This window comes from Hydrogenophaga sp. (assembly GCF_036675665.1).
Classification (GTDB): Bacteria; Pseudomonadota; Gammaproteobacteria; order Burkholderiales; family Burkholderiaceae_C; genus Hydrogenophaga.
The window spans coordinates 1-109,378 of the sequence record NZ_JAKFEO010000007.1 but is presented as its reverse complement, the minus strand read 5'-3'; the positions used below and the strand labels follow the sequence as shown (position 1 = coordinate 109,378).

Here is a 109,378-nt window from a genome sequence, read left to right as displayed (position 1 = left end):
GTTGGTGTTGGTCTTGATGGCGGCCAGCACGTCGGGTGCGATGTCGGCCGAGGCCGCAGTGCCACCGTTGCCGGCCAGCAGTGATGTTTCGTGCGCAGTCATGGCCTGCACCGGGTTGGTGGCGGTCATGATGGCCGCGCCCTGGGGAGCGCTCTTGGCGTTCATGATGGCCACCGGGAGCCAGACGAACTTCACGCTGCCGTGCAGCGGCATCGATGCCTCCCACAGGCGCGCGCAATGGGGGCATTGCGGGTCGAACAAAACATAGACAGCGTTGGCGCTGAGGATCTTGCCGGCCGCAAAACCCTTGCCCTGTGCTGCAAGCACGTCCAGGGCTTGCGCTGTTTCGATCGGGGTGGTGACCACTGCGGCGCTTGGGCTGCCCGGCTGGGCGCCGGCGTCTTCTTTCGAGCACGCGGCCAGCAGGGCCAGCGACGCGAGCAGGGGCATTGCAAAGAATCGGAGTTTCATGGTGGACGGTGCGGTGTGGGCAGAGGTCTGGATCATCGCAGACCGAAGACCTCAAGGAAAAGGCGCTGCGCTCCCCGGATGAAGGGGTGCGCAGCGCCTGATGGGGCGAGTGGACCGAAGAAGGTCAGTTGTTCAGGATCAGGTTGGCGATCAGGCCGGTGGCGATCGCGATCAGCACGTAGTCACTGCCCACCTGCACCCACTGGTGGCCGCGCGGAGGTGCGGACAGGCGGTGCTGATGGGGGTTCACCACCACGTACTGGCGGTTGCGGTATTCGACGGGGATGTAGCGACCGCGCTGGAACTGCGGGCCACGGGCCTGGTAGTAGTAGCGGGGATGCGCGCCATGGCGGTAGTAATCGCGGCGGTCGGCGCGGAAATCACGGCGGTCTTCGCGGCGCTCCTGCCGGAAGTCGCGTCGATCGTCCCGGCGGTCTTCGCGGAAATCGCGGCGGTCGTCGCGACGATCATCCACACGTTGCATGGTGGGCGCTCCATAACGCTCGGCCCGGCCATAGCCCTGTGCGAAAGACAAGGAGCTGACGCTCAGCGTGGCGGCAGCGATGGCGTACACAACAAGATTTCGGGGTTTCATGGAGTTGACTCCTGGGGGTTGGTGAGCCTTCATGTTGTGCCCCCCATGTATCCGCCCGGTGAACGCGCCCCGCAGCGCAGGCAAAGTTCGGTAGCCGGTTGTGCGGCCCGCGCGGGCGTCAGCCCTGGGCAGCGGCCTGGGCGTGCAGCTTGGCGGCGATGTACTCGCCGTGTGTCACATGCAGCAGGCCCGCCACCTTGCTGATCACGTGGTGCTCGTTGGCGTCGAGGTGTTTGTCGGCAAACGCCACGTCCCACATGGCTTCGACCACGCTGATCTTCTGCGCCTGGGTGAAGCGCTCGTTCATCATGCCGGTGAAGCGCTGGTAATCGTAGGCGGTGCGTGCCGTTTCGTGGGCCAGCTCCATCAGGCGTTCCAGCTCGTCGTCGGTCAGCGCGAACTTGCGCCGCAGCGCCGCAATGACCGCGTCGCGCTCGCTGTCCTTCAAGTCCGGCTCGGCGCGCATCACCTCCACCAGCAGCACGGCGGTGGAGAGTTGCAGCGTGTGTTCCTGCTCGGCAGGCAGTTGGGCGCCGGCCGGCGCGCTGAGGCTGGCCGCGAGGTTGTCAAACAGGTCTTTGAGGTTTCTGAGCATGGGCGGGCGATCGGGAGTGCATGAGGAGGGGGATGGAGCTCAGGCCTGGGTCGTTGGTTCCCGGCCCCACACCAGCAACAGGTTGTTGGCCGGCATGGCGTGGCGCTCGCGCAGGTGCAGGCCGACCTTGCGGGCCTGCTGTTCCACCTGGGCGAGGTGACGCAAGCCCCAGTCCGGGTGTGTGTTGCGCAGGCTCTCGTCAAACGCCCGGTTGCCCGGCGAGGTGGGCACGCCGTCTTCGAGGTAGGGGCCGTAGGTGATGAGCACACCGCCGGGCGCGAGCACCCTTGCCGCGCCCCGCATGAGCCCGGCACACGCGGCCCAGGGGGCGATGTGCAGCATGTTGGCGCAGTAGACGGCGTCAAAGGTCTCGCCAAACGCCTCACCGAACAGGTCACCTTCGTCGGGCCATTGTTCGGACATCACGTCCAGCCGCATCGGCGGCAGCACATTGCGCGCGCCCGACTGGTCTGTCCAGGCGGCGATGGTGACCATCGCGCTGGCTTGCAGGTCGGTGGGCTGCCACTGCCATCCAGGCAAACCGGCGGCAAACCAGATGGCGTGCTGGCCGGTGCCGGATGCGATCTCCAGTGCCACGCCACGCTCGGGGAGCACCCGCTGCAGGGTTTCCAGGATGGGCTGCTTGTTGCGGTCGGCGGCGGGGCTGGCAGGCAGGGCGGTCATGGGTGCATTGTGGGACAGTGCCGGCGCCTGCCTGCCTCAGACCGCGGGAGGCTTGCGCTTGAGGGTGAGTTTCACGCTGGCTTCGGCGCCGGCCTCGGCAATGAACAGCAACTCGCCCTTCGCGCTCAGGGTGAGCCCGATTTCGATGCCGTCCAGTGACCATTCGCTCTGAGCGCCGGTCATGGACGAGGTCAGCGCAAGCATGTCGTCGATGGTCTTCTTCCACTGCTTTTTCATGGCTTCGCCGTCCACCACCTTGACGGCACCGCCGCTGAAGAACCCCTTCAGCGAGTGGGTCTCCACCACGTCGTCGTCGATGTCCAGGTCCCCCGGATCGAATTCGGTGGGCACGAACAACTGCACTTCCCAACTGGGAGATTTTTTGCTGGCCATGTGGGCACTCCTGTTTAGATGAAGGGATCGACCTTGAGCACGTGCACCGCCTGTTCGAGGTTCTGCACCAACCCGACCACACCACCAGACACCTGGCTGGTGTTCATGCTGCCCAGGTAAAGACCCAGACCCTGCCGGTTCAGGTCACTCACCAGCGCGCCCGAATCGCCTGGCACGCAGGGCAGATCCAGAAACGACAGCACGGGGAACGCGCCGGTGCGCACCACGCCCAGGGTGTCCATGGTGCGGATCACACGGCGCTGCTGAGACGTCTTCTGGCTCTCCACCCAGACCCGAAAACCCGCGGCCGGGCACGGCAAGGGTGCCACCGGCAGAGGGCTGGTCGGCCCGCTGGGTGGCGTGGTCAGCACAAAGGCGGCATCGATCGGCGGGTAGCGGGCTCGCCCCAACTGGCCTTGTTGTCCGAGCGACATCGCGACCGCGCCCCCACGCCCCACATGCCGCACGGCGTGGCCCGCGGTGAGCACGCCCCAGAGTGCTGTCTTCCGGCTGCGCGCCCAACAGGCCGTTGTTGCACCCACCGGGTGCGCCAGTGCATGCAGCTCCGTGCGGGCCGAACCCAGGCCCACGGGGAATGTCTGTTCAAGCCGGGGGAAAAACGCGTCGCCCACCAGCTCGAAGGGCCGATCGATCGGCAACTGCGACGTCAGCACCAGACCAAAGCCGGGGGCCTCGTGCTCGGGGTCCATGAGGCCGATGGCGCAGCGCTCGAAAGGGTTGTTGAGCGCGGTGCTCAGGCCCCACGACGCCATGCCGCTGGTGCGCGGGCGGAACACCCATTGACCCAGACGCATCTCGCTGAACAGGGTGTGGGTCCAGCGCCGGGAGCGGCGAAGGAGGTCTTCATCGTCCAGCCCGGACGATTCATTCTCCTGGGCGATGGCAAGCTCAACCTCGGGTGGCACCAGCAAGGCGGGCGGGCCGTAGAGCGGCAGGGTTTCGCTCAGGTAGCCGTCCGAATAGTTCATGCAGCGCCTCCTGTTTTCACCGAGGTGCAGGAGCGTGCGCGAAAAGGGCCCTGTTGGCAAGTGGCCGTCATCCGGGCCGGCTTCGCGGCGCCCATCAGCTAGCATGGCCCGATGAGCACCCAATTCGAGAGTCTTCAGCAGGCCAGCCTGTACCCCGACGCCTTCAACGTGCCGGCCCCGGACACGCCGGTGGGGCGCGATGTGTGGCCGCGCAAGCCGGGCGTGTTCGTGCGGCTGGTGGCCACCGAGCCCTTGGCCGAGGGCGCCGAGCCCGACAAGCCCACATTCGAGCTCGCCACGGGCCAGTTCGGCCTGGTGCCCACCTGGGTCAAGTCGGCATCGGACGCCAAGCTGCGATCGACCAAACTGGTCAACGCGCGCTGCGAGATCGTGACCACCTCCAACAACTTTCGCGAGGCCTGGCTGGGCGCGCGGCGCTGCATCGTGCCCATGCTGTCGTTTCAGGAAGACGACCTGCGCAGTGGCAAGCCCGTGCCCACGCGCATCACCCGGGTGGATGGCAAGCCCATGGGGGTGGCGGGTTTGTGGGAAAGCTGGAAGGGGGCCGGAGATGAAGTCATCGTGAGCTTCTGCCTGCTCACGGTGAACGCCAACAGCCATGCGCTGATGCACCGCTATGGGCAACCCGGCAGCGAAAAGCGCATGCCGGTGATCTTGAACGAGGGCGCCTACAGCGCCTGGCTGACCGCGCCCCACCCGGAGAAAGCGCGCGAGTTCATGCGGGCCTATTCGGCCGCTTTGCTCACGGCGAACCCGGTGCAGAAGTAAAAAGCCGTCGAGCGCTCATTCAGCGCTCATGGCTCGCGGACGCTTCCGGCGCGCGGCAGGCAGCTTGGCGTTGGTTTTGGGCAGGTTGAGCACCGGTGGCATGGGTTCGAGAAACCGCGAATGCTGGCGCAGCAGCATGGCGGCCTCGAAGCGGGTGCGCCGCTTGATCACGAGGTGCAGCAACAAGAGGGCCACACCCACCGCCAGCGCCATCCAGGCCGGCGCCAGCAGGGCCCGCGACGCAACCTTGAACGTCGCCTGGTCGCCCATCGCCAACGACAGCATCCACAGGCCGCAGCCCGCCACCAGGGAGCTCACCCCGTTGACCAGCAACGGGTCGTGCTTGCGTCGCGCGGGTTTGCGCGGCGAGGCTGGCGCCCTGCGCGAGGAATCTTGTTCTTTTGACATGCCTCGACATGGTGCCTTGGCGCAGAGATGAACGGTGCCACTGACCGACGAAGCAGGCCTGTCACCGGCTGGCCGTGCGGCCCGCCGGGAGCGAGGAAACGCTTTGACTTAAGCCGCCCCCGGCACTGAGGACTTACGGGTGATGCCGCGGTGTGGCCATCACACCAACTCCCCCGGCGCGGTGTCGATCTCGTGCTGTGAAATCGGGCGTGAATCGCGCGCTTCGCCCACTTCGGCCAGCGCGCGGCGTTCGGCCTGGTTGATCACCTCCATCGGCGAGGAGCCTTCGGGTTCGAGTGTGATCACGCCCATGCCCATCTGGGGCGTGAAGGGCTGGTAGATGTGCTTCGCATCCATCACGGACAGGGGCAGCGCCACGGTGGAGCGCAGGCGGGTGAGGGCCTCAAAAGTTGCCTTGTTGAGCTTGTCGCTGGCGAGCACCACGACAAAGCAGCGCGGGTGGTAGAGCCCCACCACGCACCGAAAACCCGCGGCGCGGCGCACCCGGGCCGCCAGCGTCGTGAGGATCTGGTGCTCCGTGCCTTGTCCGGGTGCGTCGGTCAGTTCGTAGAGGTTGCTCACATGCAGGCACACCACGGTGCAGACGCCGCCGCGCCGCGCCGTGCGCCAGAAGACGTGTTCGACCTCGGTCAGCAGCGCGGCCCCCGTGGGCAGGCCCGTGGCGGGCTCGGCGGCTTTGTCCAGCCGCGAGAGGCGCGCCAGTTCGCGGTTGTACCGGTTTCGCAAAAGGCCCAGCGCCGAAGCAATCAGGAAGTAGGCCAGGGTGAAGACCGCGGTGGCCAGCCAGGTGCCCAGACCCAACCCCGGCACGCTCAGGCCCCGCGCATAGAGCCCCACCGTGGCGGCCGCCAGGCACACCATGCCCACGCCCATCCAGCGCGCCAGCGGGTCACCCAGCTTGGCCGCGCGAATGACCGCGAGCAGCCCCAGCAGCACCGGCACCAGGTTGACGGTGGCCGTCAGCATGAGCAGCGGGGGGAAATCCATGGGGTCCACCTGCGAGGACACCGCAGCCAGGGCCAGTGCCACCAGAAGGACGGCCGTGCCGCCCAGCGCGGTGAGGTTGTGCACCAGCGCGTCTTCGCGCACACCACCCAGCCAGTTGCCCAGAAAGTACAGCGCCATGGCGCCCGCCAGCGGCCCCAGGCTCGCCTTGAGCACCATCATCAAGCGCTCGGGAAGCTCCGGAAAAAAGACCTCGGGCAACCCCGTCATGACCACACAGCTGGCGCCCGTGATCAGCACGAAGAGCAGGTTGCGTACCGAGCCCGTGGAACGGCTGGCCAACGCGTCGCCCAGCGCCACGGCCGACAACGTCAACAAGCCTCCCAGCATGGCCGACCACACAGCAATTTCAAATACAGGCATGCGGCGCATTGTGGTGGGCCGGAGGCAAACGCCCTGAGACAAATGTCACGCTGTAAACATTACAGAGGCGTTTTCAGCCCTGCTTGTGTCCCAGAAGCGTCTTGAGCATTGCGCCTACAGTCCTTCCCATGACATTTTTAGTGGCCCCACCGCCAGAAACCCGCCCCAGCCACGCCGTTTTCAGCCTGCGAGCCCGGCGCCTGGCCGCGAGCGCCAAACCCTTTGTGGCCCGGGGCTCGGGTGGCGGGCGTTGTGCGGGTTGCCGCCTCGTTGCCAGCCATTGCCTGTGTGCCCTGCGCCCACGGGTCACCACGCGCGCCGGGGTGTGCCTGGTCATGGGCGACATCGAGGCGCTGAAACCCAGCAACACCGGCTGGCTGGTGGCTGACGTGGTGGCCGACACCTGGGCCTTTGGCTGGTCCCGCACCGCGGTGGAACCCGGCCTGCTCGCCCTGCTGGCCGATCCGCAGTGGCAGCCCTACCTGGTGTTTCCGGGCGAGTTCGTGCAGCCCGAGCGGGTGGTGACCGATCTGAGCGCTTCAATGGGAGCCGGGGAGAAGCAGGGTGGCCGCAAACCGCTGTTCGTGCTGCTCGACGGCACCTGGTCCGAAGCCCGCAAGATGTTCCGCAAGAGCCCTTATCTGGACCACCTGCCGGTGCTCAGTCTGCACCCCGATCAGGTGTCCAACTACCGGCTGCGCCGCTCAGCGCGCGAGAGCCACTTTTGCACCTCGGAAGTGGCGGCGCTGTGCCTGGCGCTGGCCGGCGAAACGCTCGCCGCCCAGAGCCTGGCCGCCTGGCTCGACGTGTTCACCACGCATTACCTCAGCGCCAAACGCAGCGTGGTGCTCGACCGCGAGAGCGAGGCCCACCAGCGGCTGCAGGCGCTGACCCTGGCTTGGCTCAAAAAAACAGCGGTGTAGGATGGGAAGCCTCCCAACCCACCCCAGGCGACGAGGCATGTACCGACCCACTCCCCGCACTTCCCGACGACCCGCGCTCATCACCTCCGCGGTCGTGTTTGTTGTGGTGCTCGTTGGCGGCTACTACGGCTGGCAGCACTTCAAACCTCGGCCGGCACCCGAGCCTGTCATCGAACCCGTGGCCCCGGCGCCGGCGGGAACGCCCGTGCCGCTGGAGCCCGCGACCCCGGCCATCCAGCACCCCATCGATCCTCCGGCCCCCGAGGCCGCTGGCGGGCCCACACCGTTGCCCACGCTGGCCGAGTCCGATCAACAAGTGGGTGAACTGCTGACCGATCTGCTCACGCGCCAGAACGTGCTGGCCTTCCTGCAGCTCGACGGCTTTGTGCGGCGGGCGGTGGCCACGGTGGACAACCTGGCGCGCGAGCAGGCACCCACCCTGGTCTGGCCCGTCAAGCCCACGCCCGAGCGCTTCACCGTGCTGCGCGGCAACGACGGCGTTGAAAGCATCCACCCCGACAACCAGCGCCGCTACGCGCCACTCGTGCTGATGATCGACTCGGTCGACACCGCTCAGGCCGTCGCGCTGTACCGCCGGCTTTACCCCCTGTTTCAGCAAGCCTATGAAGAGTTGGGTTTTCCGGGGCGCTACTTCAACGACCGCCTGGTCCAGGTGCTGGACCACCTGATCGCCACCCCGGTGCCGACCGCTCCGCTGGCCGTCACGCTGGTGGAGGTGAAGGGTGAGGTGACCTCCACGCGGCCCTGGGTGCGGTATGAGTTTTCCGACCCGGCGCTGGAGTCGCTCTCGGCCGGGCGAAAGATGCTGCTGCGCGTTGGGCCGGAGCACCAGCAACGCCTGCAGGCCAAGCTGCGCGACATCCGCCAGCGTGTCGCCAAGCCCTGAGCGGCGACGCTCCTCTGCCCATGGTTGTCGCGCCCGCTGCCCGCTTGATCTGCTTCAACAAGCCCTATGGCGTGTTGAGCCAGTTCACGCCCGAAGGCCGCTGGCGCGGGCTCAAGGATTTCATCGACATCCCGGGCGTGTACGTGGCCGGCCGACTCGACGCCGACAGCGAAGGCCTGCTGCTCCTGACCAACGACGGCCAACTGCAGGCCCGCATCAGCGACCCGCGCCACAAGATGGAAAAAACCTACTGGGTGCAGGTGGAAGGCGTGCCCGACGAGGCCGCTCTGGCGGCGCTGCGCCAGGGTGTGCAACTCAACGACGGCCCCACCCGTCCGGCGCGCGCGCGCCGCATGCCCGAGCCCGCACCGCTCTGGGAGCGCGACCCACCCGTGCGCGTTCGCCAGTCCATCCCCACCAGCTGGCTGGAGCTGGTGATCTCTGAAGGGCGCAACCGCCAGGTGCGCCGCATGACCGCTGCCGTAGGCCACCCCACGCTGCGCCTCATTCGCGCCGCCATCGGGCCACACGCCCTGCAAGACCTGGCGCCTGGCGCGCTGCGGGGCTGACCAGCTCCATGCCCAACAAGATACTGCTCACCGGTTTTGACGCCTTCGGCGGCGCAACGCTGAACCCGAGCTGGCTGGCCGTGAAAGCGCTGCACGGCCGGCAGGTGCTCGGGCACACGGTGGTGGCCGCGCAACTGCCCACCGTGTTCGACGCTTCGCTGAAAGAACTGAATGCGCTGCTGAAAAAACACCGGCCCGCGCTGGTGGTGTGCGTGGGCCAGGCCGGTGGGCGCAGCGCGCTGTCGCTGGAGCGTGTGGCCATCAACGTGAACGACGCGCCCATCGAAGACAACGCGGGTGCGCAGCCCGTGGACACGGCGGTGAAGCAGGGCGCACCCACGGCGTACTTCACGAGCCTGCCCATCAAGGCCATGCTGGCCGAGTTGCATGCCGAAGGCGTGGCGGCCGAGGTGTCGCAAACCGCCGGCACCTTCGTCTGCAACCACGTGTTCTATGGGTTGATGCACGCGCTGGCCACGCGACGCGAACTCAAGCACACGCGTGGTGGATTCGTTCACGTGCCGTGGCTGCCGGAGCAGGGCAACCCGAGCATGCCGCTGGAGGAGATCGTGCGCGGGCTGCGGCTGGCGGTGCGCCGCGCGATGTTGGTCGAGCAAGACACAGCGCTTGGCGCTGGCGCCACCAACTGATCAGGCTTGCCAGACCCCGAAGCCGGCCGAGCGCAGGTCGATGCCGACTTCAATCTCCTTGTCCACCGCGTCCGCGTATTTCATCGGGTTGAAACCCTCGTACAGATCGGGCAGCAGGCGCAGCCCGTACTTCATCACATACGCGTTCGACTGGATGCCCGCCTTGTGCTTGTCGAACCGCACGTCCGGGTCCAGCCCGGTCATGCCCACATACACGCACGGCTTGCCATCGATGTAGCCCGGGTTGTTCTTGCGAAACCTCGGCTCGAGCAGCACGTCTCTGGACAGCTCGATCACGTAGACGTGGTGGTGGGGGCGGGGCATGGTGGATGAGAGTTTGCCTCCGAATCACCAGCGCCCCGAAGCCACGGTTTGCGCACCGTCTGATGGCGGCGCAGCGGTCAGCGGTCCGACGACCTCAGCGGGTTGACAACTTCTTGCGAGTGAAGGCCAGGCCAGCCAGGCTCAACGCAAGCAATGCCAATGAACCCGGTTCAGGAACTGAATTTTCGTTCGGATCCCTGAGTGTGGTGACGCTGACTTTCAGGTTGTCCATGGCCCAGGATTCGTCGTTCAGATCCTGGTTGCCTTCCCCGAAAATGAAGAATTCAATGACTGCGGTCGAACCTGTGTGCGCGAAGTTGGCAAACAAGGGATCAGCCCCCAGGTTGTAGGCGCTGTCTGTGTAGAAGCTGCCTGGACCGGTAAAACCAAGATCAAGGTGCCGTGCGAGTTCTACGCCAACCGGCGGGATATAGCTCTGGATCTGCCCCGGTGTTGCATTGGCAAATGATTCACTGAAGAGCGTCACGCCATCAAAAACGATCTTGAAAAAATCACCTGCTGGAAATGCGCCTGTGCCGTCCAGCGAGTCAATCGCTGCAAACAAAAACTCCAGACTGATGGTGTCGTGTGTTGGCAGTCCGCTCAAGCTCAATGTCACTGTATTGGCGGTGGGGCTGCGCAGGAAATTTCCTCCAAACTGGTTGCCAACTGGCCCAAGTCCGGCGAATCCCTGCACCCCGGTCAAGGTGGCCAGCCCGGGCGAAATTTCCGAAGGCAGCGGCGCATTGAAATCGCTTTGAAATACAACGGTTGGTGCCGCCATTGCCACGGCTGAGCTGATCGTCAGCATCGTCGCCGCAGCGAATTTCGAAAACTTGAACATGGCGGTCCCCAGAAACAGCATTGGTTGAACCCGTCCTGAAAAAGGACAGTACGAAGGACGGGTTGCCAAAGGATTTCCTCAGACGGATCCGCACTTGGCAATATGGTCAGCAATATTCAAGCCAAAGAATTCCATCCGGGAAATATCAAGGTTTTTCATGGACTTAACAGCAATTGGAAAGTGGTGACTCATAGTTTTTGGCAAACCACTGTCCCGATTTGTAAAGGATCTCGACAGCAACAGTTTGCTTCGCATCACAGCGGGAGCACCACCGGCGCATGCACAGCCATCAACGCCACCACCCAGTCGATGAACGCCCGCAGCTTCGCGCTCACGTGTCGGTTCGGCGGGAACGCCACGTACATCGGCATCGAATCGCAATGCCAGCCGTCGAATAGCGGCACCAGTTCGCCGCGCGCTGCATGGTCCTGGGCCATGTAGTGCGGCAGCCATAGCACGCCCATGCCGGCGAGCCCCGCAGCCAGGTAGGCGTTGCCGTCGTCAACGGCCACCGCATAGCGCCCCTGCACCTCGATGCGTTCACCCTCGCGCTCCATGCCCAGAGGCGCCACCGTGCCACTGCGCGCGCGCAGATAACCCACGGTGCGGTGGTGCGTGTCTTCCAGCTCGCGGGGGTGCAGTGGTGTGCCCGCGAGCGCCAGGTAGCTGGGGGCCGCGTACACGCCGAGCTGCAGGTTGCCCACGCGGCGCGCGATCAACGACGGATCGGTGACCTCACCGCCGCGCAGCACGCAGTCCACGTTGTCGCCGATCAGGTCCACCATGCGGTCGCTCACGCCCATGTGGAGCTGGATCTCGGGGTAGCGCGCGTGAAAGGTCGGCAGGGCAGGCATCAGGATCATGCGGGCCAGCGGGCTGGGCACGTCCACACGCAAGCGCCCGCGGGGCGAGGCCGATGCGCTGGACAGGCTGGTGTCGGCGTCTTCCAGATCGGCCAGCAGGCGCACCACGCGCTCGTAGTAGGCGGCGCCATCGGCGGTCACCTTCACCTGCCGTGTGGTGCGGTTCAACAGCTTCACACGCAGCCGCGCCTCCAGCTGCTGCACCAGCTGCGTCACCGTGGTCTTGCTCATGTGCAGCGTTTGCGCCGCCTTGGTGAAGCTGCCGGCTTCCACCACGCGGGCAAAGGCCTGCATCGCATCGAAACGGTCCATGGCGGCTCCTCACACCTCGTTTGATTGTTTGGGAATCTCAAACAGTCATTGTGCGACTTGCCCGTTTATCCGCAGGCCGTGAATGCCTAGAGTCCATCCATCCCCACCAAACAAAGAGGTATTCCATGTCTGCACGTGATGTTGTCTTTCCCGCCGGACGCCAGGCGCTCTATGAAAAGAACCACTACTCGCCAGCGATCCGGTCCAACGGTTTTCTGTTCGTCTCGGGGCAGGTGGGCAGCCGCCCCGATGGCTCACCCGAGGCCGATCTGAAAGGCCAGGTCCGCCTTGCATTCGACAACCTCAACGCGATCCTCTCGGCCGCTGGCTGCACGTTCAAGGACGTGGTCGACGTGACCGTCTTCATCGTCGATCCGGAGTCGAACTTCGAAACCATCTGGGAGGTGTTTGGCGAACACTGGGGCGAAGCCCCGTACCCCACGCTCACCGGTGTTGGGGTGACGTGGCTTTACGGGTTTCAGTTCGAGATCAAGGTGATTGCGAAGCTGCCTGAGGCCAACGCCGCCGGGTGATCTGCCCAGGCGCAAGGCAAGCAGCTCAAACCGGCTTCAACAACCTGCGCAGCGCGCGAATCTTTTGCCAGAGGACCGCCTTGGGCAGCGTCATGGCCATGGCCTGCATGCATCGCTCCAGCCAGCCCTGGCGCTCTTGCAGGCGGTCAATGGCTTTGGCCAGATCGCGCGCCACGGCGGGGCCGTAGGCTTGCTCGGCCTTGGCCAGCGCCATGCGCAGCAGGGGCAAGCGCAAGCCCATCATCGCCAGATCGATCACGTCGCGGCTGAACACGCCGTCGTCCGCCTGCCGGTCTGAATTGGCCAACAGTTTGGACGTTGCGAGATCGAGCGGCGTGAGCGTGCCGATGCCACACACCACATCGTCCTTGGTCGGCGCTTCCAGCGTGATGCGTGCCTCGCGCACGATTTCAAACTTGATGGCCTGGCCGTCCATTTGCACCACCGTGCGCAGACCGTACTGATCGGCGCGCACCTCGCGCAGTATCTCCAGCGGCTGAGCGCCAGGCCTGACCAGGGCGTTGAGCCCACCGGGGCCTGTGAGCAACTGACGCAGTTCCCGGTAGCCCGCAGCGTCGGACACCAGAAAGTCGATGTCCACCGATTCGCGGTACTCGCCATGGCGCAGGGCGATGCAGGTACCGCCTCCAAACAAACAGCCGTGCTGCCGCAGCGCATCGCCGTCCAGCGCGGCCAGCACATGCGCGATGCGCTGGTGGTGAGGGCGTTCAAACATCGGGCGTGCCCACCACCGCCGCGCCACCACCCAGACCCGTGCGCAGCGCCTTCAACAGCGCCCGCTCGGCGGGCGACATGGCAGCGGTGTCCAGATGGCGCGCGTTGCGTTCGTAAATGCCCAAGGCCTCCAGGGGCGAAAGCGTGTCGATACCGTGCACCTGCCAGGCCAGGGCCTTCAGTTGCGGGTAGTCCGCCAGGCGCACGTGCACCGGAATCCACTCGGCCAGATCCGCCGGGCTCGCGCGAGCGCCATCGGTTTCGGCGTCTTCGGCATTGCGGGCCAGCAGCGCCATGCCCAGCGCCGCCATGGCATTGGCCCATGCGCCGCCTGCCACCGAAGGCTCGCCTTTCTCGATGCGGTGCAGCGTCACCCGCGACATGCCCGCCGCCTCCGCCGCCACCGTGCTGCTGACACGCAGTGCCTTGCGCCGCGCGCGAAGCTGCGCGCCCAGGGCTTGCAACTGGGCTGTGCTTTGATGAAGCGGAGCAGGTGGTTTGGACGGCATTTGTTGCTCATTCTGATCAAAATGGCCATTTTGTCAAGTTTGAGAAACAAAACATATGACGAAACATGCGTGCACCTTTGAGGGGGCACTCGCTTCATCGATTCGATTTGAAAAGATCGCCCTGAAGGTCTATGGTGAAAGCGCTTGGCGACCTAGCGCCGTCCAGGCACCCAGCCTGCGGGTTGTCGTCAGGCTCTCTTATTTGTCTTCTGAAAGGAGAACAACATGAGACTGCTGGACAAGTTTTTCGGCCACAAAGTTGAGTATCCGCCGCTGCCGATGGACAGCGACGCGATCAGCAAGCTCGATGACATCAAAACACCGCTGGAGGAGCTGGCGCACCAGGTGTCTGACCACCTGCAGGTGGTGCCGGCAGAGCACGAAGCCTTCGTCTTCCTCGGCAAGCCACCCCAGAACTTTGGCATTGCCTGGATTCATGACGGCAAGGTCTCCAGCCTCAATGACATGGCCAAGGAGCACCACCTATCGGACGTCCAGGTCGGGGAGTTGATCTTCCGGCTCGGCGAGGCCTATCAGCATGCCAGCGAATCGCCGCGCTACTCGGCAAAGTTCGGCGGCAAGGAAATGGTGGTCATACCGTCAGAGGGGCTGGAGCAGGAAGTGCACCAGATCATGGCGAACACGCTGCACTGAGAGCGGCGGCATCAACAGCCTCCGCCAACACATACGGCATCAGTTGCCGCGGTCCTGCCAGTAGCCAGGCTTGCGGTGCTGATGCGCTATGGCCAGGATCGAGGCCGTCAGAGGTCCGTGGCAGCCAGCGCTGCAGCGACCTCGCTCTCGATGGCGGCCTGCATCACCCTCATCACCTCGCGGTGAGTCGCTTCATCCAGGTTGTCTTCCAGCTTGTAAGCCCAGGGCTTGCCCTCTGGGCGGGAAACCCCCCTGCCCATACCCACCGACGGGTACCTACCCAGAAAGATTTCCTTGCGTGCCGTGATGCCCGCCACCTGCAGCCCCGCCATGGCCCCGGCGGATCGCACGTCACCCAGGCCGGCTCGCAGGCCCATCACCAGACCAAAGATGCCTCTTTCCGCGTCGAAGTTTTCGCCTACCACGATCACCGCGTCCACCCCATTCGACTTGGCCAGCTCGACGATCTCGGTGTCAATGCGCTCAATGTTTTGTGACATCACCATGCTGCGGCCATTCAGCCTCTTGGCCATGGGCGCAACGTCGACCTCGATCTGCTTCACCTCGTACTTGCCCGACTGGCGCAGGAAACGTTCTGCGCTGGAGCGAGCGGCCGCGTTGAACACATCGCCTGCCGGCACAGACTTGTACTCGTTGTTGAAAACCGTGATGCCGATCTTGCGGTACTTCACCTCTTGGGGCAGCAGGGAAACAATGCCGATCTTCTTGATGCTGCTGGCCTGTTCCGCTGTCAGTTTGGGTGCGGCGCATGCGCTCAGCAGCAGTGCCGCCAGCAGAACCGTGAAAACGCGAATGAATGGCATGTGTGAACTCGTCTTGGTTGATAAAGGGCTCAAAGCCACACCCGCCCCGGCGCCGGGTTGGTCTCAATGGTGTACTCGGGCGTGCCGCCCAGCACGAAGGCGCCGAGCACCAGGCTCAGCAGCGAGATGAACAGGCTGGCCCAGAACGCCGTCCAGAACCCGTCGACCTTGAATCCTTCGACCAGCTTGGCCACCAGCAACAGCATCAGCGCGTTGATCACCAGCAGGAACAGGCCAAAGCTCAGCAGCGTCAAGGGCAGCGTGAGCACCACCAGCAGCGGCCTCACGATCGCATTGGCCAGGCCCAGCAGCAGGGCCGAGATCACCAGCGCCGAGGTGCTGCCGAACCGGATGCCCTTGAACAGATGGCTCGCCACCCACAGGGCGAAGGCGGTGATGGCCCAGTGGAGGAGGAAGGGGGTCAGGTTGGCGAGCATGTTGGGGCTTGATGTGATGGGTTCAGTTAGCTGTCTTCATGGGGAGTGTGCACTTGCAGCGGGGATAGTTCATGCAACCCCAGAACCGGGAACCGTTGTTCCTGGCTTCGCGCTCCACCATCTTCACGCCGCAGTTGACGCACGTGGGCTTCCAGTACTCACCTTCGTACGCCACTTCCAGCAGACGGGCCTGCTGCTCTGGTGAGCGCTGGGCAATCAACCTGAGCAGATCGTTGCCGTTCTGCGCGGTGATGCCGTTGGCCTTGGCGAAGGCCATCGCATCGGCCGTGTAGCGCGACGAGGTGGCGAAGTTGCCGCGCTTGATGCCATGCGACGCCATCACACCCAGGAATTCGCGCAGTTCCTTCACCGTGACCGGATTGCCTTGCCAGTGCTTGCACTGCACCACCGACACCGAGTCATTTGGATTCTTCGAATACAGCCAGATGTCCACCCCGCCGTCCGCTCCATGCAACTGCGACTGCGTTTCATAGCCTTCTTGCGCAAACAGGGCTTCCACGACCGCCTCGAAGCGCCGCCACTCGATGGCAGCGAAGACATTGGAACTCCAGCGAACCTCCTTGAACGGCCCCGTCTGCGCGTTTGCTTCGGTGTACTGCGGATCACGCCGATCGTCGAAGGTGCTGCGTGCCGAGTCAGCGTTGGAGGACAAGGCAGCCAGCGCCCGAAAGACGAAGTGCAGGCCCAGCAAGCCCACACCGATAGTCAACGGAAGCCAGAGAACGGAGCGCAGACCGGTCCCCGCAACTGCCAGGTCAGGGCGTCCTCGCATGAACTCGCTGACCACCCAAAGTACGCCTGTCAAAACCAGGACACGAAAGATCCTTTCCGGGAACGTGTCGCTGGACTTCTGTCGAAGTCCTTGGCGTCGATTGCCACGGTAGGCCATCGCTATTTCCCGCTGTACCCGCCGTAGTCAGCTACCGAAAGCGCGCGGCGTGCGCTCAGACCGGATGAAAGTCCTGCGGCCAGAGAAAGTAAGGCCCGAACCGGGACTTGGCCACAAACTCCACACCTGCCTTTTCGCCCTTGACGGTCAGCAGATGTTTGTCGCCGTCCACCGTCAGAAAGCCTTGCTCGGCGGCGCGGTCCATGAACTGAGCCGTCTTCATGCCCAGCTTGGCCGCGATCTTGGACGAGGCCAGCTTGTCGCCGACCGATTCTGAATCGGCGCCCTGGCCGGTCTCGGCGGCAGAAGCCTCGGGCTCGTTTGACACGCGCTCCAGCGATATGCGCACTTCCTCGCTGATGCGGATGATGCGTTGGGCTTCTTCGTAGGCGTCTTTGTAGAGCTGGCTGTCTTCTCCGCGCTGGATCAGGATGCCCATCTCGTTGTTGTTCACCTGGCTGAACTCGTAGAGGTTCAGGCTGGTGATGATGCACATCTCTTCGTTCATGTAGCACTTGGCGTGCAGGTTCTTGCAGAAGCTGGTGCGGATATAGGTCAGGCCGCGCAGCCATTCGATTTCCTGTGGCTGCAATTCACTCTTGCCGTAGACGATGCGCACGTCGATCTTCAAGCGATTCTTGTCCGCCAAAAGCTCCTTCATGCGGTCGTTGAGCTTGAGGAAGGGGCTGATCAGGATCAGGCGGTCGGACGCGCCTTTGATCAACTCTTCCAAGTGGTAATTAGTGCCGGTAGTTGTTAAAAATTTGGCCATTCTTTATGCTCCCGTGAAAAGCGATTCTTTGATTGCACTAATTCAAGCTTTGCCTCAAATGTCGGCTCGCTAACAGATCTGCGCCGCTTTGATGATGCTGTGGCTCTTACGCGATCGTAACGAAGTACCGTTCAGCTAGTTTGGCCGAGCTCCAACAGCCCGCCAAAAAGTAGGATGCAATTTAATGATGGATGACGGTTTCATTGAGCCCTCTCCTGGATTGTGATCGGAGTAATAAGACCAATATTCGGGACTGCTTGGATCAGGCTTTATGCCCACAGCTCCGACTGAATACAAGCTGTCGAAAAGAATTAGTAGAAACTTGAAATGACTTGGTTTTCCGTCATTTAGGTGGGCGCGAGCGGCGATGATGACGGGGTCTGTTAAATCATCATTCCGCAATAGCCGATCAAATAGCCACTCACGTATGCTTTCTTCACTGAATTCGCTAATACGCTGTTGAATAGGACGTCTCGAGAAAATATGAATATAATCCGCTACGTGTGGATAAATACCAGACCATTCTTCTTGTAAGGAATCGATTCTTTTCTGAGAGTAAGACCCCTCGGCATCGTGAACAATTTGAACTGAAATCTGCCCGCGATCGACTGCGCGTGCGATACATTCATTGATAAAGAGGATCGCATCTCGAGGTCTCAAAAAGGTTCTTTGCATCAAATAATCGGCGAAAGTACTATGCCCGATTTTTTTGGGAAACAGCTCATCTAGGGGAACGGGCCGAGATGTGTATCTTTGTTTGACGAGAAACTCAACTCGCTTGTTGAGTAGCTCAATAAGCTTTGGTGGCCTCCAAGTAAGCTTTAAATAAAGAGACTCGTACTTCTCGGATTGAAAACCAGAATCCCTTGTGGCTGAAATAACGCGCTGAAGCAAGTCGAGCCGCAAGGAGACGATTATCTTAACGTTTCGAATTTGCCTAAATGTCTTTACAGTCTCAATCAATGCACGAATTAACTTCAGCTTAAGTGGGTCTTCTACCCATTTTGTATCAAGGTCGTCAATTATTATGTAATGCGCCTCTTGGTCATCACTAAAAACTTCATCGGCCAACAATTTGATTACGTCGGCTAGTGCCTTTACTTGGACTTGGCTCACCACTCTCGATCCTCGGCTAATTACTTCTTGTCGTTCTTCGGAAGTTAGCTTTTGGGATGCTCCGGCCTCGAGCTTTGCCCCCAGACCGTTCGCGCCTAGCGAGGCACGCAAGTCATTTTCAATTTTTCCTGTGATTTCTTTGACTCTGTACTCAGTTTCATTCCAAAAGTTTTCACCCCATTGGCGCAAGTAATTGACGGCCTGTTCTTTGGTCTTATCTCGTTGGAAAATATTCGCCAATGAGCCAAGGAATGTCTTTTGCGATACCTCGTTTGTAATTTTATATTTGTACTTTACAAGCTCAACAGCAAGCACATGGCGCCACAAAAGTTGATAGAAAAGATCAAGATTCGCTCCGGCACTTTCAAAAAATCTCACAACCTCTGAGTTTGAGAGATAGCTTAGTGCAAGTTGCTCCGGCACTAGTGAAATTACGTTATCTTCGCGTGACTCAAGCATTCGAAGCAATGCGCTTTTGCCTGCTCCTGTTCTTCCGACAATGATTCTTTGAGGCGCTGCGCAGTCTGCTAGCAAATCAAGGTCTCCGTTATCGACGAAGCAGTCGAACAAGAATCTGTCATCAGCTTCAGCGGCAGCCTCCCCCACTCGATCATTGTTTTTGAAACGAAAGATTGATCCGACTTCCTTTTTGTCCATCTGCAATCCCTGGTATAAAAATTGAGCCTTATTTCCCCCAGCTATCCTTCAATCCCGTTACCCGATTGAAAACCGGCTTCCCCGCCGCATGATCCACCCGATCCGCCACAAAGTACCCAAACCTCTCAAACTGGAATTTCTCATCCGGTTTCGCCGCAGCCAGTGAAGGCTCCACATAAGCCGTCACCACCTTCAAGCTGTCCGGGTTCAACGCTTCGATGAAGTCCTTGCCGCCAGCGTCTGGCTGGGGGTCGCTGAACAGGCGGTCGTACAGGCGCACTTCGGCAGGCACGCCGTCGGCCACGCTCACCCAGGTGATGGCGGCTTTGGCTTTCACGCTGTCGGCGCCGGGGGTGCCGCTCTTGGTGCCGGGGATCACCTTGGCGTGCACGGCGGTCACGGTGCCGCTCGCGTCTTTTTCGCAGCCGGTGCACTCGATCACGTAGCCGCCTTTGAGGCGCACCACGTTGCCTGGGAACAGGCGCTTGTAGCCCTTGGGCGGCACTTCTTCAAAGTCTTCGCGTTCGATCCACACCTGGTTGCCGATCTTGAACACGCGCTCGGGCGGCGGGGTCTGGCCCTCGGGCACGGCGTGGTGGGGCAGGGCGGGCTGGGTGCAGTCTTCGGTGTAGTCGTCGCTGCCAAAGGCCTCGGCCCAGTTGGTGAGCACCAACTTGACGGGGTCGAGCACGGCCATGCCGCGGTGGGCCTTGTTTTCCAGGTCTTCGCGCAGGCAGCCCTCCAACGTGCTGTAGTCGATCCAGCTGTCGCTCTTGGTCACGCCGATGCGGTCGGCAAACATCTGGATGCTCTCGGGCGTGTAGCCGCGCCGGCGCAGGCCGACGATGGTTGGCATGCGCGGGTCGTCCCAGCCGCTCACCTTGTGGTCGTACACCAGCTGCGCGAGCTTGCGTTTGCTGGTGATCACATAGGTGAGGTTGAGCCGCGCAAATTCGTACTGCCTTGGCGGCGGGCTTTGCAGCAGGCCGCCTTCGGTCAGGCGCTCCAGCAGCCAGTCGTAGAACGGGCGCTGGTCTTCAAATTCCAGCGTGCACAGGCTGTGGGTGATCTGCTCCAGCGCGTCCTCAATGGGGTGCGCGAACGTGTACATGGGGTAGATGCACCACTGGTCGCCGGTGTGGTGGTGCGTGGCGCGGCGGATGCGGTAGATGGCGGGGTCGCGCAGGTTGATGTTGGGCGAGGCCATGTCGATCTTGGCGCGCAGCACCATGCTGCCGTCTTCGTGCTGGCCGTCGCGCATTTCTCTGAACCGCGCCAGGTTCTCGGCGGGGGTGCGGCTTCTGAACGGGCTGTCGATGCCGGGTTTGCCGAAGTCGCCGCGCGCGGCGCGCATCTGTTCCCCGGTCTGCTCGTCCACATACGCGTGGCCGGCTTCCACCAGGTATTCGGCGGCGCGGTACATGAAATCAAAGTAGTCGCTGGCCTGGAAGAGGTGGCTTTGGCCGTTGGCTTCCCAGTTGTAGCCGAGCCACTGCACGGCATCGAGGATGCTGTTGACGTACTCGGTGTCTTCTTTCTCGGGGTTGGTGTCGTCAAAGCGCATGTGGCACACGCCGCCGTAGTCGCGCGCCAGGCCGAAGTTGAGGCAGATGCTCTTGGCGTGGCCAATGTGCAGGTAGCCGTTGGGCTCGGGCGGGAAGCGGGTGCGGATCTTGGCGGGGTCGGGCTGGCCGGCGGCGTGGTGCGCGGCGTCGCCCGGGGTGCCGGCCCAGCGGCGGCTTTGGTAGGTGCCTTTGTCCAGATCGTTTTCGATGATCTGTCGCAGGAAGTTGCTGACCTTGTGTTCGCCCTCTGCGGGGGCGTTTGCGGCGGGGCTGGATGGCTTGCTGGGGGGGGTGTTGGAGCTCATCAAGGCATTCTAGGGGCGCGGTGCGTTTCTCCTCGGTGCAAGCGGTCTGTGGCACGGGCTGAATGGTCGCAGCGCACAGCTTGCGCACGCGGCTTTCCGTTATCGTTGCTGCGGAGTCGAGGAAACCCCCATGGGTACACAACGCATGCACAACGAAAACCCTGAAACCATCCCCACAGACGAGCCCAGCACCTGGGAGATCACCCAAGCCGAAGACGTGTTTTTGCCCTCGGTGCGCGTGCGCCTGGGCTGGGCCGACATTGAAGCGGCCGTGGAGCGCGGCGCCATCGTGCCGAGCGAGGCGCATGCCCTCTGGGCTTCGTGGGCGTCACCGGGGAGCGACCAGCGCGTGACCGCGGCCGAGCTGGCGCCGCCGGCCGCACAGCCCTTGCCCTCGGGCGTGCCCATGGCGCCCATGCCGCGCGTGGCGCCGGGGCCGAGCTTCTCGTTCACCAACACGCTGTATTACTTCGGCGGCATGTTGGCCATCGGCGCCATGACGCTGTTCATGACGCTGGGCTGGGAGCTGTTTGGCGCCTGGGGTGTGTTTGCATTGGCCATGGGCTACATGGCGGGCGCGCTGCTGGTGGCGCGCAACCTCATGGTGCAGCGCCTGCGCACGCCAGCCGGTGTGCTGGCCACGCTGGCGGTGTGCCTGGTGCCGTTGGCGGTGTGGGCGCTGCAGAGCGGCCTGGGTTTCTGGCCCGAGGGCAGCCATGACAGCTACCGCGATTACCACCGCTACATCGACTGGCGCTGGCTCACGCTGGAGCTGGCCACGCTGGCAGCGGCCGTGGTCATGCTGCGGCGCTTCCGCTTGCCGTTCATGGTGATGCCGGTGGCGGTGACCATCTGGTACCTCAGCATGGACGTGGCGCACATGCTCATGCAAAAGGAAGGCTTCGACTGGGCGTTCACGCGCGACGTGTCGCTTGTGTTCGGCCTGGCCACCTGCGCCATCGCGGTGTGGGTCGATCTGCGCACGCGCGCTTCCACGCACCCGCTGAACCGGCAAGACTTCGCGTTCTGGCTCTACCTCTTCGGCGCCATCATGTTCTGGTGTGGCCTGAGCCTGCGAGACAGCGAGTCGGAGGTCAACAAGTTCATCTACGCGCTCATCAACGTGGGCCTGGTGTTCCTGGGCGCGGCCATCGGGCGGCGCGTGTTCACGGTGCTCGGTGCCATTGGCGTGGCGAGCTACCTGGGCTATCTGTCGTACCGCGTGTTTGAAGACAGCCTGCTGTTCCCGTTTGCACTCACGCTGCTGGGCTTGGGCGTGGTGGCGCTGGGCATCTGGTGGCAGCGGCGCGAGGCACAGATCCACGCGCGGCTGGCCGGCTGGCTGCCCGCGGCGTTGAAGCCACTGACAGCGGGCTGACCGTTCCGCGCTGGGCCAATACAACTCCCGGCCACTACTGGCCGAAGCGCGGACCGTCTTTCAGGAACTCGTCTTCCTCCGGCGTGCCGGTGCGCCCGAGCACGGCGTTGCGGTAGGGGAAACGCCCATATTTCGCCACGATGTCGCGGTGCACCACGGCAAAGCGCAGGTTGTTGGCGAGCGTCTCGCGCAGCGGCTCCGGGCTGGTGTCCACCAGCCGCTGGAAGCGCGCCACACACTCCTCTTGCAGTTCCAGGTTTTCAGCGTGCATGAGCGGCATGTAGAGAAACACGCAACCCGCTGGCGTGAGCGTGGTGTCCATGCCCTCGGCGAGCGAGCGGCGGCTCAGGCGCTGGGCTCGGGCATCCCCATCGAAGGCGCGGCGCTGGCCGCGGTGCACGTTGCGCGAGAGCTGGTCGAGCAGCACGATGAGCGCCAGGCGCGCGTGGGGCTCGGCCTCCCACTCGGTGAGGCCGCCGTCCAGCGCGGTGTCCACCAGTGCACCAAAGCGCTGGCGGATGGCGTCGTCCTGCGCCGGGCCGCCGCCAAACCAGCGTTCGTTGCGGTCTTGCGAGGGCCAGTCGAGTTGCAGGCCGTCGCCGAACCAGAAATCGAGCACATCGAGGGCGGCGGTGGGGATGGTTGGGGTGTTCATGGGGGTTACGTCTGGCTACGACTTTGACGGGGCATGCGGTACAGCGAAGTGGATGATTGTCTGTAATGCAGCCACAGGGTGAGCAAGACCCTGAGATCAGCCCCACGCGAATTCAGGAGCCAGCCATGAAAACCTCGTCTCTCAAAGCCCACTGGGCCCGCACCTCGGCGTTGGCCCGAGGCCTCTCGCTGGTCGCCCTGGCCGCCAGCGCCTGGGCGATGTCCACCGTCGCCACGCCAGCGCAGGCGCGCGACAACAACATTTCCTGGTCGATCGGCGTGCATTCGCCGGGCGTGGCCGTGGGTGTGTCCAACTACCCGCCGGTGTACGTCAACCGCTACCCGGTCTATGAAGAGCGTTACCCGATCTACGAGGAACGCCGCCCGATCTACCGCCGCCCGATCGTGGTGCACCCGCACCCGGTGGTGGTGTATCCGCAGCCCATCTACGTGGCGCCGCGCCCCTACTACCGCGCCGGCTGGGGCCACGGCCCGCGTTGGGATGACCGCCGCCATGGCCACGGCCACCGCGGTCATGGCCATCGCGGCCACGACCGTCGCGGTCACCGCTGAGCGGCTCACATCGCTCGAAACCGGTCCGCGTAAAGCCGGCTCACGCCGAAAGCCTCCGGCCGGGCGCGCAGCCGCAGGCCCAGGCGCCCGGCTTCGTTGCGGGTGACGCTCTCGATGGCGTCGGCCCGCACCACGGTGCCCCGGTGGATCTGCCAGAAGAGGGCAGGGTCCAGCTGGGGCATCAGTTCTTTCAGCGGCGTGCGGATGAGCACCTCGCCCTGCGCCAGCAGCACGCGCACGTATTTGTCGGCCGCCTCGAACGCCAGCACCTCGGTGAGCTGCACCATGCGGATGCTCTGCCCCACGCTGGCCGGGATCACCTGCAGGCGCGCCACCGGTGCCTGTGCGCCCGGCAGGCCCATGAGGCTGCGCAGTTGCTCCAGCGTGGCGTCCAGCGGGCCGGTGGCGGGCCGCCGCTGCGCCAGCAAGGCCTGCACCCGCTGCACGGTGAGGCGAAGCCGCTCGGGCTGCACGGGTTTGAGGAGGTAGTCGACCGCCTGCGCTTCGAAGGCCTGCACCGCATAGGCGTCGTAGGCGGTGACGAAGACCAGGGCGGGAAACGCCTGGTTGTCGGGCCATTCCTCGGCCAGCTCGGCGGCGGCGTCCAGCCCGCTTTGCCCGGGCATGCGGATGTCGAGAAACATCACGTCGGGCCGCAGGGCCAGCGCCTGCACCACGGCGGTCTCCCCGTCGCCCACCACCTTCACCACCGCCAGCCCGGGCCAGGCGCGCGCCAGTTCGGCTTGCAGCGCTTGGGCCAGCAGCGGTTCGTCTTCGGCGATGAGGGCGGTGGCGTTCATGCGGTTTGCAAAGGCAGGGTGAGCACGGCGCGCGTGCCGCCATCAGGCTGGCTGTGCCAGTCCATGCGGGCCTGGCCGGCATAGGCGGTGCCGATGCGTTCGCGCACCTGGGACAGGCCAAAGCCCGCCTCGGGCTCGGGCCCGCAGCCCACGCCGGTGTCGCTCACCTCCAGCTCCAGCCCGGTGGCGTTCTGGCGCGCGACCACGCGGATTTCGCCGCCCTGCAGGCTGGGCTCGAGCCCATGGCGGATGCAGTTCTCCACCAGCGGTTGCAGCAACAGCGGCGGCACCGGCTGCGCGCTCAGCGCTTCGGGCAACTCCAGCGTGTAGCGCAGGCGCGGGCCCATGCGCACGGCCATCAGTTCCAGGTAGTCGCGCAGGCGGGCGAATTCGTCGGCCAGCGTGTGGCGGCCCGACAGTGCGTCGGTGCGCGAAGCGGTGAGGGTGGCGCGCAGGTAGTCGTTGAGGCGGTCGAGCATGGCGGTGGCGCGCGCGGGGTCGGTGGCTATCAGCGCGCGCAGGTTGGCCAGGGTGTTGAACAGCATGTGCGGTTCGAGCTGCGATTCGAGCAGCTTCAGGCGCGCTTCGCTGGCCTGTCGGCGCGCCTCGGCCATCTTGCGCTGGAGGTAGGCGCCCTTGTTGACGGCGTAGAAGTAGAACGAGCCCACGATCCCGGCCAGCGCGGTGATCAGGATGGAGCTGCGCAGCTCGCCCGTGGTCTGGCCGGTGCCGGGTGGGTACCACTGGAAGTACCGGCACACCGCGTCGGCGATCGTGGTGCCCCCGAGGTAGCCGAAAACGATGCCCCCCAGCACCAGCGCCAGGCCCGCATGACCCTTGGGCCAGCCGGTTTCGGCGGCCGAGGGAAACAGATCGCGTCCGAGGTCGATGACGGCCCAGGTGAGGGTGGCGATGAGCAGCGAGTACACCAGGGGCGGCCCGTAGGGGCGCTCGGGCATGAAGGCGTACTGCAGCGTGGCGACCATCAAGGCGAAGGCCATCACTTGCAGGAAGTGCCGCAGCTTGGCGAGCCAGTTGATGGTCGGTGCGGTTCTCAAGGCCGGCCTTGTTGGCGCTGGAGGCGCTCGCGTTCCTGCTGCACCAGGTGCTCGCGCAGGCCGCCGCCCGCGCCGAGGAGAAAGACGGCCAGCCCGTGCAGCGTCAGACCCAGGCCCCAGCCCAGCAGCGGATACATGGACCAGGGGCGCGTGCCGAAGCCCCTGGCCGACAGGCCCAGCAGCACCAGGTTGACCAGCACGAAGACCGCGGCGTGCATGTACCAGCCGAGTTTGGCGCCCGCGCGCCGACGCGCGAGTTTGTCGATTTCTTGCGAAGACAGGGGGGTGTTCATGGTGGTCGATTTCATTCTAGGTGAGCGGGTGTTCATGGGGCGGGGGTGAGGTGGGTGCGGAAGAAGGCGGCGATCTTGCGGTCGATCTCGGGCAGCACGGCGCGGTCGAAGCCCGGCGGATCGGCCAGCAGATCGGCCTCCAGGGCGCCCATCACCTCGGGTGGGACCGGCGGCGACAGCAGCGCGCCGTGGCCGGCGTCCGGCAGGTGGGCGATGCGCTCGCACGGTGTGCAGGCCTGCGCGATGCGGTCGCTGTGAAAGCGCGGGGTCAGCCACTGGTCACGCCCTGCCGTGACCAGGCCGAGCGGGACGCGTGGCGTGGCGAGCGAGGCCGCGTCGAAGTCGGCCGATGCGGGCACGCCGGCCACCACCGCCGCCACGCGGGGATCGTGGTGGGTGTACCAGGTCGCGTCATCAAAACGCTGGCCGATCACGCTCACCGCCGCCGCTTTCTTCACGCCGTCGAGCACGCCGCCGGTGAGTCGCGTGAACAGGCCCACGCAGGCCGGGAAGTCCTCGGCGATGTGGGCCTCGCAGTGGGCCTTGAAGCGGGCCGGCGACCAGCGACCGCCCGCCAGGCTGAGCGCCGTGTGGCCGCCGGCCGACATGCCGTACATGCCGACCTTGTCCAGCGCCAGCAGGGGGGCGAAGCGCGGGTCGCGCGCGACGGCATCGATGGCGCGCGAGACCTCGGCCGGCCGCAGCTTCCAGCTGTCCGGGCCGGGGTTGCGGTTGTTCTTGTAGTTGTCGCCGTGGTGCTCGGGCATGGCCACCACGAAGCCGGCCTGCACCAGAGCACGAGCCAGGTCGGCATGGACCCAGGGCGCACCACCCGAACCGTGCGAGATGACGACCAGCCGGCCGTTGCCGCGCGCGGGTGCGCTGCCGGGCGCGAGCCGCAGGCGAAACGGACCGCGCGAGACGGGCACGTCCTCGGCATCGGTCGGGTAGTACACGGTCACGGGGCCATCGCTGCCCTGGCCCGGCAGTTCGGTCAGGCCGGTGCCGGCGTGGGCGGTGGCACCCATCAGGGTTGCCAGCAGGCCGGCGAGCAGGGTGATCGTGAAGCGTTGTTTCATGTGGGTCTCCGGGCTCATCGGGTCTGGCCTTGTTGGGCGAGGCGTTCGGACACCGGTGGCGCGGTGCGCTGCACGGCGTGGTGCGTGGTGGTCATGCCGAGCCCATCGCCCCACACGAGCTGGCCCAGGATGCGGTCAGGTGCCAGGGTGAAGACGCCGGCCCCGATGCAGCCACCGAGGTAGAGCCAGACCATGGTCTTGCGGTGGCCGCGGATGTTGCCGCGCAGCAGGAAGCGGAACGCGAGAAACAGCATGCCCAGCACCACCGGAATCAGCAGGTGGATGGCCGAGAAACCGGCGACGTTGGGCAAGACCGGGTCGCTGATGAAGATGGCCGAGATCGCGGTGATCAGCATCAGCGTGACCCAGGCGTAGCCCGCAGCGCGGTGCAGGCGGGGGCGCTGGCTGCCCGCAACTTGATGGGCGTGGCCGCGGCGTGCCCAGAGCGCGACCGGGCCGATCACCACGGCGGCGAGGGCGGCGGTCATGTGAATGGCGATGAGGGGGGTGAGTTGCATGGCTCTCTCCGGTGGTGGGGTGGACCGGACTCTGCCGGTGGCCCACCCCCAGGCCCAGCGGCTTGAGACGGATCAGGGCCTGGGTGGCGCGAAATGCGGGTTTCGGGGAGCGAAATGCAGCGCGCGCCCCCCCCCCGTCTTTACGCAAGGGAAACCCGGGCGATACCCGGTGGTGGTGAAGAAACGAGGCCCCGTTCCTACAATGGGGCGATGAAAAAAACGACGTGGATTTCGGGCGTGGTGGTGCTGGCCCTGGTGGCTGGCGGCGCCTGGTGGTGGATCCAGCGCAACGCGCAGTCGGCTGTGCAGTACCGAACTGCGCTGATCGAGCGTGGGGCGCTGCAGGCCAGCGTTTCCGCCAGCGGCACGGTCAACCCGGTCACCCAGGTGTCGGTGGGCACCCAGGTGTCGGGCCAGGTGCGCGCGGTCCATGTGGACTTCAACACCGAGGTCAAGGCCGGCCAGCTGATCGCCGAGATCGACGCCCAGACCTTCGAATACCGCGTGAGTTCGGCCCAGGCCGATGTGAACGCGGCGCGCGCGGCGGTGGCGATCGCGGTGGCCAATGCGGCGTCGAGCCGGGCCAACGTGTCGCGCGCCCAGTCCGACCTGGCCGAGGCGCAGCGCACCCATGAGCGCAACCTCAGCCTGGTGGCGCAGGGCTTCATTGCCCAGAGCGAGGCCGACCGCACCCGCGCCGTGCTCACCTCGGCACAGGAATCGCTCAAGGCGATGCAGGCGCTGGTGGGTGTGAGCGAGGCGCAGATCAAGAGCGCGCAGGCCAACGTGGCACAGCGCGAAGCGGCGCTGGCGCAGGCGCGCATCGACCTTTCGCGCACCCGCATCACCTCGCCGGTGGACGGCATCGTGATCAAGCGCACCGTGGAAAAGGGCCAGACCGTGGCCGCCAGCCTGCAGGCGCCCGAGCTGTTCGTGATCGCGCAGAACCTCTCCGACATGCAGGTGGATGCCAGCGTCGATGAGGCCGACGTGGGCCGCATCCAGCCGGGCCAGACAGCCAGCTTCACGGTGGACGCTTTCCCGGGTCAGACGTTCGAAGGCCAGGTGCGCCAGGTGCGCAAGGCCGCGACCAACGTGTCCAACGTGGTGACCTACGTGGCGGTGGTGGGCTTTGCCAACACGTCCGGGCGCCTGCTGCCGGGCATGACGGCCAACGTGCGCGTGGTCACGGATTCGCGCGAGTCGGTGCTGAAGGTGCCGAACGCCGCGCTGCGCGTGCGCATGGCCGGCGTGGAGCCCGCGGCGGTGCCCGCAGGCCCGGCCGATGCGCCCGCCAGCGCGGCTGCGCCCCGGGCGATCAACGGCGCTGCGAACGGTGCCGCGAACGGCGCGGCCAGTCGCACGCCACGCATGGCCGCGCAGAGCCGGTCGGCTGGGGCCGGTCGAGGTGCATCGCAGCGCGGCCGCATCTACCTGCTTGACGCCAACGGTCAGCCCCAGGCCTTTGACGTGCGTCTGGGTGTGAGCGACGGCACGGCCACCGAACTGCTGGTGCGCCCTGATTCGCCGAACGCGGCAGAACTGGTTGAAGGCGCGACCGTGGTGACCGGGGTGATCGGTGGCCCGGCTGCCTCGGCCGCCCCGACCCGCCAGGCCGGCCCGCGCCTGGGGTTCTGACCATGACGACTCAACCCCTCATCGAGGCGCGCGAGCTGGTCAAGACCTACGCCATGGGCGACCAGACGGTGCACGCGCTGGATGGTGTGTCGCTCACCATCGAGGTGGGCGAGTTCGTGGCCATCATGGGCGCGTCGGGCTCGGGCAAGTCGACCCTGATGAACATACTCGGCTGCCTGGACCGCCCCACCAGTGGTCACTACAGCCTGGCGGGGGAGCCGGTCGAATCGCTGGCTCCCGACGATCTCGCCAGCGTGCGCAACCGGCGCATCGGCTTCGTGTTCCAGCAGTTCAACCTGCTGCCGCGCACCAGCGCCCGCGAAAACGTGGAGCTGCCCATGGTGTACGCCGGCGTGCCCTCGGCCGAGCGCCAGAAGCGCGCGCTGGCCGCGCTGCGGCGCGTGGGCCTGGGTGAGCGCAGCGGCCACACGCCGGCCGAGCTCTCGGGCGGACAACAGCAGCGCGTGGCGATTGCGCGCGCGCTGGTCAACCAGCCGCAGCTGATCCTGGCCGACGAGCCCACCGGCGCGCTGGACACCCACACCAGCGAAGACATCATGCGGCTGCTCACCGAGCTCAACGAGCAGGGCATCACGGTGGTGCTGGTCACGCACGAGGCCGACATCGCGGCCTGGGCCAAGCGCCGGCTGGTGTTTCGCGACGGCCTGATCATTGAAGACGTGCGGCAGGCGCCGGTGCGCCATCTGGTCCCGGAGGCCGCGCCATGAATTTCATGGCCGCGCTGCGCAGCGCCTGGCGCGCCCTGGCATCGAATGCACTGCGCTCCATGCTCACCATGCTGGGCATCATCATCGGCGTGGCCGCGGTGATCACCATGATCGCCGTGGGCGCCGGCGCCACCGAGCGGGTGCAGGAGCAGATGAAGGGCCTGGGCTCCAACATCATGCTGGTGATTCCCGGCAGCGTGACCTCCGGCGGTGTGCGCCTGGGTGCACAGGCCAGTCAGGGCCTGACCGAAGAGGACGCGCTGGCGATCGCCCTGGAAGTGCCCGAGGTGCAGGTGGCCGCTCCCACGTCGCGCACCAGCGGGCAGCTGGTGGCGGGCAACACCAACTGGGCCAGTTCGGTGTATGGCACCACCAATGACTACCTGGAGGCGCGCGACTGGCCGCTGGCCAGCGGGCGCCTGTTCGAAGCGTCTGAAATCCAGGGTTCGGCCAAGGTGGCCATCATCGGGCAGACCGTGGCGCGCGAGCTGTTCGGTGACCTCGATCCGGTGGACCAGACCATGCGCATCAAGAACGTGCCGGTCACGGTGGTGGGCCTGCTCGCGCGCAAGGGCCAGAACTCGATGGGCCAGGACCAGGACGACACCGTGATCGTGCCCATTTCCACCTACCGCAACCGCATCCAGGGCGGCGGTGGTGGCCGCCTCAAGCGCGTGGGCTCGATCAACGTGAAGGTGATCGAGGGCCAGAGCATGAAGGTGGCCGAAGACAGCATCAAGGAACTGCTGCGCCAGCGCAAGCGCGTGCAGCCCGGAGCCGACGACCCCTTCACCGTGCGCAACCTCACCGAGATCCTGCAGGCGCAGGAAGCGTCGAGCCAGATCATGACGCTGCTGCTGTCGGCCGTGGCCGGTGTGAGCCTGATCGTGGGCGGTATCGGCATCATGAACATCATGCTGGTGAGCGTGACCGAGCGCACCCGCGAGATCGGCCTGCGCATGGCGGTGGGCGCACGCGGGCGCGACATCCTCACGCAATTCCTGATCGAGGCCGTCACGCTGAGCCTGATCGGCGGCGCCATCGGCGTGCTGCTGGGGGCCATCGCCACCTGGGCGGTGGGTCAGTTCGCGGGCTGGCAGGTGAGCATGACACTCGACTCGATCGTGCTGGCAGCGGGCTTTTCGGCCCTGGTCGGCGTGTTCTTCGGTTTTTACCCGGCCAAGCGCGCCTCGGAACTGCTGCCGATCGAGGCCCTGCGCCACGAGTGAGCGCGCCCGGCGCAGGTTCGGCCAGCAGGTACGATACCGGCCTGCTCGTTGGGCCCTCGGTGGGCCCGCGCACCACCTGAGAACCCTTTCCCATGGATTTTGTGTTGTTGATCAAGGCCGCCATCATGGGCGTGGTGGAAGGCCTCACCGAGTTCATCCCGGTGTCCTCCACCGGCCACCTCATCCTGGCAGCCTCGCTGCTGAACATGCCGGGCGAGAAGATCAAGCTCTTTGAAGTGGTGATCCAGACCGGCGCGATCATGGCCATCGTTTCGCTGTACGCCGGCAAGCTCTGGGACACCCTGGTGGGCCTGCCGCGCGAAGCGGTGGCGCAGCGCTTCACGGCCAACGTGCTGATCGGATTCTTCCCGGCGGCGCTGGCGGGCTTTCTTTTCATCGACTTCATCAAGGGCGTGTTGTTTCAACCGGTGGTGGTGGCCTTGGGCTTCATCGTCGGCGGCATCGTGATCCTGTGGGCCGAATGGCTGCAGCAGCGTGGAAGCCGCGTGCACATCGAAGAGGTCGACCAGGTGCGCTGGAGTGACGCGCTCAAGGTGGGGCTGGTGCAGTGCACGGCGCTGGTGCCCGGCGTGAGCCGCTCGGGCGCGACCATCATCGGCGCCATGCTGCTCGGTTTCAGCCGCAAGGCGGCCACCGAGTTCAGCTTCTTCCTCGCCATCCCCATGCTCTTCGGCGCTGCGGCCTACGACCTCTACAAGAGCCGGGACCTGCTGAGCACCGCCGACATCCCGCTGTTCGCGGTCGGGCTGTTCTTCTCATGGCTCTCGGCCTGGGTGTGTGTGCGCTGGTTGCTGCGCTTCGTGGCCAGCCACACCTTCGCGGCGTTTGCCTGGTACCGCATTGCCTTTGGTGCGCTCATCTTGCTGACCGCGGCCATGGGCTGGGTCGACTGGGTGGCTTGAAGCGCGAGCCTGCTGATTACACGGCCAGCGGCGCGTAGAGACTGAAACAGAAGGTGGCGCCCTTGCCCGGCTCCCCGGTGGCGGCTAGGCCTCCACCATGGCGCTGCACGATGCGCAACGACGTGGCCAGCCCGATGCCCAGGCCCGAGAATTCGTGCGGCATGTGCAGGCGCTGGAACGGCTGGAACAGCTTGCTGGCCCGGGCCATGTCGAAACCGGCGCCGTTGTCGCTCACGCAAAACCGCGTCTGACCCTTTTCCACCTGCGCATACACCCGGATCACGGCCTCGGTCGTCTGCGCGGTGTACTTCCAGGCGTTGTGCAGCAGGTTCTGCATGAGCGCCTCCACCAGAGGCGGGTCGGCCATGGCGTTGAGACCGGGTGCCACCTCCCAGCGCACCTGGCGATGCGGATCGGTGCTTGCAAACTCCTCCAGCAAGCGGGTGGCGATGGCGCTCAGGTTGACCGGCTTGCGCTGCAGATCGCCGCGCGAGAACTGCGAGAGCGTGAGCAAGCCGTCGATGAGTTCGCCCATCTTCTTGCTCGCGCCCATGATGCGTTCCAGGTGGGACAGGCTCTCGCCGGCCCACGTCGGGTTGTCTTCGCGCAGCGCCTGGGCGAAGCCGTTGATGATGCGCAGCGGGGAGCGCAAGTCGTGCGCCACCGCGTAGGAGTAGCTCTCCAGTTCGTCGTAGGCCGCCTTCAGCGCGCGCGTGCGCTCTTCGATGCGTTGCTCCAGCGAGGCGTTGAACTGCTGGATCTGCATGTCATGGTGTTTGCGCTCGGTGATGTCCTGGGTGACCCCCAGGGCGCGCACCGCGCGGCCTTGGACATCGCGATCGAACTCGGCCCGCACCGAGAACCACCGGTGTTCTCCGCGGATGATCAGGCGGTACTCGATGTCGTAGTCCGCCAGGCCTTTGACCGCCAGTGCCCATTGCTTCAAGACCATGGCTTGGTCGTCGGGGTGCGTGAGGGCCAGCAGTTCATCGTCCACAAACTCGGCAAACGGCAAGTCGAGCACCTCGTGCGATCCGGACAAGGTGCTGAACCGGCGGGTGGCCACGTCGGCCTGCCAGCTGGCCAGCCCCGCGATCTGGTTCGCCTGGCGCAGCAGTTGTTCGCTGGTGCGCAAGGCCAGTTCGGTGGCCTTGGATGCCGTGATGTCCTGCACCACCGCAATCAGGTAGTCGGGTTGCCCATCAGGCTTGCGCACCAGCGACAGCGTGAGGTGCACCCAGACCGGGTGGCCCAGCTTGTGGATGTAGCGCTTCTCGATGTTGTAGCTGGCGAGCTCGCCTTTGAGCGTGCGCGCCAACAGGTCCTGGTCAAGCTGCAGGTCGTCGGGGTGGGTGAAGTCCCGGTAGCTCAGCGACTGGAGTTCCGCCTTGGTGTAGCCGATGAGGTCGCAATAGGTCTGGTTGACGCGGATCCAGCGCCCGTCGATGTGGCTGTGCGCCATGCCGGTGGAGCTGTGTTCGAAGGTGTCTTCCAGCTGTTTGGCCCCGCGCTGGATCTCGGTGGTGGCCTGCCGCAGGCGCTGGTTTTGCTGTTGCATGAAAGCAATGGCACTCACCACGACCAGTTGTGTGATCAGGTGCCACAGGTTGAGCCAGAAGGCTTCCACCGGGTCGTCGAACGCCAGACTGAAATACGGCGTGACCAGCAGGTAGTTGACGAACAGCATGCCCACGACGGTGCTGAACATGCCGACCCGAAAGCCGCCGTACAAGGCGGACAACGCCGCGGCCAGGGACAGGGTGATGAAGCGCCCGCCCGATTCGGCCGGGGCCAGCGCCACGCGGATCCAGGCCGCAAGAGCGGTGATCAGAAAGGCCACCACCAGGCGTGTGGCCATGCTGTGTTGTTCGGGTCGCCAATTGACGTACCGCCACCAGATCCGCCGCAGCAGCGAGCTCACAGGTGAGTGGGGTGTCCGGGGCACGGTTGCAACGTTGCTTTGTTGGAGAGTTGTGTGCCCCGCCGTTATACCGGAGTCGATGCCCGGGATGCCTGGATTCTGCCCCCGGGAGGCGTCAGCGGCGTGTGGGAGCCGACAGCGCGGCCAGCACCTGATCGATGGCGGCGGCGGTGTCCAGCGGGCGCTCCATCGGGAACAGGTGGCTGCCTTCGATCATGGCCATGCGCTCGGGGTGGTCGCGGCCCACCAGCCGGTGGGTCATGGCCATGCCGACCTGTTGCATCTCCAGCGAGCGTGTCCCGCCGATGAAGCCCACCGGGCAGGCCAGTGGGTGGCGGCGCAGCAGCCGGTCCAGGTTGTGGGGCAGGGTGTTGTAGATCGCGGTTTCCACTTCGCGGGTGAAGTCCAGCGTGCGGTGCTGCGCGCCCTGGGCATCGGCCTCTGTGTGCGTGCCGTGCGCGATGTAGTCCTGCAGCACCTGCGGCTCCCAGGCAGCAAAGGCCTTCTTGCTGGCGAAATGCGCCAGTGCCGCGTCGGCGTCGGGCCAGGTGTGGCGCCGGCGGCGGCTGACCTTGCCGGGCGACACCGATCCCACCAGCTGGGTGCGCTTGATCAACTCCAGCGTGCGGGCGCGCCAGCCGCCGAGCAAGGGCGAGTCGATCAGCAGCACGCCGCGCACCGCATGGCCGCCCAGCTGCGGGTGGCGCGCGGCGCACATCAGGCTCAGGAAACCACCCAGGGAATGCCCCACCAGCCAGGCGCCGCTGCCGTGCGCCTCGATCTCGGGCGCGGCGAAGTCGGCGAGCTGCTGCACCAGGTGCGGCCAGTTGCTCGTGACGGGGTACTGCGGGTCGTGCCCGAACTTCTCCACCGCGCGCACCGCATGGCCCCGGGCGCGCAGGGACTTGAAGAGGACGCGGTAGGTGCTGGCGGGGAAGCTGTTGGCGTGGGAGAAGACGATCAGCGACATGCTCAGATCAGCTTTTCCCGCGCATTGGTGATCTTTTTGAGTGGCTGGCTGCGTGGGCTGCTGCACAGCAGGGGGACTTCGGTGTGTGCGTCGTCCCAGGTCGGGTGTTCGATGCTGTCGAACACCTCGCGCAGCTTCTGCCCCCAGGTGTTGTGCAGCATGCGGAAATAGGGGTTGTCGTTGTCGATGCAGGTGATCTTGTCGGACTGCAACTGGTTCACTTCGTACACCGCCAGGTCCAGCGGCAGGCCCACCGACAGGTTGGACTTGAGCGTGGAATCCATCGACACCAGCACGCACTTGGCCGCTTCGTCCAGCGGCGTTTCGGGGGCGATCACGCGGTCGAGCACGGGTTTGCCGTACTTGGATTCACCGACCTGGAAGAACGGCGTCTCGGACGTTGCTTCGATGAAGTTGCCGGCCGAATAGATCTGGAACAGGCGCATGCCTTCGCCCTGGATCTGGCCGCCGAAGATCATGGACACGTTGAATTCGACGCCCGCGCGCTGCAGCGACTCGCCGTCGCGCTCGTACACATGGCGCACGGCCGCGCCCAGCACGCGCGCGGCGTCAAACATGCTCCTGGCGTTCCAGATGGTGATCGGATCGCCGCCGTCCACGTCCTCCAGTTGTTCGACCTGCAGGATCTCGCGCACCGATTGCGAGACGCTCAGGTTGCCGGCCGAGAGCAGGCACATGAAGCGGTCGCCCGGCTTTTCGTAGACGATCATTTTCCGGAAGGTGCTGATCTGGTCCAGGCCCGCGTTGGTGCGCGAGTCGGACAGGAAGACCATGCCGGCGTTGAGCTTGACGGCGACGCAGTAAGTCATGATGAAGAAATGAGTTTTTTCAGTGTGTAGAGGTGTTCCAGCGCTTCGCGCGGGCTCAGAGTGTCGGGGTCGATGCGCTCGAGCGCGGTCTGCAGCGGGTGGGCGTCGGCCTCCAGTGTCGCAGGTGGCGGTGCGAACAGGTCGACCTGGCTGCGGCTTTCCTCGCTCTGGGCCTCCAGCGCGGCCAGTGCGTGGCGTGCGTGCTGCACCACGCCGGCGGGCACGCCGGCCAGCCGCGCCACCTGGATGCCGTAGCTGCGGCTGGCCGGACCCGGTTCGATCTGGTGCAGGAACACGATGCCGCCGCCCTTGCCACCGGCTTCCACCGCGCTCACGTGCACATTGACCGCGGCATGGTGACTGGCCGGGAACTCGGTGAGCTCGAAATAGTGGGTGGCGAACAGCGTGAAGGCGCGCGACTTGTCGTGCAGGTGGGTGGCGATGCCGCCGGCCAGCGCCAGGCCATCGAAGGTCGAGGTGCCGCGGCCGATCTCGTCCATCAGCACGAGGCTTTCGGGTGTGGCGGCGTGCAGGATCTGCGCCGCTTCGGTCATCTCCACCATGAAGGTGGACTGCGCGTTGGCCAGGTCGTCGGCCGCGCCGATGCGGGTGTGGATGGCGTCGATCGGGCCGAGCCGGGTTGATGCCGCAGGCACAAAGCTGCCCATGCTGGCCAGCAGCACGATCACCGCGACCTGGCGCATGTAGGTGCTCTTGCCGCCCATGTTGGGGCCGGTGATCACCTGCATGCGCTGCTTGGGGCCGAGCACCGTGTCGTTGGCGATGAAGCTGCCACCGCTGGTCTCGTTCAACCGCGCTTCCACCACCGGGTGGCGCCCGCCGCGAATGTCGATGCAGGGCTCGGGCACGAACTGCGGCGCGCACCAGTTCAGCGTGAGCGAGCGTTCGGCCAGGGCGCACAGCGCATCCAGCGCGGCCATGGCGCGCGCCAGCTGCGTGAGCGGGGCGATCCAGGCCTGCAGCTCGTCGAGCAGGTGCTCGTACAGCCATTTCTCGCGCGCCAGCGCCCGGTCTTGTGCGGAGAGCGCCTTGTCTTCAAACGCCTTGAGCTCGGGCGTGATGAACCGCTCGGCGTTCTTCAGCGTCTGGCGGCGACGGTAGTCGTCGGGCACCTTGGCCGCCTGCCCCTGCGTGACCTCGATGTAGAAGCCGTGCACCTTGTTGAACTGCACGCGCAGGTTGGCAATGCCGGTGCGGGCGCGCTCGCGCTGCTCCAGCTCGATCAGGAAGCCGTCGCAGTTGTTCTGGATCGCGCGCAGCTCGTCCAGGTCGGCATCGAAGCCATCGGCGATCACGCCGCCGTCGCGGATCAGGGCGGCCGGCTCGGCGAGCAGGGCGGCGCGCAGCAGTCCGGCGCAGCCCTCGGGGGGTGTGAGGTGCTGAGCGATGCCGTGCAGCAGGCCGCCGGCCTCTTGCGGCCCGAGCTGAAGGGCCAGTTGCTGCGCGCGCTCCAGCGTCTGGCCCAGACCCACCAGCTCGCGCGGCTTCACCTGACGCAGGGCGGTGCGAGCGGTGATGCGCTCCACGTCGCTGGCGCCTTTGAGCGACTGGCGCAGGCCCTGCCACAGGCCGCCGCGCAGGGTGCCGATGGCGGCCAGTCGCGCGCGGGCCTGCGCACGGTCGCGCCGGGGCTCCAGCAGCCAGCTGCGCAGCGCGCGGCTGCCCATGCCGGTGCAGCACACATCGAGCAGCGAGAACAGCGTGGGGCTGGTCTCGCCGCGCAGGGTCTGGGTGAGTTCGAGGTTGCGGCGGGTGTTCAGCGGCAGGGTGATCAGTTCATCGCTGCGCGCCACCTGCAGGCTCTTCACGTGGCTGAGCGCGCGGCCCTGCGTGTGCTCGGCGTAGTTGAGCAGCGCCGAGGCGGCGGCGTGGGCATCCATCAGGTCCTGCGCGTCCCAGGCGGCCAGGCTCGCGGCCTGCAACTGCTCCAGCAGCTTGCGCTGGCCCAGACCGGCGTCAAACGCCCAGGCCGGGCGCAGCACCGCCACCAGGCGCTGCCCGTTGGTCTGGCTGGCCAGGGCCTGCACGGTCTTCTCGAATGCGGTGGACGTGTCGGCGCTGTAGAGCAGTTCACCGGGGTTGACGCGCGCCACCCAGTCGGCGAGTTCGTCGCTGTCGCATTGGGCCAGGAACACAATGCCCTGCGTGACCGACATCCAGGCCAGGCCACAACCGGTGCGCGCGCCGGGGTGCACGGCCATCAGCAGGGCCTCGGACTTGTCGGACAGCAGCTCGCTGTCGGTCAAGGTGCCGGGCGTGACCACGCGCACCACCTTGCGCTCCACCGGCCCCTTGGTGGTGGCCACGTCGCCCACCTGCTCGCAGATGGCCACCGACTCACCCAGCTTGATCAGGCGCGCCAGATAGGTGTCGACCGAGTGGAAAGGCACCCCGGCCATCACCACCGGCTGGCCAGCGGACTGGCCGCGCTGGGTGAGGGTGATGTCGAGCAGGCGGGCGGCCTTCTCGGCATCGGCAAAGAACAGCTCGTAGAAGTCCCCCATGCGGTAGAACAGCAGCGTGTTCGGGTGAGCGGCCTTGAGGCCGAAGTACTGCTGCATCATGGGCGTGTGCCCGGACAGATCTCCCGCGTCGTGCGGATGCACGGATGTTTCCTTGTTCATCAATGGCTTACGTTGATTCCTGTCGGGGGTACTGTCCGCGAGCGAGCGTCGTCGTTCATCTCGCGGGTGGCGCCTGCACCGTCTTCTTCACCAGAAAGACGACGAGGGGTCTGAAGATCACCACGCAGGTGAAGGCGACCGGGAATGCCACCGCGTAGGCATGGAGCACCCGTGAGAGGAACCCCGCGGCCACGCCCGTGTTGATGGCCGTCAGCACCGCACTCATCACAAAGGCAATGATCCCGGCCATGTAGGCGGCGAACGCGATGCTGGTGAGCTTGTGGGGCAGTTTCATGGGGTTACATCGAGTGTGGCTGGGTGATTCTGGCATGACGCCTCTCGGCCACCGGAGGGGCCAGCGATTGTAAAAACCCGCCGCGCGCCGGATCGACGGGAAAAATTTGCTGCAAAGGGGAAGCCCGACCGGCAGAGCGCGCCTTCGAGCTCTGAATCCACTGGGCGGGCAGTCAGGCACACGCCTTGCCATTGAGACATGCGGTCGGTCCAGTCGTGGTCGCCGCAATCACACGTCCCCCACCCCCACACACCGATTCAGGAGATTCCCATGGCAACCACTCGCCCAGAAGCAGACGCATGCACCTTGCTCGACACCGACCACAGGGCGGTCAAGAAGATGTTCAAGGCCTATGAGGAGTTGGCAGGCTCCACGGCACGCGGCGTGGAGCAGAAGAAGCTCGATCTCGCGCACCAGATCTGCCATGAACTGACCGTGCACGCCACCATCGAGGAAGAAATCTTCTATCCCGCCTTGCGCGCGGCGCTCAAGGACACCGACTTGCTGGCCGAGGCGGAGGTGGAGCACGCCAGCGCCAAGGACCTCATCGCGCAGATCGAGTCCATGGAGCAGGCCGACGAGATGTTTGACGCCAAGGTCAAGGTGCTCGGTGAGTACATCGACCACCACGTCAAGGAAGAGCGCAACGAGATATTCCCCAAGGCGAGGGCGGCACGTGAGCTCGACCTGGTGGCCATGCGCGAAGAACTGATGGCGCGCAAGGAAGCGCTCATGGGCATGGAAGTGGCCTGAGGGCCTGTCGCATCACCCTATTCAGGAGCCACGCCGTGCCCAGATCCAAGAACACCGATTCCCGTGGCAACGCGAAGGGGGCCAGCAGTGCCGCCAAAGCCGTGCAGACCGGGCATCTTGCCGAGTCCATGCCCTTCAACCCGACCAAGGCCGGGGAGCATGGTTTCCAGAATGGCTTGTCGCCCGAGCCAGGCGCAACCGTCGAGCCGGAATCGCGGCTGCCCTCGGGCAGCACGCTTTCGGAAGAGAACCACTCCGAGAAGACGGGTGGGGTGGCGACCGAAGGCGTGAACTGGACCATCGAATCGCTGGACCGCGTGCGGGTGGATTCCTCCGGGCAGATGCTCACGACCAACCAGGGTGTGCCCGTCGCCGACAACCAGAACTCGCTGAAGTACGGCGTGCGGGGACCGGTGCTGCTGGAAGACTTCATCCTGCGCGAGAAGCTCACGCATTTCGATCACGAGCGCATTCCGGAACGCATCGTGCACGCGCGGGGTTCGGGGGCGCACGGCTTCTTCGAGTGCTTTGAGCCGCTGACCGACATCACCAAGGCCGCGCCGTTCAAGGAAGCGGGCAAGATCACACCGGTGTTCGTGCGGTTTTCCACCGTGCAGGGCGAGCGGGGCTCGAAGGACACGGCGCGCGATGTGCGGGGCTTCGCGGTGAAGTTCTACACCGACGAAGGCAACTGGGATCTGGTGGGCAACAACATGCCGGTGTTCTTCATCCAGGACGCCATGAAGTTCCCCGACCTCGTGCACGCCGTGAAGCCCGAGGCGCACCACCAGATGCCGCAGGCCGCCAGCGCTCACGACACCTTCTGGGACTTTGTCTCGCTCATGCCCGAGTCGACGCACATGCTGATGTGGGTGATGTCCGACCGCGCGATTCCCCGCAGCTACGCCACCATGCAGGGGTTTGGCGTGCACACCTTCCGCATGGTCAACGAGGCCGGTGAATCCGTCTTCGTGAAGTTCCACTGGAACCCGATCTACGGCACGCACTCGCTGGTGTGGGACGAGGCGGTGAAGATCTCGGGCGCCGATCCGGACTACCACCGGCGCGACCTCTGGGAGCGCATTGAATCCGGCGTGTTTCCGGAGTGGGAGCTGGGCCTTCAGGTGTTCACCGAAGAACAGGCCGACCAGTTCAGCTTCGACATCCTGGACGCGACCAAGATCGTTCCCGAAGAGCTGGTGCCGGTGCGCCCGGTGGGGCGCATGGTGCTCAACCGCAACCCCGACAACTTCTTTGCCGAGACCGAACAGGTGGCGTTCTGCACGGCGCACATCGTGCCCGGGCTGGATTTCTCGAACGATCCCTTGTTGGCAGGGCGCATCCACTCCTATGTGGACACGCAGATCACCCGGCTGGGTGGCCCCAACTTCCACGAAATCCCGATCAACTCACCCCTGGCGCCGGTCCACAACAACCAGCGCGACGGCATGCACCGGCAAGCGATTCACCGTGGCCGCGCCAACTACGAACCCAATTCGCTGGGAGGCGGTTGCCCGTTCCAGGCCGGCGCCCAGCAGGGATTTGTGTCGGTTCCTGCGCGCATTCAAGCCAGGGAAGAGCAGGGCAAGGTGCGCGCCAAGCCCGAGAAGTTTGCCGACCACTACACCCAGGCCACGCTCTTCTTCGAGAGCCAGAGCGCGGTGGAGCAGGCGCACATGGCCGCGGCCTTCCGCTTCGAGCTGTCCAAGGTGACGGTGCCGGCCATTCGGGAGCGCATGGTGTCTTCATTGCGCAATGCGTCCGAGGCGCTGGCCGCGCAGGTCGCCGAGGGCCTGGGCATGGCGCAGATGCCGCCGCCCATGCCTCGGGCGCTGGACAAGCCGGCCAAGCCTGAAGTGACCCGGTCGCCCGCGCTGTCGCTGCTGGCCCGACCCGGTGATGGTTCGATCAAGGCCAGGCGGGTGGCGATTCTGGTGGCCGACGGCATCGACGGCCAAAGCGCCATCGACGTGCACGCCGCGCTCTTCGCACAAGGTGCCGTGCCGCGCTTCGTGGCGCCGCGCATCGGACCCGTGACCACCAGTGACAGCGTGGCCATCGACGCGGACGCGTCGCTGGAGAACGAGCCGGGCTTCCTGTTCGACTCGCTGGTGCTGCCGGACGGAGAGGCGGGTGTCGCGGCTTTGGCGCGCGACGGGCACACGATGGAGTTCATCCGTGACCAGCACCGGCACGGCAAGGCCATCCTGGTCATGCCTGCGTCGCTGAGCTTGCTGGATGCAGCAGGCGTGGCGCTGGTGTTGCCATCGGGGGACCCCGATCCCGGCATCGTGACGGACGCAGGCGTCGATGCCTTCATCCAGGCCATGGCCCGACACCGTCACCCCGAACGGGAAACCGACCCACCCGCCGTGTAAGTCCAAGGAGACAACCATGCAACTGTTGAAAGACGTGATGAGCCGCGACGTTCAGGTGATCAGCCCGGACGCCACGCTGCGGGACGCCGCCGCGATGATGCGCGACGAGGAATTCGGGATGCTGCCCGTGGGGGAGAACGACCGGATGGTCGGCACCGTGACGGATCGCGACATTGCCGTGCGTGCCGTCGCCTCGGGTCTGGGCTGCGACACCCTGGTTCGTGATGTCATGTCCAAAGACGTGGTCTGGGCCTACGAGGACGAACCCGTGGACGAAGGCGCCAAAAAGATGAGCATGTGCCAGATCAGGCGATTGCCGGTGGTCAATGCCGACAAGCGCCTGGTGGGCATCGTGTCCCTCGGAGACTTTGCCGTTGAAGTCAATGACCTCGAAGTCTCTGCCAAGGCCCTGGTGGGCATTTCCAGGCCATAGCTCGATGCTGGAGACGCGCCGCGGCGAAGTGCCTCAACGCGGCGCCGAGGCCAGCGTGCCCGGGCCTTCCACGCGCCAGATCACGTTGCCCACGTCGTCGGCCACCAGCAGCGCGCCCTGACGGTCGATGGCCACGCCCACCGGCCGTCCCCGGGCCCGGCCGTCCGCGTCGAGAAAGCCGGTCAACACGTCCACCGGCGGACCGCTGGGCCGGGCACCGGCGAAGGGTACGTAGATCACCTTGTAGCCGCTGGGCGGGTTGCGGTTCCAGGAGCCGTGCTGGCCGACGAACATGCCGCTCCCGGCGAAGACGCCACCCAGCGTGTTGCCTTGCGCCGAGCTCAGCCCCAGCGAGGCGGTGTGGTTGCCCAGCGCGTAGTCGGGTTTGACGGCGCTGGCCACGAGGTCGGGGCGGGGCGGCTCGGGTCGTGTGTCCACGCGCTGTCCGTAGTAGCTGTACGGCCAGCCGTAGAAGGCGCCATCGCGCACCGAGGTCATGTAGTCGGGCACCAGGTCGGAGCCGAGTTCGTCGCGTTCGTTGACCGAGGTCCACAGCGTGTCGCCCTGCCAGGCCATGCCCACCGGGTTGCGCAGCCCGCTGGCAAAGATGCGGCCGACGCCGGTGACGCGATCGAATTCCCAGATGGCTGCCCGTCCCTTTTCGTGCTCCATGCCGTGTTCGGCCACGTTGCTGTTCGATCCCACGGACACATACAGCCGGCTGCCGTCGGCGCTGGCCACCAGGCCCTTGGTCCAATGGTGGTTCAGCGGTCCGCCGGGCAGGTCGGCCACCTTGGTCACCGGGCCGCTGGCCCGTGTGTCGCCGGTCTGGTAGGGCACTTTCACCAGCGCGTCGGTGTTGGCGATGAAGAGCTCGCCACCCACCAGCGCCATGCCGAAGGGCGAGTTGAGCTTGTCGAGGAACACCGACTTCACCTCGGCGGTGCCGTCACCGTCCGCATCGCGCAGCAGGGTGAGCCGGTTGGCGCTGGGGGTGGCGGCGCCGGCGCGCTTCATCATGAAGCCCATCACCTTGCCCTTGATGCCCAGGAGTTCACCCCGCAAGGGGCGTTCGGGCGCGTTTGTCTCGGCCACCAGCACGTCGCCGTTGGGCAGCACGTGGATCCAGCGCGGGTGATCCAGCTCGCCGGCGAACTTGCGCACCGTGGTGCCGCTGGCGGCGGTGGGCGCCTGACCTTCCCCCCAGGGCTGGGCTGGCGCGACCTTGACGGTGGGAATCACCGTCCTGACCGGTTCGGGCAGTTGCGGGTCCGGGCCGTACCCGGTGTCCACCTTCAACAGGGCGGATTCACCGCAGCCCATGAGCAGCAGACCCGTCATGGCGATCAGGGGCGTGGTGTTGAAGGGGTTGCCGAAGTTCATCGCGCGTCTCCTGGAGTTGTACGGGCCGTCTGGTGAAGCTACAGAGGCCCATCAGGCGGGTCTGTTCGCTACCCAACGAACCACCAGGGAAGGCAAGGCTTTGTGCCGTCTCATGGGCACCTGAATTGCCCGCTCCCCTGTGCCAACGTTGCTGTTGGAGCACCCAGGAGGAAACTCTCATGCACTCCACACCCACCTTCAGAACCTGTCTCTGTGCCGTGTTGGTCGCGGCATCCGGATCACTGCTGAGCGCGTGCGACCGCAACCCGTCGGACCCGCCGATGCCGACCACCAGGGAGGACGCCAACCCCGCCCCTGGCGCCACCCCGGCCACACCCATGCCGCCGGCGAATCCACCGGCGAGTTCACCCGACGGGACGGGCACCCCGCCTCGGAGCGGCACGGGCACGCCGTGAAAGCGCGCAGACCGGGCGCGATGTCAAGCCGTCTTGCGCTGCTTCTTGCGAGGCGGCGCGGGTACCCGGCCCCCGATCTCACGCGCTTCCGACAATGCGATGGCGATCGCCTGCTTGCGATCCCGCACCGTTTTGCCTGAACTGCTCTTGAGGTCGCCTTCCTTGAACTCGTGCATCACTTCCCCCACCTTGCGCTCGGTTTTCGTGTCCGACTTGGGCATGGCCTTCGCTCCTTGAACGTGGTGCGTCCACCGTGGGCGCATCCGCATCGAGAGGGGCGAACAGCGTGCCCGCGAAAGCCGACCGGGACCGGGACCCGTCGCACCGGCCCACGCGGCCCACAAGCAAGAATTTCGGCAAGGCGGTGCGGTCACATTTGCCGATCACCCGTTGCTGCAGGCACTGACGCTGGCAGGTAGTCGCAGGTCCGCCAGGGGGAGCGGGTTCGCCGCTTGCCCTTGCAGGTCATGGTCCGCAAGCCTCGCCAAGCACACACCGGTTCCTCCAGGCCGCCGCACTCGCGGGACCTGCTGCAGCCGTACACGTCCAAGCGCAACTTTGCCGTCACGCCCGAGCCCCCGGGTGCGGTCGCGAAGTCCGCTGCGTTGGGCTTTGTGGTGCAGAAGCACTGGGCAAGCCGGCTGCATTACGACTTTCGCCTGGAGCTTGACGGCGTGATGAAGAGCTGGGCCGTGCCCAAAGGCCCCAGCCTGGATCCGTCGGTCAAACGCATGGCCGTGGAGGTGGAGGACCACCCGGTGGCCTATGCGTCCTTCGAAGGGACCATTCCTCCGGGGCAATACGGTGCAGGCCGCGTGATCGTGTGGGACAAGGGACGCTGGCAACCGCTGGGCGATCCGCGGGAAGGGCTGCGCAAGGGCAGTCTGAAGTTCGAGCTGGTGGGCCACAAGCTGCGCGGGCGCTGGGCGCTGGTGCGGATGAAGACCGGCGATCAGGACAAGCCCGCCTGGCTCCTGGTGAAGGAGCGCGATGCGTTCGCCCGAGACGAGCAGGACTACAGCGTGGTCGACGCCGAGCCGGACAGCGTCGCATCTACCGCATCCACCGCGCCAGCGAACCCTCCCGCGCCGTCGGGAGGCGTTCGCTCCCGAGCGGCCCCGGTCCACCGGGACTGGCCGGCGCAGGCCAAGGCCAGCGCGTTGCCCCAACAGCTGTCGCCGCCCTTGGCCACCCGGGTCGAGCAGCCGCCGACCGACGATGCGGACTGGATGTACGAGATCAAGTTCGACGGCTACCGCATCCTGGCCCGCATCGATGGCGACAAGGTGGGCCTGTTCACGCGCAATGGTCACGACTGGACCTCACGCCTGAAACCCTTGCACGACGCCCTGCTGGGCATGGCTTTGCCCGGCGGGTGGTACGACGGCGAAATCGTTGTTCCCGGCGCCGAAGGCCTGCCCGATTTCGGCGCCCTGCAACGCTCGTTCGACAACCGACGCACGTCCGAGGTGGTGTTTTATGTGTTCGATCTGCCCTATGTGGATGGCCACGACCTCAGGGATGTGCCCTTGATCGAGCGGCGGGCAATCCTGGAGCGCTTGCTGGCGGGCTCACCGGCGCGGGAGGTGCGGTTCAGCGCGGCGTTCGACGGCTCGGCGGCCTCGGTGCTCGTATCGGCATGCCAGCTCGGACTTGAAGGCGTGATCGCCAAGCGCAAAAGCTCGACGTACCGCTCCACGCGCAGCACCGACTGGCTCAAGCTCAAGTGCGGTCAGCGCCAGGAGTTCGTGATCGGGGGGTTCACCGAGGGCAAAGGTTCGCGAACAGGCCTGGGCGCCTTGATGCTCGGCGTGTTCGACGAGCATGGAGGCTTGCACCACGTGGGCAACGTGGGCACCGGTTTCAACACCGGGACCCTGAGCGGCCTGCGACGGCGGATGGCGTCGCTGACCCGGCCCTCCAGCCCCTTCACCACGCGCCCGGCGGTGCCCGGGCGCTCGCACTGGGTCGAGCCCGCCTTGGTGGCCGAGGTCAGATTTTCCGACTGGACACGCGATGGGCGCATCCGCCATGGTGTGTTTGTCGGCCTGCGGGAAGACAAACATTCCCGTACCGTGGAACGCGAGTTGCCCCAACCTGCGGATCCACCCGCGCCAGTCCCCAAGCCCAACTCACCGCCCGTGCCCGCCAAAGCGCCCACCTCGCCCCGCCCGGTGCGCATCAGCCACCCTGAACGGGTGATCGACGCCACCACCGGGGCCACCAAGCTCGATCTGTTCCAGCATTACGAGGCGGTGGCTGCCGTGATGATCGAGCACGTCAGGCAGCGCCCGATTGCGCTGCTGCGGGCGCCCGAGGGCGTCGCCGGCGAGATGTTTTTCCAGAAGCACCTCGCCTCCCCGCTGCCCGGCATCACGCAACTGGACCTCACGTCCTCGCCGGGCAAGGACCCCTGGATCGCCGTTGAAAAACGCGAGGGGCTGTTGGCGGCCGCGCAGTGGAATGTGGTCGAGTTCCACACCCAGAACGCGGTGGTCCGCAGCTTCGAGAAGCCCAATCGCCTGGTGTTCGATCTGGACCCGGGAGAAGGCGTTGCCTGGGAGCAGGTGCAGGAGGCGGCGCTGCTCACGCAATCGCTGCTCGAGCAACTGGGCCTGGCGTGTTTCCTGAAGACCAGCGGAGGCAAGGGGCTGCATGTGGTCGTGCCCATTCGCCAGCAACACGCCTGGGACGATGCCAAGGGCTTCGCACAGGCGGTGGTGCGGCACATGAGCGAGGTCATTCCGCAGCGCTTCGTGGCCAAGAGCGGGCCGAAGAACCGCAAGGGCAGGATCTTTGTCGACTACCTGCGCAACGGCCGCGGCGCCACCACGGTCAGTGCGTGGTCGGCGCGCGCGCGAGCGGGTCTGGGCGTGTCGGTGCCGGTGGAATGGAGCGAGCTGGCCACGCTGCGCGCAGGGGACCACTGGAACATCCGCAGCCTGCATGAACGCCTGCCCACGGGCAATGCGCCATGGCGCGAGTACGCCCGCTCCGCGCGTTCGCTCACATCGCCCATGAAGCTGCTGGGGTACACGCCATGAGTCCACGGGTGATCTGGAAAGGCGCCGTCAGCTTTGGACTGGTCCATGTGCCGGTGGCGCTGTACCCGGCGTCGCAAGACGCCGGCATCGACTTCGACTGGCTGGACCGGCGCTCGATGGACCCGGTGGGTTATCAGCGCATCAACAAGCGCACCGGCAAGCCCATCAAGGGCGACGATGTCGTCAAGGGCATCCAGCAGGATGACGGAGAGTACGTGCTCATCAGCGACGATCAGATCAAGGCCGCTCTCCCGACGTCGACCCAGACCATCGAGATCGAGGCCTTCGTCACGGCGGCCGAGATCCCGTTCCTGCTGCTGGAGAAGCCCTATTACCTGGAGCCGATCGGCAAAGGCGAGAAGGTCTACGCGCTGTTGCGTGAAGCCATGTTCGAGGCCGGCGTCATCGGCATCTCGCGCGTGGTCATGCACACCAAGGAGCACCTGGCCGCGCTGATCCCCATGGGGTCTGCGCTGGTGCTCAACACCATCCGCTGGGCCAGCGAGATCCGGCCGATGGATGAGCTGAAGTTGCCCCCCGAGGGCAAGGCCGCCGCCGGGGTCAAGGCGGCCGAGCTGAAGCTGGCAACCCAGTTGATCAGCGACATGATCACGCCCTGGAACGCCGAACAGTACGAAAACCGGTTCGTCAACGCGGTGCAGGCGCTGGTGGACAAGAAGTTGGCCGCCGGTGACACGCAGTCCGTCACACCCGTGGAAGAGGCGCCCCGGAACGACGCGCCCTCCAATGTCGTCGACCTCACCCAGCTGTTGTCCAGAAGTCTGGCGCAGCGCAAGGAGCAGCCGGACCCACCCCGCGCGGCCGCGGCGCCCAAACGCCGCGCTGCGTCCAAAACGCCCACCAGGCGACGCGCTTGAACGCGCTGGGGAAAGCCCTTCAGGCCACCGCCTCCAGGCACTGCTGGCAAGCCACGACCGGCAGCAGGCGGTGGTACTCATCGCGCAGCACGGCGTAGCACTCGCAGGCTTGATCTTCCAGGCCCTCGCGGTCGAGCACCTCGACGTGACCCCGCGCATAGCGGATCAGTCCGAGTTTCTGCAGCATTCCCGCACCCTCCGTGACGCCTTCGCGCCGCACGCCCAGGCGCACGGCGATCTGCTCCTGGGTCATCAGCACCTCGGCGCTGCTGGAGCGGTCGGCCTGTTGAAGCAGGCACACCGCCACCTGCTGCGTGATCAGGTGGTGCCGCATGCAGATCGCGCGCTGTGCCGTCTGTGTGAGCAGGGCCTGTGTGTACCGCAGCAGGATCCGCATGGTGGAGCCGGCGCGGTTGAACTCGTGCCTGAGGATGCCGGCCGGGATGCGCCAGGCCTCGCCCGCGGTCAACACCAGGGCGCAGCCGCAGGTGGGCCCGCCGCTCATGAAGAGAGACACCCCCAGCATGCCGTCGTTGCCCACCATGGCGGATTCCGCGCAGGCCCCGGTTTCCGTCACGTGCATCAGGGAAGCGAGGGCCGTGGTGGGGAAGTAGGCGTGCGACATGGTCTCGCCAGGCGCATAGATGGGCTGGTTGCGCGCGAGGTCGACCCGCTCCACATGGGGCTGCATTCGCTGCCACTCAACCCTCCCGAGGGCGGCAAGCAGGTGGTTGTCGAAGGGGCTGGAAGTTGTGGGCATATGGGTTTCCTGGTGGAGTGACGGGATACCCTCGCTTGGCGTTTTTTCGCAGGGTCTGGCACCACGGCAATCGAGATGCCAGGAACACCCACCTTTCGGCGGATGGTCTTCGGGAACGCTGCTTGCCCGAACAGCAGCCTTTCCCACCTCAACGTCCCGGAACGTGTCCATTCGTGGCACAGGAGAACACAATGAACTTCGGGTTCCTGCACGCCCAGCGCGTGCCCGATTCGCCCACTGAACGGCAACACATGTTCTTTCACGCCCGGATGGACCATTCACCGGAAGTGCCTCCACCGGCGCCCGATGTTCCGACGCCCATCCCGTCCCCGACGCCTCCCTTCCCCGACGCTCCGCCGGAGGGACCCACGGAGGCGCCCCCCGAAGTGACGGATCCGCCCGTTTCGCCTGAGCAGGTGCCCATTCAGGAGCCCCCTCGCAAGCCTGGAGAAATCAGGGCAGCGCGCGCCTGAATGCCGGTGCCACCGCGCTCCTGCGCCACGAGGCCGACATCGCCGGGCCTTGAAAAACGGGCGGCAACATGGGCCGCCCGCTCCTTCGACAAGCTGTCGGGGTTGGTGCGCCAGCGCACATCACCCAGTGCGGGCTCGCCCTATCATCAATGGGCTCTTTGCAACGCCCTGAGAGTTTGGAAATCGTGCGGAAAGTGACATGATGTCGCTTCGCTTGAAGGGTGGTGTGGAGTAGGGGCCACAGGGGTTGTCTGCCGACTGTGGCTGGCGCGTCCGTTCACTGGGCTGCTGGCTTGTGGGCCGGGCCGCCTTGTCAATTTCCAGATTGGTGAATGCATGACTCATGCCCTGATCGTCGAGGACGATATGGACTCGGCCACGTCGCTCAAGGCGTTGATCGCCAGCGAAGGCCTCACGGTGTCCACCGCCTGCAACCTGCTGGACGCGCGCAAACAGCTTGCGCTGCAAGCGCCCGACATCGTGCTGCTCGACCTGCGGCTGCCCGATGGCAGCGGCATGGACCTGTTCAAGGACCCGGAGCTCCTGACCAACTCCGAGGTGGTGCTCATCACCGGCCACGCAAGCCTGGAAACATCCATTCTTGCGCTGCGTCTGGGTGCGGTGGATTACATCGTCAAGCCCATCAACCTCAAGCATCTGCAGGGGGTGCTCTCGCGCGTGATGAAGCCGGCCGTGCTGCAGGCCGAAGTGGCAGATTTGACGGAAAAACTTGCCACCAGCGGGCATTTTGGGCAGCTCTGGGGGCGAGCGCCCAACATGAAACGCGTCTACGAGCAGATTTCCCGCGTGGCCGGGACCGGCGTCACCGTGTTCATCACCGGGGAGAGCGGAACCGGCAAGGAGGTGGTCGCCCAGACCATCCACGAACTCAGTCGCCGCCGCAAGATGCCCTTCCTGGCGGTCAACTGCGGAGCGATCTCGCCCAACCTCATCGAAAGCGAAATCTTCGGCCACGAGAAGGGCAGCTTCACCGGTGCCGAACGCCAGCACCAGGGCTTCTTCGAACGCGCCGCAGGCGGCACCTTGTTTCTCGATGAAATAACCGAGATGCCTCTGGACCTGCAGGTGAAGCTCCTGCGGGTGCTGGAGACCGGACGGTTCATGCGGGTGGGCGCCACGCAGAGCCAGGAGACCGACGTGCGCATCGTGGCCGCGACCAACCGCTCGCCGATGCAGGCGGTGGCCAGCGGGCGCTTGCGCGAAGACCTGATGTATCGACTCAATGTGTTTCCCATCGACCTGCCGCCGCTGCGTGATCGTCTGTCCGATGTGGGCCTGCTGGCAGAGCACTTTCTGCGCATGGTCAGCACCCAGGAGGGCAAGATCAAGACCTTCACCCCGGATGCCCTGGAGCAACTCGCCCGCTACCCATGGCCCGGCAATGTGAGGGAGCTGCGCAACGTGGTGTACCGGGCTTACGTCATGTCGCTGGACTCGCAGATTGACGCGCAGTGGTTGCCCCGGGATGGGGATGAAGCAAGCCATCTCCCGACACCCGAGCCCGCGACAACGCGCGACGCCGAGGTGGCCCCTGCCGTGCCGCGTGCGGATGGCGACTCGATCGTCATCTCGATGGGGGTCACCCTCGCCGAGGCCGAACAAACCATCATCCTGGCCACGCTGCGCCACTACCGGCACCAGAAGGAACGCACGGCCGCCGCGCTGGGGATCAGCTTGAAGACGCTCTACAACCGTCTCAAGCAGTACACGGCCGACAAGGGCAGCGACGGCTGAGTTGTCCGTTGCCGCGTGTCGTGCCCGGCATGCCGATTGCCGTGACATCGGGTCTCCAGGGGGCTGTTGCGCGGCTCCCTGAGAGATTCCTTCCTTCACGTCCTGTCCTTTTAGGAGACCGCCATGGCTGACACCTCAACTCGCCCCACCCCGGTGGGCTCATCGGACTTTCCCAGGCCTTCAGGACCAGCGTCCGGGGAAAGCCAGGGCAAAGACATGCTCAACCGCGTGACCGACAGTGCACACAGCGCGGTGGATCGGCTGGCCGACAAGGCTGCGCCTGCGGTGCAGAAGCTGGAGGCGGGCGTGGCGCAGGCCAGCGATGCCTTGCACGAGCAAGCACACCACCTGCGCGAACGCGGAGACGAATGGACGCACAGCATGCGCGAGACGGTGCGACGGCACCCGTTGTCGTCGGTGGTGCTGGCGTTCGCTGTCGGTGCGCTCGTCGCGCGCGTCACCCGATGACACCCCTTTGCAGCGGGGCTGGCCCGCCACACGATTCCGGAAGGTTGAAATGACAGAGAAAAAACTCAGCGCCCTGGAATGCGCCAGCGTGGAAGAAGCGGCTGGCCATTCCACGCAAAAAGACCCGCCTGGTTCAGAGCCGGCACCGTGTGTGCTGCTCGATCCGCGCGCGCCTGTGCCCGCGCAGGAGCATTCGATCGATCCGGGTGCAGGCCACGGCAACACGCCCCGCCGCGAGGTGGAAGATGAAGCCGCCGATCCGGTGGGAGACGGGCACAGTGATGCCGACCTGGCTGCCGACCTGCCGCCCCGGGATCCACCCTCTCAACCCCGCAAGGGATCTTCGCAGGGTTGAGGCGAGGGGGCGGGTCTGCGAGCCTGTCAGTGGTGGCTGCTCTCGCGAGCGCGCTCACGCAGGTTGCGCATCTGATCGTGGTTCTGCTTGACGCCCTGGAACTGGCGCTCCACCAGGGAGCGAACGTCCGGCGGCAAATCGTCATGGCGCAGGGCATCGCGGTAGCTCTCCAACGCGGAGTCCTCGCCACGTTCTGCTTCCTCCAGCATTTTCAGATCGGAGTAGCCCGCCAATGTGCCTTTGACCGCGACCCAGCCGCGGTGCAGCGAGCCGGCCGTCGAGCCTTCCGTCTCCGCCTTGCCGCCGTACTGGATCACCAGCGTCTGCAGCTCTGCCGCGGCTTGGGAGCAGTTGTCCGCCCGCGTGAAGAACAGCTGCTTCATTTGATTGCTCTGCGCGTGTTCGGCGCAGAGGCGAAATCCATACTCGCCATCTTTGGAAGTTTCGATCAGGGAGTTGAGTACTTTGATAACGTCCTTGGTTTCCATGACATTCCTTTGAGGGTTGGGTTGAAACCGGTTCAGCTCAGCCGGCGTCTGGTCGTCTTTCGACCCTCCTTTCGGGGCACATGGCGTTCCCGACACCAAGCCTCAAAGCGGTGTGCATCCTTCCCTCTGCAGCGCCATCGCCTTGTCAAGCGTGGCCACGAGGGTTTCGGGCGTGCACGGCTTGGGCACGAACGGGAAGTCGTCCCGGCCCTCGGCATCGCCCCTGTGGCCACTGATCAACACCACCGCCAGACCCGGCATGCGTTCACGCACCTGTCTGGCCAGGGCGACACCGTCCATGGGGCCGGGCATGAGCACATCGGTGAGCATCACGTCAAAGTCCCGCCCGGTCTGCAGGATGTCCAGTGCCTCCTGTGGTGAGGAACTGCACACGACTTCACACCCGAAGGATGCGAGCAGCGCAGACGTGACACCGCGAAGTTCCTCGTTGTCCTCCACCAGCAGCACGCGGGTGCCCATGATGGACGGCAGGGAAGTCCTGGACGGCATGACGGGCTCGGTGGGGCCGGAGGCCGGCAGAACCATGCTCACCGTGGTGCCCAGGCCCGGTGTGCTGTTGATCCGCACGGTGCCCCCCGACTGGTGGCAGAAGCCATAAACCTGGCTGAGCCCCAGCCCGGTGGCCTGCAGGTGGTCCTTGGTGGAGAAGAAGGGCTCGAAGACGCGCTTGATGATGTCCTCGCCGATACCGTGCCCGTCGTCGGTGACGGACACGACCACGCAGTCTTCCTGGGCCAACTCCGCGCAGTCTTCGGGCTCGGCCCGCGAGGTCCGCAGTTCCACGTGGCCCTGGTTGGCGATGGCGTCGCGCGCATTGAGCGCCAGGTTGATCAGGGCGAGTTCCAGCTCGTTGGGATCGGCGAACAGCGTCGGCAGCGAAGGGTCGATCACCAACGTGAGCTTGATGTGACGGCCCACCACCGCGCGAATCAATTCAGCGGCTTCTGGCAGAAAAATTCCCAGGTGGATGACGCAAGGACGCACCGACTGGCGCCCGGCAAAGCGGGACAGATGCTGGGTCAACCGGCTCCCGGCTTCCACCGCGCGAAGGGAGGACTCCAATGCTGCGGTGAACGTTGGGTCGCTCGTTTTTCGCAGCATGAGGTGCGCGCTGTTGCTGATCACGCCCAGCAGGTTGTTGAAATCGTGCGCGACACCCCCCGTGAGCCGGCCCAGGGCCTCGAGCCGGTGGCTGTGCGACATGCGTTGTTCCGCATTTCGGGTGAGGGAGACGGCCTCCGCCACACGCTGCTCCATCTCGACCTGGGCGCCCTGTATCGACCGGCTGGCCCGCTCCATGGCCTCGGCCACATCGTCGCATTCGGTGATGCCGGTTGGGCTCGCCTGCACGGCGCGACCGTCCCGCATGCCGACGGCCAGCTTCTTGATGGTGTGGATCGGGCGGACGATGCCGCGCGAAACCCCGATGGCCGCGATGATGGCAAGCGCCAGCATGAGCAAGGTCGCGAGCGCCGTGTTGCGCACGTCCTCGGGCACGACGCCCTCGAAGCGCGACGTGGGCATGCCGGTGACGTAGGTCCAGCCTTGCTCGGAGGTGCTGAAGAAGATGGTGATGTCGTCCCCCTCCATCGACTTCGTCTGCAGGAGACCTTCCCGATCGGCGGACAAGCGATCGAGCAATTCCCCGGTCACATGGCGTCCGGCATGCGCCGCGCCGCCCGGGTGCCGCGCCACCAGACGGCCTTCGCTGTCGATGATCGCCGCCACCCATTGTTGGTCGATCTTCTGCTGGTCGATGATGCGCTGGAATTCGTGCGGCATCACCGTCAAGGTGAGGTTGAGCACGGCGCGCCCGTCGCGCAGCACCGGCTGTACCAGCGCGGCGTGGTAGATCCCGAGATGTTCGTTCTCACGCAACGGCAGGATCTGGGGCGTGTCGGCCAACCGCACCATGGCCGCGGGTGCCAGGGAGCGAGGCAGTTCGCCGGGAGTCAGCCGGGTATTGATGTACACACGATCGGCGCTGCGCATCTCCAGCCAGCCCTCCAGGCCCGTGAGCGTGCGGCGCGCCTGTTCATCGAAGGCGCGCAGCGTGGTGGGCGGAATGTTGGGTGCGGTGTCCAGCATGCGCGAGAGCGCCAGGCTGCGCACCACGCCCGAGCGCTTCGCGAGTTCGAGGTCCAGCACCATCGACAGCGCACGCGCGGTGTCCTCCAGATGGCGCTGATTGGTGTCGCGCGCCAGCCGGAAGGTCAGGCCCACCACCCACAGCCCCACCACCAGGGACGGCAAGAGGACGGCCAGCACCAACAGAATCAAACGCGAGCGGATCGACTGTGGCCTCAAGCGCAAACGCACCCACCTGTTCATGTCATCCTGGCTCCTCGTGTGCTGCTGAGTGAGGCGCTTGGCGGGTCTTCCGCCTCAGCCCCCTGATGGAGAAATTGCAGTCCGCATGCCCTGGGCGGGGCAAGCCATGCACCCGCCTGCGAGTCCCGATGCCGTGGAGAGGGCACACAGCTTGCCCCGGAAGCGGACTGCGTCAGTCTTTGCGCAGTGTTCCATCAACCAACTTCAGGACTGCACCATGAATCTTTCAATCCATTCCTCAAGAACATGGCCGTTGGCAGCACTTGCTTTGGCCTGTGCTGGTGTTGGTCATGCACAGACCATCCAGGGCTCCCCAGCGGCAAGCGCGTCCAGCAGCGATACGACGATGGCGCAGGCTACTACGCCGAATTCCACCGGTCAACGACGCATGTACGACTCGTCGACAGGTTCGTATTCGGTGATCCCGTACGCGACCAATGGCTACATCGGTCTCAATGTCGGCAAGCCCGACTGGGACATTCCTTGCGGCGGCGGCGGGTTCGGATGTTCCGAGAGCAACACCTCTTACAACATCTACACCGGCGGCATGTTCAACCAGTACTTCGGCGCGGAACTGGGCTATGTGGACTTCGGACGCTCCAACCGTGGCGGTGGCCGCACGAGTGCGTATGGCGTGAACCTGAGCCTGGTGGGCCAGGTGCCGATTGGACAGCTCAGCCTTTACGCCAAGGTCGGCACGCTGTATGGCCGCACCCGTGTGAGCGCGAGCCCGTTGTCGGGTCTGGCGAGCGGCAAGGACAGCGGATGGGAGGGTTCGTATGGCCTGGGCGTGGGCTTCCATCTCTCGCCGAGATCCACGGTGGTTCTCGAATGGAACCGCTACGACCTGAACTTCGTCGGCGACGGACGACGCGACATCACCACCACCAGCCTGGGCTACGTGCACCGGTTTTGAGTCCTTGCCTGAACGACGGACAACGAGAGGTGGACTGCCCGCCTGCCACCTCTCTGGCTGTCCGGCTGCCCGCAGCGGGTCCCCGCGTTCCCGGTGCTCAGTTGCCAGGCCGCACAACGATGTTGTTCTGCACATTGCGCACGTCGGGAACAGCCCTGGCAATGGAGCTTGCCTTGTCTTTTTCTGCTTGTGTGGTGGCGAAGCCGGAGAGTTGCACCGTGCCGTTCAGCGTCTCGACGCCGATTCGCATGGCGCTCACCTGCTGGTCCTCGGCAAAGCGTGCTTTCACCCGGGTCGTGATGGTCGTGTCGTCGACGAACTGGCCCACGCTGCTCTGGCCGCTGGTCACGGCGCAGCCGGTGGACACGAGAGATCCGATGGCGACAGCCACGGCGAGAAGAAGGGATTTCATGAGGATCTCCAGAGTGGTGATGGAAAAAACTGCTGGGCAATCGACATGCCTGATTCCCCACGCTCCACCCGACCGCATCTTCCCGGCGAGTGCCGTGGTTGAATGCTGAACCGCGTTGTTCCCGACATTTCCCGGCTCCCTGTTCACCATGTCCGCCCCGACATCGCTTTCATCTTTGCAACCCCCGGGCAGTGGCCCGCTGCGGGTGTTGATCGCCGACGACCACGTTGACGCCGTGGAAACCCTGGCCATGCTCGTGAGCCTGGAAGGCCATGCTGTCGAAGTGGCACGCAGTGGCGAAGAGGCGCTCGAACTGGTGGCGCGTTTTCATCCGGACGTGAGCATCCTGGACATCGGCATGCCGGGACTGGATGGTCACGCGGTCGCCCATCGCATCCGCCAGACCCCGCAGGGCGCACACATGCTGATCGTTGCGCTGACCGGTCGCAGCGAGGCAGAGGACAAGCTGCGCGCGCGCGCCTCGGGCTTCGATGAGCATTTCACCAAGCCGGTGGACCCCACGCGATTGCTCCAGCGCATCGCCGCCTGGCAACATGGCCGGTCGTCATAGAAGTCCGTTCGCCAGGAGATTCGTCCATGTCCGTTCTCGAGATCATCGCGGCCACCTTGCGCGCCGAGTTTTCCGATCTGCTGCAGGTGGATCAGGTCACCCGCGTGACCGCGCGCATGGCCGTGGCGCTGCTGCTGGGGGCGGTGATCGGCTGGGACCGCGAGCGCCGCGATGCCGACGCGGGCCTGCGCACCCACATGCTGGTGTCGCTGGGCGCGGCGCTCTTCGTGCTGGTGCCTGCCGAAGCCGGCATGAGCCCCGACGCCTTGAGCCGCGTCGTGCAGGGCCTCGTTTCCGGCATCGGGTTCCTGGGGGCTGGCGCGGTGCTGAAAATGGGCAACGAAGGGCGCATTCACGGGCTGACCACGGCGGCGACCATCTGGGCCACCGCTGCCGTGGGCATGTCGGCCGGCTTGGGCCGCGAAGGCACGGCCATGCTCGCCACCGTGTTCATCCTTCTGGTGCTCGTGTGGCTCAGGCGCCTGGAAGTGCGCAAGGCGCACGATCGCAGCGTCCTGGTGGCTGCGTCGGATGGCCGGGAGCCTCCCCCGCGCGATGCCGAATGATCAACGGCTTCCTCGAGGCACATGTTCGGGAAAATAATCGCGGTTGCGGGATCAACCCGAGAAGAACTCCCCACGCTTGCCGAAAGTAACCATGCCGTTGCCCGATCCAGGACTTTCCGCACTGGCTGACCAACTGGCCTTGCGCCGCGATCTCATCGTCGCGGCATGGCGTGCCTCGGTTGCGGCCGACGCCACGCTGACCACCGGCGATTCCTTGCCGCGCACCCAGATGGTCGACCACATCCCGGCGTTGCTGGAGGGTTTTGAAGCCCAGTTGCGTGAACCCGATGCCGACGTCTCCCACCTGGGCGATGCCGCCGCGCACGGGCTGCACCGGTGGCAACAAGGGTTCGGGTTGGCCGAAGTCTCGCGCGAACTCGGCCATCTCAACGAATGCGTGGTGAGGGAACTCGACGCGTGTGCCCTCTTGAGGCCCGCGCCCCGGCCGCAGGCGCTGGCCCGCGCACGGCAACTGTGGGCCTCCATCTTCAGCGTTGCGGTGAGTGGCAGCACATCGCAGTACTTCAAGCTGCAACAGATGGAGGCGGCCAGCTACGTGAGCGAACTGGAGGCCGCATTGAACAACCTGCGCAGCCTGGAACGGCAGCGCGCATCACTCTGGCAACAGGCTGCCCACGACCTTCGAGGCAACCTGGGCGTGGTGGCCAACGTCGCCGTGGGACTGGGGTATCCGAACCTGGATGGCTCGGGCCGCGAGAATTTCCTGCGCATGCTTGAACGCAACGTGCAGTCGCTGCACAAGCTGCTGGACGACATCACCTGTCTGGCCCGGCTTCAAGGTGGCCAGGAGCCACGGCGCATCGATGCGGTAGATGTTGCGGCACTTTTGACGGAAATGGGCGAAAACCTTCGCCCCCTCGCCGCCGCGCAGGGGCTGACTTTCGAGCTGACCGGGGAGCCCGGCTTCTGGGTCGAGGGCGACGCGGTCAAGCTGCACCGCATCGTCCAGAACCTGGTCCTCAACGCCATCCGCTACACCCCGGTGGGGGGAGTGAAGGTGTCGTGGGGACAAGCCGGTCCCCACGATCCTGGGCGCTGGTCGCTGCAGGTGGAAGACTCGGGGCCGGGCCTGGGGCCCGGCCCGGCGTCGGAAGTGCAGGATGCCCTGGAAGCCGCCACCGACAATGCGCGAGACGTGGCCCGGGCCGCGCGGGCCGGCCTCGTGGCGCACGCGTCGTCTGAGGATGCAGGCATGGCCTGGTCCAGTGCCGAGAATGGCCACGACGACAGCGCGCCGTCCGGCCATGGCGAGGGTATCGGCCTGGCGATCGTCAAGCGCCTGTGTGAGCTGCTTGATGCGACCATCCAGGTCGAGTCCGGGCGCGCAGGCACGCGCTTTCAGATCCTGCTGCCCAAAAAATACGCTTCTCATACGCCCGCCACTGCCGAGGCCGCCACCGAGACCCCGGAGCAGCGTCAAGCCATGTAACCCTCGCTGGCGTTCCACCGCGCATCGGCCGTCTCGATGATGCGGTGCACCAGATGCAGCTTGCGCACGGCAGGAGCCGAGAGCACGAAGGGGTAGAAGTCGGCAACCCCCATGCTGCGGGAGAGTTCGTTGAGCACGCCGGTGAGCTGCATCCACTGATTGAGCAGGCGCGCGAACTCGGCGCTGTCGGGACCCGCATCGCCGAACGCTTCGGCGGTGAAGGGCTCGTAGGTGAGTTCCAGCCGCTCCCCGTCGATGCCGAAGCTTTGGGCCGTGTCCAGCGTGTCGGTCATGTGCAGGTAGTTCGCCCAGGTTTCGGCCCAGTCTTCCCAGGGATGGCAACTGGCGTAGGCGCTGACGTGGCGCATGCTCCAGTCGGCGCACGGCCCCTGCGAATAATGCCGTTGCAGTGCGGCGCGGTAGTCCTCGCGCTCATCGCCGAACTCATTCCTGAATGCCATGAGCCAGTCGGTGTGCTCCACCAGGCGGTGCCAGTAGTAGTGGCCGACCTCGTGTCGCAGGTGTCCGAGCAGCGTGCGGTACGGCTCCAGCAACTGGGCGCGGCGAAGCTCACGCGTGGGGTCGTCCGCTTCCTCGGCATCCAGCGTGATCACACCGTTTTCATGGCCGGTGACGATGGGCGTGCCGTCCGTTGATGTGAGGATGTCGAATGCCAGGCCTTGTTGGGGGTCGTCGGCCATGGGCACCACGGGCAGGTGCATGCCCAGCATCGATGAGAGCATCCGCCTTTTGGCGATCTCGATGCGACCCCACCACTCCGCGTTGCTGTCGATGCTGAGGTCGGGCAGCCGGCGCGTGAGCCGGCAGCTCAGACACAGATCCTGTTCCGGCGACGCGGCATCGCCGAGCGGGATCAGCCAGTTGCAGGCCGCGGCCGAGTTCAGGTTGCGACAGCGCGCATACCGACCTTCATGCGGTGTGGACTCGGCACTCTGCCACAGCGCCATGTCCGCGGCCTGATCCGGCAGGGGATCCAGTGGAATGAGCAGACCTCGCTGCGGGTCGTAGCCCAGCGGAGCCGAGCAGGCGAGGCAGACACTGTTTCGAAAGAACACGGGTTGGCCGCATCGGCAGGTGAACGCCCGGTTCGTGTGGAGGCGCTCGGACGCGTGACGCGGTGGCTGGGGAATGGAGGGCAAGCAGCGCAGCGCGGGGTTGGACGTGTTGGACATGCGGGCCTGTGGGCAAGGCGGATGCCCGTCGGGCTCAGCCTGGCGGCTTTGAGCGCTGCGCGAAAACCCAGGTGAATTCCGCCCCGAGCAGGAACACCTGCGCCGAGTAGTACACCCACAGCAGCAGCACCACCAGGGACGACGCCGCCCCGAACACCGAGGCCACGCCGCTGCGACCGATGTACAGGCCGATCAGCGTCTTGCCCACCGTGAACAGCAGGGCCGTGATGAGCGCGCCAAACCACACATGCCGCCAGGCCACGGGGGTACGGGGCATCCATTTGTAGATCATGGCGAACACCGCGGTGATGAACGCGAGCGTCACTGCAAAGTTGACCATGTCCGCCATGAGCGCCAGCTCGCCGAACCAGGGTGCCCACCACTTGCCCAACGCCGCCAGCGAAGCACTGAGCACCAGCGATACCAGCAGCAGGAACCCGATGCCCAGGACCAGGCCGAGCGAGAGCAGACGCACCCGAAAAAAATCCCACACACCACCGGAACCCGGGCGCGGGGGAACCTGCCAGATGCGGTCCATCGCATTCTGCAGTTCGGCAAACACGGTGGTGGCTCCAACGAGCATCGTGACCAGGCCGACCACGGTGCCCACCACGCTGGCGGCGGGTCTGTCCAGGCTTTCCAGCAAGGTGTTCACGGTTCTGGCACTGTCGTCGCCCACCAGTTGGGAGATCTGCTCGAATATCTCCGTGCGCGCGGCCGCTTCGCCAAAGAACAGACCCGCCACCGAGATGACGATCAGCAGCAGGGGCGCTATCGAGAAGAGCGTGTAGAAGGCCAGCGCCGCTCCCATGCTGGGGGCGTAGTCGTCCAGCCATGCGTTCACCGTCGAGGTGAGAAGACTCCAGATCATCGAAGGAGGGTGCAGAACATTCCTCGCTGAGGCAAATGGCGCTCCCGCGCGGCATTCCGTTCAAGTGCTGCCGGCACGTCCCGTGCCCAGGAAGACGTTCCCTTCTCATTCCACCTGCAAGGAGTTCGCCATGACAGATCCCGCCAGCACCGATGAAGACGAGGCCGTGCAGACCGGCGTGCGTCCACAGCCCACCCACATGCCGACCCAGCATCTCTCGGACGGAGAACAGGAAGCCGATCTGGAACTCAAGCCCCGGTTCATGGCGCCCGACTACAAGGGCAGCCAGAAACTGCTGGGCCGGGTGGCGTTGATTTCCGGCGGTGATTCAGGCATCGGGCGCGCGGTGGCCGTGCTGTTCGCGCGCGAGGGCGCCGATGTGGCGATCGCCTACCTGGCTTCCACCGAGGACGCCGAGGAAACCAGGCGCCATGTGGAAGCCGAAGGGCAACGCTGCCTGTTGCTGCAAGGCGATGTGAGAGACAAGGCATGGTGCGAGGACGCGGTGGATCGGACCGTGCAGACGCTCGGCGGCCTGGACATCCTGGTCAACAACGCCGCCCTTCAGAAACACGCCGACTCCATCGATGAGATCGACGACGAACGCCTGCGCGAAACCTGGGAAACCAACCTGGGCGGTTACTTCCGGCTCACGCGCGCCGCGCTGCCCCATTTGAAGTCTGGCGCCTGCATCATCAACACCGGCTCGGTGACAGGCCTCAGAGGCAGTGCCCATCTGCTCGACTATGCCTCCACCAAAGGCGCCATCCATGCGTTCACCAAATCGTTGGCCAGCAACCTGCTGGAGCGGGGCATCCGGGTCAACGCGGTGGCGCCTGGACCGGTATGGACGCCACTCAACCCGTCGGATCTGCCGGCGGAGAAGGTCGCCGAGTTCGGCCGCAAGACCGACATGAAACGGCCCGCGCAACCCGAAGAGCTGTCACCGGCCTATGTGTTCCTGGCCGCACCGTCCTGCTCGGGCTACATCACCGGTGTCGTGCTTCCCGTCACGGGGAGTGTTGAAGCGATCTAGGCTCAGTGTCGGGTGACTCGGCGCCGCCTGAAATGCTGAAAGGCCAGGCCACTCGCCAGCAGGGTTCCCGCTGCGAAGAGGGCGGTCTTCAGGGGGGCGGCGCGGGCCGCGTCGGCCGCCATGTCCACCGCGTGCGGCCGGGCCAACTCGAAGCGTCGACGCGTCATCCGGGCCCCCAGTTCCTTCAGGCGCTGAGCGCCGAGCAGTTCCTCTGCCGCTGGCAGCAACTGCGTCTCTTCGTCTGCCACGTGGTGGAGCACCTCGGTGATCAGCGCGGTGAGCGCGCTGGTGGGGTCTTGCGCCTGTTGGTTCAACTTGCGCACATGTTCGATTTGCAGGCGCATGTCCGCGTGGTCCGCCTCGCTGCGATCCAGCGCGGGAAGATGGGCCTCCAGTTCTCTCAGGGCGGGATAGAACAGTTCCTCTTCCAGTTGCGCGTGGATGTCCAGGGCCGTGCAGATCCGGCGGCACAGGGCGCTGCGCACAGCCGGTGCTGTGTCCGCGCGCAGTTTCTGGAAGTCCGCCAGCACGTGCGCGTGATCCATGCGCAGGATCCGGGTGGCGGAGGAAAAGGGTTGAAGAAGGCTCTGATCCATCGTCAGGGTCCTCATGAAACGGCAACGCCCAGGACGCGGCAACCCATGTGCCCAGCCGTCCCGGCGGGTGTTCTGCGATTGGCATGCCGTTTGCCACCGGTTGGGCTCATCGATCCGGGGCTTTTTGCCTCATGAACAACCTCTGGAGAATCCTCATGATCAATCTCATCATTTGGCTGGTAGTGGGTGGTGTCATTGGCTGGCTGGCCAGTCTGGCCATGAAGACGGATGGCCAGCAGGGCATCTTCCTGAACATCGTGGTGGGCATCGTGGGCGCGGCGCTGGGTGGCCTGCTGATTTCCCCCCTGGTCGGTGTGGGCACGATCAACCAGGATGCGTTCAGCCTGGGCGCAATGCTCGTGTCGTTCCTGGGTGCGGTGATTCTTCTGGCGATCGTCAACCTGTTCCGTCGAGGAACCGTGCGCTGACCCCGTTCGACTCTGCTGTGCCGCACCGCTTGCCTTCAAGGATTGCGGTGCCGACGTTTCGGCATGTTTTACGGCAAGTGGCGTTGAAACCGTCAGGAGTTGCTTCATCCGCATCCGATTGCAACCCGACAGCCCACCGCGACCCATGCCAAGCGAAACTTCACGCCTTTGAAGACACGTGATTTGTGGGAATTTGTGTCGATGGGGCCTCCGCGGCATGGGGGTTGCAAGCGTGCTCTTTCCGGGGCCGCAAGCCGGGCCATGACACCACCAACGCCGAGGAGGTACCCGTGATCCACATGGACGTTCGAGCCGAGCAGCGCCAAAGCCAGACGCTGTCCCCCCGGCTCCAGCACGCCGTTCGCCTGTTGCAGATGTCTTCGCTCGACTTCGGTCTCGTGGTGCGAGACACGCTGGGCCGAAATCCGTTTCTGGAGGTCGACGAGGGCGTCGATGACCCCGAGGCGTTCGACGACGCGTCCGATGCGCTGACGTCTGCGGAACGGGACGGCACTGTCCAGGACAGTGAGCACGCTCTCATGGAGGGTGAGGCTGCGGATGGCGGGTTGGAGAGTGATCGCGACCTGTGGCATGCGGACGCGGGCACAGGCTCACGGCAGGCGTCGGATGGTGACACCTCTGCGCTGGATCTGGTGACAGCCGACAGCTCACTGAGCGCGCACCTGAACGGTCAGCTCAACACCATGCCGCTGTGCGAACGCGACCTGAGCCTGGCCCGCGTCATCGTTGAATCGCTCGACGACGATGGTTACCTCAGGACGCCCCTGGCCGATCTGCTGGACGTCGTGACCCTGGAGCCGCCCGCGGAGCTGGCGGACCTGCAGATCGCGCTGAAGATGGTCCAGTCGCTGGAGCCCGCTGGTGTCGCGGCGCGCAGTGTTGCCGAGTGCCTTGAACTTCAGTTGCACGAGATCGAGTGTGTGGAGATGCGGGCGGTTGCCCATACCATCGTCGCCGCTCATCTGAGCGCACTCGCCGCCCGGGACATCCAGGGCCTGGCTCGCCAGCTGGGCAAGACACCCGCCTTCATCGAGAGCGTTTGTGACCGCATTCGCCGGCTCGATCCCCGGCCCGGATGGCGCTGGGGTTCATCGCACATTCCCTACGTGGTGCCCGACGTGATCGTGAAGAAGATTCGTGGCGAATGGAGCGTGCAACTCAATCCGGCCATCGTGCCGCGCGTCAGGCTGAACCAGGTGTATGCCGATCTCTACCAGCGCCACCACACGTCCGATATGGCCGACATGGGTGCGCATCTGCAGGAAGCACGGTGGACCGTTCGAAACGTCGAGCAGCGCTTCTCGACCATTCTGGACGTGGCACGCGCGATCGTGAAACGGCAGCGCCATTTTCTGGAGTTCGGACCGATGGCCATGAAGCCGTTGGGACTGCGTGAGATCGCGGAGGAAATCGGCAGTCACGAGTCGACCGTATCGCGCGTGACCAACAACAAGTACATGGCCACTCCACTGGGGGTGTTCGAGCTCAAGCACTTCTTTTCCCGTGCCATGGTGAGTGCCAACGGCAAGGCGTGCTCGGGCACGGCCATCCGTGGCTTGATACAGGACCTCATCACCGAGGAAGCGACGGACAACCCGTTGTCTGATGCGGAGATCAAACGCCAACTGGCTCAACAGGGGCTGGTGGTTGCCCGGCGCACGGTCACCAAATACCGCCAGATGCTTCGCATCGAGGCGGTGGGCCGTCGGCGCCGGCACGACGCCTGACGACGCGGCAACAGTGAAAGGAATGAAGCCGACACGGCAAGTCCGTGCCGGCTTCGCACTTCATGGTGGGTTACTTCTCCTTGTCCCTGCCTTGTTTGTTGCCGTCGCTGGAGCCAGCAGAATCCGACGGTTGCCCGCCTTGCTGGCTTCGACTGCTGCGCCATGAGGAGAACTCGTCGGAGAACTTCCTGTAGCGGTCCTGGCGGAACTGCCGGTAGTCCTCGTCCAGCGCCTGCATCTGCTCGCGCCGCCACTGGTGGTAGTCGGGGTCGAACTGCTCCTGTTCATGGTTCTGGATGCCGCTATCAGGGCGCCCGCTCCAGTCGCCCGCACCCCGCGCCTGGTACGAAGGATGGCTGGACTCGTAGCCATAGTTGCTCTCATAGGGAGCACGCTCGCGCTCCTGCGCACCGTAGTAGCCACCGCCGCTGCCAGCCGGCTCGTTGATGCGAAACGCATTGCCTTTGGCGCCGCCGGACTGCCATTCCTCGCCACGGTACTCGCGGCCCGGGCGTTGTTCCCGGTGCCAGTCGCTGCCGCCGTGGTCGCCGCGCTGGTCTTCTCTTCCATAGCCGCCCTGCGGTCTGTGTGCCGGATCCGGACTGCCCTGCTGGCGGGCTTGTGAACTGAAACCTTCCTGTTGCGAGTCGCGATGCTGGCGACGCGGGTTGTCGTAGTGAGCCATGTCGTGTGTCCTTTCAATTGATCGATCGATGAACGCGGGTGCGAGACCTTGAGGGGGCCTGAACACCTGCACACATGCGGCAAATCACGTTCCCGAACAGGGTCAGAAAGGCGCCTCACACGAGATCGCCTGGCCGTGACGCGACGAATTCCTCGAACCCGTCCACCAGCAGCTTGACCAGTTCGTCCGGATCCACGGGCTTGATCAGGTGATGGTCGAAGCCCGCCAGCCTGGCGGCTTCCTTGTCGGCTGCAAAGCCCCAGCCCGATATGGCCACCAGGTGGATATCACGGGTGAGTTCGGAGCGTCGCAGTTGCCTGGCCACTTCATAGCCGTCGAGCTTGGGCATGCCGATGTCCAGCAGCGCGATGTCCGGCCCGGTGGCTTGAGCCAACCGCAGCGCGGCCTCGCCGTCATGCACCACATTGACGATGTGTCCGCTGGAACGCAGCAGTTCGGCAAAGTTGTCCGCGGTGTCGACGTTGTCATCCGCAATGAGGATGTGCAGCGGACGCAGGTGGACCGCATCGGGTCCATGAAGGTGGCCGTCATCGTTGCAGGCGCACTCCAGCCGCGGCAGCCGAACCGTGAAGCATGAGCCACGGCCCGCGCCCTCGCTTGTCATGGTGACTTCGCCGTGGTGGAGTTCGATGATTTGCCGGCAGAGCGTGAGACCCACGCCCAGGCCCGTGTTCACCCGCGTGGGCGAGTTGTCCGCTTGTTCAAACATGTCGAAGATGCGGGCCTGCATGTCTGGCGCCACCCCCACGCCGTTGTCCCGGATGGCGATCAGCACCGAAGACGGTTCCGTCCTGAGGGTCACCTCCACGCGTCCCCCTCGTGGCGTGTACTGACAGGCGTTGTTGAGCAGGTTGGCGAGCACCTGCACCAATCGAACGGCATCGCCATTCACGCAAACGGTTTCCTGGGGCAGATCCAGGGAAAGTGCCAGTCCCTGCCGTTGTGCGAGGCATTTTGCGTCCTCCACCGCGGTGGACACCAGATCGCCCATGTCCAGTGGCTCCAGGTCCAGCGTGAGCTTGCCCGTGGTTGCGCGGGATGCATCCAGCAGGTCGTTGACGAGCCTGACCATGTTCCTGATCTGACGGTCCAGGACGTTGACGGCCTTGTCGCGTGTTTCGGGCGATGTCCTGGACACCTGAAGCAAGGCGACGGCGCTCGTCATGGGGGCCAGCGGATTGCGCAGTTCGTGCGCCAGTGTCGCCAGGAAGACGTCCTTCTGGCGGTCTGCCTCGCGCAGTTCATGCTCCGCGTTGCGCCGCGTCGCCACCTCCTGTTCCAGCTCACTGGTGCGGGTCTGGCATTCCAGCAGCAAACGGTTGAAGGCTTGCACCAGCAGGTCGATGTCCCGGGTGTCCGTCGCCGGGGCCCTGAGCGCCCAGTTGCGCGTGGAGATGACTTCTCGCGCCACCTGGGTGATGTTCTCAAGCGGCGCGGTGATGCGCCGCTGCAAGTTTCCGAAAAGGTAGAACGCGATGATCAGACCCACGCCACTGAGCCCGAGCAGCGCCACGGTGAAGAGCAGAAGCCGAGGCCAGATGTCGTGCCGGGCAGACACGTAGAGCGTGCCCAGCCGTTTGCCACCGCGCTCGATGGGATAGGCGACTTCAAGTATCGAGCCCCGGAAGCGGGGTTCGAACGTGGGCGCGTCCACCGCCCTTCTGGCGTTCAGCAAGGTGTTCGCTGCCGCGTAGGACGCGAACAGGCGACCGTTCACATCGTACAGAGCGGCCGACAGGATGCGCGGCTGCGCTTTCAACAGAAAAAGACTTTCGCGCGCAGCTTCCTGGTCCTCGAATTCAAGCGCGGCGGTCGATGCGCCGGCGACGAGGTCGGCGTGCGTTCGCAGGTCGGCCACCCAGGCCTTGCGGTTGGAGACCAACTCGTGCAGAAGCAAGGTCGCCGCGCCCAGCAGCACCACGACCAGGGTGGTGAGCATCGCGGCCCGCATGAGCTGTTCGCGCAACGAGGACGATCTTCGCCGGCTTCTTCGCCTCGGGGGGAGGGCAGGTGTCTGCGGCTCGTTGTGGGTCGCCGGTCCTGGGTTGGTCGCAGGGTGCGATTGGTGTTGAGTGATCATTTGATTTCAACTCATGGACTCGATTGCACGAATGGACCCTGACGTCAAACGTCCCTAACCGGAAACGCGATGGTAGTGAGGTTTGGAGGCGATCCGCAAGAGCCGAACGGCATTGTTGGAATGCCGTGAGAACCTGACCATGTCCAGGACAAAACACGTGGGGCATGCGTACCGTTGCTGGCCGCCCCCCGGATGGGGGGCGGCGCAGGCGACGGACGGGAGGGAGCTTCAGGGGGAGGTGGGCGCGAGAGGGCCCGTGTCCGGGGCCCCGGACACCTGGCCTGCGCTGTCGGCTAGCGCGCCGGCTCGACCGCCGCCTTGAGCTTGCGTGCGGTCTGAAGGTGCTCGCGCACCGTGGGCAGATGCCTGGCGGCGAAGGCCTTCACGTCGGGATCCCGAGCTTCGCGGGCCGCTTCTTCGTACAGCTGAACCGTGGTCTCATTCGTCACAATGCCCATCTGATTGACGTAGCGCCGGTCGAAGTGCTCGTCGCTGAGGCCGGCGATGAGCATTTCCTTGCCCTTCTGCAGCATCGAAGGTTCCTTGGGTGGGGTGTAGTTCTTTGCGGCAGCGAGGGTTTGCAATTCTTCGGTCACGCGAGTGTGGTCGTCGATCATGCGCTGGGCAAATGCACGCACCCGCGGGTCCCGGGTCTTGATCACCGCGAGCTGGCTGGCCGATTGTTCGGCGTGCCCGTTCTGCGCGGCTTGTTCGAGGAAGGCTTGATCGCGCGGCGCGAGGTTGTCTGCAAGCGCCGCTCCTGCGATCAGCAAGGCCAGAACCTGCACGCCGCGCCTGAAAATTCGACTGCTCATGGCGATACTCCCGACATGTTTTGAAACGGAGGGGGATGGGTGGGCACGCTGCATCGGGCAAGCAGCATTCCCGACCGGGGCCCGCGTGTCACTTCATGCGGTAGCGGTACACGCCGTCCTCACCCGTTTCGCGCACGGCTTCGCCGCGCATCAGCAGGTGGTTGAGGTGGGCCACGCCTTCGCCGGTGGCCATGCCCAGCAGTTCGCCGTTGGCGTCGATCGAACGGGCGAACAGGGCGCCGAACACGTCGACCGTGCGCTTGGGCGACTCGGCCAGGCTGCGCCGCAGGCGTTGCAGGCCGCGCTCATGGCCATGGGCCAGGCGGTCCAGCCGCGCGTGCAGGCCGCGGAAGGGCTCGCCATGCGCCGGCAGCACCAGCAGGTGGTCGCCCAGCGTGGCGCGCAGGTGCTCGATGCTGTGGATCCAGTCGCCCAGCGGGTCGGCGTCGGGCTCGGTGGGGAAGACGCTCACGTTCGACGAGATGCGCGGCAGCACCTGGTCGCCCGAGACCAGCACGCCCAGGTCGTCGTTCAGCAGGCAGGCGTGTTCGGGCGAATGGCCACGTCCGACGATCACGTGCCAGTCGTGCGCGCCGATGCGAACGGTCTCGCCGTCGGTGAGGCGGCGAAAGCTGTCGGGCAGCGCGTGCATGTACTTGCCGTAGCCGCCGAAGCGGGTGCGGTAGATGTCCAGCGACTCCTCGTTCCAGCCCATCTGGCGGTAGAAGTTGATGGCCTCTTCGGGCGCCTCGCGACCGGTGTCGCCCACCAGCGTGCGGCAGGTGAGGTATTCGAGCCGGGTCATCCACAACCGGCACTGGAACTTGCGCGTGAGCCAGCCCGCCATGCCCACATGGTCGGGGTGCATGTGGGTGCAGAAGATGCGCGTGATGCGCGCGCCCTGGGGCGTGGCGGCCAGCGGGCCAGCGGGCGAGATCAGCTGGCGCCATGCGGCCAGCGCCTCGGGTGTCTTGGTGCCGGTGTCGATGACAGCCCAGCCCGGGCCCTGTTCGTCCTCGTCGGCCACGGCCCAGAGGTTGATGTGGTTGAGCGCAAACGGCAGGGGCATGCGCAGCCACAGCACGCCGGGCGCGACTTCGCGCACCTCGCCCGGCGCGGGCGGTTCACCGCAGGGGTATTGGAGCGCGTAGGGCGTGTCGGGAGCGGCGGCCGGATCGTCCGGTCGGCCGTCGGAGGTGGGGGTATCGGTCATGCGGGGATTGTTCCAGATCGGGGTGCCGATCCGGTCACGCCTGCGCGACAAGGCACATGGGCCCGGGCGGTGCTGGTGTTGGCTGGATGGAGGGCCTATTTTTCTGCACCGCCGCCGGCGTCGCCGGCGTTGACCATCCACGGCGTTCCGAACTTGTCGGTGCACATGCCAAAGCCGTCAGCCCAGAAGGTCTTCTGGTAGGGCATCGTCACCGTGCCACCGGCCGACAGGGCTTCAAAGATGCTCCTGCCCTTGGCGGCGTCCGGATAGGCCAGGGACACCGTGATGCCTTTCATGCCCTCGAACGGCATGTCCGGAGGCGTGTCAGCGGCCATGATGCGGTGACCGTCGAGCGTCATCGACGCATGCATGATGCGTTCGGCTGCCTCGTCGCTGGGTGCCGGCTGACCGGGCATCGGCGGTGCCTCGCCGTAGGTCATCGACATCTCCATCTTGGCGCCCAGCGTCTTCTCATAAAAGCGCATGGCCTCGGCACAAGTGCCGTTGAAACTCAAGTAGGGCTCGAACTGTGCCATGGTGTGGACTCCTCGTTGGGTTGGTTTGAAGCGGTAGTGTTCAGGGCAAACGGCGTGCCGCCAGGCCCCAGTGGCTGCCGTTGGCAAATCGAGGCACCATGCTGCACAGTCACAAGATGCGAAAGACTTCTACCGACCACATCGGCGCTCACGCTGTGCTGGCCCATGCCAGGGACACTGCCCAGGCAGTGCTCTCGCGTATCCGCGACGAGCAGAACACCACCTGGGAACTCGTGTGCGTGATCGACAGCAACGAACGCTTGCTCGGAACGCTGACGCCCGCCGAACTGCTGGCGCTGCCCGACACCACCGAGCTGGGCCGGGTGGCTCGACGCGAACGTGTCTGCGTCCTGCCTGGCACTGACCAGGAAAAGATGGCGTCCATCGCCTTGCACCATGGTGTCGCCGCTTTGCCGGTGGTCGACGAGGCAGGCCACCTGATCGGCGTCGTCGGCCCGACGAAGTTGATGGGCATCCTGCGGCGAGAACACGTTGAAGACCTGCACCGCCTGGCCGGTATCACGAGCGAGTCCGATCACGCTCGCGAGGCCATCGAGGAACCGCCGATGCGCAGGCTTCGTCACCGGCTGCCCTGGCTCGTTGTGGGCCTGGGCGGCAGCATGGTCGCGACCTTCGTCGTCGCGCGCTTCGAGTCAGCGCTCACGGCCAAGCCCGCGCTGGCGTTCTTTGTGCCGGGGCTGGTCTATCTGGCCGATGCCATCGGTACGCAGAGCGAGGCCGTGGCCGTGCGCGGCCTTTCACTCAGCCATGTCAGCCTGGCAAGACTTCTGGGCGGGGAGTTGCGAACCGGCGCCCTGATCGGCCTCGTTCTTGCGTTGCTCGCGTTCCCGATGGTATGGCTGGTTTTCGACGAGTTGCGCCTTGCCGCCGCCGTGGCGCTGGCCCTGGCGGGCGCCAGCATGGTGGCATCGGTCCTGGGCTTGCTGCTGCCATGGCTGCTGGCCCGTGTCGGGACCGATCCCGCCTATGGCAGCGGACCGCTGGCCACCATCGTGCAGGACGTTCTCAGCCTGCTCATCTACTTCGCCTGCGTCTCGGCGCTCGTTCTGTGAGCGCGGCTTCCTCGAATGCTCCAAGGGCTTGACCCAGGTCAACGCGTCATGGAACTCGCGGGCTCAGCATAAGGCCTCTTGCGTATCCACCGTCCTGCGCCAACCGTTGTACAGGAGCCTCTCATGAAGTACCACGCCTCACTGCGCCAGGGCTTGCTGGTTCTGCCGCTGTGCCTGGCCGTTCTGAGCGCATGGGCCGGTGACGATTGCGATGCGCCGCTCAATCGTTGGCAGACGCGTGAAGCTGTGCGGCAAATGGCAGCCGCACAGGGTTGGCAGATCCAGCGGCTGAAGATTGACGATGGCTGCTATGAGATTCGCGGCACGGATGCCCAAGGACGCACCTTCAAAGCCAGGATCGACCCGGAAACCCTGACGGTGTTGAAGGTGAAACACGAGGACCACCAGCGTGCCCGGGAGCGTGATCGTGATCGTGATGGCGATGGCGATGGTGTCGCGCCATCGCCTCCATCGACCCCGGGCACCTCGCGCGAACAGATCAAGTAACCCCTATGTCCACAGGAGCATCGCCATGTCCCAACCTCTTCTGACCCTGGTGGCCTCCGCCTGCGCGCTGGCCCTTCCCGCCCTGGCGCACAGCCGCCCGCTCACGCTGACCGCGCAGCTCAAGAACTACGGCGGCGACGGCGCCTACCTGGCGGCGTACCTGACCGATGCCAAAGGCGCGTATGTGCGCACGCTGTGGGTGGCCGGCGGCAAGGCGAAGTACCACAAGCATTTGTCTGACTGGAGCCGCCTCTCCGCCGGTGACGCCAAGCGCCTTGACGGCGTCACCGGCGCCAGCGTGGGCGCGGGGCGCACCCTCAAGGTCACGGCCGATCTGGCGGATGCGTTGATTGACGCGGGATACGAAATCCGCATCGACGCTGCTGTGGAAGACATGCGCGACAGCCCGTCCGAGGTCCGCATTCCGCTGTCCACCGCCAACGTCGGCAAGCCGCAGGCCGGCAAGCAGTACATCCAGTCGGCGACCTTCCAACTCCAGTAGAAGGGCTCGCATGAGCTGGAAAGCGGTCCACCGCTGGCTGGGCCTGACCGTGGGCGCCCTGGCCGTGGTACTGGGCGTCACCGGCGCCATCCTGGCCATCGATCCGGTCCATCAGGCGTGGCAGGCACCCGGCGCACCGGGCGATTTGCCCGTGGCCGCGCTGGTGGAGCGCGTGTCGCGCACCGTTGCGGGTGTGGAGGAAATTCGCCACCTGCCCTCGGGTGCCATCGTGGTGTTCAGCTTTTCCGGCGACCAGCCCCAGGCGTCTTACGTGGATCCGGCCGATGGCCGGGTGCTGGGTGCGTGGCAACCCTCGGCCATGCCGCGCTGGGTGAAGAACCTGCACCGCTCGCTGCTGTTGGGTGACGCCGGGCGCTGGGGTGCAGCGGGCATCGCGCTGGTCATGGGTGCGGTGTGTGTCTCTGCCCTGGTGTTGCTGCTGCAGCGCATGGGTGGCTGGCGACGGCTGGCTGCGCGGGTGCGGGGGTCGCTGGCGCAGCGCATCCACGTGGTCGCGGGCCGTGTGGTGCTCGCCGTCCTGTGCCTGACATCGCTCACGGCGTTGACCATGAGCGCCTCGACCCTGGGACTGGTGGCGCTGGACACCAGGACCGAGCCTGAGGTGATCTCGGTGGTCACCGGATCGCCAGACTTGCCCGGCGCGCAACTTGCCGCGCTGCAGGGTCTTGCCGTGCAGGATTTGCGCAAGCTGAACATTCCCAGCGCCAGCGACCCGGAGGACACCTGGAAGGTCGCCACTGCCCAGGGTCAAGGCTGGATCGACCGGTACTCGGGGCAGATGCTCGCCTGGCAGGACACAAGGTTTGCGCAGCGCGTCCACGACCTGGCCGTGGTGTTGCACACGGGCGAAGCGGCCTGGCCCTGGGCTGTGCTGCTCGGGCTCGTGGGCGCCAGCGTGCTGCTGTTCTGGCTGTCGGGCGTTGTCATCTGGTGGCAGGCACGCCGCCAGACGCCGCACATCAGGGGCAACACCCCGCTGGCCCAGGCCGACGTGCTCATCTTCGTTGCCAGCGAAGGCGGCAGCACCTGGGGTTTTGCCCAGACGCTGCAAGACGCGCTGAGCCAGGGTGGCCACCGCGTTCACAGCACGGCGCTGGAGAACTTTCGGACCACGGCCGCCACGCGGCAGGTGTTCGTGCTTGCAGCAACCTATGGCGACGGACAGGCCCCGGCCCACGCCAGCCACGCCCTGCGGCACATCGCCAAGCTCCCCGCCAGCGCCGTGCCGGTGACCGTGCTGGGCTTTGGCGACCGGCAGTTCCCGGCCTTCTGCGCCTTTGCCAAGGTGCTGGATCAGACCCTGCGCGCACAGGGCTGGCCCGCGCTGCTGCCGCTGGAGTGCATCCACCAGCAGTCGGGCCAGCAGTTCGCGGGTTGGGGCGTTGCGCTGGCACAGGCGCTTGGAGAACCCCTGGTGCTGGAGCATGTGCCGCGCGTGCCACCCACCACGGCGCTCACGCTCACGGGGCGCCAGGACTATCCCGGTGCCACCGGGCAAGCCACGGCGATCCTGCGCTTCGCGTGGCCCGTGCCAGGTCTGGGCGCCCGCCTGCGCGGCCACGGCCTGGCGCGGTTTGAAGCAGGCGATCTCGTGGGCATCGTGCCGCCGGGTTCGACCGTGCCGCGCTACTACTCGCTGGCGTCGGGCTGGGAAGACGGGTTTCTGGAAATCTGCGCGCGCCAGATGCCCGGCGGCCTGTGCTCCACGCACTTGCTGGGCCTGCGGAAGGGAGACAGCATCACCGCCTTTGTCCGGCCCAACCCCGGCTTTGCACTGCCGCGAACGCGGCGGCCGGTGCTGCTGATCGGCGCGGGCACGGGCGTGGCGCCGCTGGCCGGCTTCATCCGCCGCAATGACAGACGCAGCCCCATGCACCTGTACTTTGGTGGGCGCGACCCGGCCCGGGATTTTTACTTCGGTCCGGACATTCAGCGCTGGCTCATGGAGGGGCGCCTGTCGACCTTGCAGACGGTCTTCTCTCGCGTGCCCGACGGCGGCGGCTATGTGCAGGACGCCCTGCGTCGCGACGCCCGGCAACTGCGCGAATGGGTGATGCAGGGCGCCATCGTGCGTGTCTGCGGCAGCCGCGCCATGGCGCAGGGCGTGGCCGAGACGCTGGACGAGGTGCTGGCGCCCCTCACGTTGAGCGTATCGAAGCTGAAAGCAAAGGAGCGCTATGCCGAAGATGTCTTCTGAGCCCGCTGCGCCCTGCCAGCGCACCACGCTGCACGGCCCGACCATGGGCACGCGCTGGTCTGCCAGTGTCGACGCCGGCAACACCCTGGACCTGGCAGCCCTGCACCAGCACCTCGCCGCTGCGGTGGAGCAGGTAGACCAGCAGATGTCGCCCTGGAAACCGGACAGCGACCTCATGCGCCTGAACCGCGCGCCCGTGGACGACTGGGTGGAGCTGCCCGCTGAAATTCTGGAGGTGCTGGGCTGTGCGCTCGATGTCCAGCGCCTGAGCGCAGGTGCGTTCGATCCGTGTGTTGGGGCGCTGGTGAATGCCTGGGGGTTTGGCGCGGTGCGCGATGCACCTGACGCGCAAGCGATCCGGGCCGCTCGCCAGTCCATGCCGCGCACAGCGCACGGGTGCCTGGAGCTGGATGGGCTGAAAGGGCGTGCCCGCAAGCGTGCGCCCTTTCAGATCGACCTGTGCGGCATCGCCAAGGGCTACGCGGTGGATCGCATGGTGACCGTGCTGCGGCAGCACGGTGTGCGCAGTGCGCTGGCTGCCCTGGATGGTGAGCTGCGCGCCGTGGGCGGCCAGGCCAGCGGCGTGCCCTGGGCTGTGGCGCTCGAACGCCCCGAAGATGGGCGCCGCGCGGTGCACGGGGTCATCGAACTGGAGGATCTGGCCGTGGCCACCTCGGGCGACTACCGACGCTACGTGAAGGTGGGCGATGCGCGCCTCGCGCACACCATGGACACGCGCCGCTGCGCCCCTGTGAACAACGCCGTGGCATCGGTCACCGTGCTGGCGCGCACCTGCATGCAGGCGGACGCCTGGGCCACGGCCTTGCTGGTGGCAGGCTCCGATGAAGGTCCGGGCATGGCGCAGCGCATGGGGTTGGATGTGCTGTTCCTGCTTCGCCGTGCGCAAGGTCTGGTGGAGGTGGGGCTGGGTCGTTTCGGCAGGACCGCAGAGGGATCAAACCTTGCGTGCCACACGAACTGAAACAGCGCCTGACCTTCGACGGGCCCACTTGATGCCTTCGAACCACAGCACGCTCAGCAAGCCCAGCGCGCAGGCGACGGCCAGCTCGTGCGCCGGCAGAGGCGCGAATCGCAGCACTCCGACAGCCCAGGGGACGTAGAGCGCAGCCAGCAACAGCGCGCTGGCCAGACCCAGCACCCCCCACAGCGTCCAGTTCGGCGTGTGCAGCGTTGCCCACAGCGAGCGGGTGGCCGAACGGTTGGACAGGATCAGGGTCAGGTTGCCCACGACCAGGGTGGCAAACGCAAAGGCCCGGGCCTCGGGCTCGGGGATGCGCGCACTGGCCCATGCGAATGCGGCCATCACGACGGCCAGCACGCCCAGACCCTGGACCAGCGCCAGGCCCAGGGTGGCGCCGCCAAACAGGGGGGCGGCGGCGTCGCGCGGGGGGCGCTGCATCACGTCGCTTTCCGCGGGCTCGTTCTCGAAAGCGATCGAGCACGCCGGGTCGATGATGAGTTCGAGCAAGGCAATGTGCATCGGGTACAGCAAGGCCGGCCAACCCAGCATCACCGGCAGCATCGCCATGCCCGCGATGGGAACGTGCACCGCGAGGATGTACGACATGGCCTTGCGCAGGTTGTCGAAGATCCTGCGACCCAGACGCACCGCGGCGACGATGGCTGCGAAGTTGTCGTCGATCAGCACCAGCGAAGCCGACTCGCGGGCCACGTCGGTGCCGCGCCTGCCCATGGCCACACCCACGTGCGCCGCGCGCAGAGCCGGGGCGTCGTTTACACCGTCACCCGTCATCGCCACGATCTCGCCCCGGGCCTTCAGCGCCTGGACGATGCGCAGCTTCTGCTCGGGAGCGATTCGGGCGCAGACGGTGACGGTGGCCATGCGTTCGCGGAGTTCTTCGTCGCCCAGCGCTGCGATCTCGTCGCCGGTCAATACATCACCGTCGCGCTCGGCAAGTCCGGCCTGATGTGCGATCGCTCGCGCCGTGGCCGGGTAGTCGCCCGTGATCATGACCACGCGGATACCGGCGGCCCGGCATTCGGCCACGGCGGCAGGCACTTCTGCGCGCACCGGGTCGGCCAGGCCGAGCAGCCCGACGAATTCGAAATCGAAACCGTGCTCGTCTGCCGGCCAGTCCTGCCCCGCATTCGATCCGCGCGCCACCGCCAGCACGCGCAGTCCCTGGGCCGCCAGCTCCTCGACCGCGCTGCCGACGCGGGACCTCTGCGCATCGTCGAGATGGCACAGGTCCATCACCGCCTCAGGCGCGCCCTTGGCGGCCACGGTCTGGACACCGTCACCTGGCGCTGCCCACACGTGCGACATCGCCCGCAGTGCGGGACTGAGCGCATAGGTATGCACCAGACGCCAGTCGTGGTGCAGGTGTTCGGTGTCGGCGAGGAAGCGCTCGCCGAGTTGGTGGAAGGCCTTCTCCATCGGGTCGAAGGGGTCGACCACGCTGGCCAGGATCACCAGCTCCACCAAGGCGTGAAAGGCCTCGGGCAACGGGCCTTCGGTCGACTTGTCGTTGGTCAGCGAATCCAGCGCGAGGCTCTCGGTCAGATCGACACCGCCGGCGACCAGGTGCGTCACCGTCATGCGGTTCTCGGTCAGCGTGCCCGTCTTGTCGCTGCACAGCACCGTGGTGGCGCCCAGCGTCTCGATGGCGTTGATGCGCCGGGTGAGCACGCCTTCCCTGGACAGTCGGCGAGCGCCGAGCGCCGGAAACACCGTCAGCACCACCGGGTATTCCTCGGGCAGCAGGGCCATGGCCAGGGCGATGCCAGCCAGCAGGGCCTGCAGCCAGTCGCCCTTGATCAGTCCGTGAACCAGCACCAGCAACAGGCTGAGCGCCAGCGCCAGCAAGGCCAGGTTGCGCACGAGCCGGGTGGTCTGCTTCTGCAGCGGAGAACGTTCGTTCTCCACCGTGCCCAACGAGGTACCGATGCGGCCGATCTCGCTTCGCGCACCTGTGGCGGTCACCCGCGCCAGCGCGTTGCCCTGCACGATCAGCGTGCCCGCGTAGACCACAGGCAGATCGTCGCCGCCAGGTACGACGCGCGCGGTGTTGGAAGGCCTCTGCGCGACAGCCAGTTCATCGGGCTGCGCCACCCGCTTGCCCACCGCAACAGCCTCGCCCGTCAGCAGCGATTCATCGGCGCGCACGCCGTCGGCAGAAACCAGCAGGGCATCGGCCGGCACACGGTCACCCTCGCTCAGCTTGAGCAGGTCGCCGCGCACCACGTCGCACCCGGCGATGCGTTGAGGTTGGCCGTCGCGGATGACCAGCGCGCGCGGACTCGTGAGGTCGCGCAGAGCTTCGATGGCGCGCTCTGTCTTGCCCTCCTGGTACAGGGTGAGCCCCACGGTGGCAACCACGAACCCGAAGAGCGTCAAGCCTTCCTGCAGGTCACCGATGACCAGGTAGAGGGTTCCCGCCCCAAGCAGCAAAAGGAACATCGGCTCGCGCACGGTTGCCACGGCGATCGACAGCAAGGAGCGGCTCTGGCCGCCGGGCAGCGCGTTGGGGCCGTCTTCGGCCAGACGGTGGGCGGCCTGGTCTGCCGGGAGACCCGATTCGGTGTCGACCGCAGGGGCGGGCACCTCGGTTCCGGGTGCCGCGCCGGGCTCGGCCAGATCAGCTTGGGTTGCAGGCATGTTGAGGCCAGATCGTCGGCTACCTCCTTGGCTGCAAGCTTACGAGCATGCGCGGCGCCAGTCTGTGAGCGTCAGTTCACAGGCACGTTGTGCGGTGCCGCGTACGCCGATGGGTGCCAGGACATTCAGTTCGGCCGAAGCCGCTGTGCCGTAACGCGCTGGGAAACTCCGGCAAGCCCGCTCAGGCGGATTGCGCGTCCAGCTGCAGGCGCAGCGCAGTCACTTCTTCGCGCAGCGCGGTGTTGTCTGCCTGCAGCTCAGCCACCTGCAGGCGCAGGGTCGCAAGTTCATCGGAGGGTGGCGACGCGGGGGCCTCGTCGCCGGCCTCCGGCGGCTTGCGGCGCGACTCGCGCGCGCGTTTGGCTGCCAGCTTGAGTTCGTCCTTGCCGGCCAGGGCGGCGGCCTTCTGCTCGTCCACAGGCAGGCCGGCCACGGCGGCCGCGGCGTTGAGTGAAATCGCCCCGGCCTTGAGCGCCTCCACCAGCTCGGGCGTGGCCTGCTTCTGGATCTTTTCGATCTGCACCACCTGGCTGCTGCTCAACCGCGCGGCCTTGGCAATGTCTTCGCGGCTGTGCAGCGGCTTGGGCGCTGGCACCACCGGGTTGTCTGGCGGCGGGGTGGGCGTTGTCTCGTCGGCTGCCACGTCGTCGGGCGTGGGGGCCGAGGCGAGAAAACGCGAGCGCCGCTCGGCCATGATTTCGCGCTTGCGCAGCGCCAGCACGCCGCGCTGGAAGTCCGAGACGCTGCGCCGCCCCAGGTGCTGGTCGATCATCCACAGGTGCACGTCTTCCATCGACTGGAAGTGGGTGTTCTGCACGGTCTGAAACGGCAGGCCGTGTTGCTGGCAGATGCCGTAGCGGTTGTGTCCGTCGATCAGCACGTCGCCCCACAGCACCAGCGCATCGCGGCAGCCCTCGGTCAGGATGCTGCGCTCCAGCGCCTCGAATTCGTCCGGCGTCAGGGGGTCTATGTAGGCTTTGAGGTCCGGGTTGACGGTGATGTGCATGGGTCGGGGTTCGCGGGGAGGGAAGGGGGCGCGAATTGTAGATGGACCGCGATGGGCCACCGGGGGCGAAGCGCCGTGGCGGGTGAGCGCGGGGAGTCGAATTGTTTCGCAAATGAGAATCGTTCGTATATGATCCGGGGCTCTCAGCCAGCCAGCACCCGGGCACAGCACCCGCGGTCGTGACGCCAGCCTTGTCCTCCAACCCTTGGATCCAGGTGCCGTCGTGACCCTCACCCCCTTTGCCGTTCCCCGCTTCGCCGTTCCCGTTTCTCCGTTTGCCTTCAGCCCGCTCGCCGTGGCCTGCGCCGTCCTCATGGCCGGGCCCGCACAGGCGCAGGGCGCGGCCGATGCCGCCACCACCGTTGCACAAACCGGCCACACCAGCGCCCTGCGCGAGGTCGTGATCAGTGGCGCGCGCAGCGAGCGCGTGCTGGACGAAGTGCCCGCCGCCATCGACGTGCTCGATGGTGAAGACCTGGACCCGGCCCGGGTGCAGAACATCCGCGATCTGGTGCAGGAACTGCCCAACGTGAGCGTCAAGCGCGCACCGGTGCGTTTCGGCGGTGTCACCGGCAACGTCGGGCGCGATGGCAACGCGGGTTTCAACATCCGCGGGCTGGAGGGCAACCGCGTGCTGCTCACCATCGACGGTATCCGCGTGCCGCGCGAGCTCAGCAGCGGCGTCTTCGGCCCGGCGGCGTTCGGTCGCGACTACTACGACCTCGGCCTGATCTCGCGCGTGGAAATCTTGCGCGGCGCGAGCTCGGCCTTGTATGGCTCCGATGGCCTGGCCGGCATGGTCGCGATGTTCACCACCGAGCCCAAGGATCTGCTCAAACCAGGCCAGACGCTGGGCGGGCGCGTCGGTCTGAGCCACGACGGGCAGGACGACACGCGCCGCCTCGGGCTCACCCTGGCCGGTGTGGCCAGCGACAGCCTGCAGTGGCTGGGCAGCGTGCAGGTGGGGCGCAGCGAAGCACTGGACAACCAGGGCAGCAACTTCGCCCTCAACAGCAACCGCACCGCGCCCAATCCGCAGAAGGACAAAAACACCTCGCTCATGGGCAAGCTGGTGTTCACGCCGGGCGGCGGCCAGCGCCACGTGTTCACCGCCGAGCACGTGGACAAGAGCAGCGAGGTCGAGGCCTACACCGGACGCACTCCCGTCATCGCTGCGCCCACCCATGTGGGCGACCTGGACGGCACCTCCGACATGACGCGCACCCGGGTGAGCTGGGACGGCCGTTTCCCGGTCTCATCACCTTGGGCCGACGACATCCGGGCCATGGTCGGGCTGCAGTCCTCCGAGTCGCAGGAAGTCACACACGAATTCCGCCCGCTGCAGCCCGCGGCCACCCGCAACCGGGTGCGCGACGTGACCTACAGCGAGCGCATCGTGCAAGCGGTGTTGCAGGCCGAGAAACTGCGCCCGCTGGGGGGCGACTGGTCGCAGAAGCTGGTGTACGGCGTCGACCTCTCGCGCGCCAGCCTGGACAACCTGGTCACCGGCGTCAACGGCCCGACCTATGAGACCTACCCGCTGCAGCGCTTTCCCGAAACGGTGGAGACCACCTCGGCGCTGTTCGTGCAGAGCGAGTTCGCCAGCGGCCGCTGGAGCGTGATCCCGGCCTTGCGTTACGACCGCGTGTCGCTGGACGCGCGCACCAGCGCGCTCTATCCGCTGCAGCCGGCCTCGTTGTCCAGCGACGCGGTCACACCCAAGCTGGGCGTGATCTTTCGCGGCAGCGATCAATGGAGCCTGTTCGGCAACCTGGCCGCGGGCTTCAAGTCGCCCAGCCCGCTGCAGCTCAACAACTTCTTCCAGAACCCGTTCGGCAACTACGAGACCATCCCCAACCCCAACCTGCGCCCGGAGAAGAGCCGCACGCTGGAGCTCGGCACGCGCGGCCTGATGGGTGGTTTTGACTGGGAGGCGGTGGCCTTCACCGGGCGCTACAAGGACTTCATCGAAGACCTGGTGACGGTGCAGACCACACCGAGGATCCAGTTCCAGTCGGTCAACCGCCAGGCGGTCACCCTGCGCGGTTTTGAACTCAAGGGCTCGGCCCGCCTCACCGCCAGCACCACGTTGCGCGCGGCCTATGGGCAGACCACGGGGACCGACACGGCGCGCGGCCTGCCGCTGAACTCGGTCAACCCCGCCAGGCTGGTGCTGGGCGTGGATCACCGCCTGGGCGACTGGTCGGTGGGCGCTTCGCTGGCGCACAGCGCGAAGAAGGCGGCCAGCGACATCGACACCACCGCTGCCGCCAACCAGTTCGCCACGCCGGCCCACACCACGCTGGATCTGCGCGCGAGCTGGCAGATCAGCCCGGCCACGCGCCTGAGCGCCGCGGTCCACAACCTGACCGATCGCAAGTACTGGGAATGGACCAACGTGCGCGGCATCGCCGCCAACGACATCGCGCTCGACAGCTACACCGCACCCGGTCGCAGCCTGTCGGTGGCACTGGTCACGACTTTCTGACACCACCTTCCACCACCGAGGAACCACCATGAGCATCCAGGACATCCGCACCGCCTTCCAGACCGCACGCAACCGGGGCTTGCGGGCCAGGGAAGCGGCTGAAGCCATCGGTGTGAGCGAAGGCGATGCCATCGCTGCGCACCAGGGCGCTGTCAACGCGCCCCTGCATGCCGCCGCGCTCAAGCCCGACTGGCTGGGCCTGCTGCAGTCGCTCGAGGCCTGTGGCCCGCTGATGGCGCTCACGCGCAACGAGACCGTGGTGCACGAGAAGACCGGCGTGTACCAGAAGGTCTCGGCCAGTGGCCACGTGGGCCTGGCGCTGGGCGAACACATCGACCTGCGCCTGTTCTTCCACCAGTGGCATGCGGGCTTCGCGGTCACCGAGGCGCTGAAGTCCGGGCCGGGCACGGCGCCGCCCAGCCTGCAGTTCTTCGATCGCCACGGCGTGGCGGTGCACAAGATCTTCGTGCGCGAGCAGACCGATCTGGCCGCCTGGCTGCAGGTCATTGCGCAGCACACCGACACGCAGCCCGCGCGCGACTTCGTGCCGCGCACCGCGCCCGCCGTGGCCGCGCCCCAGCCAGCGCCCGATGCTGCGGCGTTTGCCGCCGCGTGGGGCGCGATGACCGACACGCACCAGTTCTTTCCGCTGCTCAAACAGTTCGGCATCGAGCGCCAGCAAGGCTTTCACCTGGTTGAAGGACGCTACACCCACCGCGTGCAGACCAGCGCGGTGCGCGGCCTGCTCATTGAGGCCGCCTTCGACGGCACACCCATCATGGTGTTCGTCGGCAGCCCGGGCTGCATCCAGATCCACACCGGAGCGGTCCTGCGCATCGAGCCCATGGAAACGCAGGGCAAGACCTGGCTCAACGTGCTCGATCCGGGCTTCAACCTGCACCTGCGCGAAGACCTGATCCAGGACGTGTGGGTGGTCGAGAAGCCCACCAGCGACGGTGTGGTGACCTCGGTGGAAGCCTTCGATGCCCAGGGCGAACTCATGGCCATGTTCTTCGGTGCGCGCAAACCCGGCCAGAGCGAACTCGCGGCGTGGCGCCACATCGTGGGCCACTTGCAGGCCACGGGCCAGCCACACGACCCGGTGGCCGCATGACGCCCGCCTCCACCAACCGCACCCAACACCATGAAACCCTTGCCGCCACTCTCTCCATCCGCGAACACCTCGCGCAGAAGCGCGCTGCGCGCCTTCTCGAGCGCCGCACTGGCTGGCTCGGCAGCGGCAACCGCTGGATGGCCGTCGCTGTTGATGGCTGCGCCTGCGGCTGCGAACAACCCGGTCAGCGGCGCCCCCGTCGCTGAACGCACAGCGCTGCCCCGCCTGGTCACCGTGGGCGGCGGCATCACCGAGGTGGTCTATGCGCTGGGCGCGCAAGACCAGCTGGTGGGCACCGACACCACCAGCCTGTACCCCGTGGCGGCGCAGGCCACGCCCAAGGTGGGCTACATGCGCCAGCTCTCGGCCGAGGGTCTGCTCGCGCTGCGGCCCGACGCGCTGATCGCCGGCACCGACGCCGGCCCGCCGGTGGTGATCGACCAGCTGCGCAGCGCCGGCGTGCGTGTGGAGCTGGTGAACGCGGACCACAGCTGGGACGAGGTGCGGCGCAAGGTGGCGGCGGTGGGGCGCGCCTCGGGCCGCGAGGCGGCGGCGCGCGAGTTGCAGGCGCGGCTGGACGCGCGCTGGCAGGTCGTGACGGCGCGTGTGCGGGCCTCGAAGAATCCCGGGCCACGCGTGTTGTTCGTGCTCTCGCACAGCGGCAGCCCCATGGTCGCGGGCGAGCAGACCGCTGCGGATGCGCTGATCCGTTTCATCGGTGCGCGCAATCCGCTCGCTGGTTTCAAGGGCTACCGGCCCATGACGGCCGAGGCCATGGCCCAGGCCGCGCCCGACATCGTCCTGACCACCACACAAGGCATCGAGGCCATCGGTGGCGAAGCGACGTTCTGGCAACGGCCCGAACTCGCGCTCACGCCCGCCCACGCCCGCCGCGCGTTGGTGCACCTGGACGCTCTGGAGCTGCTGGGCTTCGGCCCGCGGCTGCCCGATGTGGTGGAGCGCCTGCACGAGCGCATGGTGAGGGCATGAGCGCAGCGCCGGGCCGTTCCCAAGCAAGCTCGCACCGCAGTGCGCAGCACGGAGGTTTCCAATGAGCGCAGCGCCGTATCCCATGAGCCCGCGCCCCGCCATCGTCGACCTGCGCACCCCCGACCTGCAGCGCGCCCTGGCCGACTACACGCAGGTGCTGGGCTTCGACACCCAGCAGCACGTGCCGGGCGTGTTTGCGCGCCTGTTGCATGGGCCGCTGTGCGTGCAGCTCTGGGCCTTCGGCGCAAGGCCCGGGCGCTGGGAACAGCCAACGCCTGGTGAAACCGCGTTTGCCCCCGGACACCACCGGGTCGAGGTGGTCGGCCTTCATGCCTTGCACGCCAGCCTGCGCAGCGCCTTGCAACGGCCCTGCCGCACGCGCCTGGCCGGTCGCACGCTGCTGCACGCACAGCGTCTGGGCTCGGACACGCCGCAATGGATGGACGGGTGTGCCTGGGAGAGCACGCTGCTGGACGCCGACGGCCATGTGCTGCACCTGATCGATCGCGCCCCGTGGCGCCCCGGCGCACCTGCCCGCCACCTGCCCGGCGCGGAGGTGGCGGAATGAACGCGTCAACGACCGCGGTGACCGCATGGCGGCAGCGCACCCCGCGCCGCCTCGGTGGTCCGGGCCTGCTGGCCTTGCTCGGCCTGCTGCTGCTCGCCAGCCTGCTGTGGGCCGCGGGGCAGGGCGCCTACAGCCTGCCGCTGAGCGCCTTGCCCGGCGTGTTGTTCGGCGTTGACGGCGCAGAGCGCGGCGCCGAACTGGTGTTCTTCAACATCCGCCTGCCGCGCCTGGTGCTGGGCCTGGCCGCGGGCGCCGGGCTGGGTCTGGCCGGCGCGCTCATGCAGGGTCTGTTTCGCAACCCGCTGGCCGACCCCGGGCTCATCGGCGTGAGCAGCGGCGCGGCGCTGGCCGCCGGCATGAGCATCGTCATGGGCAGCCTGTGGTTGCCCGACCTGCCGCGCGCGCTGGGCAGCTGGACGCTGGTGCTCATGGCCTTTGCCGGCGGCCTGTCCGTCACGGTGCTGATCTACCTGCTCTCGCGCGGCGAGGGCGGCACGCGGGTGGGGCTGATGCTGCTGGCCGGTATCGCGGTCAATGCACTGGCCGGCGCCGGCCTGGGTCTGCTCAGTTTCCTGGCCACCGACGAACAGCTGCGCAACCTGCAGTTCTGGCTGCTCGGCAGCCTGGGCGGCGCGCGCTGGAGCGCGGTGGCGCTGGTGGGCGCCATCACCGTGCTGGCGGGTGCCGTGGGGCTGCGGCTGGCGCAGCCGCTCAACGCGCTGGCCCTGGGTGAAGCGCAGGCGGTGCTGCTGGGCGTGGCGGTGGAGCGCGTGAAGCTGATGGCCATCGTGGTCACGGCGCTGGTGGTGGGTGCCATCACGGCCACCACCGGCATCATCGGTTTCGTGGGTCTGGTGGCGCCGCACATGGTGCGCCTGCTGGGTGGGCCCGACCACCGTTGGGTGCTGCCCGGATCGGCGCTGCTGGGCGCGGTGCTGGTGCTGTTGGCCGACGCGGTCGCGCGCACCGTGCTGCAGCCGACCGAGCTGCCACTGGGCGTGATCACGGCCATGGTCGGCGTGCCCTTTTTCCTGCTGTTGCTGCGCGGCGCGCACGGGAGGCGGCTGTGAACGCGCGCCTGCTCGACGCGGACTGGCGCAGCGCCTGCGAAGGGCTGCCCGCCGGGGAACGCCCGCTCTGGCTGGACGACGACGCGCAGGACACCCCCGCCGGGCGTGGCGGCACCGCGGGTCTGTGGGCCAGTGGCGTGGGGGTGCATGCGGGCACGAGCGTCCTGCTCGAAGGCGTGCACCTGCGGCTCGCGGCGGGTGAGGTGGGCGCGATTCTCGGCCCCAACGGCGCGGGCAAGTCGACCCTGTTGTCGGTGCTGGCCGGCTTGCGTGCGCCCGACATGGGTGCGGTCTGGATCAACGGACAGCTTGTGAATCCGGCCCAGGCGCACCGCATGGCGCGCCAGCGCGCCGTGCTGCCGCAGGAGACCGCCGTGGCCTTCGACTTTCGCGTGCATGAGGTGGTGGCGCTGGGCCGCTACCCGCACCGCCGGCAGCCTTCGCGTGACGAGGCGGGGATCGTGGCAGCGGCGATGCAGACCACCGGCGTGGCGATGCTGGCCGAGCGCACCGTCGCCAGCCTCAGCGGTGGCGAGCGCGCGCGTGTGCAGCTCGCCCGCGTCATGGCGCAGATCTGGGACACGGATGCCGACGGCGCGCCGCGCTGGCTGCTGCTGGACGAACCCACGGCAGCGCTCGACCTGCACCACCAGCACGAAACGCTGCGCACCGTGCAGCGCTGGGCGCGCGAACAGGGCGTGGGCGTGGTGGCGGTGCTGCACGACCTCAACCTGGCGCTGCGCTACGCCGACCGCGTCTGGGTGCTGGATGGCGGTGTGATGCAGGCCAGCGGGCACCCGGCCCGCGTACTGACGCCCGCGCTGGTGCGGCAGGTGTGGCGGGTGCGGGCGGCCACGGTGCGCGCGCCCGATGGCATGGCGCAACTGCTCATCTCGGGCAGCGACACGCCCTGAAGCCGGCCGCGCTCGGGTGCGGTTTCTTGCCGTGTCACCCAGGTGGCAACCCGGGCAGACTTTTGCGGATTCGTGAGCTGGGCGCTGTCCGCCGCCTGCCTGGAGGCGTACATTAGGGTGGCAGCGTGCTCCACGGGCGCGTCGGATGTGGGATGCCCGAGGTTGCCGCCTGAGAATGGTCACCCAGCTATCGTGCTGGACAAACGGTACCAGTTGACTCACACCAAAGAGCACGCATGCCCGAAGCTGCCTCAGATCCTGCCTCCAACGAGCAGGTCTTCCAACCGTCTGCCCCCGCGCCGGCTGGGGCTTCCATCCTTCCGTTCGATGCCATCTTCATGGCTGCACCGCTGCCGGCGTCGGTGTCCCGCTGGCACGACGGCCGGCTGCTCGCGGTCAACGATGCCTGGCTGAAGATCACCGGCTTGTCGCGGGAAGAGGCCATCGGACGCACGACGGTCGAGCTGGGGCATTGGCGGGACGCAGCCGAGCGCGACCGGTATCTGCGCGACCTGCCCGGCCCGGACGAAGTGCAGGTGCTGCACCTCAAGGGGGGACTGGCGCACCGGGTGCGCATGCACGCCACCGCGCTGGAAGCCGGGTCCGACAAGCTGTTGCTGGTCTATTTCACCGAAACCACGCGCGAGCAGGAGGCCGAGGCGGCCCTGGCCCGGTCGAACGAAGCCCTGAAACAGGCCAACGTGGAATTGCAGCAGCGAGTGGAATTGCACGTCGCCATCGAGAAGCTGGCCCGGGTGGGGCACTGGACGGATGCCGTGGACCATGGGCATGTGCAATGGTCGCCGGGCCTGTACGACATCACGGGTGTGCCTTACCAGCACCCGATCTCCAAGGAAATCGGGCGCGGTGGCATTCATCCCGACGACATGCCTGCCTGGCTCGAAGCCCGGGCCGCGCTGGACGGCCGCGAGCTTGAATTCCGCTGGCTGCGGCCCGATGGTGAGCAGCGCTGGTTTCGCTCCCGCATCAGCCAGACCACGGTGGCGGGCAGTCCCCAGACCGATTTTGGTGTGGTGCAGGACATCACGCCCGAGCGCGAGGCCACCGAGCGGCTCGCCGAACAGCTCGAGCTGCTGCAGGGCGTTGCCGCTCGGGTACCCGGCATGATGTACCGCGCCCGCCTGACACCGGACGGCAAGAGCACGGTCTCGTATGTGAACGACGCGGTCCGCGACATGCTCGAGGTGGAACCCGAGGACCTGTTGCGCAATGCGCGCATCCTGTTTGATCGGGTACACCCCGACGACCGTCCCACCGTGGTGGCATCGTTGAATGCCGCGTCCCGCGATCTGGTCCTGTGGCGACAAGCCTACCGGGTGGTGCTTCCCCGGCGCGGAACCCGCTGGTACAGCGTGGAGGCGGTGCCCCAGCAGGACCCCGACGGCTCGGTGGTCTGGCACGGCTTCACCACCGACGTGACCGAGGCGCGCCTGGCCGAGCAGCGCGTGGAGCGGCAACAGCGCATGCTGGAGGCGGTGCGACGAGCGCAGGCGGTGTTCATTGAAACCGAGGACAAACGTGGTGCTTTTCAGGGCTTGCTGGATGCGTTCCTGCAGCTCACGGGCAGTGGTTACGGATTCGTGGGCGAGGTGCTGTACGACGTCAACGACCACCCCTACCTGAAGACGCACGCGATCACCGACATCTCATGGGACGCCGAGTCCAGGCGGATGTACACCGAACAGCTCGATGCCGGCATGACGTTCAGCAATCTCAGGTCCTTGTTCGGACACGTCCTGACGAGCGGACAGCCGGTGATCGCCAACGATCCCCGCCACGATCCACGGGCCACCGGCATGCCCTCGGGGCACCCACCCATGGATGCGTTCCTGGGCATCCCTGTGGCCGTTGGCGATCACCTGGTGGCCATGGTCGGGCTGGCCAATCAGCCCGATGGATACAGCGAAGCCGACATCGAGTTTCTGCAGCCCCTGCTGGGCGCCGTGCGGCAACTGGTGCAGGCCTGGCGCAACTTTCAGGAGCGCAAGCGCACGAGCAACCAGCTCGAGGCCACCAGCGCCTTGCTGGCAGAAAAGAGCGCCGCTTTGCAGGTGACGCTGGACAGCATCACGCAGGGGTTGACCAAGATCGATCCCCAGGGGCGGGTCCTGTTCTACAACCGGCGTGTGCTGGAGTTGCTGGATTTGCCGGAACAGCTGTTGGCCCAGCGACCCGTGCTGGACCATGTATTGAATTTTCAGCGTGAGCGGGGCGATTTTGGTCCCCGGCTCGAACTGGTGGAGCCCGCCGCCAGGCTCCATATCGATCAACCTGAAACGGGCCCGCTGCCCGATCACTACTGGCGCAAGACAAAAGAAGGCCGCACCCTCGAAATCCGTTCCCGCACACTGGCCGACGGCAGCGTCGTGCGTACCTTCACCGATGTGACGTCCTACATCTCCACCCAGGAGGCGCTGCGGGAGGAGCGCCAGCGCCTGGCCTGGGTGCTCGACGCCACACGCCCGGGCATCTGGGAAACCAACCTCACCGACTCGACGCTGACCATCAACGAGCGCTGGGCCGAAATGCTGGGCTACACGCTGCAGGAGCTGGAGCCGGTCACCTACGAAACCTGGCGCGGTCGGGTGCATCCCGAAGACCTCGTCAAGGCCAACAAGGCGCGCGAACGGCACCTGCGTGGCGAGCTGCCGTTCTACGACTGCGATGTCCGTCTCAAACACAAGGACGGTCATTGGGTATGGATCAACACCCGGGGCCGGATGCACCAGCGCGACAACGACGACCACGCGCTCTACATGTCGGGCACCCATCTGGACATCAGCGATCGCGTGGCCGCGCAGGAGGAAATCCACGCGCTCAACGCGAGCCTGGAGCAGCGGGTGAGGGCACGCACGGCCGAACTGGAGCGATCGATGCGGGACATGGAGGCGATCTCGTATTCGATCGCCCACGACCTGCGCGCGCCGCTGCGTTCGGTCAATGGTTTCGCGCAGGTGATCGCCGAAGAGGAACGCGACGGCCTGAGCGAGACCGGGCGTCAGATGTTCGAGCGCATCGCGCGCTCGTCACGCAACATGGGGCAGATGATCACCGACATGCTGGAGCTGCTGCGCGTGGTGCAGGTCGAGCTCGTGCCACAACCGGTGCCCATGGCGGCGCTGGCCAGCACGGTGGCCGATGCGCTGGCACCGCAGGTACCCAATGCCCGCATCGACGTGGGCCACCTGCCCGACGCTCTGGGCGACGCCACGCTGCTGCGACAAGTGCTGAGCAACCTGCTGGACAACGCCTTGAAGTACTCGCGCCACCAGACCGAACCGGTGGTGAGCGTGGGCTTTGATGCCGAAGCAGGGGCCTATTTCGTGCGCGACAACGGCATGGGCTTCGACATGGCCCGGGCCAACAAGTTGTTCGGCTTGTTCCAGCGCCTGCACGCTGGCACCGACGTGCCGGGCATGGGCGTGGGGCTGGCGATCGTGGCCCGCATCATCGAGCGGCACAACGGCACCATCTGGGCCGAGTCGGCGCCCGGGCAGGGCGCCTGCTTCTGGTTTCGCGTGCCGCGGGCCTGAGTGTCAGAAAGGCGCGTCGCCCTGGGGAGCGGCGTCGACCGGCGAAGCTTCTGGCGCAGCGGCGTCGGCAGCGGGTGCGCCCAAGGTGCGGGCCTGGCGCACCGAGGCCTTGTCACCGGCGCTGGCGAACTTGCTGTACTTGCCGGTGACGCTGACCAGCTGGCCGTAGATCTTGGGGTTGGCGGCCAGGCATTCCTTTTGTTCCAGGAAATCGGCTTCGCCGGTGAAGTTGCCGATCAGGCCACCGGCTTCGGTCACCAGCAGCGCACCCGCGGCCACGTCCCAGGGCGAGAGGCCCATTTCGAAGAAGCCGTCGGTGAAACCGGCGGCCACGTAGGCCAGGTCGAGCGCGGCCGAACCGGGGCGGCGCACGCCGGCCACGCGGGGCATCACGTCGCCCAGCATCTGAAGGTAGGTCTGGAAGGCGTCACCCGGGCGGAACGGGAAACCGGTGGACATCAGGCAGTCACGCAGCGTGGTGCGCTTGGCCACCCGGATGCGGCGGTCGTTCATGTAGGCGCCGCGCCCGCGGGTAGCGCAGAAGAGGTCGTTGCGGGTCGGGTCGTAGATCACGGCTTGTTCGAGCTTGTTGCCCACCATGAGCGCGATGCTCACGCAGTAGACCGGGAAGCCGTGAATGAAGTTGGTGGTGCCGTCCAGTGGGTCGATGATCCAGACGTGGTCTGCGCCGCCGTGCCGTCCTTCGCGCTTGCCCGATTCCTCGGCCCAGATCGCGTGATCGGGGTAGGCGGTGAGCAAGGTGTCGATGATCGCGGCCTCGGCGGCCTGATCGACCTCGGTCACGAAATCGTTGGTCTGCTTGACCGAAACGCGGACCGATTCCACATCCAGGGCAGCGCGGTTGATGATGGTGCCGGCAAGGCGCGCGGCCTTGATGGCCACGTTGAGCATGGGGTGGAGCGTGGACGACATGAATTGTGAACCTCGGCGCGACACGGGAGCGGCGCGCGGCAGTGGAAGAGCAGACAGAAACGCCCCGGCGATGCGGGGCGGCGACAATACCCGTGATTTTACCGCCCCCTACCCACCCCAGCATGCGCACCCGTTTTGTCCTGATCCAGACCAGCCACGCCGGCAACGTCGGTGGCGTGGCCCGCGCCATGAAAGTGATGGGCTTTGACGACCTCGTGCTGGTGCAGCCGCGCTGGGCCAACGTGCTGAAGCGCGAGGAAACCATCCAGCGTGCCAGCGGTGCCAACGACGTGCTGGCCAAGACCCGTGTGGTCGACACACTCGACGAAGCGCTGGACGGCATGACCCACCTGTGCGCCACCGCCATGACGCCGCGCGACTTCGGCCCGCCCACGCTGGCACCGCGCGAGCATTTCAACGCCATGCTGGCCACGCCCGAGCCGCCGGAGGGCGTGGCCTTTTTGTTCGGCTCCGAGCGCTTCGGCATGCGCAACGAAGACGTGTACCGCTGCCACGCCGCGCTCAGCATTCCCACCGCGCCCGATTTCGGCTCGCTCAACCTGGCGGCTGCGGTGCAACTGATTGCCTACGACTGGCGCCAGGCGCTCGGCGGCTTCGCCCCGCTGCCGAGCGCGCCGCCGCGCCAGCAGGCCGACGCGCAGGCCATCGGCGGCATGTTGACCCACCTGGAACAGGCTCTGGTGGCGGTGGATTTTCTCGACCCGGCCGCGCCCAAGAAACTGATGCCGCGCTTGAACCAGCTTTTCAACCGCGCCGCGCCCAGCGAGGAAGAAATCCACATCCTGCGAGGTGTTGCCAAGGCCATGCTGCAGGTGGCCGACAAGGCCAGGCGCTAGACTGCCGCCATGTTTGCCCGCCTCCGCTCCGACATCCAGTGCGTTCTTGACCGCGATCCCGCTGCGCGCAGCGTCTGGGAAGTCGTCACCTGTTATCCCGGTCTGCACGCGGTCTGGTTGCACCGACCCGCGCACTGGTGCTGGACGCACGGGCTCAAATGGCTGGGCCGTTTCATCTCGCACATCGCCCGTTTTTTCACCGGCATCGAGATCCATCCCGGTGCCAAGGTGGGCGAGCGGGTGTTCTTCGACCACGCCATGGGCGTGGTGGTGGGCGAGACGGCCGAGATCGGCGACGGCTGCACCATCTACCAGGGTGTGACGCTGGGCGGCACATCGCTCTACAAGGGCACCAAGCGCCACCCCACGCTGGGCAAGGATGTGGTGGTGAGCGCGGGCGCCAAGGTGCTCGGCGGCTTTCTGGTGGGCGACGGCGCCAAGATCGGCAGCAACGCGGTGGTGATCAAACCGGTGCCGGCGGGTGCCACGGCGGTTGGTATACCGGCCCGCATCATTCTGAGCAAGACCGGCGAGAGCGCCGACGTGACCGAGCAGGGGCAGAAGTTCCAGGCTTACGGCATCACGCAGGAAGACGACCCGCTGTCACAGGCCATGCGCGGCCTGATCGACTCCACCGCCAGCCAGGAACACCAGATCGCGCTGCTGTGGTGCGCGATCGAGAAGCTCTCTCAGTCATCGCGCGATGGCGACTGCGTGCCGAAGGATGCGGCGCGTGAAGAGTGCTTCGAGGCCGAAAAGCTCAACCAGCTCGTGGGGAAGTAGAGAACACCTCCCGCGCCGCGCCGCAGGCGCGGGGATGGGCCTAATGGTGATGTCCGTGCGCACCGTGCGCGTGGCCGTGTGAGATCTCCTCGGCCGACGCCGCCTTCACATCCACCACCTTCACCGCGAACTTCAGCGTCTGCCCGGCCATGGGGTGGTTGCCGTCCAGGTGCACCGTGTCGCCCTTGATCTTCATCACGGTGAACACGTGCTGCTGGCCCTTGTCGTCGCTGCCTTCGAGCTGTCCACCCACCTTCACCCCCGGCGGAAAGTCGCGCTTGGGCATGGTGGTCACCAGGCTTTCGTCGCGCACGCCGAAGGCGTCTTCGGGCGGCAGCACCAGCGTGGCCGCGAAGCCAGGCTCCTGGCCCTCCAGCGCCTTTTCGATGCCGGGCAGCGTGTTGCCGTAGCCGCCGTGCAGGTAGGCGCGCGGCTCCTTGCCGTCTTCAAGCACCTTGCCCTGGGCATCGGTGGCGCGGAAGGTGAGGGTGACGATGGTGTCTTTGGTGATCTTCATGGTGTGTTTCCTGGAGATGTCAGCGCGCGGGGCGCACGGCGGATTTGGGGCGGAAGGCCTTGCAGACCTCGTCGTTCGTTTCGAGGTAAGGCCCGCCGATCAGGTCGATGCAGTAGGGCACGGCGGCGAAGATGCCGTTGACCTTCTGCGTACCGTCGGCGTTCTTCAGACCTTCGAGCGTCTCGGCGATCGCTTTGGGCTGGCCCGGCAGGTTCAGGATCAGGCTCTGGTCGCGGATCACGGCCACCTGGCGCGAGAGGATGGCGGTGGGCACGAAGGTCAGGCTGATCTGGCGCATCTGCTCGCCGAAGCCCGGCATCTCCTTGTGCGCCACGGCCAGCGTGGCCTCGGGCGTCACGTCGCGCAGCGCGGGGCCGGTGCCGCCGGTGGTGAGCACCAGCGAGCAGCCTGCGTCCACCAGTTCGATCAACGTGGTGCTGATGCGCTCGACCTCGTCGGGGATGAGGCGGGGCTCGAACGTGATGGGGTTCTTGAGCGCGCGCGTGAGCCATTCCTGCAGCGCGGGCAGACCCTTGTCTTCGTACACGCCGGTGCTGGCGCGGTCGCTGATGGACACGATGCCGATGCGCACCGGGTCTTCGGGCTGGCGGGTTTGTTCGTTCATGCCGGATCTTCCTCAACGGGCGCGTCGGGTTCGTCCGAGCCCTGGTTCAGCGCGGCTTTGACCAGCTGGAAGATCTCGCGATAAGCCTTGCCGTGGCGCACGGCCTCGCCCGGTCGTTCCTGGGCCTCGTTGGCCTGCGCGTCCTTGCGGGCCTGGCGGATGAGGGCTCGCAACTGCTGCACGTCGGTGTCCGGCACCTGCTCCAGCCAGCGCGTGAGTGCGTCGTCGTTGGCGATCAACTGGTCGCGCCACTGCTCGGCCAGGTGCAAGGACAGCGTGCCCTTGGCCGAGCCCTTGTTCTGTTCGTCGAGCGCGGCTTCCACCTCGGCCAGTGTCGCTTCATTGACGCCGCGCATGAGCTTGCCGATGTACTGCATCTGGCGGCGGCGGCCTTCGAAGTTGGTGATCTTCTTGGCGTCGTTGACGGCATCCACCAGTTTTTCGGACAGGTCGAGCCGCTTCATCAGGTCAGCGCGCAGCGTGAGCAGGCTCTCGCCGAGCTCCTGCAGGCGGTCGCTGTACTTCTTGAGGTCGGTCTTGCTCATGTCGTCCGAACCCTTGAGCTCGCGCTTGAGTTCCAGGTCCAGCTCGCTGCCCAGGGCGACGAACTGGCCACGGACGAAATAGCCTTTGGTGGGTTTGCGGGACATGTGGGTACTCGAAAGGGGAGGGCTGCACGCTGGGCAGCATGGGCATCTGCGCGCGATGCAGCGCCCGGGTAGGGCGGCCAGTATCATAGCCCTCGATATGAAAAATGCCCCCCACACCCCGGCCCAGCCCACCCCTTCGGCCTCGGCCAACGCCCCTCTCCCCGGTTTCCAGTACGCCCGCAGCCAGTTTGAAGAGCTCGTCGATCTGGCGCTTTCCCATGCGAAGCAGCTCGGCGCGGCCGATGCAGCGGCCGAGGTGTCCGAGGGCGCTGGTCTCAGCGTGTCGGTGCGCAAGGGCGAGCTGGAGAACGTGGAGCGCAACCGCGACAAGTCGCTCGGCGTGACCGTGTACCTGGGCCAGAAACGCGGCAACGCATCCACTTCCGATTTCTCCGCCGCTGCCGTGCGCCAGACGGTGCAGGCCGCCTACGACATTGCTCGCTTCACCGCCGAAGACCCCATGGCCGGTCTGCCCGATGCCGCCGACGTGGCCGACAGCTACCTCGATCTCGACCTGTTCCACCCCTGGGTGCTGAACTCCGAAGAAGCCATGCGCATCGCGCTGGAATGCGAAGCCGCAGCCTTTGCCACCAGCAAAAAGATCAACAACAGCGAAGGCGCCGGTGTGTCGGCCCAGCAGTCGCATTTTTTCACCGCCCACATGCGCGACGGTGCGCGATCGGGCGCCGGCATCTTCAGCGGTGGCTACGCCAGTTCGCGCCACAGCCTGTCGGTGGCGCCCATCGCCGGCCGGGGTGCCAACATGCAGCGCGACTACTGGTACAGCTCGCAGCGCTCCCCGCAAGACCTGGCCACGCCGCAAGCCGTGGGCCGCTACGCCGCCGAACGCACACTCGCGCGCCTGAACGGTCGCAAGATCGCCACCACCGAATGCCCGGTGCTGTTCGAGTCGCCCATGGCCGCCGGCCTGTTGGGCGCCTACGTGCAGGCCACCAGCGGCGGTGCGCTCTACCGCAACACCACCTTCCTGCCCGACAGCCTGGGCAAGCGCGTGCTAGCCAAACACATCGACATCCTGGAAGACCCGCACGTGCGCAACGGCAAGGGCAGCTCGCCGTTCGACGACGAAGGCGTTCGCACGGCCAGGCGCAAGGTGGTCTCGGCCGGCAAGGTGCTGGGGTATTTCCTGTCCACCTACTCGGCCCGCAAGCTGGGCATGCGCACCACCGGCAACGCCGGCGGCTCGCACAACCTCACGCTCACCAGCCGCCTCACCCAACCCGGCGACGACCTGCGCGCCATGCTCAAGAAGCTTGGCCGCGGCCTGATGGTCACCGAGCTCATGGGCCAGGGCGTGAACTACGTGACCGGCGACTACTCGCGCGGCGCCTCGGGCTACTGGGTGGAAAACGGCGAGATCGCCTACCCGGTGCACGAAATCACCATCGCCGGCAACCTCAAGGACATGTTCCAGGGGATCGAGGCCGTGGGCGCGGACGCGTACAACTTCGGCGCGAAGACCGTGGGTTCCATCTTGATCAACAGGATGAAGATCGCAGGCAGCTGATGGCCCCCACGCTCCACCGCTGCTCGGGTCGCTGCCCCCCAGGGGGGCTGGCCTTGCTCGGGCCGGCCCTTCGCAGCGGCCGTTGAACTGATGCGCCCGGAAGCGCTGGCGCTGCTGGCAGCAGCCTGCTGGGCGGTCTCCAGTCTTTTCTCGGCAGGTCCGGCGCAGCGCCTGGGCGCCTTCGCCTTCAGCCGATGGCGCATGCTGTTTGCCAGCCTGCTGCTGTGGGCGCTGGCTTTGCTGGGCGGCGGCTGGCGCAGCCTGGACGCATCGGCCTTTGGCCTGCTGGCACTCTCGGGCGTCATTGGCATCTTCATCGGTGACACCCTGCTGTTCGCCTGCATGAACCGCCTGGGGCCGCGCCGCTCGGGTGTGCTGTTCGCCACCCATGCGCTGTTTTCGGCTGTGATCGCCTGGTTTTTCCTGGGCGAGGTGCTCTGGGGGCGAGCGCTGATCGGCAGTGGTCTGCTGGTGGGTGGCGTGATGCTGGCCATCGTGTGGGGGCGGCGCAGCGACGAGCTTCATGGTTGGGAGCAGACACATGGCCCGCTGGTCATCGGCGTGGGTTTGGGCTTGGCGGCCGCGCTGTGTCAGTCGGTGGCCACGCTCATGCTCAAGCCGCTCATGACGACCGGCGTCGACGCTGTGGCCGCCAGCGCGGCACGCATGAGCGTGGCGCTGGCTGCACATACCCTCTTGCTGGCCAGTGGATGGGCAGGTGCACGCGCCAAGCTGCCCATGGACTGGAAGGACGCGGGTCTCACCTGCATGAGCGCCGCCGTGGCGATGGCCTTGGGCATGACGTTGATCCTGGCCGCCATGCGGCTCGGTCAGGCCGGTCTCGTGGCCGTGCTGTCCTCGGTCTCGCCGATCCTGATCCTGCCGCTGCTGTGGCTGGTTTATCGGCGCCGGCCGGCGGCAGGCGCCTGGCTGGGCGCGGTTTTGGCGGTGCTGGGCACCGCACTCATCCTGAACTGAACCGCAGAGGAGGTGACGATCCGCCTTGGGGCGGAGCGTGGGGGCTTAGCCCGCCAGTGCCGCCTTCACCGCAGCCGACACCATGCCCATGTCGGCCTTGCCGGCCAGGCGGGTTTTCACCGCGCCCATGACCTTGCCCATGTCACCCGGGCCTGTGGCGCCCAGCTCGGCCACGATGGCCTTGACCTCGGCGGCCACTTCATCGGCCGACAGGCGCGCGGGCAGGTAGGCCTGCAACACCTTCATCTCGGCGCTTTCCTTGTCGGCCAGATCCATGCGCGCGGCCTTGGTGAAGGCCTCGATGCTGTCCTTGCGCTGCTTGATGAGCTTGTCGACGATGGCCACCACCATGGCGTCGTCGAGCTCCACGCGGTCGTCCACTTCCTTCTGCTTCATGGCCGCGGTCAGCAGGCGGATGGTGCCCAGTCGCTCGCTGTCCTTGGCGCGCATGGCGGCTTTCATGTCTTCGATGATCTGTTCCTTGAGGCTCATGGGGGGCTCCTGTGGGCGGTGAAACGGGGTGTTCAGACAACAAAAAAGCCCGCCTGAACGTCTTCCAGCGGGCTTTTGGGCAACCGGGCGAACCCGGCGGCACAGACTCAGTACAGCTTCTTGGGCAGCTGCATCGAGCGCACGCGCTTGTAGTGGCGCTTGACGGCGGCAGCCTTCTTGCGCTTGCGCTCGGCGGTGGGCTTTTCGTAGAACTCACGGGCGCGCAGGTCGGTCAGCAAACCGAGCTTTTCGATGGTGCGCTTGAAACGGCGCAGGGCGACGTCAAAGGGTTCGTTGTCTTTTACACGGATGGTCGTCATGGGCGAGAGATGTCCAGAATGCGCGGAAAGAGGATGTTCGGGAAGATCGGGCCCAAGCGTCGTTTCCGCAAAATGTCCCGTCGTTAACTAGTATTGGCAGACGGGTATTTGCCAGCAAAGCCTTGGATTATAGCCACTTCGGTACCTCGGGCAAGCCAGCGGCCCCGGTGTGAAAGGCCCGGGCGTCGGCCGGGGCCTGCTCTCGGGCGTTCAGGCCGTAGTCGCGCTGCACCAGGGCCACGCGCAACCGGTAGTCCGAGAACACACCCGCACGGCCGGCTGCCTGGGCCTGGCGATGGGATGGGAGGCTGCGCCAGCGCGCAACGGCGGCCTCGTCGCGCCAGTACGAGAGCGACAGCAGCTTGCCGGGCTGGCTCAGGCTTTCGAAGCGTTCGACCGAGACGAAGCCGTCGATGACCTCCAGCTCGGCGCGCAGCGCGGCGGCCAAGTCCAGGTAGGTCTGCCGCCCCGCTTCGCTGGGGATGACCTCGAAGATCACGGCGATCATGGCGCTGCCTTGCGGTCGAAAGTGCCCGCCACCAGCTCGGTGAACGTGCGTTCTTCGCGCAGGATGAAGCGCAGCCGGCGCGCCATCTCGAAGTTCGCGCGTCCCTCGTCGTCGGCGCGCAGGCGTGCCCGGTAGACCTCGTAGGCGGCCAGGCTGTCGAAGCCGATCAGTCCCCAGGCCTCGTCGTTGGTGCCTTCGCTGGGCAGGAAGTAGCCCATCAGGTGGCCGCCGCAGCGCGGGATGATGCGGCCCCAGTTCTCGGCATAGGTGCGGAAGGTGTCGACCTGGAAGGGGTCGAGCTGGTAGCGGATGAAACAGGTGATGGTCATGCGGGGTTCTCCTCAAGGGTGGGGTGGACAAGGGGCGGGTGCGGCCTGGCGCCCGCCCCGCAGGAGCGTCAGCGCCAGCAGTTGCAGGCATGCCGCGGCGCCGAAGAACAGGGATGGGCCCTGGTCGGTGGCCAGCAGCAGGGCAAAGACCAGGGGGGCCAGCGCATACAGGGCCTGCGACAGCGCCACGATGAGCGCGACCACGCGGGCCACGTCTGGCGCGGCGAAGTCCGTTTGCGCCACCAGCGGTGGCAGCGAGGTGGTGTTGCCGATGCCGGCGCCGAACAGCACGATGCCGGCCCACAGCAGCGGCCCCTGGCCAGGCGAGATCAGCAGCAGAAGCGAGCCGAGCATCTGCACCGCCCAACTGGTGCAGGCCACGGTGCGCCGGTCACCCGTGAACGGCAGACACCGCGCGGACAGCGTGCGCCCGCCGATGGCGCAGGCGGTGGCTAGCGCCATCGCCCAGCCGGCGCCCTGCGTCCCCAGGCCAGGCGAGAGCAGGGAGTAGAGGTGCGTGAGGAGGCCGATCTGGGCAAACAGTCCCAGTGCCATGGCCGCGGCCAGCGTCTGGAAGCGGCGGTTGGTCCAGAGCGTGCGTCCGGGCAAGGCCGGCCAGGAGACATCCGGTGGCCGCGGCGCGGGGTTGCCGGGCGTGTGATGGGCCTTTCCATCGGGCCACTGGCCCAGCGCGGCGGGCGTGACGGCCAATGCATGACGGACCAGCCAGCCGACCACTGCGACCATGCCCACGCCCACGGCCCATGCCGCCTGGGCGAAGCCCATGTGGGCCATCAAGGTGACCCACAAGGGCGAGAACACCATGCCGCCGATGCTGGCGCCGTTGTAGGCCCGCGAGAGGGCGGCGGGGCGCTGGCGCGTGAACCAGGGCGAAACCATGGCGTTGATGCCGGCCGCGCCCAGGGGGACCCAGCCGCCACCGCTGAGCAGGGCCGCGCCGAACAATTGCCATGGCTGGCTGGCATGGGCCCAACCCGCCACGCCCAGCGCCAGGGCCACCGCGCCCGTCAGCGTGGTCGCCGGAATGCCCCAGCGGGCATGCAGGCGTGGCAGCCAGGCCACGACGACGGCGCCCCAGAGAAAGTGCACGGTGACCGCCCCCGACACCAGGCCCAGGGTCCAGCCCGTGCGCGAGACCACGGCGTGCAGAAAGATGGGCGGGCCGTAAAAGCCCACGCCCCAGCCGAACATGGCCAGCACGAACGCGGCGCGCACCACGGTGGTGCCGTGAAAGGCGCGGGGAGAAGGTGCGATCGATCGGGTCCACATGACCAGCATGGTGTCGCGCGCCGCCGACGTGTTGCTTCGCTGCGGAGCGAAGCATGGAGACCCGCGCCTGCAGCACACTCGGGCCATGAACACCAACCGCATCGCGCACGTCGCCGCCCTGGTCGGCGAACCCGCCCGCACGGCCATGCTGATGGCGCTGATGGATGGGCGCGCGCTGACCGCGCGCGAACTGGCCGATGTGGCCCACATCACGCCCGCCACCGCCAGCCGCCATCTGGGCCTGCTGGTGGAGGCCACGCTGCTGCGCGTGGAGCGCCAGGGGCGGCACCGTTACCACCGCCTGGCCTCGCCCGAGGTGGCGCGTGTGCTCGAAGGCTTGATGCAGCTGGCGGTGTCACCCCAGGCGCCGCTGGCGCCACGCCGTGTGGTCGTGGGTCCGCGCGATGCCGCTCTGCGTGCCGCCCGCACGTGTTACGACCACCTGGCTGGCCGCCTCGGTGTGGCCATCGCGGATCATCTGCTGGTGTCGGGGGCGGTGGTGTTTGATGACGAGGCCGGCGCTGGACATGCGACCGACCGCGTCGCGGGTGCCTTGCGGGGCCTGGGGCTGGATGCGGATGCCGCGGTGGCCGGTCGCGCGAGTGGGCGTCCTCACTGCCGCCCGTGCCTGGACTGGAGCGAGCGACGCATGCACCTGGCCGGCCGGCTGGGAGCGCTGATCTGCCACCACTGCCTGGAGCGGGGCTGGCTCCTGCGGGGCCAGGGCACGCGCGCCCTCACCATCACGCCGCCGGGTGCCCTGGCCCTGCGCGACTGGCTGGGCACCACGCGCTGGCGCGACGTCGTGGGCGACTAGGGCAGAGCCTGCGCACACGCATGCGCGCTGGCCCAGGCCCACTGGAAGTTGTAGCCGCCCAGCCAACCGGTCACGTCCACCACTTCGCCGATGAAGTACAGCCCGGGCTGCTTCGATTCCAGGGTTTGCGATGAGAGATCGCGCGTGTCCACGCCGCCCAGCGTGACTTCGGCCTTCCTGTAGCCCTCGGTGCCGGTGGGGGTGATGTCCCAGCGCGACAGGCGCTCGGCCAGGCGAGCCAGGGCTTTGTCGGAGGCCTCCGCCACGGGGCGTTGCCAGTCGGCGTCCTGCTGCACCCAGGCGTCGGCCAGGCGGCTGGGCACCAGGCCTGCCAGTTCGTTGGCGATCAGCTTGCGCGAGGTGGCCTTGGCGCGTGCCAGCGCAGCCGGCAGATCGACCTCGGGCGCCAGGTTGAGGCGGATCGGGGTGTTGTCGTGCCAGTAGCTGGAGATCTGCAGGACGGCGGGGCCGGAGAGGCCGCGGTGGGTGAAGAGCAGGTCTTCGTTGAACGCCATGCGGTTTTTCTTGCCGCCGGGCCGCCCCAAGGCAAGAGCGGCTCCCCCGGGGGGCAGCGACCCGCGCAGCGGCGGAGCGTGGGGGCCGGTGTGATCACCGGTCTCGATGCGCACCGGCAGCGCCAGCCCGGACAGCCCGGCATAGGGCGCCCAGCCCTCACCGTCGAAGGTCAGTGGCACGAGGCCCGGGCGTGGTTCGACCAGACGCAGGCCGAACTGCCTGGCCACGCGGTAGCCGAAATCGGTGGCACCGATCTTCGGGATGGACAGGCCGCCGGTGGCAACCACCACCGCAGGGCTGCGCACCGGGCCGCGGTCGGTGTCGAGTTCGTAGACGCCGTCGCCGTCCACCCGGATGGCCTTCACGCTGCACGGCTGCCAGCGCTGCACGCCACCGGCGTCGCACTCGCGCAGCAGCATCTGGATCAGGTCTTCGGCCGACCGGTCACAGAACAGCTGGCCTTTGTGCTTTTCGTGAAAGGCGATGCCATGGCGCTGCAGGAGCTCGATGAAGTCGCTCGGGGTGTAGCGCGAGAGCGCGGAGCGGCAGAAATGGGGATTGCCGCTGATGAAGTGCTTGTGCGGCGCCTGCACATCGATGTCGCGGTTGGTGAAGTTGGCGCGGCCGCCACCCGAAATGCGGATTTTCTCGGCCACCTTCTCGCTGTGGTCGAGCACCAGCACCCGCAGGCCGCGTTGGCCGGCGATGCCGGCGCAGAAGAGGCCGGCGGCGCCAGCGCCGATGACGATGGCGTCGAAGTTTTGCATGGCGCGCAGTGTAGGCGCACCCGCCCCTTGAGGGGGTCGCGCGCAGCGCGGCGGGGGTGTCTCACTGTGCCCGGTTGCGCTCGGCGAGTGCCGCGGCCTTGCGGGTGAGGCTGTCGATCTCGCCGGTGATGTCCGACAACACATTGGCCACCACGGCGAATTCGCGGCCGTGCTGCCCAGCCCGCGCGGCCATCACCTGCGCGTTGAAGCTCACGACCTTTGCTTCCTTGGCCACGCTCTGGATGTCGCCCACGATGCCCGTCAGTTCCTTCATCATCGTGTCGGACCGAAGCTTGGCGACTTCGTCGAACGCGGTGGTGGCGGTGTTGAGCGCTTCGAGGATGCGGTCGGTGTGGTCGACCAGCTCGGACGTGGTGGCGGCGAGGCGGGGGCTGGCGGCCTCGATCTGGTCGAGCGCGCTGCGCACGAGCTGCATGAAGGCCTGCACCACGGGACCGACCCCACGTGCGCCCTGGTAGGTCTCGGTGATCTTGCGGGCGCTGGCGGGCTCCAGGTTCGCGGCGGTGGTCAGCAGGTGGTGCTGGCTTTCGGTGAACATCTGCAGGCTGCGCTGCGCGGCCTGCACACGCCCGGTGTCGCCGTGGGCGGCCAGCACGGTCTGCAGGATCATGCGCTGCGAGAGCATGCGCTGGCGCGCCGCAAGATTGACCAGAGAGAGGCCGGCGATGTGTGCCGGCGTGTCATTTCGCTTGAAGGTGGTGGAGGCGGTGGTGTGAGCGGTGAGTGATGTCATTCCAAACACCAAGCAATCGCCGGGCCACGGCTGTGCATGCTCCGCTCGCGCGGTGCGCACCAGCGTGGCGCGCTCAGCCCTTCCAGGTGAAGGGGAATGCGATCTGCTTCAGAAAGCCCTTGGGCACGTAGTCGCCCAGCACGCCATAGCGCTCGGGCCACAGCTTGGGGCTGTTGACGGCGGTGCCGAACAGGTGGTCCAGAAAGGCGTAGTGCGCGGCGTAGTTCTTGTCCAGCGCGTCCGCGTCCTGGCTGTGGTGCCAGTGGTGGAAGTTGGGCGTGACGATGAGGTAGCGCAACGGGCCCAGGCGCACGCTCACGTTGGCGTGGTTGAACACGGCCTGGAAGCCCACCACGATGATGTAGGCGTCGATCACTTCCTTGGAAAAGCCCAGCAGGTAGATGGGCCCGAGCACCAGCGTGCGCGTGATGATGGTCTCCAGGATGTGCTGGCGCGAGCCGGCCATCCAGTCCATGTGCTTGGTGCTGTGGTGCACCGCGTGCAGGCGCCAGAGCAGCGGCACTTCGTGGTAGGCGCGGTGCGTCCAGTACTGGGCGAGGTCGGCCACCAGGATGATGAGCGGCAGCGCGGCCCAGAAGGGCAGCGCCGCGATCCAGCCACGCACGCCTTCCACCGGCACCCAGCCGAAGATGTTGTGCACCAGCAGGTTGGTGGCCAGCAGCATGAAGCCGATGACCATGTGGTTGACGATGAAGTGGTGGAAGTCGGTCTGCCACTCGGGGCGAAACACCGGCTGGTCCTTGCGCAGGGCAAAGAGTTTCTCGATGAAGATGAAGATCAGCGCCGAGCCCAGCAAGTCCAGGATGAACCAGTCCATGCCGATGTAGGGCGTGTTGTCGGGAAAGTTCGGGTCCACCTCGACCTGGTGCCCGCCCAGCAGCGCGCTGAGCGTGACCAGCGCGAAGGCAAAGGCCGAGAGCCAGCGTGCGCGGTTGAACAGCACGTTCACCAGGCTCAGGCCGCCCGCCACCACCATCGCACCGAACAGCAGTTGGCGCATGAGCGCCACGTCGTACTGCTGGCGCAGCTGGGGTGTGGTGAGGTACTGCGGGAAATGAAAGGCCATCACGCCCAGGAAGCACAGGATGGCCAGCGACAGGGCGATCACGCCGGTGACCAGGCCGCGGCCAGGGCGCAAGGCGCCGTGGCTTTCGGTGAATCGATTGAGTTTCCTGAGCATGCGACTCCCTGCCTGAAGCGCGCCACAGGGCACGCACGAGCGGGAGTGTAGCGGCGCTCAGGCGCTGCGTGCGAGCGCCTGCGGAGCCTGCATCGCGGCGATGCCGCTCACCACATCACCCACCACGATCACGGCCGGACTGCCCAGTCCCTCGCGCTCGATGGTGGCGCGCAGTTGCCCCAGCGTGGTGACGGCGTGCCGTTGCTGGGGCAGGCTGGCGTGCTGGATCACGGCCACCGGCGTGTGGGCCGGCAGACCGGTGAGCAGCTCGGCCTGGATCTGCTCCGAGCCGCTCACGCCCATGTAGATCACCAGCGTGAGCTTGGCGTCGCGCGCGGTGGCGGCCAGGGCTGGCCAGTTGGTGCCGCTGTCGCCGGGTTTGGCGTGGCCGGTGACGAACACCACGCCGTGGGCATGCTCGCGGTGCGTGAGTGGCACACCCAACGAGGTGAGACCGGCCAGGCCCGCGGTGATGCCGTTGATGACCTGCACCTCGATGCCGGCAGCGCGCAGGTGCTCCACCTCTTCGCCGCCGCGCCCGAAGATGAATGGGTCGCCACCCTTCAGGCGCACCACCACCTCGCCTTCGCTCGCGGCCATGACCATGAGCTTTTCGATGAAGGCCTGTGGCGTGCTCTTGCAGCCGCCGCGCTTGCCCACGTGCACGATGCGCGCGCTTGGGCGAGCGTGGGCCAGCACCGCGTCGCTCACCAGATCGTCGACCAGCAGCACGGTCGCGGCGCTGATCGCCTTGACGGCTTTGAGCGTGAGCAACTCCGGGTCACCCGGGCCCGCGCCGACGAGTGCGACGGTGCCGGGCAGGAACTCAGATGGCGTGTGCATGGGCTGGGGAATCATGGTGTTGAACCGCTCGCAAGATGTGTTCCACCTGCAGTGCGATCGGTGTGGGAATGGGTAACGAACCGTTGAGCACGGCGCGGATGTAATGCGCTGTGTTCGATGCGTCCACCGAGGGCAGCGAAGGCAGTTTCGCCAGCGGTCCGTCCTGTTGCGGCTGCACCTCGGTGCGCTCGCCATCTTGAAAGATTTCCATGCGCGGCGTGCGGCGTGCGTCGGCCACCGGTTCGCCTTCGGTGCCACGCAGCAGCAAGGCGTGCGCGCCGGTGAGGGCCCAGGTGGCGGCCATGGAGCTGGCGTATTCGGGGTGGGTGTAGCTGCCGACGATGAAGGCTTTGCCTTCGCACGGATTCATGAGCTTGACCAGGCTGTGCGCCGGGTTGCGCAGGCCGACCGCACGGCGCACGTCGAGCAGGCGCTTGAGGCCGGGGGACAGCACCTCGGTGGGCACGAAGGCCACGTCGCCGGCCGCGAGTGCGGTCATGCGGGTGGCGGGCAACACACCGAGCTCGGCGAACACGCTGGCGGCGAACACGCGCTTGTCTTCAGTGGCCGTGCCGTGCACCAGCACCGCCGCGCCGCGGCGCGCCAGCAACAGCGCGAGCAGGGGCGTGAGCACCGGCAGCTTGCGTGCACCGTTGTAGCTGGGCAGCACCACGGTGGTGAGCTCGCTGTCGGGCAGCTTGTGCAGACGCGCGTGCGCCGCATCCAGGAAGCCGGCCATCTCGTCCGCGGTTTCGCCCTTGATGCGCATGGCCAGGCAGAAACCACCGACCTCCAGGTCGGTCACGGTGCCGTCGAGCACCTGGCCCAGCAGGTCGGTGGCCTGGGCGCGCGTGAGCGAACGCGCGCCGTCCTTGCCGCGGCCGATTTCCTTGATGTATTGACTGATCCCCATGGCGCGCGATTGTCCGGCAAGTTTGATGACTCGGCGTTATATGGCCAAAGCAAGGGTTCAGGCGGCCAGCAGTGCCGGGGTGGCGCGCACGAGGCGTTTGAGTTCGGGCACGCAGGAACCGCAGTTGGTCCCGCAGCGCAGGCTGGTCTGCAGCGTGGCCAGGCGCTCGTCTTCGCTGCCCTCGCAGGTGGCGAGTCGCCCGGTGATGGCCAGGTCGGTCACGTTGAAGCAGGTGCAGATCTGCCGGCCCTTGGCCTCGATGGCCACCGGTGGCTTGGCGCCGGGCATCAGCAGGCGCCGGCCATAGGCGTCTGCCGCCAGCTCGTCCTGCAGCAGGGGCTTGAGCCAGGCCTCGGCGCGCGTGTCGCCAGCGAGCATGAAACCGTCGAGCTGTGTGACCTCGCCCACCCGCACCAGCCGCGCGGCGCGGCGCTGGCCCAGGCGTTTGTCGGCGTAGCGCAGGGCATCCGGCGTGTTCAGGCCCAGCAGGTCCTCGATGCGCTCCATGAGGGCTGTGTCGGGCGCGTCGTGCGCGGCCGCGCGGAACAGCACGCCGGTGCGTTCCCGGCCGAACGGAACACACGAGGCGAACGGGAACCGCGCCATGAGTTCGCGCAGTCCTTGCAGGGCGCTTAAAGCGCCGGCCTCGGGCAGCCAGGCCATGGCCAGCAGCGTCCAGGGCAGCTCGGCCTTGAGCACTTTCACCGCCGCGTGCTTGAGTTCGGGCTGCTTGGACGTGGGGCAGTAGGCCGAGGTGGTGAGCGCGTTCACACCGGCCAGCGCGGCGCCGGTGCTGCTGAGGCCGCTGAGGTACTCGGCGCCCCAGTGCATGGCGATGAAGGCCTGCGACAGGCCGATGTCGGCCGAGGCCTGCGCCGGCACCAGGATGGAGCCGCGCTTGCTGGTCACGTGCACCAGATCGCCTTCTTTCAGGCCGCGCCGCTCCATGTCCTGCGGGTTGAGCTGCACCGATGGCTCGGCCACGTGGCCGAACAGGCGGCCCAGCGTGCCGGTGCGCGTCATGCCGTGCCACTGGTCGCGCAGGCGGCCGGTGGTGAGCGAGAAGGGGTAGCGCGATTCGCGCGCCTCGGCCAGCGGCACGAAGGGCAGGGCGGCGAAACGGGCGCGTCCGTCGGGCGTGGGGAAGATGCCGTCTTCGTACAGGCGTTCCCGGCCCACGGTCTCACCGGCGCGCATCGGCCACTGTTGCGGGCCTTGTTGTTCCAGCATCGCGTAGCTCAGGCCGGTGATGTCGAGGTCGCGCCCGCGGGTGGATTCGCGGTGTTCGAGCCAGATGGGTTCGGGTGACGGGTAGGGGAACAGCGTGGCCTGGCCGGGGCGCAGATGGGCTTCGAGCCGCTGCCCGAAGTCGACCACGATGCGCCAGTCGTGGCGGGATTCACCGGGTGCGGCCACGGCCGGGCGCACGCGGCTGATGCGGCGTTCGCTGTTGGTGACGGTGCCGTCTTTTTCGCCCCAGGTGGTGGCGGGCAGCAGCAGGTCGGCGAAGTCGCAGGTGGCGGCGGTGGCAAAGGCCTCCTGCACCACCACGAACTCGGCGCGCTGCAGTGCGCGGCGCACGGTGGCCTGGTCGGGCATGGACTGGGCCGGGTTGGTGCAGGCGATCCACAGCGCCTTGATTTCGCCATCGGCGGCGGCCTGGAACATCTCCACCGCGCTTTTGCCCGGCTTCTCGGGCACGCTCGGCAGTCCCCAGAGCGCGGCCACTTCGGCGCGGTGCTGCGGGTTGGCCAGGTCGCGGTGGGCGCTCAGCAGGTTGGCCAGGCCGCCAACCTCGCGTCCGCCCATGGCGTTGGGCTGGCCGGTCAGGCTGAAGGGGCCGGCGCCGGGCTTGCCGATCTGGCCGGTGGCCAGGTGCAGGTTGATCAGGGTGGCGTTCTTCGCGGTGCCGCTGCTGCTCTGGTTCAGGCCCTGGCAGTAGAGGCTGAGCGTGGCCGCTGACTGTGCGAACCACTGGGCAGCGGTGTAGAGGTCTTCCTTCTTCAGGCCACACGCCTGCGCCACCTGCTCGGGTGTGTACTCGCGCACCAGTGCCTTGAGTGCATCAAACCCGGTGGTGTGGGCTGCGATGTAGGCCGCATCACACCAGCCTTCCCACAGCATGATGTGCAGCAGGCCGTGGAACAGCATCACGTCGCTGCCGGGTTGCAGTGGCAGGTAGAGGTCGGCGAAGCCGGCGGTGTCGGTGCGGCGCGGGTCGGCCACGATCACCTTCATGGCCGGGTTGGCCTGCTTCGCTTCTTCGATGCGGCGAAACAGCACCGGGTGGGCAAAGGCCGCGTTGCTGCCGACGATGAACAGGCAACTGGCGTGGTTCACGTCGTCGTAGCAGGCGGGCGGCGCGTCGGCGCCCAGCGTGAGCTTGTAGCCGGCCACCGCGCTGCTCATGCACAAGCGCGAGTTGGTGTCGACGTTGTTGGTGCCGATCAATCCCTTGGCCAGCTTGTTGAAGACGTAGTAGTCCTCGGTGAGCAACTGGCCGCTGATGTAGAAGCCGACCGCGTCGGGGCCGTCGCTGTCGATGACCGACGCGAAGCGATCGGTGGCGAGGTCGAGCGCGGCGTTCCAGGCAATGGGCTGCGCGGGTGCGCCGCGTTGCAGGCGCTGCATGGGTTGCAGCAGCCGCGTCTGCAGCGCGATCGCGGGCGAGGCGGTGAGGTGCAGCGTCTGGCCCTTGGTGCAGAGCTTGCCAAAGTTGGCCGGGTGATCGGGGTCGCCGCGCACGTCGGTGACCTGGCTGCCCACGCTGTCGATCAGCACCCCGCAGCCCACGCCGCAGTAGGGGCAGGTTGAGCGGGTGGTGGTCGGGTTCATGCGGTGAGGCTTCGGCGTGCCGGGCCGGCGATCGGGCGGGTCAGATCGGTGGCCTGGGTGGCCAGTTCGTTCGCGTCCAGGAACACCTGGCCGTCTTCCACCTTCACGGCGAATTTCGGCGTGCAGCCTTCGTCGGGCGCGGCGGCCTGGCCGGTGCACAGGCCGATGGTCCAGTTGTGCAGCGGGCAGGCCACGCTGGTGCCGAACACGATGCCTTGCGAGAGCGGGCCACCCTTGTGCGGGCAGCGGTCGAGCAGGGCGAACACCTCGTTCTGGTCGTTGCGGAACACGGCCACGTCCAGGCCTTGCTCGCGCGTCACACGGCGCGAACCCAGCACGGGGATGTCGTCGACGCGGCAGATGGGCTTCCATTGACTCATGATGCTTCCAGTCCTCAGGTTTTGATGGCGGCGTACAGGCCGGTGACCCGGTCCATGACGCTGAGCAGGTTTTCACTCGTCACGAACACGTCGGACAGGGTTTTGGCGGCGGCGCCCGCGGTTTGCATGCGCTGCAGCGCCTGGTCGAAAAAGAACCACTGGCCATCGGCCAGTTGCAGTTCCGAGCGGATGCGTTCGGTGGCCTCGGGGGCGTTGCGCAGCAGTTCCATGGCGCTCAGGAACTCGGTGCGCGCCTTGGCGATTTCGGTCGTGGCGGTGGGCACGTCGACGGGCAGCGTGGCGGCGAAGTAGAACTTGGCCATGCGCTGCGAGAGCATGCGCTGGCGCCCGGCCACGTTGACCAGCTTGCCCACCGGGCGGCCCGAGCTCGCTTCGTACTGCAGCGTGCCCTGGTGGGCCAGCGCCAGCACCCGCGCATCGGCCTGCAGCACGGCGGCAGCGCCCGACTTGCCCGGCGTGGCGCCCACGAGCGCGGTCTTGTAGTCGCTCCAGGCCGCTTCGAGCAGCACGTAGGTGTCGCGGATGTCGGGCGACGGCGCGAAGGCCTTGAGCTCGACGAGCTGGCGGTCGAACAGGGCCATCGACTTGTCGAGCACCGCCTGGGCGCTGCCGCTCTCGGTCTTGTGCACCAGCGCCAGCCAGCCCTTGCCCATGCGTTGCGACAACATGCGTTGGCGGCCGGCCTTGTTGATGGCGTCGTTGAGGTCCAGCACCTGGGACTGCGCGTTCCACAGCGGGAACCCGGCAGCGGCGGCGATGAGGGTTCTGCGACGGAACTTCACGAGACCGTGCTCACGGGTTCGAACTGGCGTGTGTCCACCGCGGCTTCCTTGAAGTCGAACCACGGGTCGGGCTCGCCGTCCAGCGCAAACTGCAGTTGCTCCCAGAGCGCCTTGCGGCCTTCGTGGTCCTCCAGAATGCGCTTCTTCACGTAGTCCAGGCCGACCCGGTTCACGTAGTGCACGGTGCGCTCCAGGTACCAGCCCTCCTGGCGGTAGAGCTCGCAGAAGGCGCCGGTGTACTCCAGCACCTCGGCCGCCGTCTTCACCTTGACGAAGAAGTGCGCCACCTCGGTCTTGATGCCGCCGTTGCCGGCGATGTACATCTCCCAGCCGGAGTCGACACCGATGACGCCCACGTCCTTGATGCCGGCCTCGGCGCAGTTGCGCGGGCAGCCCGAGACGGCGAACTTCACCTTGTGCGGCGCGTACATGCGCCACATGGCGCGCTCCAGGTCCTTGCCCATCTGGGTGCTGTCCTGCGTGCCCATGCGGCACCACTCGGAGCCCACGCAGGTCTTCACCGTGCGCAGGGCCTTGGCGTAGGCATGACCGGAAGGCATGCCGATGTCTTTCCAGACGTTGACCAGGTCTTCCTTCTTCACGCCCAGCAGGTCGATGCGCTGGCCGCCCGTGACCTTCACGGTGGGGATCTTGTACTTGTCCACCGCGTCGGCGATGCGGCGCAGCTCGTCGGCCGTGGTCTCGCCGCCCCACATGCGCGGGATCACCGAATACGTGCCGTCCTTCTGGATGTTGGCGTGCGAGCGC

108 protein-coding genes and 1 pseudogene (1 of these 109 cut by a window edge) are annotated in these 109,378 nt (G+C 66.5%); 45 read left to right on the top strand and 64 right to left on the bottom strand.

Annotated features, from left to right (window positions below; translation table 11 throughout):
• From V6M63_RS03300 to V6M63_RS03275, 6 genes are all read right to left on the bottom strand, one after another.
• On the bottom strand, nucleotides 1–471 hold the 5' portion of the coding sequence (locus V6M63_RS03300) for a thioredoxin fold domain-containing protein (RefSeq protein WP_332739437.1). Its footprint begins 135 nt before the window's first position; 471 of the gene's 606 nt are visible here — the first part of the coding sequence; the start codon lies at nucleotides 469–471; its stop codon lies beyond the left edge, outside the window.
• A 124-nt stretch (nucleotides 472–595) separates the two neighbouring features.
• Entirely contained in the window at nucleotides 596–1,066 is a 471-nt protein-coding gene (locus V6M63_RS03295; protein ID WP_332739435.1) for an RcnB family protein, read from the bottom strand.
• A 118-nt stretch (nucleotides 1,067–1,184) separates the two neighbouring features.
• Nucleotides 1,185–1,661 carry a tellurite resistance TerB family protein gene (locus V6M63_RS03290; protein ID WP_332739433.1) on the bottom strand — a complete coding sequence of 159 codons (477 nt, stop codon included), beginning with the start codon at nucleotides 1,659–1,661 and terminating at the stop codon, nucleotides 1,185–1,187.
• 39 nt (nucleotides 1,662–1,700) lie between these two features.
• Nucleotides 1,701–2,345 (bottom strand): DUF938 domain-containing protein, encoded by a 645-nt coding sequence (locus tag V6M63_RS03285; RefSeq protein ID WP_332739432.1) that lies wholly within the window; start codon nucleotides 2,343–2,345, stop codon nucleotides 1,701–1,703.
• 36 nt (nucleotides 2,346–2,381) lie between these two features.
• A complete protein-coding gene (locus V6M63_RS03280; protein WP_332739430.1) occupies nucleotides 2,382–2,738 on the bottom strand; it encodes a Pepco domain-containing protein in 357 nt (118 codons plus the stop codon).
• 14 nt (nucleotides 2,739–2,752) lie between these two features.
• Nucleotides 2,753–3,727: a hypothetical protein gene (locus V6M63_RS03275; RefSeq protein ID WP_332739428.1), complete on the bottom strand. Its 975-nt coding sequence runs from the start codon at nucleotides 3,725–3,727 to the stop codon at nucleotides 2,753–2,755.
• A 111-nt stretch (nucleotides 3,728–3,838) separates the two neighbouring features.
• Between V6M63_RS03275 and V6M63_RS03270 the strand changes: the two genes are divergently transcribed.
• The gene (locus tag V6M63_RS03270; protein ID WP_332739426.1) at nucleotides 3,839–4,516 is read left to right on the top strand and encodes an SOS response-associated peptidase; all 678 of its coding nucleotides are present in this window, start codon (nucleotides 3,839–3,841) and stop codon (nucleotides 4,514–4,516) included.
• Between the two features lie 15 nt (nucleotides 4,517–4,531).
• On the opposite strand, the gene V6M63_RS03265 is transcribed toward V6M63_RS03270, so the two are convergent.
• Together V6M63_RS03265 and V6M63_RS03260 are read right to left on the bottom strand one after the other, a co-directional pair.
• On the bottom strand, nucleotides 4,532–4,924 hold the full coding sequence (locus V6M63_RS03265; protein WP_332739424.1) for a hypothetical protein: 393 nt from the start codon (nucleotides 4,922–4,924) through the stop codon (nucleotides 4,532–4,534).
• 159 nt (nucleotides 4,925–5,083) lie between these two features.
• Nucleotides 5,084–6,313 carry a diguanylate cyclase domain-containing protein gene (locus V6M63_RS03260; RefSeq protein ID WP_332739422.1) on the bottom strand — a complete coding sequence of 410 codons (1,230 nt, stop codon included), beginning with the start codon at nucleotides 6,311–6,313 and terminating at the stop codon, nucleotides 5,084–5,086.
• Between the two features lie 128 nt (nucleotides 6,314–6,441).
• On the opposite strand from V6M63_RS03260, the gene V6M63_RS03255 reads away from it, so the two are divergent.
• Genes V6M63_RS03255 through pcp form a run of 4 tightly spaced genes read left to right on the top strand, consistent with a single transcriptional unit; the run spans nucleotide 6,442 to nucleotide 9,362 of the window.
• Nucleotides 6,442–7,236, top strand: coding sequence for a tRNA-uridine aminocarboxypropyltransferase (locus V6M63_RS03255; RefSeq protein WP_332739420.1), 795 nt, complete (start codon nucleotides 6,442–6,444; stop codon nucleotides 7,234–7,236).
• Nucleotides 7,237–7,273: 37 nt separating this feature from the next.
• Nucleotides 7,274–8,143 carry a DUF3014 domain-containing protein gene (locus V6M63_RS03250; protein WP_332739418.1) on the top strand — a complete coding sequence of 290 codons (870 nt, stop codon included), beginning with the start codon at nucleotides 7,274–7,276 and terminating at the stop codon, nucleotides 8,141–8,143.
• Between the two features lie 20 nt (nucleotides 8,144–8,163).
• Nucleotides 8,164–8,712, top strand: coding sequence for an rRNA large subunit pseudouridine synthase E (locus V6M63_RS03245; protein WP_332739416.1), 549 nt, complete (start codon nucleotides 8,164–8,166; stop codon nucleotides 8,710–8,712).
• An 8-nt stretch (nucleotides 8,713–8,720) separates the two neighbouring features.
• Nucleotides 8,721–9,362, top strand: coding sequence for a pyroglutamyl-peptidase I (gene pcp, locus V6M63_RS03240; RefSeq protein ID WP_332739414.1), 642 nt, complete (start codon nucleotides 8,721–8,723; stop codon nucleotides 9,360–9,362).
• Here the strand turns inward: pcp and V6M63_RS03235 are convergent, their stop codons facing one another.
• From V6M63_RS03235 to V6M63_RS03225, 3 genes are all read right to left on the bottom strand, one after another.
• Nucleotides 9,363–9,686, bottom strand: a complete 324-nt coding sequence (locus V6M63_RS03235) for a hypothetical protein (protein ID WP_332739412.1) — start codon at nucleotides 9,684–9,686, stop codon at nucleotides 9,363–9,365.
• 94 nt (nucleotides 9,687–9,780) lie between these two features.
• Nucleotides 9,781–10,530 (bottom strand): PEP-CTERM sorting domain-containing protein, encoded by a 750-nt coding sequence (locus V6M63_RS03230; RefSeq protein WP_332739410.1) that lies wholly within the window; start codon nucleotides 10,528–10,530, stop codon nucleotides 9,781–9,783.
• Nucleotides 10,531–10,784: 254 nt separating this feature from the next.
• Nucleotides 10,785–11,705, bottom strand: coding sequence for a LysR family transcriptional regulator (locus V6M63_RS03225; protein ID WP_332739408.1), 921 nt, complete (start codon nucleotides 11,703–11,705; stop codon nucleotides 10,785–10,787).
• A 125-nt stretch (nucleotides 11,706–11,830) separates the two neighbouring features.
• On the opposite strand from V6M63_RS03225, the gene V6M63_RS03220 reads away from it, so the two are divergent.
• A complete protein-coding gene (locus tag V6M63_RS03220) occupies nucleotides 11,831–12,238 on the top strand; it encodes a RidA family protein (protein ID WP_332739406.1) in 408 nt (135 codons plus the stop codon).
• Between the two features lie 25 nt (nucleotides 12,239–12,263).
• Here V6M63_RS03220 and V6M63_RS03215 read toward each other — a convergent pair whose 3' ends face one another.
• Nucleotides 12,264–12,974 (bottom strand): nucleotidyl transferase AbiEii/AbiGii toxin family protein, encoded by a 711-nt coding sequence (locus tag V6M63_RS03215; protein ID WP_332739404.1) that lies wholly within the window; start codon nucleotides 12,972–12,974, stop codon nucleotides 12,264–12,266.
• Nucleotides 12,967–13,482, bottom strand: coding sequence for a helix-turn-helix domain-containing protein (locus tag V6M63_RS03210; RefSeq protein ID WP_332739402.1), 516 nt, complete (start codon nucleotides 13,480–13,482; stop codon nucleotides 12,967–12,969). The genes V6M63_RS03215 and V6M63_RS03210 overlap by 8 nt, the downstream gene beginning before the upstream one ends.
• Nucleotides 13,483–13,707: 225 nt before the next feature.
• On the opposite strand from V6M63_RS03210, the gene V6M63_RS03205 reads away from it, so the two are divergent.
• Complete coding sequence (locus tag V6M63_RS03205) at nucleotides 13,708–14,136, top strand: hypothetical protein (protein ID WP_332739400.1); 429 nt, start codon at nucleotides 13,708–13,710, stop codon at nucleotides 14,134–14,136.
• Between the two features lie 107 nt (nucleotides 14,137–14,243).
• Here the strand turns inward: V6M63_RS03205 and V6M63_RS03200 are convergent, their stop codons facing one another.
• The 6 genes from V6M63_RS03200 to V6M63_RS03175 all read right to left on the bottom strand — a co-directional run bounded on the left by V6M63_RS03200 (nucleotide 14,244) and on the right by V6M63_RS03175 (nucleotide 20,722).
• Nucleotides 14,244–14,960 carry a hypothetical protein gene (locus V6M63_RS03200; protein WP_332739398.1) on the bottom strand — a complete coding sequence of 239 codons (717 nt, stop codon included), beginning with the start codon at nucleotides 14,958–14,960 and terminating at the stop codon, nucleotides 14,244–14,246.
• Between the two features lie 29 nt (nucleotides 14,961–14,989).
• Entirely contained in the window at nucleotides 14,990–15,397 is a 408-nt protein-coding gene (locus V6M63_RS03195) for a phage holin family protein (RefSeq protein WP_332739396.1), read from the bottom strand.
• A gap of 22 nt (nucleotides 15,398–15,419) precedes the next feature.
• Nucleotides 15,420–16,307 carry a restriction endonuclease gene (locus tag V6M63_RS03190; protein ID WP_332739394.1) on the bottom strand — a complete coding sequence of 296 codons (888 nt, stop codon included), beginning with the start codon at nucleotides 16,305–16,307 and terminating at the stop codon, nucleotides 15,420–15,422.
• Nucleotides 16,308–16,362: 55 nt separating this feature from the next.
• Nucleotides 16,363–17,040 carry a phospholipase D family protein gene (locus tag V6M63_RS03185; protein ID WP_332739392.1) on the bottom strand — a complete coding sequence of 226 codons (678 nt, stop codon included), beginning with the start codon at nucleotides 17,038–17,040 and terminating at the stop codon, nucleotides 16,363–16,365.
• Nucleotides 17,041–17,214: 174 nt separating this feature from the next.
• Nucleotides 17,215–18,852, bottom strand: a complete 1,638-nt coding sequence (locus V6M63_RS03180) for a P-loop ATPase, Sll1717 family (RefSeq protein WP_332739390.1) — start codon at nucleotides 18,850–18,852, stop codon at nucleotides 17,215–17,217.
• A gap of 28 nt (nucleotides 18,853–18,880) precedes the next feature.
• Nucleotides 18,881–20,722: a glutamine--tRNA ligase/YqeY domain fusion protein gene (locus V6M63_RS03175; RefSeq protein WP_332739388.1), complete on the bottom strand. Its 1,842-nt coding sequence runs from the start codon at nucleotides 20,720–20,722 to the stop codon at nucleotides 18,881–18,883.
• Between the two features lie 130 nt (nucleotides 20,723–20,852).
• On the opposite strand from V6M63_RS03175, the gene V6M63_RS03170 reads away from it, so the two are divergent.
• Nucleotides 20,853–22,100, top strand: a complete 1,248-nt coding sequence (locus V6M63_RS03170) for a DUF2157 domain-containing protein (RefSeq protein WP_332739386.1) — start codon at nucleotides 20,853–20,855, stop codon at nucleotides 22,098–22,100.
• Between the two features lie 34 nt (nucleotides 22,101–22,134).
• Here V6M63_RS03170 and V6M63_RS03165 read toward each other — a convergent pair whose 3' ends face one another.
• Entirely contained in the window at nucleotides 22,135–22,755 is a 621-nt protein-coding gene (locus V6M63_RS03165) for a DUF924 family protein (RefSeq protein WP_332739384.1), read from the bottom strand.
• A 125-nt stretch (nucleotides 22,756–22,880) separates the two neighbouring features.
• Between V6M63_RS03165 and V6M63_RS03160 the strand changes: the two genes are divergently transcribed.
• A complete protein-coding gene (locus tag V6M63_RS03160) occupies nucleotides 22,881–23,327 on the top strand; it encodes a hypothetical protein (protein ID WP_332739382.1) in 447 nt (148 codons plus the stop codon).
• Between the two features lie 5 nt (nucleotides 23,328–23,332).
• Here V6M63_RS03160 and V6M63_RS03155 read toward each other — a convergent pair whose 3' ends face one another.
• From V6M63_RS03155 to V6M63_RS03135, 5 genes are read right to left on the bottom strand one after another with little or no spacing between them, the layout of a single operon-like run.
• Nucleotides 23,333–24,127 carry a LytR/AlgR family response regulator transcription factor gene (locus V6M63_RS03155; RefSeq protein WP_332739380.1) on the bottom strand — a complete coding sequence of 265 codons (795 nt, stop codon included), beginning with the start codon at nucleotides 24,125–24,127 and terminating at the stop codon, nucleotides 23,333–23,335.
• Nucleotides 24,124–25,128: a sensor histidine kinase gene (locus tag V6M63_RS03150; RefSeq protein WP_332740117.1), complete on the bottom strand. Its 1,005-nt coding sequence runs from the start codon at nucleotides 25,126–25,128 to the stop codon at nucleotides 24,124–24,126. Before V6M63_RS03150 ends, V6M63_RS03155 begins: the two co-directional genes overlap by 4 nt.
• 53 nt (nucleotides 25,129–25,181) lie before the next feature.
• Nucleotides 25,182–25,478: a 2TM domain-containing protein gene (locus tag V6M63_RS03145; protein WP_332739378.1), complete on the bottom strand. Its 297-nt coding sequence runs from the start codon at nucleotides 25,476–25,478 to the stop codon at nucleotides 25,182–25,184.
• A 32-nt stretch (nucleotides 25,479–25,510) separates the two neighbouring features.
• Nucleotides 25,511–26,557: an alpha/beta hydrolase family protein gene (locus tag V6M63_RS03140; protein WP_332739376.1), complete on the bottom strand. Its 1,047-nt coding sequence runs from the start codon at nucleotides 26,555–26,557 to the stop codon at nucleotides 25,511–25,513.
• A 14-nt stretch (nucleotides 26,558–26,571) separates the two neighbouring features.
• Nucleotides 26,572–27,075, bottom strand: a complete 504-nt coding sequence (locus tag V6M63_RS03135; protein WP_332739375.1) for a DUF2306 domain-containing protein — start codon at nucleotides 27,073–27,075, stop codon at nucleotides 26,572–26,574.
• Between the two features lie 210 nt (nucleotides 27,076–27,285).
• On the opposite strand from V6M63_RS03135, the gene V6M63_RS03130 reads away from it, so the two are divergent.
• From V6M63_RS03130 to V6M63_RS03115, 4 genes are all read left to right on the top strand, one after another.
• On the top strand, nucleotides 27,286–28,713 hold the full coding sequence (locus V6M63_RS03130; RefSeq protein WP_332739373.1) for an efflux RND transporter periplasmic adaptor subunit: 1,428 nt from the start codon (nucleotides 27,286–27,288) through the stop codon (nucleotides 28,711–28,713).
• Nucleotides 28,714–28,715: 2 nt separating this feature from the next.
• The gene (locus V6M63_RS03125; RefSeq protein ID WP_332739371.1) at nucleotides 28,716–29,441 is read left to right on the top strand and encodes an ABC transporter ATP-binding protein; all 726 of its coding nucleotides are present in this window, start codon (nucleotides 28,716–28,718) and stop codon (nucleotides 29,439–29,441) included.
• A complete protein-coding gene (locus V6M63_RS03120) occupies nucleotides 29,438–30,670 on the top strand; it encodes an ABC transporter permease (protein ID WP_332739369.1) in 1,233 nt (410 codons plus the stop codon). The genes V6M63_RS03125 and V6M63_RS03120 overlap by 4 nt, the downstream gene beginning before the upstream one ends.
• A gap of 92 nt (nucleotides 30,671–30,762) precedes the next feature.
• Complete coding sequence (locus V6M63_RS03115) at nucleotides 30,763–31,593, top strand: undecaprenyl-diphosphate phosphatase (protein WP_332739368.1); 831 nt, start codon at nucleotides 30,763–30,765, stop codon at nucleotides 31,591–31,593.
• A gap of 16 nt (nucleotides 31,594–31,609) precedes the next feature.
• Here V6M63_RS03115 and V6M63_RS03110 read toward each other — a convergent pair whose 3' ends face one another.
• From V6M63_RS03110 to V6M63_RS03090, 5 genes are all read right to left on the bottom strand, one after another.
• Nucleotides 31,610–33,451: a PAS domain S-box protein gene (locus V6M63_RS03110; RefSeq protein WP_332739366.1), complete on the bottom strand. Its 1,842-nt coding sequence runs from the start codon at nucleotides 33,449–33,451 to the stop codon at nucleotides 31,610–31,612.
• Between the two features lie 178 nt (nucleotides 33,452–33,629).
• Complete coding sequence (locus V6M63_RS03105; protein ID WP_332739364.1) at nucleotides 33,630–34,484, bottom strand: alpha/beta hydrolase; 855 nt, start codon at nucleotides 34,482–34,484, stop codon at nucleotides 33,630–33,632.
• A 2-nt stretch (nucleotides 34,485–34,486) separates the two neighbouring features.
• Entirely contained in the window at nucleotides 34,487–35,314 is an 828-nt protein-coding gene (locus V6M63_RS03100) for a proteasome-type protease (protein WP_332739362.1), read from the bottom strand.
• Nucleotides 35,311–37,959: a DNA mismatch repair protein MutS gene (gene mutS / locus V6M63_RS03095; protein WP_332739361.1), complete on the bottom strand. Its 2,649-nt coding sequence runs from the start codon at nucleotides 37,957–37,959 to the stop codon at nucleotides 35,311–35,313. The genes V6M63_RS03100 and mutS overlap by 4 nt, the downstream gene beginning before the upstream one ends.
• A 55-nt stretch (nucleotides 37,960–38,014) precedes the next feature.
• On the bottom strand, nucleotides 38,015–38,254 hold the full coding sequence (locus V6M63_RS03090) for a DUF2798 domain-containing protein (protein ID WP_332739360.1): 240 nt from the start codon (nucleotides 38,252–38,254) through the stop codon (nucleotides 38,015–38,017).
• A gap of 270 nt (nucleotides 38,255–38,524) precedes the next feature.
• Here V6M63_RS03090 and V6M63_RS03085 point away from each other — a divergent pair, with 270 nt between their 5' ends.
• From V6M63_RS03085 to V6M63_RS03075, 3 genes are read left to right on the top strand one after another with little or no spacing between them, the layout of a single operon-like run.
• Nucleotides 38,525–39,007: a hemerythrin domain-containing protein gene (locus tag V6M63_RS03085; protein ID WP_332739358.1), complete on the top strand. Its 483-nt coding sequence runs from the start codon at nucleotides 38,525–38,527 to the stop codon at nucleotides 39,005–39,007.
• 35 nt (nucleotides 39,008–39,042) lie between these two features.
• Nucleotides 39,043–41,385 (top strand): catalase, encoded by a 2,343-nt coding sequence (locus tag V6M63_RS03080; RefSeq protein ID WP_332739356.1) that lies wholly within the window; start codon nucleotides 39,043–39,045, stop codon nucleotides 41,383–41,385.
• A gap of 16 nt (nucleotides 41,386–41,401) precedes the next feature.
• Nucleotides 41,402–41,818 (top strand): CBS domain-containing protein, encoded by a 417-nt coding sequence (locus V6M63_RS03075; RefSeq protein ID WP_332739354.1) that lies wholly within the window; start codon nucleotides 41,402–41,404, stop codon nucleotides 41,816–41,818.
• Between the two features lie 33 nt (nucleotides 41,819–41,851).
• Here V6M63_RS03075 and V6M63_RS03070 read toward each other — a convergent pair whose 3' ends face one another.
• Both V6M63_RS03070 and V6M63_RS03065 read right to left on the bottom strand, forming a co-directional pair.
• Nucleotides 41,852–43,201 (bottom strand): PQQ-dependent sugar dehydrogenase, encoded by a 1,350-nt coding sequence (locus V6M63_RS03070; RefSeq protein WP_442909527.1) that lies wholly within the window; start codon nucleotides 43,199–43,201, stop codon nucleotides 41,852–41,854.
• 439 nt (nucleotides 43,202–43,640) lie between these two features.
• Nucleotides 43,641–43,838, bottom strand: a complete 198-nt coding sequence (locus V6M63_RS03065) for a DUF6496 domain-containing protein (RefSeq protein WP_332739352.1) — start codon at nucleotides 43,836–43,838, stop codon at nucleotides 43,641–43,643.
• 246 nt (nucleotides 43,839–44,084) lie between these two features.
• Here V6M63_RS03065 and ligD point away from each other — a divergent pair, with 246 nt between their 5' ends.
• Together ligD and ku are read left to right on the top strand one after the other, a co-directional pair.
• On the top strand, nucleotides 44,085–46,661 hold the full coding sequence (ligD, locus tag V6M63_RS03060) for a DNA ligase D (protein WP_332739350.1): 2,577 nt from the start codon (nucleotides 44,085–44,087) through the stop codon (nucleotides 46,659–46,661).
• Nucleotides 46,658–47,539, top strand: coding sequence for a non-homologous end joining protein Ku (gene ku, locus V6M63_RS03055; protein WP_332739348.1), 882 nt, complete (start codon nucleotides 46,658–46,660; stop codon nucleotides 47,537–47,539). Before ligD ends, ku begins: the two co-directional genes overlap by 4 nt.
• A 19-nt stretch (nucleotides 47,540–47,558) precedes the next feature.
• Here the strand turns inward: ku and V6M63_RS03050 are convergent, their stop codons facing one another.
• Nucleotides 47,559–48,299 (bottom strand): Crp/Fnr family transcriptional regulator, encoded by a 741-nt coding sequence (locus tag V6M63_RS03050; RefSeq protein WP_332739346.1) that lies wholly within the window; start codon nucleotides 48,297–48,299, stop codon nucleotides 47,559–47,561.
• 809 nt (nucleotides 48,300–49,108) lie between these two features.
• On the opposite strand from V6M63_RS03050, the gene V6M63_RS03045 reads away from it, so the two are divergent.
• The 3 genes from V6M63_RS03045 (at nucleotide 49,109) to V6M63_RS03035 (ending at nucleotide 51,350) form a co-directional block, all read left to right on the top strand.
• The gene (locus V6M63_RS03045; protein ID WP_332739345.1) at nucleotides 49,109–50,527 is read left to right on the top strand and encodes a sigma-54-dependent transcriptional regulator; all 1,419 of its coding nucleotides are present in this window, start codon (nucleotides 49,109–49,111) and stop codon (nucleotides 50,525–50,527) included.
• Nucleotides 50,528–50,650: 123 nt separating this feature from the next.
• Complete coding sequence (locus V6M63_RS03040) at nucleotides 50,651–50,995, top strand: DUF883 family protein (RefSeq protein ID WP_332739343.1); 345 nt, start codon at nucleotides 50,651–50,653, stop codon at nucleotides 50,993–50,995.
• A 49-nt stretch (nucleotides 50,996–51,044) separates the two neighbouring features.
• The gene (locus V6M63_RS03035) at nucleotides 51,045–51,350 is read left to right on the top strand and encodes a hypothetical protein (protein ID WP_332739341.1); all 306 of its coding nucleotides are present in this window, start codon (nucleotides 51,045–51,047) and stop codon (nucleotides 51,348–51,350) included.
• A 26-nt stretch (nucleotides 51,351–51,376) separates the two neighbouring features.
• Here V6M63_RS03035 and V6M63_RS03030 read toward each other — a convergent pair whose 3' ends face one another.
• Both V6M63_RS03030 and V6M63_RS03025 read right to left on the bottom strand, forming a co-directional pair.
• Nucleotides 51,377–51,838 (bottom strand): PA2169 family four-helix-bundle protein, encoded by a 462-nt coding sequence (locus V6M63_RS03030; protein WP_332739339.1) that lies wholly within the window; start codon nucleotides 51,836–51,838, stop codon nucleotides 51,377–51,379.
• Nucleotides 51,839–51,940: 102 nt separating this feature from the next.
• On the bottom strand, nucleotides 51,941–54,190 hold the full coding sequence (locus tag V6M63_RS03025; RefSeq protein ID WP_332739337.1) for an ATP-binding protein: 2,250 nt from the start codon (nucleotides 54,188–54,190) through the stop codon (nucleotides 51,941–51,943).
• A gap of 388 nt (nucleotides 54,191–54,578) precedes the next feature.
• On the opposite strand from V6M63_RS03025, the gene V6M63_RS03020 reads away from it, so the two are divergent.
• Nucleotides 54,579–55,106 carry an outer membrane beta-barrel protein gene (locus V6M63_RS03020; RefSeq protein WP_332739335.1) on the top strand — a complete coding sequence of 176 codons (528 nt, stop codon included), beginning with the start codon at nucleotides 54,579–54,581 and terminating at the stop codon, nucleotides 55,104–55,106.
• A 97-nt stretch (nucleotides 55,107–55,203) separates the two neighbouring features.
• Here the strand turns inward: V6M63_RS03020 and V6M63_RS03015 are convergent, their stop codons facing one another.
• Nucleotides 55,204–55,518, bottom strand: a complete 315-nt coding sequence (locus V6M63_RS03015) for a BON domain-containing protein (protein WP_332739333.1) — start codon at nucleotides 55,516–55,518, stop codon at nucleotides 55,204–55,206.
• Between the two features lie 148 nt (nucleotides 55,519–55,666).
• Here V6M63_RS03015 and V6M63_RS03010 point away from each other — a divergent pair, with 148 nt between their 5' ends.
• The 3 genes from V6M63_RS03010 to V6M63_RS03000 all read left to right on the top strand — a co-directional run bounded on the left by V6M63_RS03010 (nucleotide 55,667) and on the right by V6M63_RS03000 (nucleotide 58,105).
• Nucleotides 55,667–56,089, top strand: coding sequence for a response regulator (locus V6M63_RS03010; protein WP_332739331.1), 423 nt, complete (start codon nucleotides 55,667–55,669; stop codon nucleotides 56,087–56,089).
• A gap of 26 nt (nucleotides 56,090–56,115) precedes the next feature.
• Entirely contained in the window at nucleotides 56,116–56,655 is a 540-nt protein-coding gene (locus tag V6M63_RS03005) for an MgtC/SapB family protein (protein ID WP_332739329.1), read from the top strand.
• 91 nt (nucleotides 56,656–56,746) lie between these two features.
• Nucleotides 56,747–58,105: a sensor histidine kinase gene (locus V6M63_RS03000; protein WP_332739327.1), complete on the top strand. Its 1,359-nt coding sequence runs from the start codon at nucleotides 56,747–56,749 to the stop codon at nucleotides 58,103–58,105.
• On the opposite strand, the gene V6M63_RS02995 is transcribed toward V6M63_RS03000, so the two are convergent.
• Both V6M63_RS02995 and V6M63_RS02990 read right to left on the bottom strand, forming a co-directional pair.
• A complete protein-coding gene (locus V6M63_RS02995) occupies nucleotides 58,093–59,298 on the bottom strand; it encodes a zinc-binding metallopeptidase family protein (protein ID WP_332739325.1) in 1,206 nt (401 codons plus the stop codon). The genes V6M63_RS03000 and V6M63_RS02995 overlap by 13 nt on opposite strands.
• A gap of 34 nt (nucleotides 59,299–59,332) precedes the next feature.
• Nucleotides 59,333–60,169, bottom strand: a complete 837-nt coding sequence (locus V6M63_RS02990; RefSeq protein WP_332739323.1) for a YihY/virulence factor BrkB family protein — start codon at nucleotides 60,167–60,169, stop codon at nucleotides 59,333–59,335.
• Nucleotides 60,170–60,299: 130 nt separating this feature from the next.
• Here V6M63_RS02990 and V6M63_RS02985 point away from each other — a divergent pair, with 130 nt between their 5' ends.
• Nucleotides 60,300–61,205, top strand: coding sequence for an SDR family oxidoreductase (locus tag V6M63_RS02985; RefSeq protein WP_332739321.1), 906 nt, complete (start codon nucleotides 60,300–60,302; stop codon nucleotides 61,203–61,205).
• 2 nt (nucleotides 61,206–61,207) lie between these two features.
• On the opposite strand, the gene V6M63_RS02980 is transcribed toward V6M63_RS02985, so the two are convergent.
• Complete coding sequence (locus V6M63_RS02980) at nucleotides 61,208–61,801, bottom strand: hemerythrin domain-containing protein (protein ID WP_332739319.1); 594 nt, start codon at nucleotides 61,799–61,801, stop codon at nucleotides 61,208–61,210.
• Nucleotides 61,802–61,959: 158 nt separating this feature from the next.
• Between V6M63_RS02980 and V6M63_RS02975 the strand changes: the two genes are divergently transcribed.
• Nucleotides 61,960–62,229, top strand: coding sequence for a GlsB/YeaQ/YmgE family stress response membrane protein (locus tag V6M63_RS02975; RefSeq protein WP_332740113.1), 270 nt, complete (start codon nucleotides 61,960–61,962; stop codon nucleotides 62,227–62,229).
• Nucleotides 62,230–62,528: 299 nt separating this feature from the next.
• Nucleotides 62,529–63,977 (top strand): RNA polymerase factor sigma-54, encoded by a 1,449-nt coding sequence (gene rpoN / locus V6M63_RS02970; protein ID WP_442909539.1) that lies wholly within the window; start codon nucleotides 62,529–62,531, stop codon nucleotides 63,975–63,977.
• A 70-nt stretch (nucleotides 63,978–64,047) separates the two neighbouring features.
• On the opposite strand, the gene V6M63_RS02965 is transcribed toward rpoN, so the two are convergent.
• The 5 genes from V6M63_RS02965 to V6M63_RS02945 all read right to left on the bottom strand — a co-directional run bounded on the left by V6M63_RS02965 (nucleotide 64,048) and on the right by V6M63_RS02945 (nucleotide 69,327).
• Nucleotides 64,048–64,662, bottom strand: a complete 615-nt coding sequence (locus V6M63_RS02965; RefSeq protein WP_332739315.1) for a hypothetical protein — start codon at nucleotides 64,660–64,662, stop codon at nucleotides 64,048–64,050.
• Between the two features lie 115 nt (nucleotides 64,663–64,777).
• Entirely contained in the window at nucleotides 64,778–66,622 is a 1,845-nt protein-coding gene (locus V6M63_RS02960) for an ATP-binding protein (protein ID WP_332739313.1), read from the bottom strand.
• 434 nt (nucleotides 66,623–67,056) lie between these two features.
• Nucleotides 67,057–67,578 carry a DUF4142 domain-containing protein gene (locus V6M63_RS02955; protein ID WP_332739311.1) on the bottom strand — a complete coding sequence of 174 codons (522 nt, stop codon included), beginning with the start codon at nucleotides 67,576–67,578 and terminating at the stop codon, nucleotides 67,057–67,059.
• Nucleotides 67,579–67,666: 88 nt separating this feature from the next.
• A complete protein-coding gene (locus tag V6M63_RS02950; RefSeq protein ID WP_332739309.1) occupies nucleotides 67,667–68,791 on the bottom strand; it encodes an MBL fold metallo-hydrolase in 1,125 nt (374 codons plus the stop codon).
• 95 nt (nucleotides 68,792–68,886) lie between these two features.
• Nucleotides 68,887–69,327: a VOC family protein gene (locus V6M63_RS02945; protein WP_332739308.1), complete on the bottom strand. Its 441-nt coding sequence runs from the start codon at nucleotides 69,325–69,327 to the stop codon at nucleotides 68,887–68,889.
• A gap of 98 nt (nucleotides 69,328–69,425) precedes the next feature.
• Between V6M63_RS02945 and V6M63_RS02940 the strand changes: the two genes are divergently transcribed.
• The 5 genes from V6M63_RS02940 (at nucleotide 69,426) to V6M63_RS02920 (ending at nucleotide 74,609) form a co-directional block, all read left to right on the top strand.
• On the top strand, nucleotides 69,426–70,400 hold the full coding sequence (locus V6M63_RS02940; protein ID WP_332739306.1) for a magnesium transporter: 975 nt from the start codon (nucleotides 69,426–69,428) through the stop codon (nucleotides 70,398–70,400).
• 123 nt (nucleotides 70,401–70,523) lie between these two features.
• Nucleotides 70,524–70,907 (top strand): PepSY domain-containing protein, encoded by a 384-nt coding sequence (locus V6M63_RS02935; protein ID WP_332739304.1) that lies wholly within the window; start codon nucleotides 70,524–70,526, stop codon nucleotides 70,905–70,907.
• Nucleotides 70,908–70,932: 25 nt separating this feature from the next.
• On the top strand, nucleotides 70,933–71,409 hold the full coding sequence (locus V6M63_RS02930) for a DUF2271 domain-containing protein (protein WP_332739302.1): 477 nt from the start codon (nucleotides 70,933–70,935) through the stop codon (nucleotides 71,407–71,409).
• Nucleotides 71,410–71,419: 10 nt separating this feature from the next.
• Entirely contained in the window at nucleotides 71,420–73,627 is a 2,208-nt protein-coding gene (locus tag V6M63_RS02925) for a PepSY domain-containing protein (protein WP_332739300.1), read from the top strand.
• Complete coding sequence (locus V6M63_RS02920) at nucleotides 73,608–74,609, top strand: FAD:protein FMN transferase (protein ID WP_332739298.1); 1,002 nt, start codon at nucleotides 73,608–73,610, stop codon at nucleotides 74,607–74,609. Before V6M63_RS02925 ends, V6M63_RS02920 begins: the two co-directional genes overlap by 20 nt.
• On the opposite strand, the gene V6M63_RS02915 is transcribed toward V6M63_RS02920, so the two are convergent.
• Both V6M63_RS02915 and V6M63_RS02910 read right to left on the bottom strand, forming a co-directional pair.
• The gene (locus V6M63_RS02915) at nucleotides 74,583–77,267 is read right to left on the bottom strand and encodes a cation-translocating P-type ATPase (protein WP_332739296.1); all 2,685 of its coding nucleotides are present in this window, start codon (nucleotides 77,265–77,267) and stop codon (nucleotides 74,583–74,585) included. The genes V6M63_RS02920 and V6M63_RS02915 overlap by 27 nt on opposite strands.
• A 181-nt stretch (nucleotides 77,268–77,448) precedes the next feature.
• Nucleotides 77,449–78,273, bottom strand: a complete 825-nt coding sequence (locus tag V6M63_RS02910) for a plasmid replication/partition related protein (RefSeq protein WP_332739294.1) — start codon at nucleotides 78,271–78,273, stop codon at nucleotides 77,449–77,451.
• Nucleotides 78,274–78,496: 223 nt separating this feature from the next.
• Here V6M63_RS02910 and V6M63_RS02905 point away from each other — a divergent pair, with 223 nt between their 5' ends.
• The 7 genes from V6M63_RS02905 (at nucleotide 78,497) to V6M63_RS02875 (ending at nucleotide 88,971) form a co-directional block, all read left to right on the top strand.
• Nucleotides 78,497–80,761: a TonB-dependent hemoglobin/transferrin/lactoferrin family receptor gene (locus V6M63_RS02905; RefSeq protein WP_332739292.1), complete on the top strand. Its 2,265-nt coding sequence runs from the start codon at nucleotides 78,497–78,499 to the stop codon at nucleotides 80,759–80,761.
• 28 nt (nucleotides 80,762–80,789) lie between these two features.
• On the top strand, nucleotides 80,790–81,875 hold the full coding sequence (locus tag V6M63_RS02900) for a hemin-degrading factor (protein WP_332739290.1): 1,086 nt from the start codon (nucleotides 80,790–80,792) through the stop codon (nucleotides 81,873–81,875).
• Between the two features lie 30 nt (nucleotides 81,876–81,905).
• Nucleotides 81,906–82,865 (top strand): heme/hemin ABC transporter substrate-binding protein, encoded by a 960-nt coding sequence (locus V6M63_RS02895; protein ID WP_332739288.1) that lies wholly within the window; start codon nucleotides 81,906–81,908, stop codon nucleotides 82,863–82,865.
• 61 nt (nucleotides 82,866–82,926) lie between these two features.
• On the top strand, nucleotides 82,927–83,433 hold the full coding sequence (locus V6M63_RS02890; RefSeq protein WP_332739286.1) for a hypothetical protein: 507 nt from the start codon (nucleotides 82,927–82,929) through the stop codon (nucleotides 83,431–83,433).
• Nucleotides 83,430–84,503, top strand: a complete 1,074-nt coding sequence (locus V6M63_RS02885; protein WP_332739284.1) for a FecCD family ABC transporter permease — start codon at nucleotides 83,430–83,432, stop codon at nucleotides 84,501–84,503. The genes V6M63_RS02890 and V6M63_RS02885 overlap by 4 nt, the downstream gene beginning before the upstream one ends.
• Nucleotides 84,500–85,417, top strand: coding sequence for a heme ABC transporter ATP-binding protein (locus V6M63_RS02880; protein WP_332739282.1), 918 nt, complete (start codon nucleotides 84,500–84,502; stop codon nucleotides 85,415–85,417). The genes V6M63_RS02885 and V6M63_RS02880 overlap by 4 nt, the downstream gene beginning before the upstream one ends.
• Nucleotides 85,418–85,653: 236 nt before the next feature.
• The gene (locus V6M63_RS02875; protein ID WP_332739280.1) at nucleotides 85,654–88,971 is read left to right on the top strand and encodes a PAS domain-containing protein; all 3,318 of its coding nucleotides are present in this window, start codon (nucleotides 85,654–85,656) and stop codon (nucleotides 88,969–88,971) included.
• A 3-nt stretch (nucleotides 88,972–88,974) separates the two neighbouring features.
• On the opposite strand, the gene V6M63_RS02870 is transcribed toward V6M63_RS02875, so the two are convergent.
• Nucleotides 88,975–89,904: an inositol monophosphatase family protein gene (locus V6M63_RS02870; RefSeq protein ID WP_332739278.1), complete on the bottom strand. Its 930-nt coding sequence runs from the start codon at nucleotides 89,902–89,904 to the stop codon at nucleotides 88,975–88,977.
• Nucleotides 89,905–90,026: 122 nt separating this feature from the next.
• Between V6M63_RS02870 and V6M63_RS02865 the strand changes: the two genes are divergently transcribed.
• A complete protein-coding gene (locus tag V6M63_RS02865; RefSeq protein ID WP_332739276.1) occupies nucleotides 90,027–90,761 on the top strand; it encodes an RNA methyltransferase in 735 nt (244 codons plus the stop codon).
• 9 nt (nucleotides 90,762–90,770) lie between these two features.
• Nucleotides 90,771–91,544 carry a serine O-acetyltransferase gene (gene cysE, locus V6M63_RS02860; protein WP_332739274.1) on the top strand — a complete coding sequence of 258 codons (774 nt, stop codon included), beginning with the start codon at nucleotides 90,771–90,773 and terminating at the stop codon, nucleotides 91,542–91,544.
• 40 nt (nucleotides 91,545–91,584) lie between these two features.
• On the opposite strand, the gene V6M63_RS02855 is transcribed toward cysE, so the two are convergent.
• From V6M63_RS02855 to yjgA, 3 genes are read right to left on the bottom strand one after another with little or no spacing between them, the layout of a single operon-like run.
• Complete coding sequence (locus V6M63_RS02855) at nucleotides 91,585–92,061, bottom strand: FKBP-type peptidyl-prolyl cis-trans isomerase (protein WP_056273892.1); 477 nt, start codon at nucleotides 92,059–92,061, stop codon at nucleotides 91,585–91,587.
• Nucleotides 92,062–92,080: 19 nt separating this feature from the next.
• Entirely contained in the window at nucleotides 92,081–92,686 is a 606-nt protein-coding gene (mog, locus tag V6M63_RS02850) for a molybdopterin adenylyltransferase (protein WP_332739270.1), read from the bottom strand.
• Nucleotides 92,683–93,336, bottom strand: coding sequence for a ribosome biogenesis factor YjgA (yjgA, locus tag V6M63_RS02845; protein WP_332739268.1), 654 nt, complete (start codon nucleotides 93,334–93,336; stop codon nucleotides 92,683–92,685). The genes mog and yjgA overlap by 4 nt, the downstream gene beginning before the upstream one ends.
• Before the next feature lie 97 nt (nucleotides 93,337–93,433).
• Between yjgA and pmbA the strand changes: the two genes are divergently transcribed.
• The gene (gene pmbA, locus V6M63_RS02840; protein WP_332739266.1) at nucleotides 93,434–94,864 is read left to right on the top strand and encodes a metalloprotease PmbA; all 1,431 of its coding nucleotides are present in this window, start codon (nucleotides 93,434–93,436) and stop codon (nucleotides 94,862–94,864) included.
• A 90-nt stretch (nucleotides 94,865–94,954) separates the two neighbouring features.
• Nucleotides 94,955–95,842 carry a DMT family transporter gene (locus V6M63_RS02835; RefSeq protein WP_332739264.1) on the top strand — a complete coding sequence of 296 codons (888 nt, stop codon included), beginning with the start codon at nucleotides 94,955–94,957 and terminating at the stop codon, nucleotides 95,840–95,842.
• A gap of 45 nt (nucleotides 95,843–95,887) precedes the next feature.
• On the opposite strand, the gene V6M63_RS02830 is transcribed toward V6M63_RS02835, so the two are convergent.
• The 5 genes from V6M63_RS02830 to V6M63_RS02810 all read right to left on the bottom strand — a co-directional run bounded on the left by V6M63_RS02830 (nucleotide 95,888) and on the right by V6M63_RS02810 (nucleotide 98,781).
• Nucleotides 95,888–96,334: a GatB/YqeY domain-containing protein gene (locus V6M63_RS02830; protein WP_332739262.1), complete on the bottom strand. Its 447-nt coding sequence runs from the start codon at nucleotides 96,332–96,334 to the stop codon at nucleotides 95,888–95,890.
• 107 nt (nucleotides 96,335–96,441) lie between these two features.
• Nucleotides 96,442–96,654: a 30S ribosomal protein S21 gene (gene rpsU / locus V6M63_RS02825; protein ID WP_056273869.1), complete on the bottom strand. Its 213-nt coding sequence runs from the start codon at nucleotides 96,652–96,654 to the stop codon at nucleotides 96,442–96,444.
• A gap of 127 nt (nucleotides 96,655–96,781) precedes the next feature.
• Nucleotides 96,782–97,162, bottom strand: coding sequence for an antibiotic biosynthesis monooxygenase family protein (locus V6M63_RS02820; RefSeq protein WP_332739238.1), 381 nt, complete (start codon nucleotides 97,160–97,162; stop codon nucleotides 96,782–96,784).
• Nucleotides 97,159–97,491 (bottom strand): NIPSNAP family protein, encoded by a 333-nt coding sequence (locus V6M63_RS02815; RefSeq protein WP_332739236.1) that lies wholly within the window; start codon nucleotides 97,489–97,491, stop codon nucleotides 97,159–97,161. The genes V6M63_RS02820 and V6M63_RS02815 overlap by 4 nt, the downstream gene beginning before the upstream one ends.
• Before the next feature lie 12 nt (nucleotides 97,492–97,503).
• On the bottom strand, nucleotides 97,504–98,781 hold the full coding sequence (locus V6M63_RS02810) for an MFS transporter (RefSeq protein WP_332739234.1): 1,278 nt from the start codon (nucleotides 98,779–98,781) through the stop codon (nucleotides 97,504–97,506).
• Nucleotides 98,782–98,866: 85 nt separating this feature from the next.
• On the opposite strand from V6M63_RS02810, the gene V6M63_RS02805 reads away from it, so the two are divergent.
• Nucleotides 98,867–99,598, top strand: coding sequence for an ArsR/SmtB family transcription factor (locus tag V6M63_RS02805; protein WP_332739232.1), 732 nt, complete (start codon nucleotides 98,867–98,869; stop codon nucleotides 99,596–99,598).
• Here the strand turns inward: V6M63_RS02805 and V6M63_RS02800 are convergent.
• From V6M63_RS02800 to V6M63_RS02760, 9 genes and pseudogenes are all read right to left on the bottom strand, one after another.
• Nucleotides 99,595–100,881, bottom strand: coding sequence for an NAD(P)/FAD-dependent oxidoreductase (locus tag V6M63_RS02800; protein WP_442909526.1), 1,287 nt, complete (start codon nucleotides 100,879–100,881; stop codon nucleotides 99,595–99,597). The genes V6M63_RS02805 and V6M63_RS02800 overlap by 4 nt on opposite strands.
• Nucleotides 100,882–100,942: 61 nt before the next feature.
• Nucleotides 100,943–101,635, bottom strand: coding sequence for a methyl-accepting chemotaxis protein (locus V6M63_RS02795; RefSeq protein WP_332739230.1), 693 nt, complete (start codon nucleotides 101,633–101,635; stop codon nucleotides 100,943–100,945).
• A 73-nt stretch (nucleotides 101,636–101,708) separates the two neighbouring features.
• Nucleotides 101,709–102,836: a sterol desaturase family protein gene (locus V6M63_RS02790; protein ID WP_332739229.1), complete on the bottom strand. Its 1,128-nt coding sequence runs from the start codon at nucleotides 102,834–102,836 to the stop codon at nucleotides 101,709–101,711.
• Between the two features lie 57 nt (nucleotides 102,837–102,893).
• The gene (cobA, locus tag V6M63_RS02785; protein WP_332739227.1) at nucleotides 102,894–103,679 is read right to left on the bottom strand and encodes a uroporphyrinogen-III C-methyltransferase; all 786 of its coding nucleotides are present in this window, start codon (nucleotides 103,677–103,679) and stop codon (nucleotides 102,894–102,896) included.
• On the bottom strand, nucleotides 103,663–104,592 hold the full coding sequence (gene ybiB / locus V6M63_RS02780; protein WP_332739225.1) for a DNA-binding protein YbiB: 930 nt from the start codon (nucleotides 104,590–104,592) through the stop codon (nucleotides 103,663–103,665). Before ybiB ends, cobA begins: the two co-directional genes overlap by 17 nt.
• 57 nt (nucleotides 104,593–104,649) lie before the next feature.
• Entirely contained in the window at nucleotides 104,650–107,427 is a 2,778-nt protein-coding gene (locus tag V6M63_RS02775) for a nitrate reductase (protein WP_332739223.1), read from the bottom strand.
• Nucleotides 107,424–107,807: a nitrite reductase small subunit NirD gene (nirD, locus tag V6M63_RS02770; RefSeq protein WP_332739221.1), complete on the bottom strand. Its 384-nt coding sequence runs from the start codon at nucleotides 107,805–107,807 to the stop codon at nucleotides 107,424–107,426. Before nirD ends, V6M63_RS02775 begins: the two co-directional genes overlap by 4 nt.
• Before the next feature lie 14 nt (nucleotides 107,808–107,821).
• Nucleotides 107,822–108,610, bottom strand: a complete 789-nt coding sequence (locus V6M63_RS02765) for a type IV pili methyl-accepting chemotaxis transducer N-terminal domain-containing protein (protein ID WP_332739220.1) — start codon at nucleotides 108,608–108,610, stop codon at nucleotides 107,822–107,824.
• Nucleotides 108,607–109,378, bottom strand: a pseudogene (locus tag V6M63_RS02760) (nitrite reductase large subunit); the annotation flags it as partial. The gene V6M63_RS02765 and the pseudogene V6M63_RS02760, both read right to left, overlap by 4 nt.

Coding starts and splice junctions, on each gene's coding strand:
- V6M63_RS02805 (WP_332739232.1), top strand. CDS start 98,867: ATGAACACCAACCGCATCGCGCACGTCGCCGCCCTGGTCGGCGAACCC.
- V6M63_RS03040 (WP_332739343.1), top strand. CDS start 50,651: ATGGCTGACACCTCAACTCGCCCCACCCCGGTGGGCTCATCGGACTTT.
- V6M63_RS03295 (WP_332739435.1), bottom strand. CDS start 1,066: ATGAAACCCCGAAATCTTGTTGTGTACGCCATCGCTGCCGCCACGCTG.
- V6M63_RS03120 (WP_332739369.1), top strand. CDS start 29,438: ATGAATTTCATGGCCGCGCTGCGCAGCGCCTGGCGCGCCCTGGCATCG.
- V6M63_RS03210 (WP_332739402.1), bottom strand. CDS start 13,482: ATGCCGTCCAAACCACCTGCTCCGCTTCATCAAAGCACAGCCCAGTTG.
- V6M63_RS03090 (WP_332739360.1), bottom strand. CDS start 38,254: ATGAAACTGCCCCACAAGCTCACCAGCATCGCGTTCGCCGCCTACATG.
- V6M63_RS03280 (WP_332739430.1), bottom strand. CDS start 2,738: ATGGCCAGCAAAAAATCTCCCAGTTGGGAAGTGCAGTTGTTCGTGCCC.
- V6M63_RS03000 (WP_332739327.1), top strand. CDS start 56,747: ATGCCGTTGCCCGATCCAGGACTTTCCGCACTGGCTGACCAACTGGCC.
- V6M63_RS02890 (WP_332739286.1), top strand. CDS start 82,927: ATGAGCGCAGCGCCGTATCCCATGAGCCCGCGCCCCGCCATCGTCGAC.
- V6M63_RS03270 (WP_332739426.1), top strand. CDS start 3,839: ATGAGCACCCAATTCGAGAGTCTTCAGCAGGCCAGCCTGTACCCCGAC.
- V6M63_RS03205 (WP_332739400.1), top strand. CDS start 13,708: ATGAGACTGCTGGACAAGTTTTTCGGCCACAAAGTTGAGTATCCGCCG.
- rpoN (WP_442909539.1), top strand. CDS start 62,529: ATGGACGTTCGAGCCGAGCAGCGCCAAAGCCAGACGCTGTCCCCCCGG.
- V6M63_RS02815 (WP_332739236.1), bottom strand. CDS start 97,491: ATGACCATCACCTGTTTCATCCGCTACCAGCTCGACCCCTTCCAGGTC.
- V6M63_RS03035 (WP_332739341.1), top strand. CDS start 51,045: ATGACAGAGAAAAAACTCAGCGCCCTGGAATGCGCCAGCGTGGAAGAA.
- ybiB (WP_332739225.1), bottom strand. CDS start 104,592: ATGGGGATCAGTCAATACATCAAGGAAATCGGCCGCGGCAAGGACGGC.
- V6M63_RS03165 (WP_332739384.1), bottom strand. CDS start 22,755: ATGAACACCCCAACCATCCCCACCGCCGCCCTCGATGTGCTCGATTTC.
- V6M63_RS03195 (WP_332739396.1), bottom strand. CDS start 15,397: ATGCTCGCCAACCTGACCCCCTTCCTCCTCCACTGGGCCATCACCGCC.
- V6M63_RS03175 (WP_332739388.1), bottom strand. CDS start 20,722: ATGAGCTCCAACACCCCCCCCAGCAAGCCATCCAGCCCCGCCGCAAAC.
- V6M63_RS02775 (WP_332739223.1), bottom strand. CDS start 107,427: ATGAACCCGACCACCACCCGCTCAACCTGCCCCTACTGCGGCGTGGGC.
- V6M63_RS03255 (WP_332739420.1), top strand. CDS start 6,442: ATGACATTTTTAGTGGCCCCACCGCCAGAAACCCGCCCCAGCCACGCC.
- V6M63_RS02810 (WP_332739234.1), bottom strand. CDS start 98,781: ATGTGGACCCGATCGATCGCACCTTCTCCCCGCGCCTTTCACGGCACC.
- V6M63_RS02945 (WP_332739308.1), bottom strand. CDS start 69,327: ATGGCACAGTTCGAGCCCTACTTGAGTTTCAACGGCACTTGTGCCGAG.
- V6M63_RS03010 (WP_332739331.1), top strand. CDS start 55,667: ATGTCCGCCCCGACATCGCTTTCATCTTTGCAACCCCCGGGCAGTGGC.
- V6M63_RS03025 (WP_332739337.1), bottom strand. CDS start 54,190: ATGAACAGGTGGGTGCGTTTGCGCTTGAGGCCACAGTCGATCCGCTCG.
- V6M63_RS02995 (WP_332739325.1), bottom strand. CDS start 59,298: ATGTCCAACACGTCCAACCCCGCGCTGCGCTGCTTGCCCTCCATTCCC.
- V6M63_RS03135 (WP_332739375.1), bottom strand. CDS start 27,075: ATGCAACTCACCCCCCTCATCGCCATTCACATGACCGCCGCCCTCGCC.
- V6M63_RS02960 (WP_332739313.1), bottom strand. CDS start 66,622: ATGCTCACCACCCTGGTCGTGGTGCTGCTGGGCGCGGCGACCTTGCTT.
- V6M63_RS03200 (WP_332739398.1), bottom strand. CDS start 14,960: ATGCCATTCATTCGCGTTTTCACGGTTCTGCTGGCGGCACTGCTGCTG.
- V6M63_RS02950 (WP_332739309.1), bottom strand. CDS start 68,791: ATGACCGATACCCCCACCTCCGACGGCCGACCGGACGATCCGGCCGCC.
- V6M63_RS03160 (WP_332739382.1), top strand. CDS start 22,881: ATGAAAACCTCGTCTCTCAAAGCCCACTGGGCCCGCACCTCGGCGTTG.
- V6M63_RS03220 (WP_332739406.1), top strand. CDS start 11,831: ATGTCTGCACGTGATGTTGTCTTTCCCGCCGGACGCCAGGCGCTCTAT.
- mog (WP_332739270.1), bottom strand. CDS start 92,686: ATGAACGAACAAACCCGCCAGCCCGAAGACCCGGTGCGCATCGGCATC.
- cobA (WP_332739227.1), bottom strand. CDS start 103,679: ATGCACACGCCATCTGAGTTCCTGCCCGGCACCGTCGCACTCGTCGGC.
- V6M63_RS03140 (WP_332739376.1), bottom strand. CDS start 26,557: ATGAAACAACGCTTCACGATCACCCTGCTCGCCGGCCTGCTGGCAACC.
- pcp (WP_332739414.1), top strand. CDS start 8,721: ATGCCCAACAAGATACTGCTCACCGGTTTTGACGCCTTCGGCGGCGCA.
- V6M63_RS03230 (WP_332739410.1), bottom strand. CDS start 10,530: ATGTTCAAGTTTTCGAAATTCGCTGCGGCGACGATGCTGACGATCAGC.
- V6M63_RS02925 (WP_332739300.1), top strand. CDS start 71,420: ATGAGCTGGAAAGCGGTCCACCGCTGGCTGGGCCTGACCGTGGGCGCC.
- V6M63_RS02955 (WP_332739311.1), bottom strand. CDS start 67,578: ATGAGCAGTCGAATTTTCAGGCGCGGCGTGCAGGTTCTGGCCTTGCTG.
- V6M63_RS03110 (WP_332739366.1), bottom strand. CDS start 33,451: ATGGCCACACGCCTGGTGGTGGCCTTTCTGATCACCGCTCTTGCGGCC.
- V6M63_RS02985 (WP_332739321.1), top strand. CDS start 60,300: ATGACAGATCCCGCCAGCACCGATGAAGACGAGGCCGTGCAGACCGGC.
- V6M63_RS02965 (WP_332739315.1), bottom strand. CDS start 64,662: ATGGCTCACTACGACAACCCGCGTCGCCAGCATCGCGACTCGCAACAG.
- V6M63_RS02980 (WP_332739319.1), bottom strand. CDS start 61,801: ATGGATCAGAGCCTTCTTCAACCCTTTTCCTCCGCCACCCGGATCCTG.
- V6M63_RS03070 (WP_442909527.1), bottom strand. CDS start 43,201: ATGAACTTCGGCAACCCCTTCAACACCACGCCCCTGATCGCCATGACG.
- V6M63_RS02865 (WP_332739276.1), top strand. CDS start 90,027: ATGCGCACCCGTTTTGTCCTGATCCAGACCAGCCACGCCGGCAACGTC.
- V6M63_RS03115 (WP_332739368.1), top strand. CDS start 30,763: ATGGATTTTGTGTTGTTGATCAAGGCCGCCATCATGGGCGTGGTGGAA.
- V6M63_RS03005 (WP_332739329.1), top strand. CDS start 56,116: ATGTCCGTTCTCGAGATCATCGCGGCCACCTTGCGCGCCGAGTTTTCC.
- ligD (WP_332739350.1), top strand. CDS start 44,085: ATGGTCCGCAAGCCTCGCCAAGCACACACCGGTTCCTCCAGGCCGCCG.
- rpsU (WP_056273869.1), bottom strand. CDS start 96,654: ATGACGACCATCCGTGTAAAAGACAACGAACCCTTTGACGTCGCCCTG.
- V6M63_RS03030 (WP_332739339.1), bottom strand. CDS start 51,838: ATGGAAACCAAGGACGTTATCAAAGTACTCAACTCCCTGATCGAAACT.
- V6M63_RS03215 (WP_332739404.1), bottom strand. CDS start 12,974: ATGTTTGAACGCCCTCACCACCAGCGCATCGCGCATGTGCTGGCCGCG.
- V6M63_RS03130 (WP_332739373.1), top strand. CDS start 27,286: ATGAAAAAAACGACGTGGATTTCGGGCGTGGTGGTGCTGGCCCTGGTG.
- V6M63_RS03155 (WP_332739380.1), bottom strand. CDS start 24,127: ATGAACGCCACCGCCCTCATCGCCGAAGACGAACCGCTGCTGGCCCAA.
- V6M63_RS03145 (WP_332739378.1), bottom strand. CDS start 25,478: ATGAACACCCCCCTGTCTTCGCAAGAAATCGACAAACTCGCGCGTCGG.
- V6M63_RS03275 (WP_332739428.1), bottom strand. CDS start 3,727: ATGAACTATTCGGACGGCTACCTGAGCGAAACCCTGCCGCTCTACGGC.
- V6M63_RS03265 (WP_332739424.1), bottom strand. CDS start 4,924: ATGTCAAAAGAACAAGATTCCTCGCGCAGGGCGCCAGCCTCGCCGCGC.
- V6M63_RS02915 (WP_332739296.1), bottom strand. CDS start 77,267: ATGCCTGCAACCCAAGCTGATCTGGCCGAGCCCGGCGCGGCACCCGGA.
- V6M63_RS03245 (WP_332739416.1), top strand. CDS start 8,164: ATGGTTGTCGCGCCCGCTGCCCGCTTGATCTGCTTCAACAAGCCCTAT.
- V6M63_RS02820 (WP_332739238.1), bottom strand. CDS start 97,162: ATGATCGCCGTGATCTTCGAGGTCATCCCCAGCGAAGCGGGGCGGCAG.
- V6M63_RS02855 (WP_056273892.1), bottom strand. CDS start 92,061: ATGAAGATCACCAAAGACACCATCGTCACCCTCACCTTCCGCGCCACC.
- V6M63_RS02935 (WP_332739304.1), top strand. CDS start 70,524: ATGAAGTACCACGCCTCACTGCGCCAGGGCTTGCTGGTTCTGCCGCTG.
- V6M63_RS02920 (WP_332739298.1), top strand. CDS start 73,608: ATGCCGAAGATGTCTTCTGAGCCCGCTGCGCCCTGCCAGCGCACCACG.
- V6M63_RS02910 (WP_332739294.1), bottom strand. CDS start 78,273: ATGCACATCACCGTCAACCCGGACCTCAAAGCCTACATAGACCCCCTG.
- V6M63_RS03290 (WP_332739433.1), bottom strand. CDS start 1,661: ATGCTCAGAAACCTCAAAGACCTGTTTGACAACCTCGCGGCCAGCCTC.
- V6M63_RS02895 (WP_332739288.1), top strand. CDS start 81,906: ATGAAACCCTTGCCGCCACTCTCTCCATCCGCGAACACCTCGCGCAGA.
- V6M63_RS02900 (WP_332739290.1), top strand. CDS start 80,790: ATGAGCATCCAGGACATCCGCACCGCCTTCCAGACCGCACGCAACCGG.
- V6M63_RS03250 (WP_332739418.1), top strand. CDS start 7,274: ATGTACCGACCCACTCCCCGCACTTCCCGACGACCCGCGCTCATCACC.
- V6M63_RS02885 (WP_332739284.1), top strand. CDS start 83,430: ATGAACGCGTCAACGACCGCGGTGACCGCATGGCGGCAGCGCACCCCG.
- V6M63_RS02795 (WP_332739230.1), bottom strand. CDS start 101,635: ATGACATCACTCACCGCTCACACCACCGCCTCCACCACCTTCAAGCGA.
- V6M63_RS03085 (WP_332739358.1), top strand. CDS start 38,525: ATGGCAACCACTCGCCCAGAAGCAGACGCATGCACCTTGCTCGACACC.
- V6M63_RS02875 (WP_332739280.1), top strand. CDS start 85,654: ATGCCCGAAGCTGCCTCAGATCCTGCCTCCAACGAGCAGGTCTTCCAA.
- pmbA (WP_332739266.1), top strand. CDS start 93,434: ATGAAAAATGCCCCCCACACCCCGGCCCAGCCCACCCCTTCGGCCTCG.
- V6M63_RS03235 (WP_332739412.1), bottom strand. CDS start 9,686: ATGCCCCGCCCCCACCACCACGTCTACGTGATCGAGCTGTCCAGAGAC.
- V6M63_RS03100 (WP_332739362.1), bottom strand. CDS start 35,314: ATGACTTACTGCGTCGCCGTCAAGCTCAACGCCGGCATGGTCTTCCTG.
- V6M63_RS03045 (WP_332739345.1), top strand. CDS start 49,109: ATGACTCATGCCCTGATCGTCGAGGACGATATGGACTCGGCCACGTCG.
- V6M63_RS03150 (WP_332740117.1), bottom strand. CDS start 25,128: ATGGCCTTCGCCTTGATGGTCGCCACGCTGCAGTACGCCTTCATGCCC.
- V6M63_RS02990 (WP_332739323.1), bottom strand. CDS start 60,169: ATGATCTGGAGTCTTCTCACCTCGACGGTGAACGCATGGCTGGACGAC.
- V6M63_RS03065 (WP_332739352.1), bottom strand. CDS start 43,838: ATGCCCAAGTCGGACACGAAAACCGAGCGCAAGGTGGGGGAAGTGATG.
- mutS (WP_332739361.1), bottom strand. CDS start 37,959: ATGAACAAGGAAACATCCGTGCATCCGCACGACGCGGGAGATCTGTCC.
- V6M63_RS03075 (WP_332739354.1), top strand. CDS start 41,402: ATGCAACTGTTGAAAGACGTGATGAGCCGCGACGTTCAGGTGATCAGC.
- V6M63_RS02940 (WP_332739306.1), top strand. CDS start 69,426: ATGCTGCACAGTCACAAGATGCGAAAGACTTCTACCGACCACATCGGC.
- nirD (WP_332739221.1), bottom strand. CDS start 107,807: ATGAGTCAATGGAAGCCCATCTGCCGCGTCGACGACATCCCCGTGCTG.
- V6M63_RS02800 (WP_442909526.1), bottom strand. CDS start 100,881: ATGCAAAACTTCGACGCCATCGTCATCGGCGCTGGCGCCGCCGGCCTC.
- cysE (WP_332739274.1), top strand. CDS start 90,771: ATGTTTGCCCGCCTCCGCTCCGACATCCAGTGCGTTCTTGACCGCGAT.
- V6M63_RS03285 (WP_332739432.1), bottom strand. CDS start 2,345: ATGACCGCCCTGCCTGCCAGCCCCGCCGCCGACCGCAACAAGCAGCCC.
- V6M63_RS03170 (WP_332739386.1), top strand. CDS start 20,853: ATGGGTACACAACGCATGCACAACGAAAACCCTGAAACCATCCCCACA.
- V6M63_RS02870 (WP_332739278.1), bottom strand. CDS start 89,904: ATGTCGTCCACGCTCCACCCCATGCTCAACGTGGCCATCAAGGCCGCG.
- V6M63_RS03050 (WP_332739346.1), bottom strand. CDS start 48,299: ATGCCCACAACTTCCAGCCCCTTCGACAACCACCTGCTTGCCGCCCTC.
- V6M63_RS02830 (WP_332739262.1), bottom strand. CDS start 96,334: ATGAGCCTCAAGGAACAGATCATCGAAGACATGAAAGCCGCCATGCGC.
- V6M63_RS02930 (WP_332739302.1), top strand. CDS start 70,933: ATGTCCCAACCTCTTCTGACCCTGGTGGCCTCCGCCTGCGCGCTGGCC.
- V6M63_RS03190 (WP_332739394.1), bottom strand. CDS start 16,307: ATGGCCTACCGTGGCAATCGACGCCAAGGACTTCGACAGAAGTCCAGC.
- V6M63_RS03105 (WP_332739364.1), bottom strand. CDS start 34,484: ATGTCGCTGATCGTCTTCTCCCACGCCAACAGCTTCCCCGCCAGCACC.
- V6M63_RS02835 (WP_332739264.1), top strand. CDS start 94,955: ATGCGCCCGGAAGCGCTGGCGCTGCTGGCAGCAGCCTGCTGGGCGGTC.
- yjgA (WP_332739268.1), bottom strand. CDS start 93,336: ATGTCCCGCAAACCCACCAAAGGCTATTTCGTCCGTGGCCAGTTCGTC.
- V6M63_RS02790 (WP_332739229.1), bottom strand. CDS start 102,836: ATGCTCAGGAAACTCAATCGATTCACCGAAAGCCACGGCGCCTTGCGC.
- V6M63_RS03125 (WP_332739371.1), top strand. CDS start 28,716: ATGACGACTCAACCCCTCATCGAGGCGCGCGAGCTGGTCAAGACCTAC.
- V6M63_RS03015 (WP_332739333.1), bottom strand. CDS start 55,518: ATGAAATCCCTTCTTCTCGCCGTGGCTGTCGCCATCGGATCTCTCGTG.
- V6M63_RS03225 (WP_332739408.1), bottom strand. CDS start 11,705: ATGGACCGTTTCGATGCGATGCAGGCCTTTGCCCGCGTGGTGGAAGCC.
- V6M63_RS03020 (WP_332739335.1), top strand. CDS start 54,579: ATGTACGACTCGTCGACAGGTTCGTATTCGGTGATCCCGTACGCGACC.
- V6M63_RS03180 (WP_332739390.1), bottom strand. CDS start 18,852: ATGGACAAAAAGGAAGTCGGATCAATCTTTCGTTTCAAAAACAATGAT.
- ku (WP_332739348.1), top strand. CDS start 46,658: ATGAGTCCACGGGTGATCTGGAAAGGCGCCGTCAGCTTTGGACTGGTC.
- V6M63_RS03260 (WP_332739422.1), bottom strand. CDS start 6,313: ATGCCTGTATTTGAAATTGCTGTGTGGTCGGCCATGCTGGGAGGCTTG.